Here is a 115,343-nt window from a genome sequence, read left to right on the forward strand (position 1 = left end):
AGATTTACCGTTTAGAAGTTTGACAGCAATTTTGGCTGTTTCAACACCAAGATCATATTGACTCTGAGCAACAGAAGCGATGGAGCCTTGTTCTACCATAGTATCCACGCTTGAATAGACAGGTATTTTAGCAGCATTTGCTGAAGAAACAACTGTTGGAAAGGCTGAGGCAATAGTATTATCCTGTGGTACGAAGATAGCATCAACCTTTCCTGTCATGACTGACATTGTAGTTGTAATTTCATTGGTTGATGGTACAGCATATTCAATAACACTGAGACCAGATGCTTGAGCGTATTTTTTAAATTCTGCTACTTGTGAAACGGAGTTGTCCTCACTACTAGCGTATAAAACACCTATGGTCTTAGCATTTGGGGTAATATCCTGAATAAGTTCAACCGTTTGCTTCAGTGGTACATGATTAGACGTCCCAGTAACGTTTCCTTCTGGTTTTTTCAAATTCTTCACTAGTTTGGCTCCAACTGGGTCTGAGATAGCTCCCATAACCACTGGAATATCCTTTGTAGCACCTGCCAAACCTTGAGCAGCTGGGGTTGCAATACCAATCAAAACATCATTTTTATCATTGACTAACTTTTTACTCATGGTTTGAATTTTACTTTGATCACCCTCAGAATTTAAGACTGTCAAATCAATATTATCTCCATCATAACCTGCATCGGCCAATCCATCTTCAATTCCTTTTTCAATCTGATCAAGGGCATCGTGTGTAACGTACTGTAAAATACCAACTTTTACAACATCTTTTGTAGCACCTGCTTGTGAGTTGCTTTTTGACAAATTATTATAAGCAAAAGAGCCAACAACGACAAGTCCAAGGGCAATAAGTGTTCCAATAAGTGCTTTATTTTTCATAAACTTTCTCCTCTAAAACATTTCATAATATTCTTTTTATCAATCAATTGAGTCTACTAAAAAGAAAAACGCCTAGTAACCCTTACTACGCGCCTTTTACCTTGAACTAAGACCTAGCGCACAGATACTTTTTAGAAGTACTCCAAAAGTCGTATCTATGCACACACATAAACACAACCTTTACATACGCCAGCTTTGCCAATTCGTAAGAGTTTGTGTCATGTTCATCTTAGCTTCCTCCTGTGTTTTTCTATAATTATATACTATATTCTGAAAATTGCAAGCACTTTTCGAAATTTTCTTAATTTTATTTCTTGTCCCCACTTGTTAAGTCACACAGAGAAATCAACCACCTCCCCACACAACATCACCTTTCCATTGACAATTTATCACTCATTGAACACGAGGTCTTATCAGGTACCGGAATTACGATTGTTAGTCAAGATATCGCCGAACGTATCTTAGCAAACAAAGATATCGTTACTAGTTCTCAAAAGTTTAAAGATATCTCTACTAAAACCTATGCCATCATCAAAATGGATAATCCTCATTACCAAGAACTCATTTCTATCATCCAAAAATTAAAATCATAGCTTATTCCAAATGACAGATTCTTGAAAGGATATGGTATAATAAAGGGATTGAAAACATGAGATTAGAAAGGAGACGTCGCCAGATTAGTTAATAGTTTGATATTCTTTACAAACTAAACTTGCGGCAACTTTAATCATGTCATTTGATGGTTTTTTTCTACACCATTTAACAAAAGAATTACAAGAAGAGCTACTTTACGGACGCATTCAAAAGGTCAATCAGCCTTTTGAGCGTGAGTTGGTTTTAACTATTCGTAACAATCGCCAAAATTACAAACTTCTCATTTCTGCTCACCCTGTTTTTGGACGTATTCAAACTACAAAAGCAGATCTGCCTAATCCCCAAATACCAAATACGTTTACCATGATTATGCGAAAATACCTTCAAGGGGCAGTCATTGAAAACATTACGCAGATTGAAAATGACCGTATTTTAGAAATTGCATTTTCTAATAAAAACGAGATTGGTGATCACATTAAAGTCACTTTAATTATCGAAATCATGGGCAAACATAGCAATATCATTTTGATTGATAAATCTGAAAATAAAATTATCGAGTCAATCAAACACATCGGTTTCTCACAAAATAGCTACCGTACTATCTTACCTGGCTCTACCTACATCGCGCCACCTCAAACTGACGCGAGCAATCCCTTTACCATCGTTGATGAGAAACTCTTTGAAATCTTACAAACAGAGGACTTGTCACCTAAAAACCTTCAAAGGCTCTTTCAAGGACTTGGGCGCGATACCGCCAGTCAATTGGCTGCGCAGCTAACTGATAACAAACTAAAACAGTTTAGAACTTTTTTTGCTCAAAGTTGTCAGCCTAACCTGACTGAAAATAGCTTTGCTGCTGTGCTATTTTCTGATAGTCTCCAAAACTTCCACACCTTATCTGAAGTAATGGACTACTTCTACCAAGAAAAAGCCGAGCGCGATCGCATCGCTCAGCAAGCCAGTGATTTGATTCATCGAGTACAAAACGAACTAGATAAAAATCGGAAAAAACTTGCCAAGCAAGAAAAAGAATTATCAGACACAGACAATGCCGAAGAATTTCGACAAAAAGGGGAGCTGTTAACCACTTTTTTAAGTTTAGTTCCAAACAATCAAGATAGGGTTGAACTAGACAACTACTATACTGGTCAAAAAATTACGATTGCACTAGATAAAGCTTTGACACCTAATCAAAATGCTCAGCGTTATTTTAAAAAATATCAAAAGTTAAAAGAAGCTGTGAAGCATTTAACTGGGTTAATTGAGGAAACCAAACAAAGCATCCATTATTTTGAAAGTGTCGAGTATAGCCTTTCTCAGGCCAATATGGATGAAATTGAGGATATCCGAGAAGAACTCGTTCAAGCAGGCTTTATGAAGAGACGGTCAACAGACAAACGCCACAAACGTAAAAAGCCAGAACAATATCTGGCTTCAGATGGCAAGACCATTATCATGGTTGGGCGTAACAACCTGCAAAATGATGAATTGACTTTTAAAATGGCAAAAAAAGGGGAGCTTTGGTTCCATGCCAAAGATATTCCAGGTAGCCATGTCCTTATTAAGGATAACCTCAACCCAAGTGATGAAGTCAAAACAGATGCGGCTGAATTAGCTGCCTACTACTCCAAGGCTCGCTTGTCAAACCTTGTTCAAGTTGATATGATTGAAGCTAAAAAACTCAACAAACCAACTGGTGGCAAACCAGGCTTTGTAACCTATACTGGTCAAAAAACATTACGCGTTACCCCTACCGAAGAAAAAATTCAATCTATGAAGCGGTGATGACGTAAAAATATTCATTTCTTTTATAGATTAATCTAAATGCCTCTAATCTAATACCGAAACACAACCATCTGCCTAACAAGTCATTTTGATAAGAGGATGTTCAAAATGTCAGAATCTGGAACAAAAACTCTTACTTAACAAAAAATCAGCTGTTCAATAATCGTGAATAGCTGATTTTTATCTAACAATTAAGGTATGCTTCGTCCATAGAAGACACTTATTTGCTAACCTCATCCGTTGCAACGTCTTCGCCAAACCATTTTTTAGAGATTTCTTGGAATTTTCCAGTCTCATATAGTTTCTTGAAGGCAGCATTAACTTTTTTTACTAATGTCTTATCCTCTTTGCGCACACCTGCGGCAAAGTCTTCACCGTCAAATTTGCTTTCAATGATATTGTATTGGTCGAGTTCACCTTCCTGAGCGAGGTAGTAATTTGCATACACACGGTCAATCAAAAGTCCGTCAATACGATCATTTTTAAGGTCAATAAGTGCCTGTGTGAAAGTTTCATATTGTGTCGCGTCATTACCCTTTACAAGGTCTTTCAAAACTTCAGGCTTAGATGTGAAGGCATCATATCCTGATGAACCAGACTGAGCCCCAAGAACCTTGTCCTTCATACCCTCAAAACTATCAATACCCGATGATTTTTTGGTCACAAGAACTTGTTCATTTTTCATGTAAGGATTTGTGAAAGCTACTTTGGCTTGACGCTCTTTTGTGATAGAATAGCCATTCCAAATCAAGTCAATTTTGCCATTTTTTAATTCAGTCTCTTTCAAATCCCAATTAATTGGTTGCCATTTAACTTTGATGCCATATTCTTTGAAGACTGCATTTGCCAAATCAATGTCAAAACCGACATTATTGCCCTTGTCATCTTCATACCCCATTGGCACAAAAGTATTATCAAAACCAATCGTGATTGATTTTTTAGACGCGTAGGTTTCCCAATTATCCTTACTTGTCGAACTTTTTGACCCGCAGGCTGCTAGAGAAACTGCCGCAAACAAGGTTACTGCACCTAATAAAACTTTTTTCAACTTCATAAACACACCTAGAACTTTCTTATTTTGGATTGATTTTTAAAATATTATCTGAAATGTTTTCTGCAAATTGCAAATCGTGTGTGACAACAATCTGAGTGATGCCAGCTTGACGATTTTGCAAGATTAACTTTTCAACTTCCTGACGTAACTCAGGATCCAGAGCACTGGTCGGCTCATCATAGCCGATAATCTGTGGGTCAATCATCATAGCACGCGCCAAGGCAACACGTTGTTTTTGCCCACCAGAGAGCGAATACGGATAGACGTCAGCATGTTCTCCAAGACCTAAGCGTTCAAGTAAATCCATAGCTTTTTTCTTGGCAGTTTCTTTGTCCATGTTCATTGTTTTAACTGGTGAAAGCGTCAGATTATCTAAAACAGTCAAATGAGGGAAAAGCTGGAAATCTTGAAAAACAAAACCAAGCAAATTGAGATTTTCCAAATGATTGATTGGAACCTCTTTGCCGTTATGAATAATTTCTCCAGAATCAATCTTCTCCAAACCAGCAAGCATACGCAGAAGGGTTGTCTTACCTCCACCTGAAGGGCCGACAAGTGATAAAACCTTACCGTCCTCAATGATGAGATTAAAGTGGTCAAAAATCTGTTTCTGACCAAATTGTTTTGAAATATTTTTTAATTCTAACATCTGGTCACCTCTTATTTATAAAAGCTAAACTTCTTTTCAACACGCTTAGACAAGATTGTCACCACACCAATCAAGATGAGATAAATAGCTCCTGCGATAAACATCGGCGCTAAAGTTGCATCACGATTTGCCGCAGTCTTACTTGCCAAAAGAAGATCACCAACACCAAGAACATAAACCAATGAAGAATCTTTGACAAGGTTAATGACTTCATTGAAAACACTTGGTAAAACAATCTTAATCACTTGAGGCAAGATGATGAAACGGATCGTTTGTAACTGGGTAAATTTCAAAACCTTTGCCGCTTCATACTGCCCTTTAGGGATAGCCTCAATACCGCCGCGGAAAATCTCAGCAAAGTAGGCTGCATAATTCATCACAAAGGCCAAAATTGCAGCTGGCATCCGGTCAAAAGTAATACCAACGCTAGGTAAAACGTAATAAAAGAAGATTAACTGCAAGAGTAGAGGAGTTCCACGCATGACCCAGACATAGAGGGTCAATAACCACTGCAAAGGTTTAAATTTTACTTGCATCAAAAAAGCAAGAATCGCACCTAGCGGAATAGACAAAACAATGACAATAAAGAAAACCTGTAAAGTCACCACAGCGCCGTTCAACAAGCTAGGCAAAACTTGTAATATATATGACATAGCCTCTCCTATTTTCGATATAATGACATTATAGCAAATTTTCAGACGATTTAGAAGAGTCATAAAGAAAAAAAGCTTATAAAAATACAGCTACTTCACTTAAAATGAAATAGCTGCTGTCTCGCTTAGACTTTGTATTCACAGTACAGCACTCCCATCTAAGGCTAGGTTTTCAGCTACTCATTGTTAGTTTTTTAAAATACTGTCAGTATTCTTTCAAAAACTACCTTGATTAGTTATACTCTTCGAAAATCAAAATTATCCGTTGTCAACTTGCCTTGATGAACTCAAGTTCTACCGTCGGCTTCGTTTCCTAGGCTACTTTTGATTTTCATTGAGTATTAAAAACTATCTCTTATCTAAAAGCACTTTACTTGTGAATACAGGTTCTAAATTTTTTTAACAAATTCTGATTTGAGTTTCATGGCACCAAAACCATCAATTTTACAATCAATATTATGATCACCTTCAACAAGACGGATATTCTTAACACGAGTACCTTGCTTGATGTCTTTGGGAGCACCTTTTACTTTCAAATCTTTGATAACTGTTACAGTATCACCGTCAGCTAAGCGAGTTCCGTTGCTATCAAGGACAACAAGTCCCTCTTCTTCTGCGACTTCATTTGGATCCCATTCATAAGCACATTCTGGACAAACCAGCAAGATGCCGTCCTCATAAACATATTCAGAATTACATTTTGGGCAATTTGGTAACGACATAAATTCTCCTTTAAAACGATATACCTTTATTCTACTGTACTCATGAGTATTTAGCAAGATAGTAGGTTTCTGAAATTGTTTTCAAATATCAAAAAAGATAAAAGTGAAACAAAAATGGTTAACTCTCAGACCTTCGGTATCTGAGTAAATCACAATTTCTTATAACCAACTAAATATATAGTTAATTGAAACAGGAGTAGGACAAAAGTGCCTCAAGAAAAGTATCGTAATTTGGCAATACTTTTCTGAGGTGTTTTTTGATTTGAGCCCATGTTTTCTCAATGGGATTATACTCAGGTGAGTAAGGAGGAAGTGGTAAAAGTCTATGCCCCTGCTCCTTGCATAACTCTTTTAGCTTACTCATCCTATGAAACCTTGCATTGTCCATAATGATAACAGATGGTCTATCTAAAGTGGGGAGTAAGAATGTTTTGAACCAAGCTTCGAAAAAGTCACTAGTCATGGTTTCTTTGTAGGTCATTGGGGCTATAATCTCACCGTTTATAAGACCTGCGACTAAAGATATCCGCTGGAATCTTCTTCCAGAGACCTGACCCGTGATCAACTGACCTTTCAAAGAGCGACCATATTCTCGATGAAAATATGTCTCAAACCCTGTCTCATCAATATAAACAGGTGTCTGGTGACTTAAGTTATTAAATTCTTTAAGGAACTCATTTACTTTTTCAGGGTCTTGTTCATAGTAGGTACAGCTCTTTTTTTTCGAGTATATCCCATAGCTTTGAGAGCGTAATGAATAGCTGTTGGATGACAGCCAAATTCAGAAGCTATTTCAGTCAAAAAAGCATCTGGATAAGCTTCAAGATAGTTCTTTAATTTTTCTCTATCAATTTTTCTTGGTTTGGTTCCCTTAACTTGGTGATGAAGTTCGCCAGTAGTCTCCATTAATTTTAGCCATTGATAGATGGTGTTGCGTGAAATATCGAAAACAACAGATGCTTCAGTAATACTGCCGGTTTTCTCACAGTATGCGAGAACTTTTTTACGAAAATCTAATGAATATGCCATAAGTACATTATATCACATTATGTACTATTTGTGTTTCATTTTACTATATTACTCCTGTATCTACACGATTGGATGAACTGAGCTTGTCTTTTGGTTTGCATTTCATCATTTTTTAGACTTTGTTGACTGATTCTGATTTCCAAAGACTCAAGAACTTTTTTTCAAAATACAGTCAGTATTCTCTCAAAAAAATGGCTTGATTAGCGAAAAACGATCTCTTATTTAAAAGTTCTAAGGAGACAATATAAAAGCTAGGTACTTCTACCTAACTTTTATGTTGTTAATCTTTATTCAACTGTAACTGATTTGGCTAGATTACGTGGTTTATCAACATCAAGACCACGTTGTAGGGTTGCAAAGTATGCGATTAACTGTGTTGGCACAACCATCGAAATCGCTGTCAAGAATGGGTGGACTTTGTTTATAATGATATCATCACCTTCTTTTGCCAAATCTTCTTCAACAATCGTTAACACATTAGCACCGCGTGCTACAACTTCTTGGATATTTCCGCGAGTATGTGCTGCAATACGTTCTGAGCCTGAAATAAGTGCTAACACAGGCACGCCATCTTCAATCAATGAAATAGTACCGTGTTTCAATTCCCCCGCTGCAAAACCTTCACACTGAATGTAAGAAATTTCCTTTAATTTCAAAGATGCTTCCATTGCAACATAGTAATCATTCCCACGACCAATGTAGAAAGCATTGTGAGTAGTACTGAGAAGTTTTTCAACTTTTGCAGCAATCAGATCTTTTTCGGTTAAGGTCGCTTCAATTGATTGTGCTGCAATGGCAAATTCATGTACTAAATCAAAATCTTTAGCAGCTTGATTACCAATAGCCTCACCTACTGCCTTAGCCAGTACAGCAAGAGTTGCAATTTGAGCTGTATAGGCTTTGGTTGAGGCAACAGCAATCTCTGGACCAGCATGAAGAAGCATAGTATAGGTCGCTTCACGAGAAAGCGTTGAACCTGGAACATTGGTCACTGTTAAGCTTGGAATACCTAGTTCATTGGCATGTACCAAAACCTGACGGCTATCAGCAGTTTCACCCGACTGACTAATGAAGATAAACAAAGGCTTTTTGCTGAGCAGTGGTTGATTATAACCCCATTCTGATGAAATTCCTAATTCAACTGGTGTTTCTGTTAAAGTTTCGAGCATGGTTTTAGCTGCAAAACCAGCATGATAAGAAGTCCCTGCTGCAATAATATAGAGACGGTCTGCTTCTTTGACAGCATCAATAATTTCTTGATCAACAATAATCTTATCATCGTCATCTGTATAAGCCTTGGTCAATTTACGCATTACAGTAGGTTGTTCATCGATTTCTTTGAGCATGTAGTAAGGATAAGTTCCTTTACCGATATCAGACAAATCAAGTTCTGCCGTGTAACTACCACGTTCAATCGCATTACCATCATAATCTGTTACTGTCGCACTATCTTTAGTTAAGACAACTAGTTCTTTGTCATGAATTTCCATAAATTCGCTGGTTTCGCGAATCATCGCCATAGCGTCAGAACAAACCATATTGTAACCTTCACCAAGTCCAATCAAGAGTGGTGATTTGTTCTTAGCAACATAAATGGTATCAGGATTTTCAGAATCCACTAGCGCAAAAGCATATGATCCCTCGATGATATGCAAAGCTTTTTTGAAAGCTTCCAAGACAGACAAACCATCTGTTACAAATTGACCAACAAGGTGAACAGCAATTTCAGTGTCTGTTTGTCCTTTCAAGGTGTGATTTGAAAGATAATCATCTTTGATTTGAAGGTAATTTTCAATCACACCATTATGAACCAGGACAAAACGTCCTGTTTCTGAAGTGTGTGGGTGAGCATTCTCTTCTGATGCAGGTCCGTGTGTCGCCCAACGTGTATGCCCGATACCAGTAGAACCTGCAACGTCAATCCCAATTTTCGATCGAAGATCAGCGATACGACCAACCGACTTGATTAAACGACCATTAGCAGCACCATTTAGAACATAAATCCCTGCCGAATCATAGCCACGATACTCCAGTTTTTCAAGACCTTGCATTAAAATATCTGTCGCGTTACGACTTCCAACGACACCTACAATACCACACATATTTTTTACTGATAGTCGGCAAATATGCCCACTACTTTCTCCTTAAGTTAAATTTAAGAATTGGTATAGTCTAATAATCCACCACCAAAACTTGATGAAAACAGTATATAACTTTATTTTTTTTTTGTCAACTAAAGAATTGGTATAGTCAGTTTATCAAATTAAAAAAGAGTAGTCAAAAACTACTCCACATCAATAAAACCAAAATTACCCAACGGAAGCAACCTAAAGGTTACTACACCTCTGATTTGTGATTGACTAATCAGACCAAATTTCCGACTATCATTCGTATTTTGTCGATCGTCATTCAGAACCAAATATTTCCCTTTTGGAACAACATTACCAGTCTTGCCAGTAATTGTCTCAACTGTGAAATCATCGGTAAAGAGGGAACCCGCTGGTGCTTGGGAAAGGTAACTACTCTTCAACGACTCTATGTAATCCTGAGATTCAATGGCATTATCCAAATAAAAAATATCATCCATGTAAGTCACCGATTGCCCTTGTGTAGCAATGACTCGGCTAATATAGAAAATACCATCCTCTTCGTAAACAATAAAGTCTTTGTACTGGGGCTGCTTGTTGCGATTCACTAAAACCACATCGCCATTTTTCAGATATTGATTCGCAGCATCTTCATGAACACGAAAGGTGGAGAAAATAAAAATTCTCATCAAAATAAAAACTAATATCGCTAATAAAACTAGGATAATATTTCTAATAAAATCACGTTTAACCATAACAACTCCAATTCTATACTTGAATAGTATATCATTTTTTGGACAATAAAAAAAGCCCTCATTTCTAATTGAAACTTTGCAATAAGACTTCTCATCCAAACTCTAGCTTACTCTTCAAAGCAAAAAAAGCCTATCAAACAAGCTCTAAACGCTTGATATGATAGACTTTTTTCGTCGTAAACGGCTGGATACTCTTCATTTTCTGAATTGTAAGTATCCTAGCACTCCTGACAGGGATACGTCAACAAAATCAAAGATTTCTGACTTATCGCCTTATTTTACTGTACGGATACGCATTGTATTAGTTCCACCTGATCCTACTGGAACACCTGCTACGATGATGATGTTGTCACCTGATTCAACAAGACCTGATTCAAGAGCAACTTTTTCAGCTACTTCAAACATATCATCTGTTGAAGCTGGTTTTTCAGTAACAACTGGAATAACACCCCAGTTAATCATAAGTGATTTTTGAGTTTTCTCATCAAATGTTACTGCCAAGATATCAGCTTCTGGACGGTACTTAGAAATAGCACGCGCTGTTGAACCAGATTCTGTAAGGGCAACAACAAGTTTGATGTTCATTGAATTTGTAGCGTCTTTAACTGCTGACGCAACAACTTCTGTTTTAGTTTCACGTGGGAATTTAGATGAATCAAGACGTCCATACTCTTTAAGAAGAGTTTGAGCATTTTTATCAATTGTAGCCATTGTACGAACTGATTCAACTGGGTATTTACCGTTAGCTGACTCACCAGAAAGCATTGTTGCGTCTGTACCGTCGATAACAGCGTTGAAGACGTCAGATACTTCTGAACGAGTTGCACGTGGTTTATCAGTCATTGTTTCAAGCATGTTTGTTGCTGTGATAACTGCTTTACCAGCTGCATTAACTTTAGTGATGATCATTTTTTGGTAAACTGGCACCATTTCAAATGGTACTTCAATACCCATGTCACCACGAGCAATCATGATACCATCAGCTGCTTCGATGATTTCATCGATGTTGTCGATACCTTGTTGGTTTTCAATTTTTGCGAACAAACGAACGTGTCCGTTACCAGTTTCTTCACAGATTGCACGAACTTCGTTAACATCTTTTGCAGTACGTACAAATGAGATAGCGATGAAGTTAAGACCTTGTTCAAGACCAAAACGGATATCAGCGTTATCACGTTCAGCAAGTGCTGGGAAAGGAATTTTAGTGTAAGGAATGTTTACACCTTTTTGTTTAGCAATGATGCCATCATTTTCAACTTCAACGACAAATTCACGTTTGTCAGCATCTTTTTCGATAACTTTAAGTCCAAGTTTACCATCATCAACAAGAACTTGTTTACCAACTTCAACATCGTCAAAGATATCAAGTGCACCTGCAACGTTCAAAGCGATAACTTCACGAGTTGATTTGATACCTTGTTTTGTAGCAACACGAATCACTTCACCAGTTTTGTATGAGTACTCTTTAGCATCACCTTCGAACAATTCTGTACGAATTTCAGGTCCTTTAGTATCAAGAAGGAAACCAACTTTTTGACCAGCGATTTCTTCTGCTTTACGAACGACTTCCATACGTTCACCTTGTTCAGCATGGTCCCCGTGTGAGAAGTTGAAACGGAAAACATTAGCTCCTTCTTTAATCAATTCAGCGATTTTTTCAGCTGATGCTTGATGATCGAGTTTTTCACCCCAATAACCATCATCACCAAATTTTTTACCGCCGCGGATTTCTACCGCAGGTCCGAGTGTAGCAACAATTTTTACACGTTTATGCATGATAATATGAAACTCCCTTTATTTTTTTGTCGATTTACGACATTGATAACTAAAATGAATAGGTAAAACAGACTTCTTAGTGAGCGATGTCACGGTTCAATTGAGCCAAGTCAAGACGTGCTTTGTGTGGATTATTAACAATAATCTTACCGTCTTCTGTCAATGTGAACAAAGCACCTTCTTCTGCTGTTCCAAGGATTGGACTTTCTACAAGTTGTTCGTTGTGCACACCGACAGCAAGACCGCCGCGTCCTTCTTTAAGAAGTGTAACCGCATGTGCCCCCATCCATGATGCGAGAACACGATCACGTGGAGTTGGTGCACCACCACGAAGGATATGACCTAAGTTCGTTGCACGAAGGTCACTTGTATCACCAGCTTCTTTCATCAACTGAGCAAATTTTTCTGCATGCATCACACCTTCAGCAAGAACGATAATGTGGCGATGTTTTCCTTTTTCTTCATAGCCTTCACGAACTTTACGAACAACTTCGTTGATATCATAGGCTTCTTCTGGGATGATAATTTGGTCGGCACCTGCTGCAATACCCGCCCAAAGAGCGATGTCTCCGGCATTACGACCCATGACTTCAACAACAAAAGTACGACCGTGACTAAATGAAGTATCACGAATTTTATCCAAAGCTTCTGTCGCTGTGTTGATAGCTGTATCAAAACCAATTGTATAGTCAGTTCCAGCGATGTCATTATCAATTGTTCCAGGAACACCAACTGCTGGGAAACCATGCTCAGTCAAACGCATAGCACCATGATATGAACCATCTCCACCAACAACGACAACACCTTCGATGCCGTGTTTTTTAAGCTGTTCAATACCTTTTAGTTGCCCTTCAAGTGTTGCAAACTCAGGGTAACGAGCTGATTGGAGGAATGTTCCACCGTGTGACAAAGTATTTGAAACACTTTGAGCATCCAATGGGAAGATATCACCTTCCACCATTCCCGCGTATCCACGGTTGATACCATAGGCTTCCATTCCTTCTGAAATTGCTTTACGAACAACTGCACGAACAGCAGCGTTCATACCAGGAGCGTCACCGCCACTAGTCAAAACAGCAATACGTTTCATTTCCTATACTCCTTATTATTAATCTAACGTCCCTATTATAGCACATTCGTTAGCAAAAAGCTTTATTTTTTTCACCGAAAAATCGTTTTCATAACATAGGGTTTTAGCTTTTCAAGCAGTTCTCGCGATTTTTTTACTGAAATATTCTGTAATTGCAAGGTTTGCTTACTATCTTGATAGTGAAGAACAACGTTGTAGCTTCCTGGGTATTCTCCCAACAACTCAGAGATTACTTGGTCATTTTGATGATTTTCTAATAGTAGCCATAGCCGTTCCGAACTAACTTCTTGTGCCCGTGTCATCACCATTTGTAGACGACCATCACGCTTCTGAATTTTCCCAGTCAAGTAGTAATACGCTCCCACCCTCAACTGATCCCTGTATTGTGCAAATGTTTCTGGAAATAGGGTAACATCCGTCTTTTTATGGGTATCTGTTACTTTGAGAAAAGCCATTTGTTGACCCGATTTAGTACGAATTACATGATTGTCAATCAACTCAACTAAAACAGTTGTCTGGGTATTTTCTTGTAAATCAGCTAAGGCTGTAAATTTCTGACTAGAACGTTTGGCAATCTCCGCAAGTGGATGGGGACTAAGTCCTACACCAAGAATTTCCTGCTCCATCTGGTACTTTTCTGCCGAAGAATAATCATCAAGTTCAATCCAATTATAGGATGTATCCGCAAAAAGACTCCCCAATTCATTAACAAATACAAAGAGATTTTCGAGATTTTCCTCTATTTTGTGTCTGTTTCCATCAAACTTATCAAAGGCTCCTACTCTAATCAAAGGTAAAATGTATTCGTTCTTTTGATAATTCGCAGGCAAACGTGTTAGAAAATCTTCAACATTGCTAAATGGGCGGTTTTCAATGACCCAGTATGCCATGTCGCGAGAAATCGCTTTAATGTTCCGTAACCCCAGAGATATACGACCATTGGAAATTTTATCAGAGTAAGGAACGTTATTGATGTCAAATCCATCTAGAGTAAATCCTAAGTCCATAGCGTCAGTGATGTAATCAGCACTGGAATAATTCAACATAACATCAAAGAAAACACTTGGGTAGTGTGTTTTGAAGTAAGCAAGCTGAAAAGCTAAGGCCGAGTATGCAAAAGCATGACTTCGATTAAAACCATAACCAGCAAATTTAGCCATGCGTTCAAATAAATTTTGAGCAGTCTCCAAAGGATGACCTAGTTGTTGGGCACCGCTCAAAAATTCAGCTTCCATTTTCTTCATCTCTGTCAAATTTTTCTTTGACATTGCACGACGAAGTAAATCGGCCTTTCCAAGTGTAAATCCAGCATAAATCTGCGCAATTTGCATAACCTGCTCTTGGTAAAGCATGATGCCATAAGTTGGTTCAAGGATAGATGAGATGGCCGGGTCAATCAAATCAACCGCTTCCTGACCAAAACGACGCCGAATAAAATTTTCTGTGTAATCACTGGCTCCTGGACGATTAAGACTCGTTGTTGCAACAATATCTTCGAATTTCCTAGGTTTGATTCGTTTTAAAAGATTGATTGCTCCGCTTTGCTCAAACTGGAAAATTCCCTTAGTTTTCCCTGAAGCAAAAAGGGCCATTGTTGCCTCATCTTCTAAATTGATAGACTTAATATCAATGACTTGACCGTATTCTTTGGCAAGTTTTTCCTGCATTTTTTGAACAAAGGTCAGATTACGTAATCCTAAAAAGTCCATTTTTAGCAAACCATTTGCTTCAACAGCGCTGGCATCATATTGTGTAATCATCATATCCTCGCCTGCTTTAAGCGGAATGTGATCAGTCAAATTGTCATCACTCATCACAACGCCTGCTGCATGAATGGAGGTCTGTCGTGGATTGCCTTCAATTCGCTTGGCGATAGCAAAGGCACGCTGGTATTCCATTTTACTGTTGATAATTTGGCGAAAAGCTAGATTGTTTTCATAAACACTCGTCAAATTATCTCGAAAACCTATTTTTTTAGTGATATTGGTCAATTCATATTCGGGGGCGCCAAAACGTTTAAAAACATCACGAATAGCTTGTTTGGCACCAAATGTAGAAAAAGTCACAATCTGCGCAGAATGCAAGCTACCATATCGATTGCGAACATAGTGTAAAAATTCACTACGGTAAATATCAGGCAAATCAATATCAATATCAGGCATGCTGTAACGCTCTTCGTTTAGAAAACGTTCAAAAAGTAGATTATTTTTGACGGGGTCAATACCTGTGATATCTAATGCAAAGGAAACTAGACTTCCAGCAGCGGAACCACGGCCCATTCCCATATAGTAACCGCGGCTACGACCAAAACGCAGTAAATCCCAAACGATAAGAAAATAATCATCAAAGCCCATTTTGTGAATAACAGTCAGTTCATGCTTCAGCCTTTCCTGATAAGCAGGTAACCAAAGGTTTTTCTTTTTCAAGCCCTGTTCAGTTAACTCTGCCAACTCATCTACTGCCAATTTTTGACGATTGAAACGTGGCAATTTTAATTCAGTGTTGAATTCATAAGAAATTTCTGAAACCAATTTTTCTAAATTTATCAAGGCTTCTGGAAATTTCTCCTGAAAAACTTGGGTAACTATAGCACAATCTTTCAGGTTTTGATTGTTCGGTGCTGGCGGAACATCTTTCAGGGGAAGATTATCCCGAATGGCATGTAACATGTGTAGCGTCTCAACATCATCACTGTTAAAATAGCGAACAGGTTGTAAGGGAAGAATCGGTTTTGTGTAATTTTTTTGAGGTGAGTCTTCCCACACACCAATGTAGTATTGAAATGGTAAGTTTAGATTATCAGCTTCTAAATCCTCTGGAAGGATAACGGCAATATCTGACAGATAGGTCGGTAATTCTTCCAACGAAATTCTCTCGGTCATTTGTCTGGTCGAAATTTTCATCAAATTTTGATAACCGTTTGTATTTAAGGCAATCAAATAAAGAGATAACTCTGTCGCCTCTAATAGGATTTTTAACTCTAAACCAAGAACAGGTTGCAAACCACTCGCTTGAGCTTCTTTGATAAAATGATAAGCCACATACAAATTATCTTTGTCCATAATACCAATGGTCTTATATCCCAAAGTCTTTGCCGTAGCAATGTAAGTTTTCAAATCAACTAGACTATCCATGAATGAATAAACTGTTTTGGTATCTAATTGGGCAAACATAATTTCTCCTTCTCGATTAGTTTTATCTATTTAGTTCAATATCTGAAAATCATTTCCTTGTACACTGGTCAATCTTGATTGTATTCGCACACAAGTAGGCTATTTCATCCTTTAACAAAAATAAAAGAATTCACTCACAAATTTTACTTGATCCTAGGTGAAGGGTAATAGCATTTCAACTGATACTCTTCAAAAACCAAATTCAGACCCTGTTAACTTGATTTAATTTTCATTAAATGTGAAGACTGCTTTTAATTGTATGACATTAGGAAAGTAACAAGTACTATCTTCTACTCTTTTTGTATATCAACATCTTTATTATACTATGAAATGTGCCAGATTGCAGAAAAAGCAAATCATTTTCCACTGATTAGAGGTCATCTAACAGCGCTAGACTTTGAGAAGATTAGAAAAAAATACAAAATATCAACTTTCTCTAAACTCCGCATTTTCCCACTTCCATTTTTAAGACCTGATACCTATAACTTTAAGAATCTGTATTCACAAGCGAAGTACTTATAAATCAGAGATGGTTTTCGCTAATCAAGACAGTTTTGGGAGAGAATATTGACTGTATTTTGAAAAAAACTACGGATGAGTAACTCAAAACTAGCCTTGGATAGAAGCGCTGATACTCAATGAAAATCAAAAGTAGCCTAGGAAACGAAGCCGACGATAGAACTTGAGTTCATCAAGGCAAGTTGACAACGGATAATCTTGATTTTCGAAGAGTATGAACTGTGAATACAGGTTCTAAAACAAATATAAGCAAAAAACCCTTTAACTAAAAGGGTTTAGAAGTTTTAAAAACCTTAAATGGAGCCGGTGGGAGTCGAACCCACGTCCAAACACCTGCCAACATATTTGTCTACAACCATAGGTTATGCATTTGATTTAACTGAGACACGACACATAACTCAACCCTTGTCACAGCGAGCCTATCAATCTCTTTTTGGTCAGCTAGGCAATAACCAAACGTAATCTGCTAATAATAAGACCTCTAGCTAACCACAGATAAGTCAACAGAAGTCACGCCCGCTGTTTTTTAGGCAGCTAAAGCGTAAGAGTTTGTATTTTTTGCAGTTATATTTAACTGAGCGTTTACGTCGCCACACGAGTCGCAAAATATGCCTCATAATGCCTGTCGAATCCGTAACGACCCCAGACAAGACAATGTGATATACTCACCTGTACATTATAGCAAATAATGTTTCAAATAGCAAAAAAATAGTAGATATGTTATGATAGAAGCATGAAAATGAAATTGTCACAACGTTATCTATTTTGGCAAAAAGTCATTAAAGTTTTGGGAGTATTAGCACTCATTGCCTCAGGCGTTTTTGTTATCTGGCTCTACCGTCAGGGCATACTTAATGACAGTAATGAATTGAAAAGTCTTGTTAAGCACTATCGTTTTTGGGGACCACTTGTTTTTATCTTGATTCAGATTATACAAGTTGTCTTTCCAGTTATACCTGGGGGAGTTACAACCATCGCTGGTTTTCTTATTTTTGGTCCAGTTTTGGGTTTTATCTATAACTACATAGGTATCCTAGTGGGGAGTGGTATTCTTTTTCAATTGGTTCGTATCTTTGGCCGAAAGTTCATTCTTCTTTTTGTATCAGAAGAAACTTTTTATCGCTACGAAGCGAAACTAGAAACTCCTGGTTATGAGCGATTCTTCATTTTTTGCATGGCTTCGCCTATTTCTCCAGCAGATGTCATGGTCATGATTACTGGATTGACACAAATGTCGTTCCGGAAGTTCATGATTATCAACATCATTGCAAAACCGCTATCTATCATTGGTTATAGTTACCTTTGGATTTTCGGCGGTGATTTAGTTAAAATATTTTTAAAATAGAAAACACCATCAGACATGGATTAACACATCTGATGGCTTTTTTTATTGAATATTTAATTTATTCTTGATAATAAAGTATGTGCCACTGTAAAAAATAGCAATCTCAATGATAAACTGCACAAAGTAGTAATAATAAAATCGTGTAGAATAAATTTGGTCATTGATGAGAAGATTATTATCAACAAACATCACTGACAGAATAGAAAGCAAAATGGCTAAGACGACATAGAAAACAAAGCCCATTAACACACGACGATCAGTAAATAATTGTCCTAAAGCTATGGCTAGGTAAATCATCAAGGTTCCTGCAATAGCAGATAGTAGCACATATAAACTGAAGAAAAACGTATTGCTTTCAGGAAATATTTCATGGATATAAGGTAAGACAATCAACAGTTCTTTAACACCTACAGAAGGAATGACAACCAATAAAATTGCGATGATAATAACCAGAGCATTGAAGAAACTCCAAATTATTGATGCTACTAACTTAGATAAGATAATCTGGTGAATCGAGGCTGGTAGGGTTAATGTTAGGTAACCTTCTCTACCAAAAATATTGTTATAGAAGCGTTTGATGATAATGAATATGGTCGCCGCCCACGAACTTGCAATTAAAGCACCTAAAATTAAAAATAAGGAGAAAGGAATAATAGACGAAGTCAAATTATCTGTTCGTTCCATCAGCGATTTTAAGAAAAATCCTAAAATGGGAGCAATAACAAGGATTGCACTATTTAAGGCAAAATACCACTTTCCCACATACTTGAATTCGTATTTTAAGAGTTTTGCAAACATATTATCCTCCTATACCCTGTACTTATCACGAAACAGCGAATCAATTGACTCGCCATATTCTTCACGTATATCATCTGCATTTCCTTGCAAAATTATCCGTCCTTCTTTAAGGAAGATGACTTCATCAAGAACTGACTCAATATCTGCAATGAGATGAGTTGAAATAATCACTGATGCATCTTCAGAATAGTTGTTTATTATTGTGCGCAAAATATAGTCACGCGCTGCAGGATCAACTCCTCCAATCGGCTCATCTAAAATATATAATTTTGCTTGACGACTCATGACAAGGATGAGCTGAACTTTTTCCTTATTTCCCTTAGAAAGATTTTTCAATTGTGCATTAGGATCTAAATCTAAATCTTTCAACAGACAATTGGCTTTTTCACGAGAGAAATCATCATAAAAATCCTCAAAATAGTCAATAATATCTTTAATTTTCATCCAATCTCTAAAGTAAGTTGTGTCTGGGAGATAAGAAATAATCTTTTTTGTTTCAATAGAAGGACGGTAACCATCAATAACAATATCCCCTGAATCCGGTTGTAGCAAGCCATTAATTAATTTTATCAAAGTAGTCTTACCACTACCGTTTGAACCAAGCAAACCTATAATCTTTCCAGTTGGCAAAGTAAGGCTCAAATCATCGATCACAACTTGTTTTTTATATGATTTTGTGACATGATGTAGTTGCAAAAGTTGGGTCATCTTAGTCAACCTCCTTGAGATAAGTTTCTAGTATTGAGGGGATATCTTGAGTGTCAAAACCAATCTTGGCCATATTGTCAACAAAATTTCTCAGTTCTAATTCAGCTACTTCTTTACGTTTTTGTGCAATAAGTTCTGTATCATCTGTTACAAATCGACCAGACGTTCTTTGTGAATAGACCATACCTTCGCGTTCTAGTTCTGAGAAAGCACGTTGCATGGTGTTAGGGTTAACTCCGGCAATCTCTGCTAACTCACGAACAGTCGGAAGTTGCTCGCCACTTTTGATTTCTTGACTGATAATTTGCATTTTAACATGCTGCGCAATTTGTGCATAAATCGGCGATTTTTCATCAAATTTCCAGGACATACGGTGCCTCCTTCTGATATATTAAATAAGTAAAAACATTTGTACCATTTAAACAATACAAAAATGTTACCAAAAAGTCAAGCCATTTGCTGATTTATTTTATACTTAAAAGTAAATCTCATCTTAATGCACTAATAACCTGTATTTACAAGTGAAGTGCTTTTATATAAGAGATGAGAGTGCTGAACTGTGAATACAGGTTCTAAGATTCGGTAACGATGGCATATTGAACAGGATATATGGTTTTAGCAAGTTTAAATCAGTGAAATGAACAGACTTTATCTTTCATTTTTGATAGTACTACGACCTTCCTACTACTATTTTCGTGGCGATGTTTTTGAGGAGCAGATTCATTTTATTTTTTTGGTGAATACTGTTATATTTTCTGTAAATTGCCTGTTTATTTCAAATTTTTCAGAAAGTTTTTCATGTAAACGTTTCAGGTGCTTGAAAAAAATAAGTAGAGTAGTAGACTTATAAACGAAGGAGTTTTATATGAAATTATACGTTCAATTTATGATTATTCTTGTCTTCTCCTTTCTTGGAGAAGCTATTTCATCCATTTTTCACCTTCCTGTGCCAGGAAGTATTATTGGACTAACTTTGCTATTTCTAGCCTTAGAATTTAAAATCATTCGTCTTAGACATATTACTCTAGTTGGTGATTTTTTATTGGCTAATATGACCATTCTCTTCTTGCCTGCAGCGGTAGGTATTATGGAAAAATTTTCAGATATCAAACCTTACTTACTTCCTATCTCATTGATAATTTTAGCAGCCATTTTCATCAATATTGCTGTCATTGGTTTCGTTGTTCAAATCATTAAGAAAAATTTCGAAGGAGACTATATTGACAAAGGAGCACGTCATGACTGAACTTTTTTCTAATCCTATTTTTGGTATTATGTTATCCATCTTAGCCTATCTATTTGGAATACTAATTTTTCGACGATTTCCTCATCCAATTACAACACCACTCCTCTTGGCCACTGCTTTTATCATCATTTTTCTAAAAACAACTGGCATTTCTTACAAGGATTATTATGTTGGTGGCAGTTATCTCAATATGTTAATTGTACCGTCAACAGTTGCTCTCGGAATTCCTCTCTATCGCTCCTTTCATTTGATGAAACATCATATTAGGAGTATTTTACTAGGTATTCTCATCTCTTGTGTCATTAACACTAGTTTTACGGCTTTTATTGCCAAACTCTTTGGGATGAAATATTTCCTTGCCATTTCTCTTTTCCCTAAGTCGGTGACAACAGCTATGGCAATTGGGATTACCGATAAAATGGGAGGAATTACAACAATTACCTTAGTTGTCGTTGTGATTACTGGCATCCTAACAAGTGTCTTGGGACCAGTCTTTCTCTCCCTATTAAAAATTGATGATCCTGTTGCCGTTGGACTAGCCTTAGGTGGAACAGGGCATGCTATTGGAACAGGAACTGCTTTAAAATACGGTCGTGTTGAGGGAGCGATGGCTGGATTAGCTATCGGTGTCACGGGAATTACCTATGTCCTAGTTAGCCCAATCGTTGCACAAATTATCCTAAAATAGCTCTATCACTCTTCAAATATGGTATAATAAAGAGAAAAAGATTAAAAAGGAAAGTCAAGTGAAAAAAGGATTTTATCTCGTGACATTGAGTCTCTTACTAATTAGCCTCACCGCCTGCTCTAACAAAAATAAGGAGGCTACTTCACCTAGCTCCGATACTGAATTGTTAACTTCCAGTTCAAAAACTGAACATGAAGATGTTCGGCTTAATTTCAATAAGATTGTTCTTGCTCAGGCTGCCAATGAATTTAAGGGAGGTACAACCCTTGAAGAATTAAAAGCGATGTACGGTGAGCCAACTTCTCAAAGTCAGACTCCTGCTGGCGATGTAACATTGGATTCTTATACATGGAACTTTGACTCTGTTGTGGTAACAGTTCAATTATTTGGAAATAGTTCTATTGCTCGCTCTATTTCAAACTTTGTTTTTTCGCGAAAAGCTACCATTGATCAGAAAATGTATGACAAACTTGAAAATGGAATGGCTTTTAAACAAGCAATTGAGATTTTAGGAGAACCTGATGATTTTTCACAGGCAGTTTCTTCTGATAAGGTAGAACTACAAGCAATGTGGGTTAGCGGATTTAAATCAGAATCAAATTCTGACCAAAGTCGTTCAGCTAGTATCACACTAAGTTTTGAAAACGATGCATTGACGCAAAAAAGTCAAACTGGGTTGAACAAATAATCATTTTAGAAATAAACAAAATACCTTCGTTAAGGAGGTATTTTTGACTGCTTAATTCTTCTCAAATGTCAAATCTAAACATTTTTACTTTTGATTTAACACGTTAATGAAGGGCAGCTTTATGTTCATAGTAAATTCAAACGGGAGCGGGAAAGATCTCAATAAGTCCAGAAGCTGCGGCACTTTCTTCTTCAAGCTGGTATAAACGGATTGATGAACAATGCGAGGTGTGATAGGCGTCCCATCAACCAGTAGCTGAAGGAGATTGCGACTTTCCACATAATGTTTTCGTTGTCTGGTCAACTCCCTCAATTCTTGAATGGTTTCATCGGGAACGAAACTCCGAGGAAGCAGACCAATCCGTGTTAATTTGGCAATCCAGTGAGCATCCTTCTTGTCGGTTTTCTGACCTGGAATAGCCTTCATATGAGCTGGTTGAGCGAGTATCAACTTGAAGTCATCACATAGAGTATGCCAGACAGGTCGCCAATAAACACCTGTGCTTTCCATACCAACAGCTTCCACATGAAATTGACTGAGAAAATCGTGGCAAGCACGTAGGCCTTTAGTCGTTGTATCAAACGTAGCCATCTCACGCTTTGGACGAGTTGAGGTGAGTGGGCCGTGTAGGATACAGACAACGATATTGGCTTGATGAACATCAATACCTGCACAAGATTGATAGAGAACATCCATGACAATTCCCGCCTTCTAAAAATTAGAGAGCTTATCTACCAAATTTTAGTCGTATTTTTATACTCATGCCTATCGCATATTTTGGTGTGCTCGTCAGTAGAGTAGGTTAGTTTTTCCCGCGATGACTAACATCATTAACTCGTCAACCACAAAGCCCTCACTAAGATTATACACCTAGTGAGGGCTTTATGTTCGTTTTCATTATTCTGTGGGTGAGGGCGAAGCCATCATGGATGTCTTTCCCAGTCTCTTATTTTTTATTTCACCGTTGTCAACACCTTGTGTTGCTTTTTACTTTTATATTTTTTAATACAACAAAAATAAACTAATCATTAACCTTCAAACCATCCAATGGTTGACTGAACCAGCGACCGTTCAACACATTGTCAATTAAAACTTGTTTTTTATCTGCAGATAAAGTGCTATCTGCTCGAAGGTTCGCGACAATATCCTCAGCAGTTTGTGAATCTTCACCCAATTCAATTTCTGCTTTTTCTAGACTAGCGTCAAACTTCATCACTTGATTCCCGCCTGCTATCCACTTTTTCCATTGTGGTAAGTCTTTTCCATTAGGACTACCATTTGCGATGAATTCTTTCAAATATGCTTTAAACTGTTGACTTAATTGCTTGCTACCGTCGGCTTCAAAATCCTCACCAATAAATGTTGCATAATTTGATGGTTGTTGAAGCAAGGGTTCAAATACTCCATGAAAGGCACCTAACAACTGAGCTGTTTTTGGAGCAGTTTCCGCATTATCACCGTAAGAAATTTCTCCTATATAGATTGGGGATTTATAGGAGTCTTGCATTTTCCGGGCACTATCCACAGTATTGGACAGTCGGTAGAGGGCACTACCATATGTCTCAGCAAATACAAATTCTTTCAATTTGTCAGCATCAGAAAATAGACTTCCATCTGTCACAGACTGTGTAAAATACGGATCAAAAGCTGTGAATAATGAAAATTCGCTGGTTCCTGTTACTAAAAGGAGAGGAACATCATTATAATCTGAAGTGTCAAATCCTTCTTTCGGAATCACCACTCCATCTTGGTATAAATGTGGGAAGACAGACATACGAATACCAGCATTTCCCATCAACGAAGCCAAACGCTCCGCAGGAAGTCCATAAAGATAATCAGCTACTTGACGATCGTTGGATAACAACCATTCTTTTGCTTCAAGTTCTGTGGACTTTACCCCGTCTTCTACTACTAATGGAGCTAGTGCAGTCGCAAAAATATCTTGACTATCCGTCTCGTTGGCTAAGGTCATTCCTCCACTAAAGGAAATCGCCTTATCATATTTTCCTTTGAACAGGGGAGAAATTAAGGTTGCCATCACATCACGGCCACCAGCTGAAAATCCTGCAAGTGTCACATTATCCTTATCACCACCAAAGACCTCAATATTCTCTTGCACCCAATCCAGGGCTGCCGCAATATCCAAGAGGGTAAAATTACCTGATTTTTCTAAATCAGTTCCAGTCTTCAAGGCCTCCAAGGGGTTAAACCCTAGAGCCCCTAAACGGTAATTGACAGACACATAGACCGCATTAACATCCTTGACAAAGGTATTTCCCTTGATTTCTTGGGCGTGGCCTGTCTGGTTGTTTCCCCCATGCAAGAAGACAATAACGGGCAGACCTGCCTCTGTCGTATCGGGCCGTACCAAATCCAGATTTAAGTCCCCTTCAGAACCGACCACTTCTCCATTAGAAAATTGAACGAACTTCTCACCGGCCTTAGTCGCATCAAAGGTCTTTCTCCAAGCTTTAACGGTCTGTGGTTCCTTCCAACGTAAATCCCCGACAGGGGCAGCTGCATAGGGAACGCCTAGCCATTCCAAGACCCCATTTTCCTGGTCTTGCTTGCCCTTGACCTGACCACTGGCGATGGTTTGAGTGACTTCATTCTTAAAGGTGACAGCTTCTTTTTTGGTCTGGCTACATGCCGCTAAAAAGAGTAGCAGGACTAAGCTGAGCCAATAGAACAGTTTCTTTTTCATATGTTTCTAATCCTTTCTTTGAAAAACACCAACAGTATTAACTAAAAACGAAACCTCCTTTCATAGATGAGTATCTATCTAACAAAAACAGAAAAGGAGCCGGGGAGTATTTCCCTAGCCCCTTTGATGCCTTATCCAAGTTAACAATCATTATTTAACAGCGGTTAATAGGTAGTCGCCTACATTGACGCGTGCTTCTTGAGTTGTCAAAACATCGTCATAATCTGCTGAATTTGTCACAATAACCGGAGAGATGATAGGAAGATTTGCATCACGAATAGTTGCCAAATCAAATTCAATCATTTTTTGACCCGCTTCTACTTTATCACCAACTTCAACAAATTTCTTGAAACCTTTACCAGCAAGAGATACAGTATCCATACCAATATGGATAAGGATTTCTGCACCGTTTTCTGTACGTATGCCAACAGCATGTCCTGTTGGAAATACAAGAGTAATTTCACCATTTACAGGCGCAACAACTGTACCATCAGCAGGCTTAATGGCAATCCCTTTGCCCATAGCCCCTGAGGCGAAGACTTCATCAGGGACATTTTCAAGTTTAACCACTTCACCAATCATTGGGCTAGCAATGATTTCTTGCTTGATTACTTTCAAATTAGCAGCTGGTGCCTCTGTTTTTTCATCAGCCGATACAGTTTTAGGACCACCGTAAAGATAAGGAATTTTAGTGAATTGTGTAAGAACAAAACCAAGAACAAATGATGCAGCAATAGCAATCAAATAGTAGATAAGGTTCATTGAGTTTTTAGCATTGATAAATGATGGAATTGAGAAAAGACCCATACCACCCATAACATACATTTTGACATCCATCAGACCAAGGAATGCACCTTGAATAGCACCAGCAACACAAGTCATGATGAATGGTGTACGCATTGGAAGCGTAATACCATAAATAGCAGGTTCAGTAACACCGAAGAGGGCTGAGATAAGTGCTGGAATAGCTAATTCACGAACTTTTGCTTCTTTAGTACGTAACATAATGTTAAGCAAAGCACCTGCTTGTGAGAAACAAATCGCAATTGATGCGACAAGGAGTGTACCTGAAGGATTTTGTTGTAATTCAAGAATAGCAAGTGGAACAAGTCCCCAGTGAAGACCGAACATAACCAATACTTGCCAAGCAGCACCAAGGATAAGTCCGTATAGGATTGGGCTGATACCATAAATGCCTGTAAAGAGCGCACCAACTAAATCACTTGTATAGTTCATGACAGGACCAATAGCTAAGTAAGCAAGTGGAACTGTAAGCAAGAGAACACAGAAAGGAACAACAAAGACCTTAACCACATCCGGAATAACCTTCTTAAAGAAATGTTCAATCTTTGAACCAACCCAGACTGTCAAGATGATTGGGAGTACAGTTGAAAGGTAGCTTGAAGTTGGGAAGATAACTGGAAGACCTAAGAATTTCACACCGCCCTTAGCAAAGCTAGCCGCAATGTCAGGATATACCAAAGCAAAGCCAAGAGCGAGCGCTGTAAATTGATCCATCTTGAAACGTTTAGCTGATGTAATAGCCAAGACTAGCGGTAAAAATTGGAATAGTCCGTCACCAGCAGCATTTAAAATGATGTAGAGGCCATCAGTCTCGGCAACACCAACGACTGCTAAAATGGCAACCACACCTTTAATCATACCCGCTGCAGAAAGTACGCCCAGCATGGGTTGGAAAAGACCAGATACCAAGGCGATGAAGCGGTCAAAGAGATTACCTTGAGGAACATCTCCTTCATCTACATCAATACCGCCTTCTCCTTGGATACCAGCAACCTTGAGAACAGTATCATAAACATCCGGCACGTGGTTACCAATAACAACTTGATATTGTCCACCAGCTTTGACGACGGTCACAATGCCATCTCGTTGTTTGAGATAGTCATCATCTGCTTTGCTTTCATCTTTCAAGGTGAAACGAAGACGTGTAACACAATGCACTAATTTGACAATGTTGTCTTTTCCACCAACATGGGCAACAATGTCTTGTGCTAATTCAGTATAATCTTTAGCCATAATCGGCTCCTTTCTTTTTACCTGGTTTTATCAAAACAAAAAACCTAAACAAATACCAAAGTGTACACCACTTCCTCAAAATGGAAACGTCTGTACATTCTCGTATTTATCTAGGTTTTGCCTGCTTACCAGTAACAATCCTTATGTTTATATTATAGCAGAACATTTCAAAATTGCAAGCGCTTTTATAAAAAATTTTATCTTCAGTAAAAAATTGTAACTGAAAGTTCTATAATGAAATTAGCCACTTAAAAATTTAAAAACCTCAGAAAAAACTGAGGTACAATATCAAGTCAAGGACATCTGAGTTTGATTTTTAAAGAAAGAATAAAACGGTTCTATCTCTAGACTACTGGTTTAATGCAGGGCTTTAATACACTTGCCATTTTTCTGCAAAACTAGGGACTTTTCACTTACTAGTCTCAAGTCTTTGAATATGGATTGTCAGATAAACCTGCTCATCACGACTCATTGGAAAGTTAAAGCGTGACTCTACATAATCCTTGATACGTTGCGTACAGATAAAAGCTTCAGGATAGTTTAATTTGACTTGTTCGTAAAGAAAACTATCATTTTTCCCTTGAACAGAGCCATTCAAAACGCGCTGAACAAAATATCTGACATGCGTGACAAAGCGATTATAACTTACGGATTCTTCATCAAAAGATGTTCCATAATAAAGCCGAACAATATCTAAAATATCAGCAACCGTCTTTGACAGTTGATAATTTTTCTCCACCATCCCCGCATCTTTTTCAGCATTGATGAAATGCAGAGCTATCGAGGCTGCTTCGTCTTCAGGTAAACGTGTTCCTAATTTCTTTTCAAGAATTTCAATAGCATCCTTAGCCAACTGAAATTCTTTTGGAAAGAACTTGCGCACCTCCCACCCCAATGGGTTGTCAATAGCCAGATTATCCTTAAGGCGAATGAGCGTGAAATGCAAATGATCTGCCAAAGAAATATAAAGAGATGTTTCGAAAGTCACTCCCAACCCCTCTTGAGCATGTTTGATAATATCAAAAACAGCCTCAATCTCTTCATTACTAAGATCTACATAAACCCTAGACAACTCATTAGCAATATTACTATCTTCTAGGACAAATTTCTTTTCAATCTTTGAAAGATCTAACTCATCTCCTACTTTTTTCTGAAAGCCTAGCCCCTTGCCCATAACAATAGCCTCTTCCCCGCTGTCTTCTCTAATTTGGACAACATTGTTATTGTAGACCTTGTCAATTTTCATTCTAGTCCTCCTACAAATGAGATATAAATAACCTAGATACACCGAAAAATCAGTCCAAAGACTTCATCGAGTATCTAGGTTTTGCCTGCTTATCAGTAACAATCCTCTTCCACATAATTGTATCAAAAAGCAGGATAAAATGAAAGGGGATACAAGATATTTTATAGATGGATTTTTTAATCTTACATTAACAGTTTTCTGACAGTGTCAATCTCAGGTTCGTTTACAACAAGAAAAATGGTGTTCCCTGCTGTCAAACGTGTATTTCCTGTAACAACTTCTGCTTGTTTATGATGAACTTGTGTCGTGATGAGAACATTTTTGGGGAGAGTTAATTCTTTAACATATTTACCAGCTATTTTATCTGAAACTGTGAGTTCAATCAAGGTCGGTTCAATAACCTCACGATTAGATGGGAGGGTCATTTTAGCAAGCATGGCTTCATAAATTGGTTCTCCTTTACAAATGTCCATTGTCAGATAGGAAACCAGAGTTACCACACCGATGGCCATCAATTGGCGAAGATCTCCAACCATCTCTGTCACTAAAATCATTGCCGTTAGCGGAGCTTTTGATATAGCACCGAAGTAACCTGCCATACCAAGCACAATAAACAAAGGGAGGATGCTGGCATCAAGCAACCGCATATTTTCAAAAAAGAGAGCAAAAGATAATCCTGCCAAGGCACCAAGGGTCAAAATCGGAAGAAAAATTCCTCCCGGAAGACCGCTACCGTAGGAAATCATACTCCAGACAAACCGTATGATAAAAAACAGTAAGGCAATTTCCAAAGTAAGGTGACTATCTGATAAAGAAGTGATGATACTGTTACCCCCACCTAGAAGTTGTGGGAAAAAATAAGCAATAGGCAAGGTTAAGACAACCGCGATAAGACCATAAAAATACGATGGTAGACGCAACATTTTCCCCAGTTTATCATAAAAATTACCAACATTTAGAATGACAATCTCATAGATATAACCCAAAACACCCAAAAAAATACCCAATAATAGAAAAATCCAATATTGTTTAAGTTCAAGAGAAGGAAGATTTCCTGGCATAGCCAAAACAGGCGTCAAACCAAAAATATTAAGTGAAATAAAATTTGCAACTAAACTAGCAACTAATGCTGTCACCCAAACAAGACTTGAAAAATGATGATAAACTTCTTCCACGACAAAGAGTAAGCCAGCAATTGGTGCATTAAAGGCGGCAGACAACCCTGCTGCTGCACCACCTGCTATCAAAACACGTTTTTCAACACGACTTGCTTCTAAAAAGTGTGCCAAACCTTTAGCAGTCATAGCTCCCAATTGAATGCTTGGACCTTCACGTCCCAACATAAGCCCCATAGAAATGGCAAGAATACCACCTACAAATTTTTTCCAGAGGACACTCCACCAATTAGGGTGAAGTAAACCTTTCAATTCCCCCTCAACATGAGGAATCCCCGAACCTTTAATATCAGAGTCTGACTTCATGAGAATACCAATAAAGACGACACATATCAAACTAATTGCAACAATAGGCAATAGCAAGAGAGGATTGGACTGAGCTTGATGATAAAAAGACTTAACTTGTTTGAAAATTAGCTCAATAAATAGTCTAAAAAGACTAACAACGACACCAGAGGCAATACCGATAAGAATGCCTCGCCAAACGAAATTTAAAATGGAACCAGTAGCAAACTGGAATTCCTCATGATGATTATGCATAATATCTCCATTTTTGCCTTGCGGTAAGAAATCTAGAACATAAAAGACAATGTTAGAACTTCTACCACTCTTTCTCCCTCTATTGTACCAAAACTCATACTAAGTTTCGAGGAGATTTTATAAATTCAAAAGAGCCTAAACCGCAGAAGATCTTTGTTTGACCTCCTATATGCAGTCCCTTAGACTCTTTTAGACTATATTATTTTCGGTACATTTTGAATTGAAGATAGAGGTCATTATATATACCTAACCATTTCTCACCTAGATTATCATAAACCTCGAGATTAGCAATGGTTTTTTCAGAAGGATAAAAAGCTTTATCATTTTTAATGTCATCTGGTAACAAGGCTTTAGCGGATTTATTTGGTGTTGCATAACCAATATATTCAGCATTTTGTGCAGCATTCTTAGGTTCCATTATAAAGCTAATGAAGGCGTAAGCTTCTTTCTTATGCTTTACTGTTTTTGGAATAACAAGATTATCAAACCAAAGATTAGAACCCTCACTTGGTACCACATAACGTAGATCTTCATTTGAACTTAACATTTCACTAGCTTCACCTGAAAAAGTGACACCAATGGCTGCATCACCTTGAATCATGTACCCCTTCATTTCATCACCAACAATAGCCTTGATATTAGGAGTCAAACTATTTAGTTTTTGTTCTACTTCTTCTAGACGCTCGTAATTTTTAGTATTTAAACTATATCCTAAAGTATTTAGACCTAGTCCCATAATCTCGCGCGCACCATCAACCAACATGATATCATTTCGGTATTCTTCTCGCCATAAATCCTTCCAGTGTTCTGGTGCTTGTTTGACCATTGTTGTATTGTAAACAATTCCGACTGTTCCCCAAAAATATGGAATGGAATAATCATTTTTGGGATCAAAACTCAATCCTAAGAATTCATCCCCTATATTATCCAAGCCACTGATTTGTGATTTGTCCAGTTTAACCAAAAGATTTTCCTTAATCATCTTATCAATCATGTAATCAGAAGGAACAGCGATATCATAGGTAGTTCCGCCTTGCTTAATCTTAGTGTACATAGCTTCGTTGGAATCAAAGGTCTCATATTGAACTTCAATGCCTGTCTCTTTAGTAAACTTGGTTAAAAGTTCAGGATCAATGTAATCTCCCCAATTGTAAATCACCAACTTATCAGACTGACTTCCGGAACTTGAACTCTTTTGCAAATAAAAAGCAAAGCAAAATAAAATGAGAATGATGGCAACAACCCCTGCCACAAAAGAATAAAGTTTACGCATGCTTTTCCTCCTTCTCCTGTGAAATAAAATAGTAGCCAATCACCAACAAGACACTAAATAAGAAGACAATAGTAGATAAAGCATTGATTTCTAAAGAAATTCCTTTACGCGCTCGTGAGTAAATTTCAACAGATAGGGTTGAAAATCCATTCCCAGTAACAAAGAAAGTGACTGCAAAATCATCCAATGAATAGGTAAAGGCCATAAAGAAGCCTGAAATAATTCCTGGGGTTAGATAGGGGAGCATAACCTCACGCAACATCTGCCAAGTGCTTGCACCTAAATCATAAGCCGCTTTAATCATATCATCATTCATCTCTTTGAGACGGGGCAATACCATAAGCACCACAATTGGAATTGAAAAGGCAACGTGACTGAGTAGTACTGATAGGAAACCGAGCTGGAACCCTAGAAAACCGAGCATCGTAAACAAAATAAGGAAACTAGCACCAATCATAACATCAGGGGAAACTAGTAAGACATTATTCAGAGATAAAAGAGCATTCTGATATCTTGATTTAGTTTGATAAATAAAAATCGTTCCGAAAGTACCAATAATAGTTGCAATTAAAGCACTCAAGAAGGCTAAAAAGAATGTCTGTACCAAAATCAACATGAGACGACTATCTTCGAACATTGTTTGGTAATGTTCCAAAGTAAACCCTGTAAAGCCATTCATATCACCAGCAGAATTGAAAGAGTAAAAAATCAAATAAGCAATTGGAACATAAAGGATAACAAAGACAAGAGTCAAATATAAGTTTGCAATTTTTTTCATTTTTGTCTCTCCGTCGTTAGCCACATGGTTGCTAGCATTGCCATAATTAAAATCACACCAATCGTTGACCCCATTCCCCAGTTTTGTGTTGTGAGAAAATGTTGCTCAATAGCGGTTCCAAGCGTAATCACTCGATTTCCTCCAATTAAACGGGTCAGCATAAAGAGACTTAAACTAGGAATGAAAACAGACTGAACCCCACTTCTGACACCATTTAGAGATAGTGGAAAAATCACTCTGGTAAAGGTTTGTGCATCGGTTGCTCCTAAGTCATAACTGGCATTGATGACGTTGTCATCAATATCATCGAGTGCATTAAAAATTGGCAAGAGCATAAAAGGAATCTCAATATAGGAGGCAACAAAAATGAAAGAAAAATCCGTAAATAAAATTTGCTTTGGCCCGATACCAACAAATTCTAAAAAGGCATTGACACCACCTTGATGACCAAAAATCCCCATAAAAGCGTAAGCCTTTAACAAGAGATTAACCCAAGTAGGTAAAACAATCAACATCAACAACAGTTGCTTGTGTTTGAGTTTTGTCAATAAATAAGCAGCTGGGTAACTAATAATAAGTGTCACCAAGGTAATAACTCCGGCATAAATTATGGAATTAAAACTCATACGAAGGTAGGTCCATGAACTAAAGAAAGTCGCATAGTTAGCAAGAGTAAAGTGACCTTGAATATCAAAAAACGATTGATAAAGCAAGAGGAACAAGGGTGCAACAACAAATAAAACAATCCAAAGTAGATAGGGTACAGAGAACAGACTAGAGGTTTTCTTCATGTCTCTCCTCCTCAATGGCATTAATCAGACCATCTTCATGCTCTTCAATTTCCACATATTCTTCAATACGCGCATCAAACTCTTCTTCAGTCTCATTGAGACGCATGATATGAATATCTTCTGGGGTAAAATTCAACCCAATAACCTCACCCTCAATAGCCTTACGCGTAGAATGAATCATCCATTCGTTGCCTAATTCATCGTAGGCGATAATTTCATAGTGAACACCCCGGAAAAGCTGCGTGTCAACCTTGACTTGCAATTTACCTTCTTCTGGCAACGTAATCTGCAAATCCTCAGGACGAATGACAATTTCAACTGGTTCATTGGGACGCATCCCACCATCAACCGCCTCAAAACGTTTGCCGTTAAATTCTACCAAATAATCTTTAATCATTTTACCGGACAGAATATTAGATTCCCCGATAAAATTTGCTACAAAATGGTTAATTGGTTCATCATAGATATCAACAGGTGTCCCCGATTGAACAATTTCCCCCTCGTTCATGACAAAAATCCAGTCTGACATCGCCAAGGCTTCTTCTTGATCATGTGTGACAAAAACAAAAGTGATTCCAAGACGTTGCTGTAACTCTCGCAATTCGTACTGCATTTCCGTTCGTAGTTTTAAATCAAGAGCCGATAGCGGTTCATCCAAGAGAACAACACGAGGTTGATTAATGATGGCACGTGCAATCGCTACACGCTGACGCTGCCCACCTGATAATTTTTGAATAGGACGTTTCTCAAACCCTTCCAATTGCACCATTTTCAGAGCTTCTTTTACTCGGATTTCAATTTCCTTTTTGTCTACCTTTTTTAGTTTTAAAGCAAAAGCAACATTTTCAAAAACATTCATATGTGGAAAAAGAGCATAATTCTGAAAAACAGTGTGGACATCGCGTTTATTGGTTGGGACATCATTGATTCGTTTGCCATCCAGATAAACATCACCCGATGAAGCGTCTAAGAGACCAGCAATGATATTTAAAATAGTGGACTTTCCACTACCTGAAGCACCTAGAAGGGTGTAAAATTTCCCTTCTTCCAGTTCAAAATTAATATTTTTCAAAACAACGGTATCGTTATCTTCGAAAACTTTTGACACATTATTAAATGCAATGATTGGATTAGTCAATTCTCATAAAACCTCTATATTCTATTTTTAACAAGGGAGTTTCACATCTTCAAGAAAGGAAAGTTCACATGCTTACACCTTGTTGAACAAGCAGTAACCTTATAACCTTAGATGAGCACATCTATTCATTAGACTTGTCAGAAAGCTTTTCTCCAATAATTCGAACTTCTGGCTCTAAACGAATACCAGAATGAGCTTCGACAGCCTCAATGACATAAGTAATTAAATCTTCATAATCTTTGGCACAGCCGTCAGCGACATTAACCATAAAACCAGCATGTTTTTTACTCACTTCAACGCCACCGATACGGTAACCTTTTAAGTTGGCTTCACTAATCAGCTGACCAGCAAAATGACCAAGTGGTCGCTTAAATACAGACCCGCACGACGGAGATTCTAGGGGTTGTTTTAATTCACGCAGATGGGTCAGGCGAGCCATCTCTTGACTGATTTTGACATAATCCCCCGCCTTAAGAGCAAATTTAGCAGAAATAACCACATCTCCTGTATCTTGAACAACCGAATGGCGGTAGCCAAATTTCATATCGCGTCCTTCAATGGTTTTGATATTTCCTTCTTTAGTCAACACTTGGGCAGAAATCAAAATGTGAGCAATCTCACCACCGTAGGCTCCAGCATTCATAAAGACAGCTCCACCAATGCTACCAGGGATGCCACAGGCAAATTCAAAACCAGTTAAACTATGGAATTTTGCAACACGGGTCGTCTCAATCAGATTGGCTCCTGCTTCTGCTTCAATAACATAACCGTCAACTGTCACACCATTGAGCTTATCAAACATAATGACAAAGCCACGGATACCCCCATCTCGCACAATAATATTACTAGCGTTTCCCAAAACCATCCAAGGTAGGCTATGAGCATTTGCAAACTTGACAATCCGAGACAGCTCATAGCGATTTCTAGGAAAGGCCAAATAGTCTACTGGGCCTCCTACTTTTGTATAGGTGTACTTTTTTAGAGGTTCATCAACACGAATGTCAATTCCCTTTAACTCTTCATTTAAAAAATTAATCATGATTTCTTTCCAAACTTTTCAATACTAAAAAATCGGCACAAAGCCGATTATAATTATATCAAAAAACACAAGATTTGACGATAGGAATTCTAAACTTTTACAATGTGACTGGTGTCCAGTTGGAGTAATTTTTCAGAGAGTTTTTCTCCCTTAACTCTTAAGTCTGGATCAAGTTCCAAAAGAGGCACCAGAACAAAAGCCCGCTGAGTCATGTAGGGATGAGGGATTTTGAGTACTTCCGTATCAATGACTTCCTCACCAAAAAGCAGGATGTCAATATCCAAGGTTCTTGGCCCCCAATGTTGATGCCGAACACGGTCGAGTTCCTTTTCTATTCTTTGACAATGGCCGAGCAATTCTTGCGATTTAAGCTGTGTTTCAAGTTCACAACAGAGGTTGAAAAAATCATCTTGATCTGTCAGACCCCAAGCTGGTGTTTCATAGAGTGAGGACACCTCAATAAGTTGTGTTCTCGGCAGCTTTGATAAGGCGGTAATTGCTCTATTCAGATAGTCTCGTCTGTCTCCAATATTTGAACCCAAACTTAAATACACGCGTGTCATCGACTACGCTCCAATTCAACTCCTACCGCATCATAATGTCCCTTAATCGGAGGATTTTCTTTGGTAATACGAAGAGTGATAGCTTGTACAGCAGCAAATTGTTCAAAAATATCCTCACAAATAGCACCAGCTAAACGTTCAATCAGTTTGTATTTTTTCCCCTCTACCTGACGTTGAATCGTCTCAAAAACCATCCCATAGTGTACCGTGTCTTCCAAGTCATCTGTCTGTGCTGCTTTTTCTAAATCCACCTGTAAAGTACAATCAATGACAAAAATTTGACCTAAGGTCTGTTCCTCAACAAAAGCACCGTGATAACCATAAAAACGGCAACCTTTCAAAATAATCTTGTCCATTTCCGTCTCCTAAATCAATTGGCTAATAACCTTAATAATGTCGCGGTTAAGATCAACATTATGAACGCGAACGATCTGACATCCTTTACTGATAGCCCAAGCAGAAAGAGCCGCTGTCCCCATATCTCTCTCCAAAGCGGCAGTATCGCCTCCAAGAAGATAGTCCACTACACGTTTACGAGAAATACCAAAAAGGACAGGATAACCTAGTTGGCAAACCCTATCTAGCCCTTTAAGTAAGTCTATATTTTGCTCAACATTTTTGGCAAAACCAAAGCCAGGATCAATCCAAATATTTTCCCTAGCAACTCCAGCTTCTAATGCAGCTTGAGCTCGTTTATTCAAAAAGTCGCAGACTTCTAACGTGATATTTTGATAACTCTCCTCATCTTGATTGTGCATTAAAATGATAGGAACATTTTTTTCAGCCGCTAAGGCCAACATCTGACCATCATAGAGTCCCGCCCAAACATCATTAAGAATATCAGCTCCAGCTTCTAAAGCAGCACGTGCAGTTTCTGTTTTATAAGTGTCAATACTGACCAAGACATCAAAGCGCTCCTTAATCGCCTTGATAACAGGAACTACACGTGTAATCTCTTCCTCTGTCTCTACAAACTCTACAAAACCGTATCCAGATCGTGTTGATTCTCCACCAACATCAATAATTTTGGCACCTTCTTCTACCATTTTAGCAACCTGTGCCAAGGCCTGTTCAATCTCAGTGTAATGCCCCCCATCAGAAAAAGAATCAGGTGTCACGTTCAGAACACCCATAATACAAGCATTTCCTGAAATATCATGTTTTCCGATTTTCATAGTTTCTCCTTACTTCTCACGAATTAAAGATAGTATCTCCTTACGTTCTTCACGATTATCTTTGAAAATACCTCTAGCAACTGTTGTAACAGTTTTACTACCAGGCTTTTTAATACCGCGCATGGTCATGCACATATGCTCTGCTTCCAACATGACAAAAACACCTTTAGGCTGCAAGGCCTCTTCAAGAGCATCCGCAACCTGAGCATTGAGACGCTCTTGAAGTTGAGGACGTTTGCTAGCAACTTCAACAGCTCGTGCTAGCTTGCTCAGACCAGTGACGCGACCATCACTTGGCAGATAGGCAACATGGGCCACACCATAAAATGGCACAAGATGATGTTCACACATAGAATAAAAAGGAATATCCTTGACCAAGACAACCTCGTCATGATTTTCAGTAAAAACAGCAGTAAATTGATCCTTAGGATCCTCATTTAGTCCTGAAAACATTTCTTGGTACATTTTTGCGACACGTTTAGGAGTCTCAATAAGCCCCTCTCGTTCGGGATTTTCTCCCAAAGCCTCTAACAACTGATAGATAGCTTGTTCCAGTTTTTCTTGATTGTTCGTCATATTTTGTAATCTCATTTCTCTTTTTTCTGTCTTGGCTGTCTTGAGAGAAGTTCTTGCCTCACTTGCGAGATAAAATAAAGCGATCCTGTAATGATATAAAAATCTTTTTCGCTCTGCTCATCTATCTCATCCAACCAATCTTGCCACTTTTCAACTCTGTGGTAACCTTTTGGATAGTCAGTCAAGTTGAGGGCAGTTGGGTAATCAAAACTCGTCACCTGAACAGGGGCTACTTGACTAAGAATGGACAGCATACTATCAACTGGCTTAGTGTTAATAGCCGCTAGGAGGATGTGGATGTTCTTATCTTTATAAGATTTCAAAACATCAACCAATGCAGTAATGCTCTCATTATTGTGTGCTCCATCAATCATGACATTTGGTGCCATCAGTTCTGTTCGCCCCGCCCATTTGGTTTGCAAAAGTCCCTGTCTTATGGCTTTTTCATCAACTTTTGGATAATCTTCCGACAAGAGCAAAGCTGCAGTGATGACTAGACTAGCATTTCTAACCTGATGTTCTCCTTTCATTGAAAGACGAACATTCGTCATTCGAACCGTCTGGCTGGTATAATCAAATCCTCCTTTGTGTAAGGTGACATGAAAGTCTTTGTTTAAGCGATAAGTTTGACTTTTATTTTGTTGAGCATTTTTTTCAAATACTTCAACGACATCCTCACGTTCACTGGCATAAATAAATGGAACGCCTTCTTTGAGAACACCAACTTTTTGCGCAGCAATTTCTTTATATGTCTCGCCAAGGACTGCTTGATGATCCAATCCGATAGATGGGCAAATAACTGCTAGAGCTTTAAAAACATTGGTAGAATCATATAATCCCCCCATACCTGCCTCAATAAAAGCAATATCAACTGGGTGCTGGTGACCAAAATATTCAAACATTAAAACAGTGATAACTTCAAATTCCGTTGCCGCTTCAAAGTCAGGCATTTTATCTAAAGCATCCACAATCGGTTTAACCTTTTCAACCAATGTTACAAAATCAGGCTCGGAAATCATCTCACCATCAATGCTGATACGTTCTCTAAAGTCAACAATATAAGGTGAGGTAAATGTCCCAACATGATACCCAGCTTGACTGAAAATATGTTGTAAGTAACTGGTTGTTGAACCTTTACCATTTGTTCCGACAATATGAACAGCAGACAAATTATTCTGCGGATTGCCAAGTTCATTTAACATCCAGAGCATACGTTCCAAGCCTGGTTTAATACCAAATTTTAAACGACTATGTATCCAATTCAAGCATTCTTGATAATTCATGATGACACTTCTTTCAAAAACAGATTAGTTCTATTATACCACAGGAAAGAGACTAGAAACTAACTAAGCTGACTTTTATCCTTGTATTCAAATATTAGTTTTATTAATCAACAATCTCCAAAGGATAAAGGCCACGAACAGCGTTACAAGCATACACTTGTTGTGCTTTCTTTAGATCTTCTCTAGTCAATAAAACTTCTTTGACCTTACCACTTTTTATGAGATAGTTTCGATAAATTCCTTCTAAAAGCCCCACTTTAGCAGGCGGCGTCAACCATTCCCCATCAATCTCTAAAATGAGATTTGCAATAGAAGTTTCTTGAAGATAGCCTTCTGGAGAAATAAAGATTTGGTCACTACCCTGTGTAGAAATATGCGGCCGATAAGATGTCTTGAAAAAAGTGAACGGTTGGTCAAGCAACACTTTTCGCTCCACAAGCTTTGCTTTCAAAAATGTTTTGGGGAGATCTGCAAGTTCTTCAGTATCAAGGTGCAACTGCCCAGATTTCTCAAGTCTGATTCGCATACGATAGTTTTGCTGCTTATCAAGTCCTTTCAATGCCTCCTCAATATTTCTTCTTGCCTTATCTTTATCAAATGAATAGTCAAAATAGTCGCTTGATTCTAAAAGACGTTGCAAATGCTCCTCTAAAAACGTAAGCTTTCCCTCACAAATTTTTCCAGTTGTTATCAGGTCAAATTGTTTTTGCTGCCTATAAAGTATAGCACTCTTTTGACATGTTTCTTCGTATTCATCTTGCCATTGACTATCCCAGGTAATGCCGCCACCTACTCCATAAATAGCCTGACTACGATAAATCTGCAAGGTTCGTATAGCAACATTAAAAATGCAATCTCCGTTTGGTAGGCAGATTCCCACCGTTCCACAGTAAACACCACGCGGTTCATTCTCTAGACGATAAATGGTGTCCATTGTGGATAATTTTGGTGCACCTGTGATAGAACCACAGGGAAATAGAGCTGTAAAAACATCTACCAAATCCGTATCAATTTTTAAATGACTTTCAATGGTTGATGTCATCTGCCAGACCGTTGAATAGCGCTCAAGCTGACAAAGTTTAGTGACCGTAACGCTACCAATCTCAGAAATACGTCCCATATCGTTTCTCAGCAAATCCACAATCATCATATTTTCTGCACGGTTTTTGACATCCTGTTCTAGCCAATTTCTTTGAGCTAAATCTTCAGAACTATTTTTCCCGCGTTTGGTCGTTCCTTTCATCGGACGTGTTCTCAACACGCGTTGCTTTTTCTCAAAAAATAATTCTGGACTAGCCGAAACCACCGCAAAATCATCGTGCGCTACATAAATATTGTAAGCTGCCCCTTGCTCAACAACAAGTCTATTGTAAATAGCAAAGCTGTCTGTTTCTACTTCACTTTTCAACTGAACCGTGTAATTTACTTGATAGGTATTTCCATGCCTAATCTGATGATGAATTTCTGAAATAGCTTCCTCATAAACTTTTTTGTTGGTCAAATTATCCCAGTGCTTTGGCATTACAACATCATTGTAGGTTAAAGGAAATATATCTTGAACAGCGGTCTCATGAACAGTAAAATAAGCAAAATGCTCACCTGACAACTGTCTTTGGTGAACCTGACATTTAGGCTCGAAAGCCTTACTGGCTTCGTAAGAAAGGTAACCAACTACATAATACCCTTGTTTTTGATAGCTTTCTACTTTCCTTAAGACAGGAATAACTTCCTCTAAACGCTCTGCAATTAACTCTCGTAAGGGATTTTTAAAAACCAAACGCTGTCCCAAATCTTTGAAATCAACAACAGTTTGTTTGTGCATTCTTTCTCCTCATCAGAAAACCCTTGACCAAAATCAAGAGTTCTTTTTTCATTTCATATACTTATACTCAATGAAAATCAAAAGTAGCCTAGGAAACGAAGTCGACGATAGAACTTGAGTTCATCAAGGCAAGTTGACAACGGATAATTTTGATTTTCGAAGAGTATTATTCAAAGTAAAAGTCACTTGTTAGCCATTCTAAAACTAGTTAGAACGCCCTTCATAGAAGATGAAAACTAGATTTTAAAAATTCTTAAAAAATCAATCTTCTACAATAACACCGTTAGTATCCACACGCAAAGAGCATACTTGTCCATCTAACTGCAATGCCTTTAGACCTGCTAAAATGGTTTCTTCTTTGTCCTTGCTAGCCAAAACCATTACTGTTGGACCAGCACCAGACAAATACGTTGCATAGGCACCTTCTTTTTTGGCTAGAGCTTTAATTGGTGAAAACTCCTTAACTAACTGTTGACGGAAACGTTCATGGAAAAGGTCGCCCTGAATAGCTTGACCTGCTTTCACTAAGTCTCCTGTCAATAGCGCAGCGATTGCCACATTAGCAACTGAAGAAGCCGCAACAGCTTCTTTATAGCTGAGTTCACTAGGGAGGACACCACGACTATCACTCGTCTTTAGCTCATAATTCGGAATAAAGGCAATAAAAGCTGTTTCTGGAAAATCAGCCACAATGCTACTGACTTTCTGATTCAGATAACTAGAGATAACCAGATTCCCAAAAATAGCTGGCGCAACATTATCTGGATGACCTTCAATTTCAGTTGCAATTGCTAATTTTTCATCAGCTGTCAAGTTCAAATTTGCCAACTGATTAGCAAGTTCAATACCCGCTACAATAACAGAACTTGATGAGCCTAGTCCTCTAGCCAAGGGCACATCAGAGATCATCTTAATCCGATGTGGTTGTATAGTTGACGTGACCCGAAGTGCTGTTTTAATCAAAAGATTGGAGGCATCGGTTGGAATATTTTCTCCCAAGTCATGCTCAATAAACCAATCTTTAGATGGCTCCATAATCACAATTTCAAGGTATTTTGAAAGAGCAACACCAACTGAGTCAAAACCAGGACCAATATTGGCAGACGTTGCAGGTACAATAATTTTCATGAGTTTCTCCTAAGTCACAGAAAATTCCTTTTATCTAATCAAACTAATCACCTAAAACTTTAAGGGTATTCACCACTTGAAAATCTTCAACTGCGTTCAACTTAGCAATCACTGACTCAAGCTGCGTTTTGCTGAGTTCATGGGTAATAATAACAACACGAGCTTCTTCACCGTTTGCTTTTTGTTGTAAAACTTGTTCAAATGAAATATCTTCTGTATTAAAAATTTCAGCTAGACGAAGAATTTGACCACTCTTATCAGGAACATTGATAGCAAAATAATATTTAGCGAAAACATCTGCTGAATCAGCCAATCTTGTTTCACGAGCAAATTCATTGAATGCTTTACCAACATTACCATCACTCAAGCGACGGGCAATACGAATAATATCAGCCACTACAGAGGTTGCAGTAGGCTTTTGACCTGCTCCTGGGCCGTAGTACATAGACTCACCGATACCAATAGACTCAACAAAGACTGCATTCATAACACCATTAACACTAGCAAGAGGATGATTTTGTGGAAGGAAGGTAGGAGCCACTTCTGCTGAAATTCCTGAAGCAACCTCACGAATATCTCCGACCAACTTAATGACATAGCCTAATTCTTGCGCTACTGCTACATCGTCTGGTGTAATGGTTGTGATTCCTTTGTGAGAAACTTGATCAAAGTCTACAGTCATTCCAAAACCAAATTGGCTGAGAATGACAGCCTTATAAGCTGCATCAATCCCTTCTACATCATTTGTTGGATCGCTTTCAGCGTAACCAAGTTCCTGAGCAGTTCTAAGTGCAGCCTCGTAAGTCCAACCTTCGTCAACCATCTTGGTCATCATAAAATTCGATGTTCCATTAAGTACCCCCAAGATACGAGTAACCTTGTCAGATGTCAGTGAATTTGCCAAAGTGCGTAAAATTGGAATGCCACCAGCAACCGCAGCTTCGTAGTAAAAGGCAACACCTTTAGCTTGCGCTAGAGAAATCAACCCTTTCCCATGTGTCGCAATCAAATCTTTATTTGCCGAGACCACATTTTTGCCAGCTTCAAGCGCTTTGGTAATAAAGGTACGAGCAGGCTCAATGCGTCCCATCAATTCAACAACAATCTGAATATCGGCATCATTCAAAATCTCATCAACATTTGTTACAAAATGATAGTCATGACCAGCTGCTATTAAGCGATTTTTTTCATCCTCATCTTTGACCAGTACCTTAGCAATTTCAAGGTCATTGTGAGCAGCTGCAATAATTTTTTCCGCATTTTCTTTTAAAAGAAAGGGAATGCCACTTGCAACTGTACCAAAACCAAGTAAACCAATTTTAATAGACATGTAAAATTCCTCAATTCAACTATTTTTAATGGAAAAGCTGAGAGACTCTTCCATTCCAAAAATAAAAACATTTTTTCCATTATACCAAAAATTATTCAGAATTTACAGAAAAATAACATATTTTAGATAAGAATATCCCTATCCTAAATTCTCAAAGTAAGTTCTAGTCTAACACCCAAACTGGAAATTAGACTGAGACAAAAAAATAAGGTAGAACTTACTATGGGACAAGTTGGTAACTAACAATGAAAAACAAACCCTAAATTCTCAAAGTAAGTTCTAGTCTAACACCAAAACTGGAAATTAGACTGAGACAAAAAAATAAGGTAGAACTTACTATGGGACAAGTTGGTAACTGACAATGAAAAACAAACACTTAACTCTCTCTGATCGCAACGATATTCAAATAGGAATTGAACAACCTAAGCCCTTCTCAGCTATAGCAGCTAAGCTAGGAAAAGATCCGTCCACAATCTCAAAAGAAGTTCGCAGAAATCGAGTGGTTAAAGAAAATTCTGTGACATCTAATTGTGAAACCTGCCCTCTACTCAAAAAGGCTCCCTATGTGTGTAATGCCTGTCCGAAAAAGAGAACCAATTGTGGATACCAGAAACAGTTCTACTACGCAAAAAGAGCTCAGCTGGATTATGAAGCTAAGCTCTCAGATTCGAGAACAGGTGTTGCCCTAAACAAAGAAGAATTCTATCGCATGGACGAGATTGTCTCTTCTGCCATCAAAAAAGGACAACACCTCAACCACATCATCGCCTCCAACGAACTGTCAGCATCCAGAGCTTCTATCTACCGATACCTCGAAAAAGGCTATCTGTCCACAAAACCTATTGATTTCCCACGTGTCGTGAAATTCAGAAAAAGGAGAACCAGAAACCTCCAACCCATTCCTAAAACTGCCAAAGAAGGACGGTCTTACGAGGACTTCCAACGCTTTCTCACTAAAGAAGGAATCAGCTATTGGCTGGAAATGGACACCGTTACTGGACGTATCGGCGGAAAGCTACTTCTCACTCTTAACCTCTCCTTCTGTAATTTCATCTTCGCTCGGTTACTGGATAACAAAACAGCTAACGAAGTCGCTAAACACCTCTACGTTATCAAGAACAACCTGCATCAGAAGAAGATAGACTTCTGCGAACTATTCCCTGTCGTTCTGACCGACAATGGTGGTGAATTCGCTAGAGTGGACGATATCGAAATGGATGTTCGCGGAGAGTCTAAGCTATTCTTCTGTGACCCAAATCGCTCTGACCAGAAAGGGAGAATTGAGAAGAATCACACACTTATCAGAGATATTCTTCCTAAAGGAACTAGTTTTGACAACTTGACACAGGAGGACATCAACCTAGTTTGTTCGCATGTCAACAGTGTCAAACGAGCTGCTTTCAACGGAAAATCGGCTTATGAACTCTTTACATTTACCTACGGTGAGGAATTGGCAACACTTCTGGGTATCTCTAAAATTGACCCTGAGAACGTCATCCAATCACCTCGATTATTGGATAAATAATCGCTAATTTTTATCATAAAAACTAATCAAAAATAGAAAGGAACTTGTCCCATCCAAAATTCCAGATAGCTAGAACTTACTTTGAGACATCTCAGAGCCAGTAACTTTAGTGTACCCTTTTTTTCAACAATTTCAAGCCTAAAACACCCTTGAAGCCTTAGTTTAGTCAAAAACAGAACTTAGTCTGAGACTAAATTCTGTTGATTTTATGCAGTTTTCTCAGAGTAACTTCTGGAAGGACGGGAACTAGAACTTACTTTGAGAATTTACCGAATATCCCTATTAATAAACTTTTATGGTTAAAAATGATACAATAGAAAAAGGTAGTAGTCATTTTCTAATCATACTCAATGAAAACCAAAGTTATAAATAAGAAATATAAGCATAGATAAAATTGAAGTTCATCAAATCACGTCAATAATAAATTTGATTTTCCAAGAGTATTATTTAATCAATACCAACCATATTTTTAGGAGATTTTTATGAAAAAAAGAAATCATCGTCGTCATAAACCAAACTCATTCTGGCTAATTCTTAACCTCTTCCTTTTATTTGCTTGCGTATTGTCTATTGCTTTTTTGGTATTCACTCTCAAAGATAGGAAAATTTCTCTTAACAACTCAGCTTCTTCAACAAAAATTAGCAAAATACAAAATCAAAAAGCTTCCACAACACCTACTAATTCATCCAAGCAAAATACTAATACTGATACAGTTGAATGGAAAAAGGCGGATGAAACAGTTTCAGTTCCTATTTTAATGTACCATGCCATTCATAATATTGCACCTGAAGAAGCAGCTAACGCTAATTTGATAGTTGATCCGATAACTTTTGAAAGTCACATTCAACGTTTAGTACAAGAGGGCTATTATTTCTTAACACCCGAAGAAGCTTATAGAGTATTCACTGAAAATGTCTTACCAAATGGCAACAACAAAATTATCTGGTTAACTTTCGACGATAGCTTGTGGGACTTTCACGATATTGCCTACCCCATTTTAAAAAAATATAAGGCCAAGGCAACAAACAATGTTATCACTGGAACTGTCGGAAATTCTGGCAATCTTTCTCTAGAACAAATGCTTGACATGAAAAAACATGGTATGTCCTTCCAAGATCATACCGTTAATCATCCAGATTTATCCGTTCAAAGTGCTGAAACACAAAAAAACGAAATGAAAGAATCTAAAGTCTATCTTGATCAAAACCTTAACCAAGACACTATTGCAATTGCCTATCCCGCTGGTCGTTACTCTGATACCACGCTTGAACTGGCTTCAAACCTAGACTACAAACTAGGAGTAACTACCAACGAAGGAATAGCCAATATCAATAATGGACTTCTTTCACTTAATAGAGTACGAATCTTGCCAACTACTACTGCTGATACCTTGTTAGCCACGATTTCGTAACCATTTTGACTCCACGCTCTCCACGATCATTAATTTATCACGGAGAACGTGTGTTTTTTTTTTGATCATAGTCAACTGAAACAAGAAAAATCCCAAACTATCATCCCGATTCATCCTTATAACCATTTATCCAATTTTATAATTATGAGCAGTGTTTCATAGAATTCTCATTGTTAAAAAGAAAAAAAGCGAGAACGTCTTCGTTCTCACTAAATATTAACTTATCATCAATCTACTACAGTTAATGATGATCCTTTTATCCATCCTGAGTATCTAAATTTTATCAAAATCTCCAGCAAACACCCCTTACATAGGTCACGTGTAGCTATCCACCTAATAGTTGTTACTGGTTTGCGTTTTTCTGAAGCTATGAGAATTGACTTAGCAGATATAGACAGAGATAACAAACTAATCCATATTACTAAAACCTATAAAGTCTACGGTAAAAGTAAAGGCAATGCGCCAACTACCCCCTCAAGTTTGCGAGATGTTCCAATCAACCAAGAAACTATCAAGCTGTTAGATGAATATATAGCCACATTCCGACCCGTTCAAAGGATCTTCGAAGGGCTATCGAACACGGCCGCAAACAAAGCACTTAAGCGATTAGTTGGACGTGATGTCCACGTTCATAGTTTACGATATACTTATGTTTCTTATCTCATTTCTCAAGGCGTGGAGCTATTTGCAATATCAAAATTGATTGGACATAAAGACTTAATACTCAATGAAAATCAAAAGTAGCCTAGGAAACGAAGCCGACGATAGAACTTGAGTTCATCAAGGCAAGTTGACAACGGATAATTTTGATTTTCGAAGAGTATAAACACCACTTTATCAGTTTATGCCCATTTGCTCGAAGAGTCAAAACAAGAAAATAATGGCAGGGTTAGAAATATTTTTGGGGCAGAATTAGGGAAAAATATAGCAGAAAACCCTTGATTTACAAGGGTTTTCTGCTATATTTTATCCATCCTGAGGGAATCGAACCCCCATCACAAGAACCGGAATCTTGTGTGATATCCATTACACTAAGGATGGATAGTATCATTATACTATAACACAAAAGAAAAGGAGGGAGAAAAATCGATAATTAGTAGAAATTCGATTTTGTCGTCCCACCTATTGAAAATATTCTAAAACTTATTACAATTCAATGTCACCGAACAAGTCAGCCATTGAGAATCCAGTTTGAGTTTCTGGAAGTTCATAATCACGTTTAGCTTCACGTTTTGGACGACGTGGACGAGATTGACGTTTTTCTTCTTTTTCACCTTCAGCTTGTGCTGGACGTTCTTCAAGCGCTTTGATTGAAAGTGAAACACGTTCATCAGCAGCATTAACTTCAAGAACCTTAACAGTAACATCTTGACCAACAGACAAGACATCTTTAGGATTTTCAACGCGTTTATGTGAAATTTGTGAAATGTGAACAAGTCCATCAATTCCTGGCAAGACTTCAACAAAGGCACCAAAATCAGTCAAACGTTTAACTTTACCTTCAACAACATCTCCAGCAGCAAGTTTTTGCTCAACACCATCCCATGGTCCAGGCGTTGTTGCTTTAAGTGACAATGAAACACGTCCTGCTTCTTCATCAATTGAAAGAACTTTAACTTCAACTTCTTCACCAACAGAAACAACAGATTTAGGTGAAACGTTGCGTTCGTGTGATAACTCAGTTACATGGATAAGTCCATCTACTCCACCAAGATCAACGAAGGCACCAAAACTTGTCAAACGAGCAACTTTACCTGTTACAACTTCACCTTCAGCAAGTTTTGAGAAAACTGCTTCACGTGCTGCTGCTGCTGTTTCTTCAACAACTTCACGACGTGAAAGGATGAAACGGTTTTCTGCTGCATCAACTTCTTTAATTTTTGCATCAAATTCTTGACCAACAAATTTTTCAGTATTACGAATAAAACGAGTATCAATCATTGAGGCTGGAATAAAACCACGAAGTCCCTCAAATTCAACGGAAAGACCACCTTTAACAGCACGTGTGCCTTTGACAGTAACAACTTCACCTTCACGACCAACAAGTTTGTCCCATGCTTTGCGAGCTTCCAAACGTTTTTTAGATACAAGGAAAGTTACGGTATCAGTATCTTTACCTACAACTTGACGAAGAACAAGCACTTCAACGGTGTCGCCAGCTTTAACCAAATCATTGATATCTGCATTACGATCATTAGTCAATTCACGAAGTGTAAGCACACCTTCAACACCAGTGCCTTCAATAACAACGTTTGCTTGATCGTTATCAACTGTTAAAACTTCCGCAGTGACTACGTCACCAGGATTAACTTCGCTAACACTGTTTAGCAAATCTTCAAATTCATTCATTCTAAAAAATCCTCCAACAAAAGCTAGCATAGCTAGCTTTTGATAACAATATATTTTCTCAAGGTAACCCGCAACGACAACTCTTTTTATCCTTGACGGTGTCAGATTTAGAACCTGATACCTTTGACTGGGGTAGCTGGATTCGAACCAACGCATGAGGGAGTCAAAGTCCCTTGCCTTACCGCTTGGCTATACCCCAAAGTTTCTAACTAAGATATTATTCTGAAATGAACTCAGACTGAACGCTAGATGAAAGATCGATTCATTTAATCTACATATCTGTATATTTGAACACCCTAATACCTTAGAAATGGAAGGGGAGGGATTCGAACCCCCGAACCCGAAGGAGCGGATTTACAGTCCGCCGCGTTTAGCCTCTTCGCTACCCTTCCATAACAACAAAAACTATTCTATCATAGTTTTTGTTCGTCTGCAAGTCTTTTTCACTATTTTTAATGATTTAGGTTGTAATTTTCAATAATATTTTCAATAGCTTGATCTAATGTTTTAAAAAATGTGTCAACTTGGGTATTTTTGATTACTGCAAATTTACCGTCTAGTTCTGTAATTTCTCCAACTTTCTTTTTACCAATAACAAGAGCATAGCCATCAACTTGGGCATCGCCAACAGTTACGGAACTATCCGTCAACTGGATTTCAATTTTTTTGTCTTTTTTACTCATTCTATCACCTCACTTGTTACATTTTACCGAAAATCAAAAAAGCTTGCAAGAGCAAGCTTTAATTTTCTTAAACTTTATAAATCCAACCTTCTGGTGCTTCAACATCACCAAATTGAATACCGGTCAATTCTTCATAAAGTTTACGTGTAACTGGCCCAACTTCTGTCTCGCTGTAGAAAACATGAAAATCATCGCCATGTTGAACACCGCCGATTGGGGAGATGACCGCTGCTGTACCACAAGCACCAGCTTCTATAAATTTATCCAATTCATCAAGCTTAACGTCACCTTGAATAGCTTCCATGCCAAATCGATGTTCTGCCAAATACAAAAGTGAATATTTTGTAATTGATGGCAAGATAGATGGGCTCAGTGGGGTGATGAATTCATTATCTTTGGTAATACCAAAGAAGTTTGCTGAACCTACTTCTTCAATCTTAGTGTGAGTTGCAGGGTCAAGGTAAATAACATCCGAGAACTTGCGTTCATGAGCAACTTTCCCTGGTAATAGGCTTGCTGCATAGTTACCACCTACCTTAGCAGCACCTGTACCATTTGGAGCTGCACGGTCATAATCATCTTGAATCAAGAAGTTCGTTGGTACCAAACCGCCCTTAAAATAGTTACCAACAGGCATAGCAAAAATGGTAAAAATATATTCTGTAGCTGGATGGACACCGATGACATCACCTACACCAATCAAAAGTGGACGCAGATATAAAGTTCCTCCTGTGCCGTATGGCGGAACGTACTCCTCATTAGCACGAACCACTTGTTTACAAGCGTCAATAAACTTATCCGTTGGTACCTGTGGCATCAGGAGTCGATCTGCCGTGCGTTGCAAACGTTCAGCGTTCATGTTAGGGCGGAATAATTGTACTGAGCCATCTTTTGTGCGGTAGGCTTTCAAACCTTCAAAGGCCTCTTGACCATAGTGAAGAGCTGGTGAAGCTTCTGAAATGTGAAGGGTTGCATCTTCTGTTAATTTTCCTTCATCCCACTTGCCATCTTTGTAGTAAGAAATATAACGGAATGGTAGTTTGTGATATTCGAACCCTAAATTTTCCCAATCAAGATCTACTGTCATTATAAAAATCCTCTTTCTCGTTTTTTTCTATTGTACGCTTTTTTCTGTTTTTTTCAAGTACTTTTCACAAAATTCTGAAAATTTACCTAAAAAGTAAAAGAGTGACTACTCTCTTACTTGATTTTAGCTGCATAAACACCTTCATCTGAGATGCTATCAGAGATAAAGCTACCGTTGCTAGTACGTTCTGATAGGCTCAAATCTTCTAGGATGACATCATAAACTTTACCTGTAGTTGACATGATTTGCAATACTTCGGTGTCATCAGAAAGTTCCGCTGTACTGAACAAGTCTAAACTCTGACTGTCATTTGAAGAATGGACTGGACCAGCTACAAAGACACGATGAGGTTTGGATTTGAGTTCTCGCAGAACTTGCAAACCACGCTTAGCACGGCTAGTTACTGGAATGACTTCCAACGCCATACGTTTAAGACTTCCTCGTTGCGTGAGAAGATACATGCTTTCAGTGTTAGCAACAAAAGCCACCTGAACAAGATCGCCGTCCTTAAGATTAACAGCTTTGACACCGGCTGCCTTGGCGCCAACGACTGGAACTTCTTCGATGTTAAATCGCAGAGCGTAGCCATTAAGAGTCACTAACATAACATCATCTAAAGCAATCGAATGAACGGTGACAATTCTATCCTCATCGTTCTTGAGTTTGGCAAATTTAACTGCCTTAGACTTGTAAGTCCGCCATGGTGTGAATTCCTTACGCTCAAAGCGTTTGATTTGACCGAGTTTGGTCACTGCGAAATAAGTTTGCTCTTCGAAATCATCCACAATTTCTGCGTAGAGGACTTCTTCATCGGTCGCAAAATTCGTAATCGTTTGTGACAAATGCTCACCGATGTCTTTCCAACGAATATCAGTGATTTCGTGGACAGGACGGTAAATAACATTCCCCAAATTAGTGAAAATGAGCAAGTGTTGCGTAGTCTTGGCCTGCTGAACGAAAATAAGTTCATCATCATCACGCTTACCGACCTCATCAACCGTCGATGAGTTGTAAGAACGTGGGCTGGTACGTTTGATATAGCCACCACGGGTCACACTGACGAAGGTTTCTTCTTCAACGATAAGACTGGCGGTATCAATCTCAATAGTCTGTGCTTGAGCTTGCAATTCTGTCAGACGCGGATTACCAAATTTTTTCTTAACTTCACGAAGCTCACGTTTCATCACGTTAAACATGGTGCGCTCATCACCGATAATAGCTTTGAGCATAGTGATTTTGTCACGCAGCTCAGCTTCTTCATTTTCTAAAGTCACAATATCGGTATTGGTCAAACGATACAGTTGCAAGGTTACAATGGCTTCAGCTTGTTCCTCAGAAAACTCATAACTAACCTTAAGGTTTTCTTTGGCGTCAGCCTTATTTTCAGACGCGCGAATAAGAGCAATCACTTCATCTAGAATAGAAATGACGCGAATCAACCCCTCAACAATATGCAGACGTTTCTCAGCTTTTTCCTTATCAAATTTAGAGCGAGCTACAATGATGTCCTTGCGGTGAGCAATATAACTGGACAGCATAGGCACAATCCCCACTTGACGTGGCGTATAATTGTCAATGGCTACCATGTTGAAGTTGTAATTAACCTGCAAGTCAGTGTATTTGAAGAGGTAATTGAGAATAGTTTCCTCATCTGCATCTTTTTTGAGTTCAATAGCAATGCGCAGACCATCACGGTCAGATTCATCACGGACTTCAGCAATACCAGGCACTTTGTTGTTAACACGCACATCGTCAAGCTTCTTGACCAATACCGCTTTATTGACTTCATAAGGAATTTCAGTCGCCACAATTTGCTTTTTGCCACCTTTTAAGGTTTCAATAGCGGTGCGAGAACGGACAACGACACGTCCCCTCCCTGTTTCGTAGGCTTTCTTGATTTCATCCTTACCCTGAATAATAGCTCCCGTTGGAAAATCTGGCCCAGGTAAGAATTCCATAAGTTTTTCCACCTTGGCAGAGGGATGGTCAATCATGTAGACCACAGCATCAATAACTTCAGCTAAATTATGCGGCGGGATATCCGTTGCGTAACCAGCAGAAATCCCAGTCGCCCCATTGACCAAAAGGTTTGGAAAGGCAGCTGGCAAGACGGTCGGCTCTTTTTCCGTGTCATCAAAGTTCCAAGCCCAGGGCACGGTATTCTTGTCAATGTCTTGGAGCAGATAACCAGCTATCTCTGATAACCTTGCCTCAGTATAACGCATGGCAGCGGCTGGATCACCGTCCATGGAACCGTTGTTCCCGTGCATTTCAATCAGGGTCTCGCGGTTCTTCCAATCCTGAGACATGCGGACCATGGCGTCGTAGATGGAGCTGTCGCCGTGAGGGTGAAAGTTACCCATGACGTTACCGACAGATTTTGCAGACTTCCGGAAGCCCTTTTCAAAGGTATTGCCATCCTTATTCATAGAATAAAGAATGCGACGCTGAACGGGTTTGAGCCCGTCACGAATGTCCGGCAGTGCCCGCTCTTGAATGATGTATTTGGAGTAGCGGCCAAAGCGCTCTCCCATGATGTCCTCAAGGGACATGTTTTGAATGTTAGACATTTGTTAAATATCCTTCTTTACTGTTTTTCCGAAACTGTTTATATCTATAATTTTTGTATTCTAAGTAGTCTTCATAAGATTTCCAAGTGTAAAATGAACTCTCTTCATTCCAAAGAATGACTTTTAAAAATTTTTCTGTACTCAACATCTTTTCTTTGTATTTCTCACCACCATGATAATAACATTTTTTAAGTTCTTTATAGTCAGGCGCTGTTGAAAGTAATTGCGTTTGAAAAATATTTTGAGCTTTTAAGCTTTCTTTTTCTAATCTTCTATCAGCGGACCAAGTTATGAGAGCTGTTTGAATAAGTAATGATAAAAGGAACATGCCTATCGGGCTAACTTTCTCTAACTCAACACCAATAATGAAAGTCAACACTCCTAAAGGGAGCAGTACAATTTCATTGCCTTTTTTAACTATTTCTATATCAAAAATTTCAAGTGATTTCACTATCAAATAGGAAGAAAGACAAGAAATGCCTAATATCATAATTACTATTACCCAAAGTTGCCAGGCATTGTCAGTGAATAAATCACCTAATTCATACTTTATAAATACAGACTGTAAGGCTTTTTCAAATGAATTGCTACTACTTGGTGGTAAAGATTGTACCGAGGGACATGAACAACATATATAATCCGATACTTTTTTATTCTCATCTCCTAAACTATAGACTAAACCTCCGCTAATAAATGCCACAATCAACATTGAAAGAATAATACTAAAAGTTTTTAAGTAGCGAAGAAAAGCAAATACAAGAGAAGAATAGGCTAGAAATATAAAAAAGAAGGAGCAAGTCAAAAATATAACGGCTAAAATAATATGAATAGGGCTTCCAAGGTCAGATGGAATCATCCTCGACACTATCACCGTACCTAATACAGCAAAGAATGCTGCAAAAGCGATCCCTTTTATAAACATTCTTATAGCACCATCTCTGAGATAGTCTTTATTATCAAGAATTTTTAACTTGGTGCCTTTCTCCAACTCCTGCGTATGATTTAGATAGTTTGTACACCATTCACTTATACGCAAAGCCTTATCTTTCATTCTCTCAACCCAATAATCAAACTCAAAAATTTTCACAATCCCTCCTACGACGTGAGAAAGCAAAATCGTTATTATTTTGCTTTCGAGCTAGTAAGGCGCTTAGGTAAGTCCAGGATAGGACTTACCGTGCTAGAAATAGAGAGGTTTCCTTTCATTTCTAGCCAGCGAGTTAAAACACTGTAGTCTCTTCCAACGTAAATTTAACATTATCCTCAATCCATTTGCGGCGGGGTTCGACTTTGTCACCCATGAGGACGTTGACACGGCGTTCGGCACGCGCGAGGTCTTCTATGTTTACACGGATAAGAGTGCGGGTATCAGGATTCATAGTGGTTTCCCAAAGCTGGTCGGCGTTCATTTCCCCCAACCCCTTGTAACGTTGGAGGATAGCACCTTTACCAAATCGCTTGCGCAGTTCTTCTAGCTCTTGGTCAGTCCAGGCATATTCAACCACTTCTTTGGCACCCTTACCCTTACTCATTTTGTACAATGGGGGCAGAGCGATATAGACATGACCAGCTTCCACCAAGGGACGCATGTAGCGATAGAAAAAGGTCAGGAGCAGCGTCTGAATGTGGGCACCGTCAGTATCAGCATCAGTCATGATGATAATCTTATCGTAGTTGGCATCTTCCACCTTGAAGTCAGCTCCGACACCAGCACCGATGGTGTAAATCATAGTATTGATTTCCTCGTTCTTGACGATGTCTGCCATCTTGGCCTTGGCGGTGTTGAGCACCTTACCACGCAGAGGGAGGATGGCTTGGAACTTACGGTCACGACCTTGCTTGGCAGAGCCGCCGGCAGAATCCCCTTCGACCAGATAAAGTTCATTTTTCTTAGGGTTTTTAGATTGGGCTGGCGTCAGCTTACCAGATAAAAGGCCTTTGTCCTTCTTATTCTTCTTGCCATTACGCGATTCATCACGCGCCTTGCGGGCAGCTTCCCGCGCATCACGCGCCTTGATGGCCTTACGAACAAGATTTGAAGCGACCTCGCCATTTTCCAAAAGAAAATAGGTCAATTTCTCAGAGACGATACCATCAACGATTGGACGCGCCAGCGGTGATCCCAGCTTGTCCTTGGTTTGCCCTTCAAACTGCAAGTGCTGCTCAGGCACCAAGACCGAGAGAATAGCCGACAGCCCTTCGCGGTAGTCAGAACCTTCCAAGTTTTTGTCCTTCTCCTTGAGCAAGCCCGTTTTTCTGGCATAGTCGTTCATAGCCTTGGTGATAGCTGATTTAAGTCCTGTCTCATGCGTTCCGCCATCCTTAGTGCGGACGTTATTAACAAAGGAGAGGATATTATCAGAGAAACCGTCATTGTACTGAAGCGCCACTTCTACTTGGAAACCTTGCTCCTCACCTTCAAAAAAGATGACAGGTGTCAATGTCTCCTTATCCTCGTTGAGGTATTCGACGAAGTCTTGAACCCCATTTTCAAAATGAAAGGACTTCTGCAAGACTTCGTCTGGACGATTGTCCGTCAGGGTCATGGTAACGTTCTTGAGCAGGAAGGCAGATTCCTTGAGTCGCTCTGCTATGGTGTTAAATTTAAACTCTGTCGTTGAAAAAATCATGCTGTCTGGCATAAAGCTGACCTTTGTCCCTGATTTGGACTTAGGAGCTGTGCCTATTTTCTTGAGTGTGGTGACGGGCTTCCCGCCATTTTCAAAACGCTGCTTATAAACCGCACCGTCACGGGTAATTTCAACCTCTAACCAGCTAGACAGAGCATTAACGACAGACGAACCGACCCCGTGCAGCCCACCAGATGTCTTGTAACCGCCTTGACCGAATTTCCCGCCAGCATGGAGCACCGTAAAGATGACTTCCACCGTCGGAATGCCCATAGCGTGCTTACCAGTTGGCATCCCGCGACCGTGGTCAGCTACCGTCACTGAGCCATCTTTGTTAATGGTCACATCAATCTGATCACCAAAGCCAGAGAGCGCCTCATCAACCGCATTGTCCACGATTTCCCAAACCAAATGGTGTAATCCCGTTCCATCAGTTGATCCGATGTACATACCAGGACGTTTACGAACAGCATCTAAGCCTTCTAAGACTTGGATGGCATCGTCGCCGTAATTATTGATATTGATTTCTTTCTTAGCCATTAAGACCTCCGAATTTTTTCATCCTTTTTATCTTACAGGTTTTTAGCAAATTTTGCAAAATATTTTAGTCTATCTCTTGAAAAATCAGACATTTTTCAAGCAAGAGCCAGTCAGTATGGTATAATAAAAGCATGAAAATTTTAGGTTTAATGATTATTGCGTACTTACTGGGCTCTATCCAGACGGGACTCTGGATTGGTAAAGCTTTCTATCACATCAATCTTCGTGAACACGGCAGCGGCAACACTGGAACGACAAACACCTTCCGCGTTTTAGGTATCAGGGCTGGTATGGTTGTACTGGTCGTGGATATTCTCAAAGGAACCATTGCAACCATACTTCCTGTTTGGCTGGGTGTGACCGCAGTTTCACCACTTCTCATCGGACTTTTTGCTATTTTGGGTCATACCTTTCCTATCTTTGCTGGCTTCAAAGGAGGCAAGGCTGTGGCAACCAGTGCTGGTGTCCTACTTGGATTTACCCCACTCTTCTTGCTTTATCTAGGCATTGTCTTCACGATTAGCCTTTATCTCTTTAGCATGATTTCCCTTTCTAGCGTTATTTCGGCGACAATGGCAGTGCTGAGTGCTCTGATTTTTCCAGCTTTTGGTTTTCTGTTGCCAAACTATGATTGGCTCTTTACAGTCCTTATCATCATAATGGCTTCTATCATTATTATCCGCCACAGGGACAATATGAAACGCATCAAAGCCCACCAAGAAAATCTTGTTCCATGGGGACTCAACCTCAGCAAACAGAGTAAGAAATAAAACAAAAAAGTCGGAGAATTTCAACTCTTCGACTTTTTACTATAAGAATCTGTAACTAAAAACTGATGCTAATACTGGCTAATACTCAATGAAAATCAAAAGTAGCCTAGGAAACGAAGCCTACGATAGAACTTGAGTTCATCAAGGCAAGTTGACAACGGATAATTTTGATTTTCGAAGAGTATAAAAATCAAAAGTAGCTATCTAATAGTAACTGGATATATTTAAAATGAACAATTGACGGAAGTTTTTGTCATGGTAAAAGGGTATAAATTGTGATGATAGAAATAAGTTTGTTATTTTTGATCTTGGTTGAGTATTAACTGAAAATAAAGCGAAAGATTGTCCCTTAGAACCTGTATTCAGAGTTCAGCACTTCTATCTAAGGTTAGTTTTCAACTACTCATCGTTAGTTTTTTCAAAATACAGTCAGTATTCCTCAAAAAACTGCCTCGATTAGCGAAAAACTATCTCTTAAATAAAAGTACTTTACTTGTGAACACAAGTCCTTAGTCTAAAACAGTTAAGAACTGAAGCAATACTTTCGCTGAGCGCTTCCCAGCTTCGATGATAAATTCATCAAAAGTGATGTTGGCATCATGAGCCGCAGTGTCAGACATGGCGCGAATAACGATAAATGGCTTACCCGTACTATTAGCCGCCTGAGCAATAGCCGCCCCCTCCATCTCAACTGCCAAAACATCTGGAAAATGGCCTTTGATAGCATCAATCTTATCTTGTCCTGCAATGAAGGAATCTCCCGTTGCAATCAAACCAACTTTACTTGTCACCTCTGTCGCAGATAGCACTTTTTCAAAAAGGCTTACAAATTTCTTATCTGACTCAAAGTAGAGTGGTTGCATGGACATCTGTCCATAAGCATAACCAAAAGCTGTCAAATCAACATCATGGTAAACCAGCTTATCGGCAACAACGACATCACCTATATTAAGGCCTTCTGCGACCGCACCAGCTGAGCCTGTGTTAATCAGGGCATCAACGCCAAAATTTTCTACCAGAACAGCAACACTCATAGCGGACATGACCTTGCCTACACCAGACTGAACCAGAACAACATCGTGCTTGCCAACTTTTCCAGTATAGTAAGTGTTAGATAGAATAGTTTGCACACCTCTATCTTCCAAGTTGTCTACCAAAACCTTCAATTCCTGCTCCATAGCAGCAATAATACCAATTTTCATCTATTTATTTCTCCAACAGTAGTTTAATTAAATGTTGAAAACTGCCCAAATAAGCAAAATAACTAGCAAAATAACAACAAATAAAATCTTGTTGAGCTTTCCTTGAAACTCACTCCGTTTGGCATTCTCAATGCGGCGACTTTTATAAACCAGTTGATCTTTTTGACTGTGACCACTTAGTCTATCCAGTAGCCCTCCCTTATTTATATCAAATTCATTACTATCAGATAAAGTGCTAGAATAATCAGTTGAGATAATCTTGGTTTCTTCTGGATCTGAAAATTCTTGGTCATCGTATATAATTTCACCGCGGTTAGCCTTTTCAATGATTTCATCGGTTAGGAGTGGTTTTCCCATTATGCTTTTCCTCCAAAGTGAAGAGCATAATATTGCAGAGCTATGATGGTTTTAGCATCTTCAATGTCTCCTGTTTTGACCAAATCCATACATTCATCATAAGTTAACTCAAAAAGTTCGAGAACTTCATCCTCATCTTGCGGACGTGGGTTGGGAACTTTCTTCAAATTTGTCGCCAAATAGAGTTTTATTTTTTCATTACAAAAACCAATAGCGGTGTAAAATTCATGAATTAATTCCAAATCGCCTGTATAACCTGTCTCTTCTTCTAATTCACGCAGAGCAGCTTCTTTCTCAGAACCATTTTCGCCAATTTCAAGCTTACCAGCTGGAATTTCATAGGAAATTTTCTCAATAGCCTTACGGTATTGCTTGACAATAACCAGCTTATTTTCTGGAGTGACTGTCAGAATAGACACTGCGCCACGGTGAAAAACGAGTTCACGCTTAGCTTCCCCTAAACCATTTGGCAGCTCAACATCATCTACTGCTACCTTGAAAATATGTCCATCAAAAATTTCTTGACGTTTTATCGTTTTTTCTTCAAAATCCATGATTTAGCCCTTTCACCAAAAGTTATATACTATCCAATTTTACTATATTTTAAGCAAAATTACCATTTTTAGATGAACAGTCTAAAAAACTACCATCATTAAGCACTCAGGTCTCGTTTTTGGTAAATAATAAAACTACTAATAAGAGCAAGACAAGTAATCGCTATTGCAATAACTGGCAAGCTATTGTCCAGCTTAGTCTTACTGAAAATATCTGCTCCATTGGCAAAATAATAAGGTGTCACATATTTGATATTCTCAAGATTAGGAATAATACGCCCTATCATATCCATGATATATAAGAGTAAAGTCAGCCCTAGTGCAAGACCGCTTTGCTTCCGACGATTCATGGATGACAGTAGAAAACAAAGGCTAGCTAACTCCAGTTGCATAACAAAAGCTAAAAAGTGGTAAATCACAAATAGCCTAATCGAAAAGTGCAATCCGGTCTGCCATAACCCCAGACTTTCCAAACCTATACAAATGATGTTAAAGATAAGAAGCATCACAATGAGACTAACAAATTTCCAAGTTAAAATTGAAGCACGGCTATAAGGCAGGGTATAGAGGAACTCACTGGTATGCCCTTCCTCTTCTTTTGATAGGCTTGATACGCCTAGCATACTGGCAAACATGCCTGCTCCAAGCCCGAACATAAGAGCAATTTCTGTTGCAAAATAACCGTCCAAGGTAGCAATACTCACCTTGTTCAGACCAAGCGCCTTGCTCATATCACCCATTTGAGCGTAGGTATCAGCGATACCTCCAATTCGGTCTGCCAGACTCTGGTAGAGCAAAATGCAAGCATAACAAATCAGCCCTACAGACAATGCCCAAATCAAGAGAGCCTTAGCACTTTGTTTCAATTCATGCTTTAACAAAATCATCTTATTCCTCCTCATAATAGTGCCTAAACAAGTCTTCCAAAGAAGGCTCTTCTACCAAAAAATCATCTGGCTTCAGAACTGTCAGTTTTCGCAACAACTCTGAACTACTTCCTGCAAAGGCAAAGTTCTCTTCCTTGTCATCTTTCCAAAATGTCACACGTTTCGACTGGCTGCGTGTCAAGTTCTCAATAGTATCAATTTTGAGAATTTTTCCGTCTTTGATAATAGCTGCGCGATCACAGTAATTTTTAATTTCAGAAAGGATGTGAGAAGACAAGAAACAAGTGCTGCCAGCTGCGCAGGCTTCTTTAACGAGCTTGAAAAAACGCTCCTGCATAAGGGGGTCAAGACCTGATGTCGGCTCATCCAAAATAAGAAGCTCTGGTTGGTGTTGCAAAGCGCAAACGATACCTACTTTCTTACGATTTCCCAGAGATAAATCCTGAATTTTTTTATTCAAAGGTACCTCTAAAATCTGACAAAGTCTCTCAGCTTCAGCGCTGCAATCCTTTTTTCTTGCCTTAGCTGCAAAAGCAATAACATCCTTGACCTTCATCTGCGGGTAAAACATGGTTTCCGACGGCATGTAGCCAATATGACGGAGGCTTTCTGTCAGTGAACTGTATCGCCCTCCAAAAAGCGTCATCTGACCGCTGCTGGGCTTAATCAGCCCCAAGAGGCAGCGAATGGTCGTTGATTTTCCAGCGCCGTTTGAGCCCAGAAATCCAAATATTTCACCCTTTTTGACAGACAAACTCACATCTTCTGCTCCCATGTGCTTGCCGTAATATTTTTTAAGATGTTGAATAGCAATAACTGTTTCAGTCATAATCTTGCCCCTTTCCTTTTTTGTATGCCTCTAAAAGCTGATTAAGATTCTTGGTGTCAATATGACGTTTGACTTTATTGACTAAGTAAACACAGTAATAGCAAAAAAGTTGCCAAGCACCAAAACCAAGAATAACAAGAACATGGTCATCAAACCAGTCCATAAAATAGACAGCAAGTAGATACAAACCTGTACAGAGCAGAGCCGATTCCCACCATTTGCCAGCAACACTATCCGCTTCATCAAAATTATTAAAGGCAAACACTTGTAAGTTACAAATAAAATAGCTCAAAAAGGCAGTTTCTGTAATCTGCAAAAGACTGATAGAAAAGGTATCCCACCACATCAAGTAGCAAGCACAGTAAAAGAGATGACATAAAGTATAAATCCCTGCTTTGTACTTGATGCTGATTTCTCGGTTTAAATAATGTGACCATCTATCTTTCATCTGTCATTCCCTCCTGCAAGACCTGTCTGAGTTTATTTGCGTATTTGCGCGAAATAATAATTTTTTCGCCGTTATACAATGTGGCTTCAATCCGGGCATAAGCTTGGCTCTTAAAGAACTGAATCTTGTAAATATTGACCACCATGGCTTTGGCACAGCGAAAGAAACCACGCTTCTTGTACTGCTCTGCCGATTGTCCCAAACTCGCAGTCACCTGATAGCCCCCCTTGTCCGTATAAGCAAAGGTTCTACTGTCAATACTCTCAACATAGAAGATATCATCCACGCGCACATAGCTCTGCCCATTTTCAGTAATCCCCAGCATCTTTGCTTGATCTTGTGACACCAAGTCGACCAGTTACTCTATTTGAGCGGTCATTTCCCGATAACAAATGAAGACTTCGTCCTCACCAGCTGATACTCAATGAAAATCAAAAGTTGCCTAGGAAACGAAGCCGACGATAGAACTTGAGTTCATCAAGGCAAGTTGACAACGGATAATTTTGATTTTCGAAGAGTATGAAATCTGCTCCAATCTAAGTTTCACAGGTTTGCCTCCTTTACTTATCAGTATATCAAAAAGTTAGACGACTACAATATCTTATCTTCCCATGTGCAAAAATTTCCTCTAAGTTGCAGAAAAAAAGCAAGGCTTAGCCTTACTTTACATTTCCTATTTTGTTGAAGGATGATGGGGTTTACCGATGGCATACCCTTCCTTAGTAACCTGACGTTCACGACCGATAGCTAGGGCATCTGCTGGAACATCTTGGTTAATAGCAGAACCCGCTGCAATCAAAGCACTATCACCAATAGTTACGGGCGCCACAAGAGTTGAGTTGCTACCAACAAAGACATGATTACCAATAGTCGTTGTGTATTTGTTTTTGCCATCATAGTTAGCAAGGATAGTGCCTGCACCAAAGTTGACATAGTCACCGACTTGCCCATTACCAATATAGGTTAAATGACCAGCCTTGGTATTTTCACCAATGCTTGAACCCTTAACTTCCACAAAATTTCCTATATGAGAATCTTTACCGAGGACTGACTTTGGACGAATATGAGCAAAAGGTCCAATTGTCACTCCATCCTTAACTTCCGATTCCTCAATCATCGAGTTGGTTACCACCACTCGCTCACCAATAACCGAGTCAACGATATAAGTCCCATTGGTTAGGATAGATTCTGCACCAATTCTGGTGTGACCTTTAAGGGTGATATTGGCTTCTACCACCACATCTGGAGCAATCGCCACATCCACATCAATGTAAGTCGCATCAGGATTTAGGAAAGTCACGCCGTTGAGCATGTGAGTTTTGTTGATACGACGGCGCATTACTCTTTCAGCCATCGCAAGAGCAACACGGTCATTAACTCCCAAACTTTCATCAAAGTCACGAAGAACATAAGCCCCAACCTTTTCACTAGCTTCACGGAAGATTGAGATAACATCCGTCAAATAATATTCACCTTGGGCATTGTTGGTATTGATATTTTTCAGGGCTTCAAAAAGACGCTTATTGTTAAATACATAAGTTCCTGTATTGATTTCTTTGACTTGCTGTTCAAAAGCAGATGCATCTTTTTGTTCAACAATTTTAACCACCTCACCGTTGTCATTTCGGATAATACGGCCATAACCGAAAGGATTTTCAGCTGTCGCTGTCAAAATAGTAGCGACATTCTTGTGATTAACATGAAAGTCAATCAAATTTTTTAGACTTTCCCCTGTAATCAGCGGCGTATCACCAGCAATGACCAAGGTATGTCCTTCAAGGCCAGCCAATTCCTCTTCTGCCATCATGACAGCATGTCCTGTTCCCAATTGCTCTGTTTGCAAGACAAATTCAGACTGATTAGCTAAAACCTCACGAACCAACTCTGCCTTGTGACCAATGACAGTTACATTTTTCTCAGGAGTAATAGCACTCACCGCACGAAAAACATGCTCCAGCATAGTGATACCAGAGACCTTGTGCAAGACCTTAGGCAGGTCAGATTTCATGCGAGTGCCTTTACCCGCCGCCAAAATAATTGCGTAATTAGACATCGTTAATTTCCTTAATATAAAATTTAAACATTTCCATTATAGCATAAAGGAAGAAATATTGGAAAAGTTGATAATAGATGGCACGCCGTACGCATGAAGAAAATGCATGTAACCATTTTTTGATTACACGCATTTTTTCAAAAAATTTTTACGAAATTTACATATGTGCATTAGCTAACCCTCATTTTCATCTACATGATACCAAAATTTCATGATAAAAAATATAACTCTTCATGAAAAACGTTATCTGAAAACGAAGTTTCTTCGTTCATTTGTCGTGAATAGATGGTAAGAAAAGGGTCTTATTTAAACCAAGTCAAGGCTAATTAACCTATTTCCTGATAGTTATATCTCCTACAAAATCACAGTGAACGTAATAGCATCGTCTTTATAGCTGGCCGAGATACTTCCTTTGAAAAGTTTAACCATACTCTCCGCCATAGAAAGACCAATTCCAAAACCTGATTTTTTGCTATTATGAGACTCATCCTCACGGTAGAAGCGCTCAAAAAACTTGCTATAATCGACGTTCTTTCCTTCCCTATAAGTATTGGAAATAGCTAAGCGAGCACGTTTTCGTGTACGTCCCACACTGTCCAATCTGACTGTAACTGTGCCCTCAGGGTCACAATATTTATTGGCATTATCTACCAGAATGGTCACCAGTTCAAATAATGACTTTTCTTCAGCTTTGACGTGAATGTCAGGCTGAATTTCCATGATAAATTTCTTACCATCCCTAATCACTGGTCCCTTGAAATCTTCGGCGGCATCTTCAGCAATAGCTGAAAAATCCAAATCCGATAAAACAAGCTCCACATGTTCTTGCTCTTCCAACCGAGCCAAACTGACCAAACCGTTAATTAAGTCCGTCAAGCGCTTAACCTGATCCGAGGTGCTTTTCGTCCATTCGGATTCACCATTCATCAGCTCTACCAACTCATTATTGGCTGAAATAATTGCCAGCGGTGTTTTTAACTCATGCCCGGCATTAGTGATAAAGCGGCGCTGCTTTTCATAATTACGGACGAAAGGCTCAATTACCTTACCAGAAAGGATGGTCACAATCGTGAGAAAGAAAACAAAGCTGACACCTGACATCCAAAGAGAAAGAGTGACTAAAGTTTCATTATCCTTGAGCTGATTTGTGGCATCCAAAACAACTATTAAAGTTTTCTTATCCTTTTGACTCACTTGGTAAGCATAGGTATGATTTTGATAATAGAATTCTCCAGACTCATCCTTTGACTCTTTGATAGTTTGTGCGTAATCAGTAATCTGTTCATCTGTCAAATCGGAAATATTATCTGTGTTAACCAAGGTGACTTCATCAGAAGCATTAACAGTCACACTAAAATAGCGATATTGGAAAATAGAATCCATAGATGTTCTACTCCCCAATTCTTTTGAGGTTTCAGATAAACTCGGAAATTTTCCATTATTATCCGTCAAAATTGATAAAATGCGATTTATTTCATTGCGTGTTTGAAGATAGCGAGCTGAATTTAAGACCCCCACCACAGAAAATAAAACGATCAAAATAGCAACAGAAGCTATTCCAATAAAGCGTATCCTTAGTTTACGAAGCATGGCAACACCTACATTTCTACCAATTGATAATCACCATCTTCTTCTCCAAGGATGCTAACATTAGCTCCAATTGCTTTGAGTTTTTGACGGAGATAGGATACATAAATAAAGACATAACCTTCATCAACATCTTCATCAGCCTCATTAGCCCAGACATGATTAAATAGTTGCTTAGTCGACAGTTTTTTACCAACGTTTAGCATGAAAAATTCCAACATTTTCGACTCTTTACCGGCCAAACGAATAGTATTGTGGCTGACCAATTCCTGCTCTCCAACTTTTAAAGTCACAGAGCCTACAGTCAAGACTTTTGAAGTGAAAGTGGTGTCAACCCGTCTCGCCATGGAACGAAGGCGTGCTAGTAATTCTTTGAGTGAAAAAGGTTTTGTCAAATAATCATCTGCCCCAGAATCAAGCCCATTAACACGATCATCAACCTCAGCCATGGCTGTTAGCATGATGATATGCGTCTGGTTGCCCGTCCGACGAATTTCCTGAACAGCTTCAACACCAGTTTTAATAGGCATCATGATATCCATAACCATAACATCATAGACATTATGACTTGCTAAATCGACAGCCGCTTGACCATCGTAAACAGAATCAACTTCGTAGCCTTCATGTGTCAAAGCCGTTGTTAGAACACGGTTCATTTGAACTTCATCTTCTGCAATAAGTATTTTCATCTTAATCACCCGAACTTTCTTGAATCAGATTGCGAATCGTTTGCATGGTTAAATCACAAGAAGCTAATTCATCAGCGCAACGCTTCAATTCCCGCACAATTCGCTTAGGATTCTTAATATCGTGCTTGTACTTCATCTGATGCTCCAAACTAGCCCAAGAATCTTGAGCAATAGTGCGCAGCTGAATCTCAATAAAGTACGATCCTCGCTCATTTCCCAAACAATCTGGAAAATCAGTTGAAAGTTCCACAATCAAGTGGTAAGAACGATAGCCGTTAGGCTTAGCATTTTGGATGTAATCTTTTTCAACAGCGATACTACAGTCATCGAAATTGCGAATAATCTCTACAATTTTGTAAATATCATCTACAAAACCGCACACAATCCTTATCCCAATACTATCACGAATTTCCTTCAAAGCAGATTGTGCAGTGGCTGGCAGTTCCTTTCGATGACATTTTTCTGTCATGCTTTTGGACGTCTTGATACGAGCAATGAAATGCTCATAAAGTTTGTAGCCAGTCTCAGCTTTAACTTCCTTATTTTTTTGCTTAATCCGATTGCTAAAATCCTCCAATATCAAGGGAAGATAGGCAAGGTAAGGCCCATAAATCGTTTTTTCCATAAGTTTCCCCAACTTTTTTGATATGCCTATTATAGCAAAAAAACCTTACTAACAGCTAAAAGTGTAACCTATTCAGATTCGTCCGAAATTTTAGATAAACTGATGTTATGATGATGTTTCAATAAATCAGAACAGTAATTACGATAAACTTGATGACAAATTTTTGATAATTGCTGTATATTCCATTGTAACTGATAAGATCTAACCGTATATTGTAGTCTGAGAATGACTAGGCTAACAATTTTTATACACTATTTGACCCTCGCAGATGGTGTATTTAACCACACCTTGCAGTGTTTCACCGATAAATGGTGAATTAGAGGCCTTAGAGGCGAAATGTTCTGATACGATACGTTCCTCCTTATCAGCAAAAATCACAATATCTGCTGGGCCATTTTCAGCTAAGTAACCTGCATCAAAGGCATAAAGTGATGAAGGATTGATAGTCATTTTAGCCAAAAAGTCCAAGAGCGATAGTTCCCCAGTCGCCACTAAGTTGGTCAAGCCAAGCGATAAGGATGTTTCAAGTCCTGTCATACCAGATGGTGCTTTGGTGATGTCCTCCACATTTTTCTCATCGGCGTGATGAGGGGCGTGGTCAGTCGCAATGACCGAAATGACACCCGATTTCAGACCTTCAATGACAGCCAAGCGATCCTTTTCAGTCCGCAAAGGCGGATTCATCTTGGCATTACTGCCTTTGATGAGTAGTAAGTCTTCTGTTTTTGAAAAATGCTGCGGTGCTGCTTCTGCTGTAATATTAGCCCCCAGCTGTTGAGCAAAGGCAACAACTTTAACAGACTCAGCCTTGGATAAATGCTGGATATGCAAGTGAGCCTGACGGTCATAAGCAATCATAACATCACGCGCAATCATACTGTATTCGGCCACACCAGTCGCCCCACAAAAATGGAATTTATCACGGGCGATCCCTTCGTTAAAACCAAGAATGCCATTGAGCTCTGGATCTTCTTCATGCAAGGCGATAAAGGTATGATTTTCTTTCGCCAAGTCCAAAGCTTCCTTAACCACCTTAGAACTTTGAAGAGGAATACCATCATCAGAGAAAGAAACAGCACCAGCTGCCAAAAGAGCCTTGAAATCCGTTAGATGTTGGCCATCAAAGTTTTTCGTTACCGTTGCATTGCTATAGATATGGATATTTTCCTTAGCTGCGCTGGTTAAGACCTCTTCTAGCGTTTCGACATCTGAAATGGTTGGATTGGTATTAGCCATCATGACAACCGTCGTCACACCACCAGCTGCAGCAGCTAGTGCTCCTGTATGGATGTCTTCTTTGTGTGTCTGACCTGGTTCACGGAAATGCACATGAATATCAACCAGACCAGGGGCAACAACCAATCCTGTTGCATCAATGATATCTGCACCATCTGCCTCAATCTGCTCTGCTATTTTTACAACCTTCTTGCCATCTACCAGAACATCTGCAGTCTGGTCAAAGCCAGATTTTGGATCAACGACACGACCATTTTTAATTAAAAGCATCTTCTTCTCCTTATTTCTATTTTTGAATTCAAGCAAACTAACTATTGTAACCAATCAATGGGTTCAAGATTATCCTCTTCAAGAAATGCATTAGCCCTTGAGAAGGGACGACTGCCAAAGAAACCGCGGTAGGCTGACAGGGGACTCGGGTGAGCCGATTCAATGACATGATGGATGGGATTAGTAATAAGAGTTTTTTTCTTACGCGCGTAGCCACCCCAAAGGATAAAAACAACAGGATGCGCTTGCGCATTAACCACCCGAATAATAGCATCCGTAAATGGTTCCCAAATCAATCCTGCGTGACCATTGGCCTGTCCTGCTGGAACAGTCAGACAAGCGTTGAGCAGAAGTACCCCCTGCTGTGCCCAAGGCGTCAAATCATGGTGTTTGCGAAGACCAATGTCATCCAAAAGTTCTTTGAGGATGTTTTGGAGGGAGGGTGGAGCAGGCAAATCATCTGGTACTGAAAAAGACAGCCCTTGTGCCTGCTTAGGACCATGATAAGGATCCTGACCAATGATAACAACTTTGACATCTTCCAAAGGCGTTGTCTGAATAGCATTAAAAACCTTATCGCGTGGTGGATAAACTGTTCCTTGACTATAAGCATTGTCCATAAAATGATTGATTTGCGAAAAATAGCCCTCAGGCAACTCTTTTTTAATCAACTCATGCCAACTTGAATGCTGCATATCTCCTCCTCATTCTTGTTCATTCAAATGATCAAAACCGCTTAACATTTACCAAGAAGCTCTAAACTGGTCTTGTCCAGCAGATGTCCTTCCATAGCATGAAGCAAGTCATTCATGTAAAAACCTTCTGATAAGGTTAATGCCGCATCCAAAGCATAAACCGTCAATGTGTAAATATGATCTTTGTCGGGTGGATAAGGCCCCATATAACTATCATCAATAGCTGAATAATCAGTCTCTAAAAACTTACTGACCAAACTATTCTTACCCTTTAGATGATTTTTGTCCTGTCTTGAAAAATCCTCTTCTATCCGAGTTTTGACGGCCGGTACGTTAGCCACTACCCAATGAATATAAGCAAAGCCGCAAACAGGTATAGAATCATAATCAACAAAAGTCCAAGCCAGTGTCTGTGTTTCTTTTGGAAGATCTTCCACCGCAAACGGAAAGGAAATCACAGCATTTCCCTGAACTTGAATACTAGACTTTTTACTATAAACATCCGGAATAACGTGGTTTTCAAAATCACAAGTAAGTTTCAATTTTATCACCTCAAGTCTATCCTTTCCGCTATTTTATCATATTTTGTGCAAAAAATCCCCCTAGGACTAACCTAGGAGGAAATTCATATTAGTCAAGGCCAATTTCTGAGCGGACTACATCTGCAATAGTATCTACATAGTAATCAACTTCTTCATGTGTTGGCGCTTCTGCCATAACACGAAGTAATGGCTCTGTTCCACTTGGACGTACTAGAATACGACCGTTGCCTGCCATTTCTGCTTCCATTTTTTCAATAACATTTGCGATAGCTGGGACTTCCATAGCTTTTGTTTTCATGCTATTTTCAACACGGATATTGACCAACTTTTGTGGATAAATGGTAACTTCGGCAGCAAGTTCTGAAAGTGGCTTACCAGTTTCTTTCATGACCCTGGTCAATTGGATAGCTGTCAGCTGACCGTCACCAGTAGTGTTGTAGTCCATGATGATTACATGACCTGATTGCTCACCACCAAGATTATAGCCCGATTTACGCATTTCTTCAACGACATAGCGATCACCGACGGCTGTAATAGTCTTGTTAATCCCCTCACGGTCAAGAGCTTTGTGGAAACCAAGGTTGGACATAACTGTCGTTACAATGGTATTTTTAGCCAAAAGACCCTTACTAGCTAAGTGTTTACCGATAATATACATAACCTTGTCACCGTCAACAATTTCACCATTTTCATCAACAGCAATCAATCGATCGCTGTCACCATCAAAGGCAAGACCAATATTGGCGCCAACCTCTTTGACCGTTTCTTGCAATTTTTCAGGATGAGTTGAGCCAATACCATCATTGATATTCAGACCATCTGGTTGTTCACCAATAACGGTAATATCAGCACCCAAGTCTAAGAATACATCGCGAGCTGTCGTTGAGGCAGCACCGTTGGCTGTATCAAGAGCAACTTTCATTCCCTCAAGGTCAAGTCCAGTTGATGCTAAGAATTTTTCATATTTGCGAAGACCTTCTGGGTAATCTACAACAGTCCCAAGCCCTTGAGCTGATGGGCGTGGCAAAGTATCTTCATTAGCATCAAGTAGAGCCTCGATTTCCAACTCTTGGTCATCAGCTAATTTGAAACCATCTCCACCGAAAAATTTAATGCCATTATCGAGAGCAGGATTATGACTAGCTGAAATCATAACACCTGCGCTAGCATTTTCTGTACGGACAAGATAAGAGACACCAGGGGTAGCCAGAACACCAAGTTTGTAAACTTCAATCCCAACGGACAGAAGGCCTGCAACTAAGGCTGACTCTAACATTTCACCCGAAATACGTGTATCTCGAGCCACAAAAACGCGCGGACGGCTAGCCTCGTGTTGGCTAAGAACATATCCGCCAAAGCGTCCAAGTTTAAAGGCTAATTCAGGTGTTAACTCAACATTTGCTTCTCCACGGACACCGTCCGTTCCAAAATATTTTCCCATTATTTTTTCGCGATAAACTCGCTTCCTCCCTTTGTCATTCTTCGTTATTATCTACTATTTCTTTTTAACTGTCAACTGAACAGTAACCACATTTGGTTCAATCGTTACGTTATCAGCGCTTAAAGATACTGTTTTTGAGGTATTTTTAGTAACATTTGTAATATCAACTTCTGCAACAACCTCATTTACAGCTGCCACAGCTTCCTGACTACCAGAAATTGTTACAGTCTGATTACTTAATTTGTAATCAATATTTGATAAACTTTCCGACATATCACCAACAACTTTTAGCGATACGGGAACTGTCTTGGTTATTTTTTTAACTTCAACTTTTAACTCGGCTTTAGCTGGTTTAATAACACTCGGTAAAATCGTACCATCTGTTGAGACAGCCTGTAGAGTGACTTTATCACTATAATCAGAATCTAGAACGGTATCATCTGGCAAACTAGCAACAACATGATCAATCTGATCTATTGTTGCTTCATCGCTGGTTACTTCGACTTCGGAGAGATTTGTCGAAACACTCTTTAGTTCATAACCATCTGCTAACTGGCTTGCATCCACCTTACCTTCTACAGAAAACGTCTCAGTTTTCTTCTTGCCAATTGTAATAGAAATAGTCTTAGGCGATACTGTAGCTGTAAGACCTGAGGGAAGATTAGTAACTTTTAATTTTGCTGTAACTGTCCCTGTTCCAATTTCTGCTTTTGATAAATCAGCAACAACTTTGAAACTCCTTGTATCGCTATTAATCTCAGAATCTAATTTAACACGATTAGTGGAAGTCAAATAAACCTGTGCTTCATACGAATAACCACTAACATAATATTTATCACTGTCATATTTGATATCAATTGGCACGTCTGTTAACGTATGGGTATATGTCTCGGTTGCTCCTGAAATTTGTGTCCCTACACGACTATAATTATTAGCAGCCGCTGTCAAAAAAAGAATGATAGAGAAAAATATAGAAACTACAGCCAGTGAAAATCGACTATTTAATATCTTCTGCAATAGTATTTTCATTTTTCTCTCCTCCCTAAAAATCTATGATACCAAGAGGTCTTGCTTACTTTTTCTGAAGCAAAATGTCTACTCAAAAATACCTTAAGATTCTCTTTAGACAAATCATGGATAAACTCACCTTTGTAAGTAATCGAAATGGCACCTGTCTCCTCAGAAACAACAATGGTCAAGGCATCTGAATTTTCCGACAGCCCTATAGCTGCACGGTGTCTCGTTCCAAATTCTTTTGAAATCGCTTTGGACTCCGACAAGGGCAAGTATGAGCAGGCTGTTGCAATTTTATTTCCCTGAATGATGACTGCTCCATCATGCAGTGGGGTATTAGGAATGAAAATATTGATTAGCAATTGGCTAGATACATCTGCATCTAATTTTATTCCCGTTGAAATGTATTCCTGTAACGTTTGAGTCTGCTCAATGGCAATAAGGGCACCAATCTTTCTTGGACTCATATAAGCCACTGAATTGACCAAAGCTTGAACTAATTTTTCCTCATCACTCATGTGCTGTGTTTGGAGAAAAACTTGAGTTGTTCGTCCAAATTTTTCTAAACCAGTTCGAATTTCTGGTGCAAAAATAACGACACCAGCAATAACCCCATAGGTGATAACCTGATTCATGAGGTAAGTTATTGTGGTAAAACCAATCAACTCTGCCACAAATCGTAGAAGAATAAAAAGGATAACTCCTTGAATAAGGGACATAATCTTAGTCCCCGCGAGAGCCTTTATTAATCTATAAATCAAATAGGCAACAATCAAAATATCCAGAATGTGCACAACAATCATCCAAGGATTTTCAACCAAACCTGCCCAAAAATTAGCATCAATTGCCATTAAATTTCGCATACTGTTTCATCTCTTTCAAATACAAACTATAACTATTATATCACGTTTGAAAAATATTTTCTGTATCAAGAAAAGAAGTTTTTATGATACAATAGCATCATGAAAGTTAAGACATTTTTGGGACTCGCTGCAGGCAAGTCTGCACATTTTATTTTAAGGCGATTAGGACGTGGTTCCACCTACCCAGGTAGCCTTGCACTCAAGTTTGATAAAGATATCTTAGATACCATTGCTAAAGATTATGAAATCGTCGTAGTGACTGGAACAAACGGTAAAACCTTGACTACCGCTTTAACGGTTGGTATTCTCAAGGAAGCCTTTGGCGAAGTGGTGACGAATCCAAGTGGTGCCAATATGATTACCGGAATTGTATCAACCTTTTTGACAGCTAAAAAAGCCAAATCCGGCAAGAAAATTGCTGTTTTGGAAATTGATGAAGCTTCTTTACCTAAAATCACTAAGTACATTACGCCAAGTCTCTTTGTTTTCACCAATATTTTTCGTGATCAAATGGATCGTTACGGTGAGATTTATACCACTTACCAGATGATTTTGGATGGTGCTGCTAATGCACCTCAAGCTACTATCCTCGCAAACGGTGACAGTCCGCTTTTCCACTCTAAGGAAGTTGTCAACCCCGTCAAATATTACGGGTTTGATACCGAAAAACAGAAACCACACTTAGCACACTACAATACTGAAGGAATCTTGTGTCCAAACTGTCAAAACATCCTCAAGTACCAACTTAATACCTACGCCAACCTTGGTGATTATATCTGTGAAGATTGTGGCTTCCATCGTCCTGATTTGGACTACAAACTGACAGAGCTGACCAAGATTTCCAACACTTCTTCCGAGTTTATCATTGATGGTCAAGCGTATAAGATTAACGTTGGTGGCCTATACAATATCTACAATGCTCTAGCAGCCGTGTCTGTTGCTGAATTTTTCGGAGTTACTCCCGAACAAATCAAGGCTGGTTTTGATAAAAGTCGTGCTGTCTTTGGTCGTCAAGAGACTTTCCAGATTGGCAATAAATCCTGCACCCTCGTTTTGATTAAAAATCCTGTTGGTGCTAGTCAAGCCTTAGATATGATACGCCTAGCTCCATATCCTTTTACCTTGTCTGTCTTGCTTAATGCGAATTACGCTGATGGCATTGATACAAGCTGGATCTGGGACGCTAATTTTGAAAGCATTTTAGAGATGAATATCCCGCAGATTTTTGCTGGTGGTGTCCGATATTCTGAAATCGCTCGCAGACTACGCGTGACTGGTTATGAAGAAACAAAAATTACCGAGGCTCCGCTCTTGACCGATATTATGGAATTAATTGAAAAACAAGATTGTGAGCACGCCTATATTTTAGCGACCTACACCGCTATGCTCGAATTTCGTGAGATTCTAGCTAGCCGTCACGCTGTTGGAAAGGAGATGATCTAATGACTTATACTTCACTCAAATCTCCCGACACAAAAACTTACACCTACGAACTAAAAGTGGCCCATCTCTATGGTAACCTAATGAACACGTATGGCGATAATGGCAACGTACTGATGATGAAATATGTAGGTGAAAAATTGGGGGCTCGTATGATTTTTGATATTGTGTCTATTGGCGATACCTTTGACCCTAACGACTATCAGCTAGTTTTCTTCGGTGGCGGTCAAGATTATGAGCAGTCTATCGTAGCCCAAGATCTCCCTTCCAAGCGTTCTGCCATTGATCGCTATATCCAAAATGATGGAGTGCTACTTGCTATCTGTGGAGGCTTCCAATTATTGGGACAATACTATGTTCAGGCAAATGGTGAACGTATTGAAGGCATTGGTGTCATGGGACACTACACGTTAAATCAAGAAAATAATCGTTTTATCGGTGACATCAAAATTCACAACGAGGAGTTTGATGAGACCTACTATGGATTTGAAAATCATCAAGGTCGCACTTTCTTGTCTGAAGATGAAAAACCACTTGGTAAGTGCCTTTATGGCAATGGTAATAACAAAGAAGACGGCACTGAAGGCGTTCACTATAAAAATGTTTTTGGTTCCTACTTCCACGGACCTATCCTCTCTCGCAATGCTAACCTAGCCTACCGTTTGGTGACTACAGCACTGCGCAATAAGTACGGTAAAAATCTTGATTTACCTGCCTATCAAGATATTTTAGCCAAGGAAGTCCCTGAAGAATATAGAGATGTAAAAAGCAAGGCAGAATTCGAAAAATGATGTTCAGAAAAAAAGCCCAGAAACTACCTGTTTTCTGAGCTTTTTTATTTATTTTTTTACACCACCAAAATCAGACTATCTTCAACAATTTGAGGAGGGGCTGGTGATAAAGTAACCGTCATTCTTATTAATACTCTTCGAAAATCAAAATTATCCGTTGTCAACTTGCCTTGATGAACTCAAGTTCTATCGTCGGCTTCGTTTCCTAGGCTACTTTTGATTTTCATTGAGTATAACCATGCACCAATTGATTTCTACTATCTTTGATTTTTAGGTAATAGGTTGTAACACCTCATTGGATCCTTAAAATCATCGCAATGCGTCAATAATTTGTTTTTTGAAAACTATGACTGTCTTTAAGGCGACCATATAAGATGTAATCAACCTTTTTCAAATCTTCAATACACCTACAATTAAGGGCACACATGATAAGGCGTAAGTCATCCTTCCAGCCATTGACAATCTCAATGGCTTTTTCAAGTGGGTAGTGTTCGACCAGTTCCAAGGCTGTGCGCGATATACCGACAGCCTTGGCTCCTAAAACTAACGCCTTAATCATATCCAGGGGATGACGGACACCTCCAGAAGCTAAAATCTCTACCTTATCCATCAGAGGTTGGGCATTGAGAAGCACTTGTACCGTGGTCTGTCCCCAGTCATTAAGATAAGAGCGATTACAGCCACGTTGATTTTCGATATAGGCAAAACTAGTCCCTCCGCGTCCCGAGATATCAAAAGTTTTTATACCCAAATTGGCTGCTTGCTCAATAGTTTTGACATCCATACCAAACCCAACCTCTTTTAAAATGACTGGGATAGAAATTTGATTCGCATAATCTGCAAGGTTTTTTTTCCAACTTCGGAATTCCCGTTCACCTTCAGGCATCAGGAGTTCCTGCATCAGATTGATATGAAGCTGTAAAAAGATAGGAGACATCTCCTCTACCGTTCTCAGACCAGCCTGAATTGGCTTATCAATTCCGATATTGGTCGCCAATTGCAAGTTTGGGTAATCTTTGCGATGAGGGTATGTCGTATTTTCCTGTTTTTTTAGTGCGGCACTGTAAGACCCCGTCACCATGACGAGCCCCGTTGCTTGAGCAAGCTGGGCTAACTTTTGATTGACCGCACCGCCTTTTTCCGATCCGCCTGTCATAGCGTTAATGTAAAAAGGAAAGTCAAAATCTCGACCAGCGAAATGGGTCGTCAAATCAATCTCTGCCAAGTCGTAATCTGGTAAAGAGTGCTGGATAAGCTCTATATCATCAAAACTATTATATGGCGCTTGGTATTTAAGCGCGTATTTGATGTGGTCATCTTTTCGGTTGGTCATTTAGATACCTCAATCCAAAAGCGTTTCGTTCGGCTGCCATCCTCAGAGTTATGATAGGTATTTTCGTAAATACCACCGTTAGCTAAAATCGTCTTTTCAGAACCGATATTTGTCTCATCGCAAGTCAGAAGAACCCTGTCAATGCCTAGTTTACCAGCTTCTATCAAAGCTAAACTCAGTTGCTCTTTAGCATACCCCTTTCGACGCTCATGAGGGTGAATAGAGTAGCCAATGTGCCCCATGGTATTGAAAACATGTGGTAAAGTCAGATTGTGCCTAATATTACAGATGCCTACCATTTTATTATCCGACTCACGGATACAGAGAAAAGCACTTGAAGGCACACGATTTTCAGGAATATCAATTCCTTTACGAAACTGCTCAACATGCCTCAACCAATCTTTTAGACTATCAAAATTGATAAGTCCTGCATTTCCATGCATATGCTCGCCCGACTTCTCAAATGCTGCTTTATAGACTGCAATTTCTGACAGATAGGCTTCCGATGGTTGAACTAAAATTAATGTACTCATAATGTCTCCTTGTGTAATAGTTCAATTCCTGCATTTTCCCACGCCTCAATCAGCTTTTGACTATCCTTAGCATCAAAAGATAGGGCAATACCGCAGTCTCCACCGCCAGAGCCAGAAGACTTAGCAACGATATCCAGACCTTGGCTAGCTAACTTGAGGTTTAGCAAGGTTTGATTGTAAATAGCAGGATTTAGCTTAAGCAACAAATCAGAAATTCGTTCAATATGTTCCTTAATAGAGACTTTATCTCCCGTTTCTAACCCCAATTTTAAGGACAGCACACTAGCTTGTGTATTTTTCAAAAAATCCGCAGTGATGGAGGACTTTACACGGTCAATCATGTCTTTTGAGATAGAAGGCTGCTTGGTCCATCCTACCAAAAAGTCACAGGCAATCGCTGGTTTCACTACTTCAATCTGATAACCCCAATCTTTTGCCAACACCGTCTGTATCTCTTCGTTAACAATCCAGTCACGCACCTGCTGTCTGTCAAAGGACGTAAAGGCCACCAAGTCATCGTAGGCAATGCAGGCAATATCTCCCATAGAACCATTATCTCCACGCTTGATAAGGGTGTAGGAGGCTAATTTAAACAAAGTGTCAGCTGACAAATCAAGGGCATAAAAAGCTGATAAGGCTTTCAAGGTCAGCACAGTTACGCTACCGCTGGAGCCAATGCCAAACTTTTTCCCATCTCTTTCCATTTTCCCGGTGATGGTGAGGGAAAAAGGTCGCAGCTCTGCTATGGTCACTCCTAAATAAGCCGCTAAGCTAGTCACCGTCTCTTGAATGAGGGCATAATTATGGTCTGGCGTCATGTCTGCCACATAATCAAACATGTCAGAGGACAGTGAAATGGTGCCTGCCGTTACTATTTCTGCTGTCATCTGAATAGGAATATTCTTGAGCAAGGCCGTCTGCCCTGGTGTTAGCACAGCATATTCCCCAGCAATATACAGCTTCCCACTAGTCTGCACTTTAATAGTCATCGGGTAATTCCTTTGTTCGTGAGGCGATAACGCGGTAACCTTCTTGTTCAAAAAGCTGGCTCAGACGCTCCAAGTCTTCTTCTCGACAAAGAACTTTAACATTTGGACCTGCATCCATAGTGAAATAGCAAAGTTCTCCTTTTTGTCGAAGTTCTCTTACAAACGCCATCGCTTTGTAAGAGTCATCGGTCAAGTATGAGAACCCTGGCTGTGCCGCCTTAGTAGTTGCATGCATGGCAAGGGCGTTACTCTCGGTCAATTGACCAACCTTTTCAAAATCATTTTCTTTGAGATAAGCCAACATGGCGCTATAATCTCTTTCAGATTGAGCAATCCACTCTTTAAAATTTGTCGAGGTTTCGGCACAGAGCTTCATTCCATCACGACTAGAAATTGGTTTTTTACGATCATTCAAGACCAACATGAGCATAGCAAGCTTCAACTTCGTCTCAACCTTGTACACTTCCCCGCTGTCTTTGTCCCAAGCTGCAACGGGTCCAAAAAAAGAGCGCGACGAAGAACCAGAAGCAAATTTGGCTTTTTGTGCCAGTTCCGACTGACTCAATCCTGTTTCAAAAAGTAGATTACAAGCTTTGACAAGGGCTGACAGACCACTAGAGCTAGAAGACAGCCCTGCAGCTGTTGGCATGGTATTCGTTGTTTCTATTTTGACATAGTGAAACTTGTTTGAACGATAATCATCCACAATAGCTGAGACTTTGGCATGCTCTTTGGCGTCTTGCAAGACACCATTGATGTAAAATTCATCATGCTTTGCAGTTTCAGGTAAAAAACTAACTGTGGTTGTGGTAAACATATTTTCTAAGGTCAAAGAAATGCTGCTAGTCGCAGGAATCATTTTAATAGGATCAGCCTTACCCCAATATTTGATAATTGCAATGTTTGCATAAGATTTAACGCTTACAGTTTTTGAATCCACGTGTTAACTGCTCCTTCCTTTCTTAGTCTATCAGTGATTTTGTGAGCTTGATTTTCCGTTTCTGCCAGAGCAATCATGCAGCCCCCTAGTCCACCACCACTCATCTTGGCACCTAAGGCTCCTTCTTCAAGGGCACTGGTTACTAAGTGATCAGATTTTTCAAGGCTGACACCAATTTTTTGCAAAAATGCATGCGCAGCTGTCATTGACTGTCCAAGTCCCTGACAATCTTTTGCGATAATCTGCTGTTCCGCTTGTTCGGTCAACAGCCCCAATTGGGAGAGGAATGGAAGATTGTCGATTTCTGATGCAGCTACTTTATCCACTGCCTCTCTTGTATTGCCATGAACTCCTGTATCTGCAATCACCAAATACGCATTCAAATTCAAATCAATTGCTTCAAACCCGACGTTACGAATGAACTTGATTGCTTCGTCACTCAAACACGTTTTGGCATCCAAACCACTCGGATTAGTATGGGCAATGATTTCTGCTTGGTTAACTAATACTTCTAGCAACTCATCAGAAACACTTTGCTGAAAATAATCAAATACCGCTCGAATAGCAGCGATCGAAACTGCTGCAGAAGAGCCCATGCCACGTTTTTGAGGAACTTCTGACCTGATATCATAGGAAATAGCAACTTGAGTCTTGCCCAAATAGTCCAAAGCGGCATAAATAGCAGTGGACAGGGTGTCGTCAAAATCAAAAATAATGCTATGATCTGATGGGTAAATGTAACACTCCACCTCAATTGTTTTCAAGGGAATTGCAATAGCTGGATAGCCATACACTACCGAATGTTCTCCCATCAGAATAATTTTACTATGCGCCTTACCAACGCCGATTTTCTTTGTCATATCTTATCTCTTAATTACTTTTAGTCCTCATACTATTCTACCATCAACACGTAAAAAAAGCGACTTTCATATGAAAAATCACTTCATTGCACAAAGAAAATATCCCTCACCAAACAATATTAATAATCAAATGTTACCATCTTCCCACACAGAAATTCACTAGCAAACCATCTTGAGTCAGTGACTCAATTTTTCAAATCCAAATTTGGGGTGTCTTGGATAAAACTGGTCAACCAAAACACTTTGATAATCCTCTAGAATAGTCCTCATTTTATCAGAAACAGCTGATGTTCTAGCCAATTGACTTAAAGTCACCTCTGTAACCTCTCTAACTCTCAAACATAGAGAACAATTATAGCAAGATTAACTCCAAAAACAGCCCCAAATGGGCTGTGATGATGTGTTAAACTGAGAAATCTGCAAATTTCAATAACTAATAAATAGACAACTGTTACTTTATCGGCACCGGTGGAATGAGACATTCAAGAGTCATTATCAAATAATCGGATCCATACTTAATTCTGGTATGATTCGTGTCAAAAATTGCTTTGTTCTTTCTTCTTTTGGGCGCGTAAAGAAGTTTTTTGGCTCGCCTTCTTCAATGATATGTCCACCTTCCATAAAGATAACATGGTTTGCTACATCTCGCGCAAAGCTCATCTCGTGTGTGACAACCACCATGGTCACGCCTTCTCGTGCTAATTCTTTCATGACAGATAACACATCTCCAATCAATTCTGGATCAAGCGCAGAGGTCGGCTCGTCAAAAAGGATAACATCTGGCTTAACTGCGATAGCACGGGCAATTCCAATCCTTTGCTGCTGACCTCCAGAAAGTTGACTTGGATAAGCATCTCTTTTATCAGATAAGCCCACTTTTTCTAAGGCTTTTTCGGCAATCACCAAGGCCTCTGCCTTTGGAATTTTTCTCGCAATAACAAGTCCTTCCAAAATATTTTCTAGAGCTGTTTTATTGGCAAAAAGATTATAATTCTGGAAAACAAAAGCTGTTTTCTGACGAATTTCCAGAACATCCTTACGGCTGATTTTAGACAAGTCATAAGACTTTTCATCCAATATCAGTTGTCCCGAATCTGCTTTTTCCAAATAATTGAGAGAACGTAAAAATGTTGTCTTACCTGAGCCAGAGGGACCAAGGATAACCACAACATCTCCCTGATTGACCTTCAAACTAACACCATCCAAAACTTTTTTATCGCCAAACGATTTTTCAATATTTTTTACTTCTAACATATTAACTCCTATGCAAATTTTACACGCTTTTCAAGACTTCTAAATATATACTGGATAATACCACAAATTAAAATATAGATGATAAAGATAACAAAGTAAGACTCAAAATACTGATAACCGTAGGCAGCCTCCACTTTAGCGATTGCCGTAATATCTTTAACTGTCATCACAAAAACCAAAGATGTTCCCTTAACCAGATTGATTACCAAGTTACAAAGATTGGGAAGAGCTGAGCGCAATGCCTGTGGAAAAATAATCCTAAGATAGGCCTGCGTATTGCTTAATCCGATAGCCTGCGCCGCTTCCAATTGTCCCTTGTCTACGGTTAAAATAGCAGAGCGAATAATCTCAGAGAGGCTTCCTGTTGTCATCAAACTAAAAATGATAAAGGCATAAAAGATTGGATTGATCTCGAAAACATTGATACCAGTCCCTTTTAATAAGCTATTTAAAACACTCGGAAAAAGGCTATAAAAAAATAAAATCAATAAAATAGGTGGTGTTGATCGGATAAAAGCTAAATAAATTATTGAAAATCCTGTAACCCCCTTTACCTTGTACAACCGTCCCAAAGCTAGAAAAAGTGACGGAAAGAAACTTAGCAAAATAGCAACAATCATTATACCCAATGTTACTGGAACACCTGATAAAGCCTTAATGAGAGTAGAAATAATAAAATTAAAATTCATAAGTTCCTCCTACCGTTTTCCTGCATCTAAAGACTTTTCAAGAAGCTGACTTCCAACTGACAGTAACAAAGCAAGCCCCCAATAAATAACAGCAACAGCTGTATAAGTTTCTAAAGAATAGTTTCCAAGATTTCGTCCAATTAAAAGATTTCCAGCACCCATCACATCGACTAACCCAATAGTATAAGCCAAGGCCGTATCTTTCAACAAATTCAAAATGGCGTTACTAATATTAGGCAAGGCTATGCGAAAAGCTTGAGGGAAAAGTATTCTCCAAAAAGTTTGTAGTTCTGTTAATCCAATACTTAATCCTGCTTCCATCTGACCTACTGGGACAGCTTCATAGGCGGATTTGAAAACCTCTGAAATGCTGGCTGCAAATAATAATGTCATAGCTGTTACTACAAAAATCGTCCGTGACCAACCATTAACATCTAAACCAAGCCACCATTCTAAAAATTCTGGCAATCCATAAAAAACCATAAAAAGAAGTACAATCGGAGGTGTACATCTCAAGACAAAGACATATCCCCTTGATAAGGATGCTAACACCTCATCACCATAAAGCTGTCCCCAAGCCAAGAGAGCTCCAAGTAGACTTCCTAGACTAGTCGTTAGCAATAGTATCCACAGCGTTAATGGTAGAGCAGATAGAATATCTGGAAGAAATTTAAAAACATAAGATAGGTCATAAGAAACCATGAACACCTCCAAAGTATTAATCAAAAAGGAAAGAACTCCTCAGGATTCAGAGTCTTCCCTTCAGCTCTTTACATTTAATCCGTTACATATGAGAAAACATCTTCTCCAAAATACTTCTTAGAAAGTTTAGAAATTGTTCCATCGTCTTGAAGTTCTTGGATTGCTTTGTCATAGGCTTTCGCAAAATCCTCGTTGGTAGCATTTTTATGAATAAGTGGATAAGTTTCGATTCCTTTATAAGGGAACCAAGTCAACTTTTCAGCGTATTGATGATAGGCGCCATCCTCCTTGGTTACTGCATTTTCAAAAGATAATTTGATATCAAAGTAGGCATCGTAACGTCCCTCTAATACCCAAGCATAAGCATCTGCCACATTGAAACTTTCCGCTTCAGTTAGAGCGATTGGGTTTGAGGCTTTCTTATTATACTCTTGAATAACATTGTATTGAGCATTTTGGGGAGAAATAGGCACTAATTTCCCGCCAGCTGCTGCAAAAGAATCAATATCTTTAAATTTGCTTGCATCATCTTTACGAATGGTAAAGCCAATGATGCTTGCCCCAATAGCATTTTTAGGAATGATAAATTTTTCTGCACGCTCAGCAGTGTACCATGCTCCTTTTGTTCCAATGTCATACTTGCCCGATTCAAGTCCAATCAACAAGTCTTCATCACTGGTTCCAGTATATTCAAATTGGTACTTATTTAATTTTTTATCAATAGCTTTCAAAACAGCAACTTCAAAGCCATCACTTTCACCTTTTTCATTGACAAAATCATAAGGAGCATAACTTTGTGTGTGTGCAACCTTTAGCGTAATGACCTTATCGGAACTGCCTGATGCTGAATTAGTATCACTGTCTGACTTACCTGTTAGTTGTCGTCCAATGACAGTTGCTGCAACAACCGCGACGAGTACTCCACTAGCAATAATCCATTTTTTCTTACTCATAATATTTCCCCCTGCTTCCTATGCTTGAGCTACTGCTTCACGTACCCATTCAATACGCTCTGAACTGATATCGCTTGGAATAGTACAATCTGCGCCAATGATAATCCCTCGTTTGCCATTGTCGGTAATTAAACGCTTCGCTTCTGCTTGAACTTCTTCTTTACTTCCAGTATAAAGTAAACTATGTTCAGTATTTTCAAATCCACCTAAAACAGTCTTTCCACCAAATAACTTTTGACCTTCTTTTAGTGAAATCCCCTCAGGTTCGACGGCCCAATTGACAACTTGTACAGGGTAATTTTTAAAGACAGTAACATCGTTACTTGCCCCTTTGTAGCCACAAATGTGAAGAATGGTTTGCCCCTGAACTCTATTGGCTGCTTCCAAGACGATTAAATCGCTCTCTGAAACATAATCAATATAATCTTGACGTTTAATCCCTGTGGCTTGGATATTTTGGGCACTATAATAAATACCGTCTGCACCTGCTTCTGTAATGACTTTCTTTACAAGTTGCGCAATATCATAAGCAATGACATCCAAAACGTGTTTTAAAGTTTCTGGATCTTCTCGTAGAAATTCTGCAACACGTTCGTCTCCATAAGCAACTTTATTTGAGATTTGCCATTTTAAATGTGTCAATGGAGCAAAAATATTATAAACTGAAACGATATCTTCTCTAAAATTAGCACGAACTTGCTTGACCAGCTCAACTTGTTGGTCAAACCAAGGGTGATCTTCACCGATTGACTGGATGCCTGCCAAATCTTTAATAGAACTAATACCTTCTTTGATCAATGGATTTGGATAAGCAAAAAAACCATCACTCATGATTTTGACAAAATCAGGTTTAACATCATCAACAAATTTCTTATGACCTGCAACATTTTTAGCGAAAATTTCTGGATTATTAAATCCTCTCAACAATTCATCTTCTTCCGCAAAATGGTACCAAAAACCAACAGGCACTCGATCAACCTCTTCGCCTCGAAAGGCTTTTAAAACTAATTCCCTTTTTGTTGTCATCGTAATACTTCCTTTCATTTTTTAACTTTCTCCCATCTTACCACCCCTTTCACTCCTTGCATAATCTTTATTTTTTATGTTTAGCCATAAGAAAAATTTATAATCAGTAAATGTTATTGCTGGCTATAAGTATTTGTTATGGTGAAACTAGACTCTAGTTCACGAAAATATTTAGGTTATCAGATAGCCTTTGAGATATTAATGGTTTCAATATAAGTTGCATCTATTCTTGCAATTTATCAATAAAAAACCAGCACAAGGCCGGTACAATAAGAAAAATGATATGTTGTTCTGAATTATTTTATCGGCAGTTAACATTTTTGCCCTAAAGCTTTCTTCACCTTAATAAAAAGAAACTTTTGAAACAGTTGATGCGTTCTAAATCATCTCTTGATATAGTTTTGACATGACAATTAGGAAAAATGGCGGAAAAAATAGACTCTTGACTTATAAGGACTAAAACCATACAAATTAGAAAAAAAGCAACTAAAAAAATGATTAATTTCATCTTCATGTCATATCTCACTACTAACTTCAGTTTAAAGTAAACTACTTTCAAGATAATTATCATTAAATAATATTTGAGTTTCTTGCTTTACTTTTTTCAGATAATCAATAACACCGTCATCATAAGGTTTAGGGATAACACACGCAGGAGCTAAAATCAGCCCTTTCCCTTGTGTCCCAAAGATAGTCCGATAAATCTGATGATGCAATTCATTAAAATTTGACGCGGTGACATCCCATCTATTAATTCCACCCATGATTACTTTTTGAGAATAAATCTGCCCTTCTCTTGGAGTTGGATAGCTTTCGCCTATATGCCAATTAATTGCCTGAACAGGATAATCTTTGACAACATCAAACATGATTTTATTTCCATGTAAGTGAACAGTATTAAACCAAGCATCTTGAGCTTTTTCTAAAACCTTCAAATCATAAGGGCGACCGTATTCAAGATATTGCTGTGCAGATAGCCTCTCAAAGGTACTGACTTGACTGGCAAAATAGATACCATCTGCACCAATTGATATTGCTTCTGCTACAAATTCTGCAGTAATTTTTGAAATCTTCTCTAGTGCAGACTTAAACAATTGACCACCTTTTTCTTCCTCTGTAATGCTTTCCAAAATTTTTCCTCCACTGATTTTATCAGCAATCGTCAACGGACTAAAAACCGTTATTACGACAGGAACCTCTCCCTGCACTCTTTCTAAAAGCAGCCGTAAATAAGTTAATTCACGCTGCAAAGCTGGAGCATCTTGGAGATTTAGCGTCTTTAATTTTTTCCAATCAGTGTAACTTTCAATTGGGGTGGAGATGATTTCAGCAACTCCTCCACTTTCAATTTTAGAATAATCAATCTTACAACCATAGTCCTCAGTTGCATACATACCATTGTTCATAGTTTTAATAAAATCTAGGTCAAATCTTTTATAGAACTGATAGGTTTCTTCAGCTATTAATTCTGGAATTCGATCAATATCTGGAAAATGTGTCCAAAAAGAAAATGGAATATCCTCTGTTAATTCACCATTTAAAACTTTTTTAATTTTTTCGATTTTACTCATATCTTCACCTATACTCGCTTAATTTTAATCCTATTGAAAATAACCTTAGTAAACCTTCAATACTCAAACAAATAAACCAATAGATCAATCCAGCCACAACAAATGATAATACATAATTTGATGTTAAAGCCGCCACATAGCGAGCACTCGCCATAATATCAACGACTCCAACTAAAAAAGCAACCGATAATGTCCTAACAATCTTTAGAAATGAATTTAACAAAATCGGTATTGCTGTTGGAATCAATTGCGGTATCACAATCCTCCTGAAAACTTGCCCCAGTGTTAAACCAATTGATAATCCGGCTTCTAACTGTGCTTTATCAAAAGATTGATAAATCCCCCTCAAGTTTTCTGATTCAATTGCAATCTGGTATGAACTATAACAGACCAATACAATTACGAATGCGGGAATATCTGGATTTAAGACTTCTTTTCCAGACAGTTTATAGAACCCCTCAACAATTTGGGGTAGCATAGCCTGTGCAATCAATAAATGTACAACAATAGGAACGCCTCGGATATACGAAATGTAAAGATCAATTATCGTATTAAGAAATACAAATTTTTTATTCTTTACAACTGCTAAAACACTTCCCCCTAAAACACCAATAATAAGTATAAGTATTGCTAGAAAAAGTGTGTAGGGAACAACAACAATTATCTTTCTAAATATGTCAATATACCCTGCCATAATCAACCTCAACTCGCTAAGAAACGTCTCGAAGATTGTTCAAGAGATTTAAACAACTGCCCAACCCCCCAAGAAAAAAACCAGTAAATGAGAGCAACAATAAAATAAACTTCCAGCTGGTAAATACCATAAGAATTAGCCACAAATATTTCAGCTTGCCCCATAATATCTGCAAGTCCAATTAAAAATAATAAAGAGGTGTATTTAAATAGATCAATTGAGGCATTTCCTAAACTCGGAAGCATGATTGGATACATCTGTGGCACAATAATCCTTTTAATAATCTGCCCTGTTGTCATTCCAATACTCTTACCTGCTTCAAATTGCTCTATAGGAATCGCTTCATAAGCCGGTCTTATAATTTCAGAAACCGTCACACCTTGATAAATGCTCAAAGCGATGACTGAGAATGCAAATTTACTCCAGTGATTGATGTCAATTCCAAAACGTAATAACAGCAAAGGTAAGCCATAATATACAATGAAAATATGAATGAGACCTGGAACACTTCTGGCAAAGGAAATAAAAACAAAAATAAGTTGCGATAGAAGAGGTATCCTACACTCACGTATCACGACAAGTATGACCGCAAGAACTTGAGAGACCAATGCTGATAAAAGAAAAACAGAGATAACTAAGGGAATTTTTGATAAAAGACTCGGTAAGATTTCTAACATATAATCAATACTCATATTCCCTCCATTAACGATTATTCTTCTGTTATTTTATATTTGAACATATCTTCTCCAAACCACTTTTTAGACAATTTGGACAAGGTTCCTTGAGCCTTTAATTTGTTGACAGCTTTATCAAAAGCCTCTTTAAACTTTTGCTCTTTCTTTGAAATAATAAAATAAGTTGCGTTTACTTGAACAGGTTCATCAGCGGTAACGACATCTAAATTTAATTGCTTAATAATTTTGTCCGCTCCAAAATTTGAAGGCATTACAACTGCATCATATTTGCCATCTGCAAGATTTTGATAACGTTGTGCAAGTTCCCCACTCTCTCCAAGTGGAATAGTAATCTGATTATCTTGATGCTTGTTATTGTAAGTTGTTAGTAGGTTATAAATTCCTCCGTTAGCTGTCACTGGACTTAATTTTTTACCAACAAGATCATCTAAGGTTTGAATATCTTTGTCGTCACTGCGTTTGTAAATTTCAATCGTACTAACTCCTGTATTCTCACTTGGAAAAAGATATTTCTTTTCGCGCTCTGCCGTTTTAAAAAGACCGCCACCAACTAAATCATATTTTCCACTTTCAATACCAACCTCAGCCGCCTCAGCAGATACTGCCTCAATTTTGATATGATAACCTTTGATTACTGAGTTGATTTTTTTAATGACATCTACCTCGTAACCCACTAATTTCCCATTTTTGTTATTATAACTCAGCGGTTGAGTATTTTGTTCCAAAGCTACCGTCAAGGTTTTGCTGTCTGCATCAACCTTGGTTGTCAACAACAATCCGAGTGCTGTAAGAATTAGTAAGTTAAAATATTTTTTCATCTTCAATCCCCCTTCATTTTTTAACTTGCTCTTATCTTACCATCCCTTTCACTCCTTGCATAATCTCTATTTTTTATGTCTAGTGATAAGAAAAATTTATAATTAACAAAACTTATCATCCGTTATAAATAAAAGTTATCACCTCTTAGTTTTTTTGTATCAGGATTTTGCTGATTTTTCAGAAACGTTTCTGTTATAATGACAACAAGTATTTTTGGGGAGGGTCTCTTATGAATTTACAACAGTGTCGTTATGTTGAGGTGGTTGCTAGAGCAGGGTCTTTTAGTCAGGCTGCTAAAGAGCTCTACGTCACCCAACCTAATTTATCCAGTTCTATCAAAGATTTGGAAAATGAACTCGGAGTTCAACTTTTTACACGTTCCAATATGGGAACTAGATTAACTGAAGATGGGCATGATTTTCTCAAATATGCAAAACGAATTATCGGTGAGTTGAATTTACTTGAACAGCGCTATCACAGCACTTTTAAGAAAAGTTTTACAGTAGCCTCCCATCACTACGATTTTCTTTCGATTCCTTTGGCAAAAATGGCTGAGCAATTTGGAGAAGACTATCAGGAATTTCAATTAATTGAGACAACGACTAAACGCATTCTTGAAAACGTGGCAAATTTTGAGGCGGACTTAGGCATTATTTACTTGAATGATGGTAATAAGCATATTTTAGAACGCTCTCTTACTAACCACGACTTGGAATTCACATCTCTTGGTGATTTTCCAACTCGCATTTTTCTGCGTCGCCAGCATCCTCTGGCTAAAAATAGTGAAATCTCCGAAGCTGACTTAGAAGGTTACCAGCAGGTTCGGTTTCGTCAAGAAAAATCTGGTCTCAACTTTGATGAAGATCCTTTGGAAGTTCACCAAGGTCAGCGTATCCTTTATAGTAATGACCGTGGTACTGTCATGAATTTACTTTGCGCTAGCGACGCCTACGCTTCTGGTTTAGGCATCGTTGATAGTTTCATCAAAGAACAGATAGTTCTCATTCCGCTAAAAGACAGTCCTAGCCACACACTTGGCTACGTGACCAATAAAAAGAAAAAAATATCAGATATCAGCTCAGCTTTTATCCAAGAAATCAAAAAAAGCCTTGGTTCACACACTAGGCCTTAACTCTTTTATGGTAAAATGAGGTATGGAGGTATTCCTATGGAATTCAAAACGTTAAATAATGGGGTTCAAATTCCCCGACTTGGCTTTGGTGTCTGGCAAATGTTCAATTTGGTTGAGTGTCAGAAAGCCGTTAAACAGGCTTTGCAAGTTGGCTACCGCCTTATCGATACCGCAGCACTTTACCAAAATGAAGAGGCCGTTGGTCAAGCTGTCAAGACCTCTGGTCTGGCGCGTGAGGACGTTTTCCTGACTAGCAAAGCATGGATCAGTCAGTTGGGTTATGAAGAAACTAAAAAGGCCTTCCATGAAAGCCTAAATAAGTTGAAAACTGATTATTTGGATCTTTACCTCATTCATCAGCCCTTTGGTGATCTATACGGGGCTTGGCGAGCAATGACTGAACTTTACAAAGAAGGTTATGTTCGAGCGATTGGAGTATCAAACTTCTCTACAGGACATTTGACAGATTTTGCCCTTCAAACTGAAGTTGTCCCCGCCCTGAATCAGATTGAACTTCATCCTTACAAGCAGCATCCTCTCATTCAAGCAACCAATGCTCAATTTGGTGTGGCAACTCAAGCATGGAGCCCTTTCAACAGGGGCAACGATGGCATTTTCAAAGATGCCACACTTGAACATATCGCCGAAAAACATGGCAAGTCCATCGCTCAAGTCATTTTACGTTGGCAAATTCAAAGCGACATCTTGACTATCCCAAAATCCATACATCTAGATCGAATGATTGAAAATTTTGACATTTTTGACTTTCAACTAACTGATCACGACATAGCTCAGATACAAGCACTAGACCGTTTCCCCAAAAATTACGGTCCAGACGAAAGCCCAGACCGCATAAAGCACCTTTTGGAGTACCGCTTATAAACGTAAAAGCTGATTACAGTCACAAACAAAATTCAAAAAAACACGTCTGAGATAAACACTAATACTTCCGACAACACAAATCAGCCCTATAAGGGATAGCAATCCACTAACGAAGTTCAAGAAAAAAAGGAATGACTAAAAAGGATTTCATGCTGTTCTAAAGTATTTTTCACGTTTCTTTTTAACTACGCAGCCAGCGTCTATACAGACGTTGGCTGCTATTTCATTATTTAGGACCTCTTTATTTGCATATTCACTATAATTGTTTATTGTAGTTTTTATTAGATTCCACTCAGTATTACTGTAATTTATATATTTACTTCCTATTGTAATAGCTAAAACTTTTTTTCTTTTCGTATTTCACCTCCATTTATTACAATCTCCTCTATGGTATTCCTGCTGATGCTCTTTGCCAGTATTTTCATTTTGTCCCAATGCCCGTCAGTGACCCTGTCCTTGGGACCACAACAGTCAAAGTGGCATAATCTTGACTAGCAATCCACTTATAGTCTTTTCTACCATTCATCAAGCCTATCAAGGTTTTAGAGAAAAAATAATTTTCATACAGTCATCAAATAGGGAAGTGAGCTTACTTTACACTAAAGATTTACATAAAAAGTACATAAAAAGTGTATACAAAAGCAACACCTTATGTTGAAATTTTTTGATAAGGTGTTACAATAATATGGCATAAACAATTTTACTGATTTTTGGTTAAAGTGTAATCGTAAAGTTTGTTATGCATAATGAGGTAATACATTGTCCGAATGAGACGATGTATGGAGGCAATCGTGTGTGGCTTGGTTGAAGTCGTTTGCGATTGTCTTTTTCGTTTCTCATAAAAGTCGGCGATATGGCAAGGATTGGTGTGACTAGCTGAAGCGATATTGTGAATGCACTTGAACAGAATCTTTCTAGCGTAAGGATTCCCACGCTTGGTAATGTGTTCCTTAGCGATGAAGTTTCCAGATTCATAGTGTCTCAGGTCAATGCCGATAAAGGCGTTGATTTGATTGGCAGACTGAAAACGGCGAATATCTCCCAGTTCACCAATAATACTTGTTGCAGTGGTCTCAGCGATACCAGTAATAGAGAGCAGAATGTCATACTCTGGTAAAGGTTGAGCTATTTCCACCATTTCGTCTAAGACTATTTGTCTCTGTTCAGAAAGTCTAAGCAATTCTTTTCCATAGTAACGCACCTCTTCAAGTATTGGAGAGGTTTTCTTAACGGCACAATAAGATTGATTAGCTAGTGCTGTCAGCTTCTCTGCTAAGTAGGCCACACGCTCGTCAGAAATCCGTTTTGAAGTGGACAGACGGATGCTCTTTGAGAGTTCATCCTTGCTTAAGTCAAGCACGAAGTCCTTGCAAGGAAAGGCTATGACCAAGTTCCAGTATTGTTCCCCAGTTGGCGTTGATAAGATAGTCTCCAACTCTGGGAAAGTGACCTGTAAGACCTTGTGTAGACGATTTTTAGCTCGAACGATGTCCTCGGTCAGATTCTGATAGAAACGGCTGAGATCCCGCAAGTCTTGATAGACTTCTTCTTGGACATAAGTCGGTTTACGATTCAGCACAAATTGAGATTGAGCCAGTTTTTCAGCGTCAATTTGATCTGTTTTCCGCACACGCAAGCTATCCAGTTGCTTCTTGGCTTCTAAGGGATTGAGCCGTGTGTAAGCGTAGCCATATTCATCCAGAAAAGCTTGAAGACGACGAGAATAGACGCCTGTTGCTTCAAAGATGATTTCTGGCTTGTGGACGGTTTTCAAATCGCCAAGTAGCCGAGCAAAGCCAATGGCATCATTGGGCATGGTATAGCCATGAACCTTCTCGCCGTTGACTAGAATAGCCACTTCTGAACTTACCTTACTCACGTCAATCCCAAATACTACTCGCATGATATGACCTCTTTGTCTTGAATGATTCCTTGTTTTAGTGATGTCATTTTCAATACGCGACGTCTAGCGTCAAAAGAACCCTCGACTTAACAAGACACCTCTACTTTATCATAAAGAAAAAGTAGTGTGTACTTTCTCCCGTCGGAGATTTCTTCACTACTAATCTTAGTATGTTTAGTTTAGTTTGCTTTTAGTACAAGGCAACGAGCTGCAGGTTGCTAGAACAGCCTCTAGGCTGTTCTAGGCTGGAAATAAGACATGCGAAGCAAGTGACTTTCGTAAAGTACGGCAAAGTGAGTTCAAACAATCCAGTGGAGTGTTTGAAGTTGGAAATAAGGAAACGGAGTTTCCTCTTACGTCGAAATAATCAAAGATAAACTAATTGACTATATTAACCGAACTATAAAATAGTGTCATTCTATTTTGTGCTTTCTTCAAACCCTTCTGAGACAGCTTGAGCAAAGTTTTCTTCAACGATTACTGCACAGTGATCACAAATAGTTGCCTTGTAGCTACGTTCCCTTACCGTTTCGTCAACACGACGGCAACGTTCACAGACATCACCATGTGCATGTTCGACTGTAAAGGCAACATTCTCGAATACCACAGCATTCTCAGGAGCCGGTTGATCCGTAACTGTCAACTGAGAAACAATAATCAATTGAGCAAGATCACTGTCAAGTGTAGCCAAGAGTGTTTTCACTTCTTCACCAGCGTAAATCGTCAAATGTGCTTCTAAGGATTTACCAATGATTTTCGCGTTACGAGCTTCCTCAAGAGCTTTTTGGGCTTGTGTACGCAAGGTCATGAAAGCTTCCCATTCTTCAAGGATTTCTTCTTGATTAGCAAAAGTTTCAGCTTCTGGTAAATCTGTTAATTGAACAAAATCTTCTACTTCATGTTCTAAATATGACCAAATTTCTTCTGCAGTGTGTGGTAAAATAGGAGTCAATAATTTCGTGATTTTCACCAAAATATCATAGAAGACGGTTTGCATTTGACGGCGAGCTACGCTGTCTGCTGCTTCGATGTAAACCACATCTTTGGCAAAATCAAGGTAAAAGGCTGATAAATCAACGGTGATAAAATTCACAACTGCCTTGTAAATGCTGAGGAAGTCATACTTTTCATAGGCTTCACGAATGGTTTTAACCAGACTATTAAACTTGATAGTCATGTATTTGTCAACTGGACGAAGGCTCTCAAAAGCAATGGCATCTGTATTAGGATTAAAATCAGATGTATTGGCAATTAGGAAACGCAAGGTGTTACGAATTTTCCGATAAGTTTCAGACGTTTGTTTCAAGATATCCATAGAAATCCGAACATCGTTACTTGAATCCACACTTGTCACCCAGAGGCGCAAGATTTCTGCACCAAATTGTTTTTCAACATCACTTGGTAAGATAGTATTTCCCAATGATTTAGACATCTTTTCGCCCTTTCCATCCAAGGTAAAACCTTGTGAAAGAACTGCTTTATATGGTGCGTGTCCATTAACCGCCACCGAAGTAATTAAGGATGAGTTGAACCATCCACGATATTGGTCAGAACCTTCAAGATAAAGGTCTGCTGGGTATTCCAAACCTTCACGAGCATTCATAACACCGTTCCAAGATGAACCTGAGTCGAACCACACATCCATGATGTCTGTTTCTTTTTCAAAAATACCGTTTGGTGAGCCTGGGTGAGTGAAACCTTCCGGAAGCAAGTCTTTAGCATCACGTTCCCACCAGATAATTGAGCCTTCTTTTTCAAAAAGATCTGCAACATGATCGGTAACTTCTTTTGTCATGATAGCTGTACCATCTTCAGCATAGAAGATTGGAAGTGGCACTCCCCATGCACGTTGACGAGAAATGACCCAATCACCACGGTCACGAATCATATTATAGAGGCGGGTATGTCCCCAAGATGGGTAAAATGTTGTCTTATCAATTTCATCAAGGATATCCTGACGGAATTTAGATACAGAAGCAAACCATTGCGGAACAGCTCGCCAAATAATTGGTTTCTTAGTTCGCCAGTCAAATGGGTAAGAGTGATTAATAACTTCTTTTGCTAAGAGTAGATCTCCTAATTTTTCAAGAACTGTTGGAACAACCTTATCGTAGAATTGTCCCTCAAAATCTGGACCAGCTAATTCGTTCATAAGACCGCGTTCGTTAACAGTCACATAAACTTCTAAGCCATATTTCATGCCAACATTGTAGTCGTCCTCACCAAATGATGGTGCAGTATGGACAATACCTGTACCAGAATCAGTGGTAACATGGTCACCCAAAATCACTAATTCATCAACAGTCTCATCCCATGGGTGCTCTGTAACGATATACTCCAAATCGCTACCCTTATGACGAGAGATAAGCTCGAAACTTTCCCAACCAAATTTTGTAGCCAAGCTATCTACTAAAACTTCAGCTAACAAAAATTGACGGTCATCTCCAGCAGGCTGAACTAAAACATAATCCATATCTGGACCAACTGTCAGTCCACGTGAAGCTGTAATAGTAAATGGTGTAGTCGTCCAAACAACGATATAAGTTCCATTTGCAAGGATTCCTTTCCCATCTTTTACCCTGTTGGCGTAATATAAAGATGTGGAATCAATGTCATGGTACTCAATTTCAGCTTCAGCTAACGCAGACTCTGAAGACCAAGACCAATAAACTGGTTTAGCACCACGATAGATATAACCTTTGTCAGCCATTGCACCAAAAATGCGAATTTGCGCAGCTTCGTATTCAGGTACCAAAGTAATGTACGGATTTTCCCAATCAGCAGAGACACCTAGACGTTTGAAGTCATTACGCTGTTTATCAACCTGTGAGAGGGCGTAATCGCGACACATTTTTAAATATTCTGCACGATCAAGTTCTTTACGTTTAACACCTTGTTTTGCCAACACTTGCTCGATTGGAAGACCATGTGTGTCCCATCCTGGAACATAAGGTGCACGAAAACCAGACATCGATTTTGAACGAACAATAATATCTTTCGAAATTTTATTTAATGCATGTCCCACATGAATATTTCCATTGGCGTAGGGAGGACCATCATGTAAGTGGAAGGATGGTTTTCCTGCATTTAATTGTTGACGTCTATCGTAGATTTTTGCTTCTTCCCATTCTTTTTGCCATAGTGGTTCCTTGGTCGGAAGACCAGCACGCATCGGAAAAGCAGTTTTCCCTAAGTTCAGCGTTTCTTTTAATTTCATGGTTTCTCCTTAATTTGATGTAAAAATGTATTCAGTACAGACAAGTCTGTCAGTCTGAAAGCTTATAATAATGAGACGGTACTTAATTTTTGCCGTTCAATCATTGCCCAAAAATATAAAAACCACGAACTTTCATAAGGACGAAAGTTCGTGGTACCACCTTAATTTAGGATAACTAATTGTGACATATTAGCCAAAATAGTTATCCCCTCTTGTCATCTGTAAGGTAGATGACCCCTCCTATCTTACTTACTTCAGATAGAAAGATAGAAAATGATCATTTGCATTTAAGAGATTACAAGTCTTACACCATCACTTGCTCGCTGAAAATATTAAATACAAATTCTGTTTTTCTTATTCCTCAATATTTAATTTAAAGGTTTGTGTTTCATTCAAGTTAATTTCTGGATTTTCCTGAGAAACGTTGAAGCTTTGTGTTTCTTCTAAGACCTTATTGCTCTCATCAACCCGTCGTTGTAATTCTTCCATTTCTTCTGGTGAAAATTGACGCGTGGCATCAGTTGACTCTTCATCAACTACTTCTGGAAGTTTTTCATCCAGTACTTTTTCTACAACTTCTCGGAAAGCTGAATCTGAACCTTGAAGATAAGTTGCAGTCGGTTGAAGCAACTCATCCCACTCAGGTGATTTCACCAAACCTAGCTGAGCCTCAATTGAAGCAACCAAACGTTGATGAAAGACACGTGTCTGACGTTTCAAGTCTTCAGTGTCAATTGCTACGCTTTTCGCCTCATCTGCAGCTCCACGTAAAATTTCATTTGCTTTTGATTTTGCTTCATCAAGTAAATGTTGTGCATCGTAATTAGCTTTACTAATCAAATTTGCAGCTTCATTATTAGCTGATGCCTTAACTTTTTCAGCGGTCTCTTGAGCCAAGATAACTGATTGGCTTAAAGATTCCTTCATATCATTGAAATAAGCTAATTTTTCTTCTAAATCTTTGATTTTATTTTCTTGATCGTGCGTACGACGAACTAAATCTTCGTAGTCTTCAACAACGATATCAAGGAATTCATTAACTTCCTCTTCGCTGTAACCTCTAAACTTAGTTGAAAAGGTTTTGTCTTTAATTTCAAGCGCTGTAAGTGCCATCAGTTTCTCCTTATTTATGTGTCATTTTATCTAATGTTAATTTATATTTTCCATTTTTGGAAAATCCATTGTTTGATACGATTGTAAAACGTCCAAATCCACGAATACTAATCCGATCCCCGACTTGGAGCAACTCTGAAATTTTATTTACTTCTTGATAGTTGACTTTGACTTTATCTGCTTCAATAAGTGCACTCGCTTGAGTACGTGAGAGTTTTAAGACAGTTGCGATGATTTTATCTAAACGCATACTTGATACTAAAACATCTATACTTTGAGCAGTATTTTCAGAAACAAGCATTTCTGCAAAATCAATCTCAACCAAGCGAACACTCGCTTTCCCAATTTTTGTAACATTAGTTATAAAATAAGACACCATTTTACTATCAATTAAAAGCTGTGCTCTATTTGGTTGAACTAGAATATCTCCAATAATAGACCGTTTTATGCCAAGTTGATTTATCAAAGTCCCTAGAATTTGACTATGAGTTAAAGAATTAAACTTGGTATTATAAGCAATCTCAACTAAAGTTATTTCAAAATCAGAAAAATCAAAAGTGTAGTAATCAGGTGCAATAATCACCTTCGAATATTCCATTGGATAATAATCGCTAGAAGCCATAACCTGTAAACCGTAAGGATGGCAGAGCGTTCTTGCTATCTCTACTTCCCTAGGATTCAAAAAATCAGTTACTGTAAAAGTGTAGGATGCTTCAACTTTGAGAATGAGATCACGAATTTTTTCCACAAAAGAATATTCAGATGACTTGTAATGTTGGTAAATGTTATCACTGACCATCTTAAAGTAAAACATAAGCCAAAAGGCGAGTTAAAACGTTCAGAACAATTACCACAGCCCAAATAGTGAAATCTAGACCCGCAAATTGAAGATTTAAACGCCTAAAGGGAGCAATCAACGGTTCTACAATAGAGGAAATAAACCGACCTAATGCAGAATCATAGGCTCCTGGGAACCAAGAAAGTAAAGCGTAAATAACCAGCAGATAAGTATAAAGCTGTATGACTTTAAGTAAAATCTCAAGTATCAATATATTCATCAATTATCGTCTCTTCATATCATAGTCAAATCCTAAGTCCTGTCCAGGATGTTGATGGTTTAGTTCCTCAATATCAACGACAACATTTGATGGTGTCAGAAGAAACATTGACGGTCCTACCTTCTGAAGTTTACCATACAAAACCTTACTTGCCCCATCAATAAAATCTAAACAACGACGTGCCTGTGCATCAAGCATGTATTGAAAATCAATTAAAACACATTCATTAACGATCAAAAGATCAACTATCTCTTGTGCATCATCGTACTGACGTGGGTACTTCAAAGCGATGGTCGTTTGTTGTTCAGAAGCTTGGCCAACTCGAAAACTTTCCTGATTAGCACCAACAGGACGTACAGAAGATGGGATAGTATCCTCCATCGGACGACGTGGTGGAACAGGAGCATGTTGCCTTGGAGAAGGTTGCGTTTGCTGTGGACGCTGAGCTGTTCTAGGGGTTTGAGTTTGGTTAGATCTAGTCGTTTGACTAGGGTTTTGAGCGTTTACTGTCGAATTCGACTTTTGAGTGTGGGTTTCAGAATCTGTCCCAGTTGTAGTTTCTTCAACATCACTCACCTCATCTGTATCAAAGTAAGAAATCAATTTTTCAAATGTATCTTTAAAAGCCATTTCTACCTCCTACTCTTTGAAAAATGACGTTCCGATTCTAACGAAAGTAGAACCTTCCCGAATAGCAATTGGAAAATCGCCACTCATTCCCATACTTAATTCTGTCATTGGTGCGTTCGAAAATTCTTTTTTTTGCAACTGATTTCTGAGTTCATTTGCTGTTTTGAAAATAGTGGATAGTTCTTCCTCAGAAGCTCCAAACGGAGCCATTGTCATCAATCCAACAATTTGAACTTTATCAAAAGTTTCCATCTGCTCTAACGCTTCTAAAACTTCTGATGTTTTAAAACCATGCTTACTGGCTTCCTCAGAAATATTAACTTGCAAGAAACATTTTATTGGATGTTCTGCACGTTTTTGAATTTCAGCAGCCAGTTTGACAGAATCGAGAGCGTGGAAATAATCAACTAAATTGATGACTTCCTTAACCTTTCGCCTTTGCAAACTACCTATTAGATGCCAAATTAGTTTTTTGTTTCTCAAAGCATTGTATTTATCAAGAAATTTATCAACACGATTTTCACCAATGTGCTTGATACCAGTTTCCACAAGTTTTTCAGCTGTTTCAGAATCTACATATTTTGTAACCGCAATAACAGTTACAGAATCCTTATCTCGATGAGCAGCCTCGGCTGCTTGCGAAACCTCGTTAAAAATGAGGTCCTTATTTTTTTGAAAATCCATAATTAACGGTTTTTAAAGAATGGAGGGGTTTCAAGTTCATCGTCTTCGTCATCATTTCCAGCGAAAGCTGACATTGTCAATTTGCTATCTAATTCACCCTCTGCAGGTCGAACAATGTTATCGCGACGCAAATCCCAGCCACCAAACGCTGAGCCTTGTTGATTACGCGGAGTTGATGTTGCTTGTGAACTCGTAGGAATATCATGAGTTTCAGTCATATCAAAATTTTGTTGTCTCTCAAAACTTGGCTGTGCATTCTTCTGAGTTGCATATTGTGCGTATTGAGCACCCGCAGCCTGTTGCGCATTAGTTTGAGTGAAAGTACGCTGACTACTAAAACCCGCAACCTGATCTGCACGATCTTTTCGAACACCTGTTGCTACTACAGTGACACGGATTTCATCTTTCATATCCATATCAATTGAAGTTCCGAGCCAGATATTCACACCCTGACCAGCAGCTTGTGCAACGATTGATGAAGCCTCTTCAGCTTCCGTCAAGGTCATATCAAGTCCACCTGTAACATTGACAATAACATCTTCTGCGCCGTCAATTGTGGTTTCAAGGAGCGGTGAGTAGATAGCTTTGCGTGCTGCTTCAACAATACGTTCTTCACCCGTACCGATACCAATACCCATAAGGGCATTCCCTTTATTTGCCATAACTGTTTTTACATCGGCAAAGTCAAGATTGATAAGACCAGGGCTTGTAATCAAGTCTGTAATCCCTTGAACACCTTGGCGAAGAACATTATCTGCTTCGCTCAAAGCCTCAAGTAATGGTGTTTTCTTATCTACAATTTCAAGTAGATTATTATTTGAGATAATAAGTAAAGTATCTACTTGTTCACGTAATTCTGCAATTCCTTCAGCCGCAAAGTTTCCGCGCTTATTTCCTTCAAAGCCAAAAGGACGAGTAACAACAGCAACTGTGAGAGCCCCTAGACTTTTAGCAATACGAGCAATAACAGGAGCAGCTCCAGTACCAGAACCACCGCCCATACCAGCAGTGATAAAGACCATGTCTGCACCAGTCAGTGCCTCTGTCAACACTTCTTCACTTTCCTCAGCTGCTTTACGCCCAACCTCAGGTTGACCTCCTGCACCAAGACCACGAGTTAACTTTGGACCTAATTGGATAACCGTTTCTGCTTTTGAAGAGCTTAAAGCTTGAATATCGGTATTAGCCGCTATGAACTCAACCCCTGCTACTCCTTCGTCAATCATACGATTGATAGCATTACCGCCGCCACCACCGACGCCGATTACTTTAATTACTGCACCTGATACCGATGCCGCATCAAATGAAAATACCATTTTTAATCCTCACTTATTTTTAGTCAAACATACTTCCTAGAATACCACGAACGCGATCACCTAATTTAGCTTTAGGAGCAGACGAGTCTTTGTCCAAGCTTACTGGGGGTGTTTCTGGCTGCATTTGTGCCACTTGTGGTTCTGGAATAACATTGTCCATATATACTGGTGTAGATCGTTCTAATTGTCCACCAAAGTCCACAGGCTTACGGCGTAACAATTCCTCACCTGATACGGCACGTTGAGCAATAAGATCAACTTCTGACATCATTCCAACATACTCGACAATGCTGATTACATTCGCAAACATAGGATTACGAATTCCAACTTGATTTGGAACAAATAATTTCACCTTAGTACCGAATATCTCTTGTGCTAACTCTACAATGCCAGGCATAATAGCTCCACCACCAATGAGAACAATTCCTCCAGGTAAATCAAGCAGGCGCCCACGTTCTAAATCTTGTTTCACACGTTCTAAAATGTGTCTAACACGCGCTGAAATAATCTCTGCCAAATAGTGCTCTGAAACATCTACCGGCAAGTCACTACCGACCACATCAACTTTCACCGTTTCAGATTTACTTGCTTCTGCAAGGTCAGCGCGACCAAAATTGAACTTCAATGCTTCTGCAATTTGCATTGAAGTCTTCAATACTTTCGAAATATCCTTAGTGATGTATTCACCACCTTCTGGGTAGGTATTTGTATATTGAAGCTCTTGTGCACGCATTGAAGCAACGGTCGTTTGACCACCTCCCATGTCAATCACGGTAGCACCAAACTCACGCTCACCTTCATTAAGAACTGATTTAGCCATAGAAAGTGGTAAAATTACAATATTTTCAAGTTCTATTCCTGCTCGTTCAACTGTCTTACGAAGATTATGCAAGATGGTGCTTGGTCCTGTATAAATCAAACCACGCATCTCCAAGCGAATCCCCATCATCCCTCTAGGATCACGAATTCCTTGGAAACCATCAATGATAAATTCCTCAGGTACTAAAGAAATAACCTCACGTTCAGGGGTTATACTCTTTGTCAGAGCTGATTTTACCACGCTGTCAACGTCTTCATCTTTAATTTCTTTAGACTCACTGGGAACAGGAATCATTCCTTGTGTTGGTTCAATTTGTAATAGGTTTGCAGGAAGACCAACATTAACCTTAGTAATGCTGATACCTGCCTTTTCTTCCGCATCTTGTATCGCCACTTTTATTGTATTTGCCGCAGCTTCGATATCAATAATAATCCCATCTTTCACTCCAGTACTTGGGACGTTACTAACACCGATAACACTCATTTCTCCCGAAATAAACTCCGCAACAAGAACTTTAATCGAGCTAGTTCCTATATCTAATCCTGTAAAAAAGCCATTTCTAGCCATTCACTCGACCTCACTATCTTTCCAATCATTTACTATTCTACCCCTGTCAAAAAGACAGAATTATTCAGAAGATATTATACCATAAAAAAACGTAAAATGTTATCATTTTACGTTTTTTGTTATAGAAACTTAATCTAGCTTTTTTCTTAATTCTTAGGAAGTTACTAGCTTATTTAAAAATAATCTAATTAGAATTTTCCTCTCGAAAATCCTTACTTCAAAGTTTACAATTTACTGCGTTACACTTTGTTCAGTAGATTGACCATCTGAACTTTCTTGTGTTGTTGCCACTTCTGTTGCCGTCGTTGTTTGGCTGTCGCCTTCAGTTGATGCTGTTGTTTCTTCTGTCGTTTTTTCATTAGCCTTAGCTTTATCCGCAGCGGCTTCCTCCTCAATCGCAGCAGTCGTCGTATAAATGCCAACTTCCATATCAACAATACTTGTTTCCTGAAGTTTTCCTTTTATTTTTTCGTAATAGGGAAATTTACTATCAAATTCCGATAAAGGAACTCGAACCAAATTACCATCCCGCATAGTGACTAGAAGTAAATCAGGTGTGGAGGCCGAATTTGCCAAACTAACAGTTTGGATTTGATGCAACAAATCTTCTTTAAGACTTGAAAATGATTTGATTAGCTGTTGAATCTGGTTCTCATCCGTTAAATTGATTGTCACAAATTTTTCAGGCAACTCTGAAGCATTCACCGTATCAACGCGTTTTCCATTTTCCAAGATAGGCTGATAGCCTTGATCTGTTTGGGTATAAGCGACAATACTATACTCGTTCACTTTTAAAGTAAAACGATTCGGAAATTGATAGGTTAAGTTCGCTTTTTTAATCCAAACATTGGAAGTCTCAACAGCTTTTTCATAGTTTTTATGATTTAAAATTAAATTGAAAATATAATCTGAGCTCTTGATACCAGAATCAGACAAAATATCGTGTTCCAAAGCATTTTTGAAACCAGAAATCTTAATCGTCTTTTGCTTGCTCCACGGTGATATGAGAAAGAGAGAAACCATTAAAATCAAACTAGCCAAGATAAAAATTGGCAATGCTCTTTTTACTTGCTTACGACGAGGACTTTTAGCTTTGGTTGTCTGTTTCTTCACCTTTTTTGCCGTATCGTTTGCTTCTTTTTGAACTTCATCCCCCTCAGGAGAAAGTGAACTTTCTTTCATTTCAGGACTTTTTTTGGTCACTTGCTTATCAGAGTCATCTTTAACACGTTGTGCTTTACGCTCAATACGTAGCTTTTCTCTCAAGCGCTCTTTTTCAGCTGCTTCTTCCTTTTTTTTCTTCAAAAATTCCAAATTGCGCTGTTGCCACTCGGTCAACACCACATCTTCATTTGAATTTTGGTCTTTCTTTTTTGACATTTAATTCCCTTTTGTAGCCTTGGCAATATCCGCTGTCAGCAAGTTATAAAATTCGTCTTGTGACTTGATTTCTTTAGAATTTGCCATTGCCTGATAATATTCTTCTCTATGTGACAATAGATGTGCTACCTTTTTATTCAATGTATCAAGAGTCAACTCTGGTTCTTGCAACTGACTAGCATAGCCCTTTTTCTCAAAATAAGCTGCATTTTCCAATTGATCCCCGCGACTAGCTTCACGACCAAGTGGCACAATAAGATGGAGCTTACGCATGGCCACCAACTCAAAAATGGTATTTGAACCTCCACGAGTAACCACGACATCTGCTAAATCCATGAGAGGTTGATACAAATCTGTCACATAGTCCACACGATAGAGATTTTGGGTTAAGTTATTGAGAGATTTATCCCCAGAAATGTTGATAACATTGAACTGTTTGGTTACTTCAGGTGTTTTTGTGATAAAGTCATTAAAAACACGGGCACCCGCAGAACCACCAATAAAGAGCAAGGTTGTTAAGTCAGGATTAAAGTGTTCTTTAATCTCATCAATCTCGGTCTGATGACTATGAGAAGAACTACCTACTTTTGTGATGGCTCCAACATGTTTTGCCTTTACCAGACTTTCTGTCTGTTCAAAGGTTGTGTACATGGTCGTAGCAAATTTATAGGCAATTTTATTAGCCAACCCCATAGATAGATCCGACTCATGCACAAAAACTGGAACTCCTAGTGTTTTTGCAGCAATTACCGGAGGAACTGAAACAAATCCTCCTTTTGAGAAAAGCGCTTGAGGCCTAATTTTTGCAATGATAAGCATGGATTGCAAAATCCCACAGCCAACTTTGAAAACGTCCAACATGTTTTGCCATGAGAAATAGCGGCGAAGCTTACCCGTAGCAATCGCATGAAAAGTTACATTAAAGCCAGATTTGCTAATCTGCTCATGTTCAATGCCGTGCTTATCACCAATATAATGAACCTCCCAACCATCTTTTAAAAACTTGGGAATCAAAATGAGGTTAAGGGTCACATGGCCAACGGTACCGCCACCAGTAAAGACGATTTTTTTCTTTGACATCTTATTCTCCCTTGATTTCTTCAAAGGCCGCGATAAATTCATCTCCACGCACTTCAAAATTCTTATACATGTCCCAACTAGCATTAGCAGGACTAAGTAGGACAATATCTCCAGTACTTGCATTTTCAAAAGCCAAGTGTGACGCTTCGGCTACATCTTTGGCATCCACATAAGCTACACCTGCTTTATCTGCTGCTCGATTCACACGAGGTGCAGACTCGCCTAGGATAACCATAAGTTTAAGACCTGCAATATCTGGTACTAATTCATCAAATTCATTACCACGATCAAGCCCACCAGCAATCAAGATCACTTTACTATTATCAAATCCTGACAGAGCTTTTTGTGTCGCTAAAATATTAGTGGATTTTGAGTCATTGTAAAATTTAACTCCTCTAACCTCACCGAGTGCTTGTAGGCGGTGTTTAACACCTCCAAAATGTGACAACGTTTCCTTAATGGCATCATTGGCAATCCCCGATAATTTAGCAACTGCAATAGTGGCTAAAGCATTTTCAATATTATGGCTGCCGGGTACACCAATCTCATCAGCTTTCATGACAGCTTCGCCTTTAAAATAAAGAGTTCCATTTTCTAAATAAGCACCATCAACTCTTTCAAATGTTGAAAATGGCACAACAGTTGCTTGTGTTTTTTGCGCTAGCTCTTTTGATAAATCTTGGTTGAAATTTAGCACCATGAAGTCTGCATCTGTCATATTTTTTTGAATATTCCATTTGGCTGCCACATAATCTTCAAAGGAGCCATGATAATCAATATGCGTTGGCATAAGATTGGTAATAACTGCAATATGAGGATGAAAACTTTCAACCCCCATTAGTTGGAAAGAAGATAATTCCATAACCAAAGTATCTTGGGCGGTCGCCGTTTGCGCTACCTTTGAAGCTGGAAATCCTATATTTCCAGACAAAAGTCCCGACTGACCACCATTATTCAAAACATCAGCAATCATTGTTGTGGTCGTCGTTTTACCATTTGAACCTGTGATTCCGATAATTGGTGCCTCCGAGATGAGGTAAGCCAGTTCAACCTCAGTAATGACAGGAATGCCTTTTTCAAGCGCACGTGCCACCATTGGGTTATCGTAACGAATTCCTGGATTTTTCACCATGAGTTCAAAGTTTTCATCTAAAAGCTCCAAAGGATGGCTACCACAAATGACTTTGATACCATCTTCTAACAAGGCTTGGGCAGATGGGTTTTCATCAAAAGGTTTGCCATCATTGACCGTCACAATAGCTTTCAACTTAGTCAAAAGACGTGCTGCCGCCTCACCAGACTTTGCCAGACCAAGCACCAAAACTTTTTTATTTTCAAATGTTTTTACTGATTTCATTGGGAATTCATCCATCCTATCATTATTATCGTTTATTATTCTACCTTTATTTGTTCGCTTTTTCAAGATTTAGCCCCAAAGACAAGGTTTGCCTTTATACTCTTTGAAAATCAAATTCAGATATTGTTGTCCTGACTTGATGAACTTCAGTTCTATCTACACCTGCGTCGCCTAGTCTGATTTTGATTTTCATTAAGTATTAGAAGTTTAACCATTTCTGTCGTCATTAGAAAAAGGTCAGACAAAACGTCTAACCTCCCTTATTTATTTTTTGGGATGCGCTGGCATCCGCAGAACATCACGAATGGCAAAATAGCCCAATACAATCATACCCAACGCAATGAAAATTTCTGGGGGTGACTGTAAAATCTTGATAAAACTCATACCAGCTAAAACCAAGAGTAAGGCCACCGCACCAACAATACCAATTGCATTCAAAGTATTTTGAACTGTTTTAGGTGCCATAAATAAATAATACAAAACTAACAAAATCGCTACGATTAAATAAAACATGGCATTCCTTTCATGAGAAAAGATAACTAAAGATTAGTCGTCACTCAATTTTTTCTTTTTAGCCGCTTTAGCACGCAGGTTCTTATCAAGAATTTGTTTACGCAAACGAATTGATTCTGGCGTTACTTCCATGTACTCATCATCATTCAAGAATTCAAGTGATTCTTCAAGAGTCAGAATACGTGGTGTCTTAATAACTGCTGTTTGGTCTTTGGTAGCTGAACGGACGTTGGTCATTTGTTTAGCCTTGGTAATATTTACAGTCAAGTCATTATCACGTGAATTTTCACCGATAATCATACCTTCATAAACTTCTGTACCTGGGTTGACAAAGATAGTACCACGTTCTTCGATAGACATGATTGAGTAAGTGGTTGCCTTACCTGCATCAATAGAAACAAGGGCACCACGGTGACGGCCACCGATTTCAGCTTGAACAACTGGCAAGTATTGGTCAAAAGTATGGTTCATGATACCGTAACCACGTGTCATTGATAAAAATTCGGTAGAGTAACCAATAAGTCCACGTGCTGGTACAAGGAAAATCAAACGGGTTTGTCCGTTACCAGTTGCTTGCATATCAAGCATTTCACCCTTGCGTTCTGAAAGGGATTGGATAACAGAACCTTGATATTCTTCAGGAGTATCAATTTGCACGCGTTCAAATGGTTCACATTTGACACCATCAATTTCTTTGATGATAACTTCTGGACGAGACACTTGAAGCTCATAGCCTTCACGACGCATGGTTTCAATCAGGATAGACAAGTGCAATTCTCCACGACCTGAAACAGTCCATTTATCTGGTGAATCAGTTGGATCAACACGCAATGATACGTCTGTTTGCAATTCAGCAAGCAAGCGTTCTTCAACCTTACGGGATGTTACCCATTTACCTTCACGACCTGCAAAAGGTGAGTTGTTGACCAAGAAAGTCATTTGAAGGGTTGGTTCATCAATGTGAAGAATTGGCAATGGTTCTACGCAATCTGTTGGTGTGATTGTTTCTCCAACAAAAATGTCTTCCATACCTGAAACAGCAATCAAATCACCAGCTTTAGCTTCTTGGATTTCCTTACGCTCAAGACCAAAGAAACCAAAGAGTTTAGTTACACGGAAGTTCTTAGTTGTGCCATCAAGTTTTGACAATGTTACTTGGTCACCAACTTTTACAGTACCACGGAAGACACGTCCAATACCAATACGTCCAACAAAGTCGTTGTAGTCAAGAAGAGATACTTGGAATTGAAGCGGCTCATCTGAGTTATCTACAGGCGCTGGGATATGTTCAATGATAGTATCAAAGATTGGAGCCATAGTGTGCTCTTGGTCAGCAGGATCATCAGACAATGATGAGGTTCCATTGATAGCTGAGGCATAAACCACAGGGAATTCCAATTGGTCATCATCGGCCCCAAGTTCAATGAAAAGCTCAAGGACTTCATCAACTACTTCTTCTGGACGAGCTGATGGCTTGTCGATCTTGTTCACCACGACAATTGGTGTCAAATTTTGTTCGAGTGCTTTTTTCAACACGAAACGTGTTTGAGGCATTGTTCCTTCATAGGCATCTACAACAAGAACAACCCCATCAACCATCTTCATAATACGTTCCACTTCACCACCGAAGTCCGCGTGTCCTGGTGTGTCCATGATATTGATACGTGTACCGTTGTATGCAACAGCAGTATTTTTAGCAAGGATAGTAATCCCGCGCTCCTTTTCAAGGTCATTTGAGTCCATAGCACGCTCTTGAAGTTCTTTACGCTCATCAAGGGTGTGTGATTGTTTCAATAGTTCATCAACAAGGGTAGTTTTACCGTGGTCAACGTGGGCAATAATGGCAACGTTGCGGATATCGTCTCTTAATTTAGTCATGATTTCCTCTTTATTTTTATTCTAACTGTAGAATTATACCACATTTTTTGTAAAATAGCAGAGCTGAGATTGCTGTAAACGTTTTTTATTTACCTTTTATTTACCTTTATTTAAAGGATAACCTAAAAATCTAAGAAAATAGGTCTATTCTTCTAAGATACCTTTATTATGAATAAACTCTGATTTTTGCCATTTTTTCACTACTTATGTTTATATAAGAGTAAGATAGACCATAAAAGCACTCATCAACTTTAAGCCGATGAGTGCTTTTCTTATTTGGTCAAATCAATACGTTTCCCCAAATTATCCATAATAAGTGAACCAATAAGCAGCGAAGCCAATTCTCCAACTGCTGTTGTGAACCATGTCAATAGGAATGGTGCGCCAAAGTAGGTGAGTTCAATTGCCACCGTTACCATTGACGCTGCAAAGAAAAATGAGAAGTAAAAAAATGCTTTATTAAACAAGCCATTAAACAGATACTCTTTCTTGTAGCGGTCAAACAAAATCACGCCCAGAGTTACAAAGACGAGGGTGGATCCGCCACCAACCAGAACATCAACCAGACCAAAACTATAAAAATTTGAAATCATACATCCTAAGGTTAAGCCGACAATATACTTGCGATTATAGAAAGCAGTAAAATTCAACATTTCAGAAATACGGAATTGATAGGCACCATAACTGATAGCGTTGAGTGGGGGGGTGATTGTCAACACAATATAAAGCGCAGCAATCAAGGCTACTTGAACAAAATCACGGACAGTAAACTGTTTCATAAAATTTCTCCTTTAAGTGAACATTGTCACCTGTAATATGCTTGGTGAAAGGGAACTAAGCACCAAGGGTTGTTCACAGAGTTTTTATGACTTTGACGATTAAGGAAACTTCGCTTCCTAATTTCCTATTTTCAATAATTTGCTAGATTATCGAAAATCGCTTTACCTTACTCAAGTGCAAAATTATGGTTGCTATCTCGTATTAAAAGGCAAGCTAAAAGACTATAAAAATTCAGAACAACGATATCAGTTTAACATAAAAGATGATATTTTCCAACCAATATAAAAAATAAGTTTGGAACAAAACTAATTCCAAACTTATTTTTTTGTTTTCTCATGATTCTTTCGATTTTGGATAATGGAGAGGACATCACCTCGCCTACTTTCTAACTTTCCTTGGCTTAATTCTTGATAAGTAGCGTTAAAAACAGCACCAAAAATCAAGATATGAGCAAGAAAGATAAACCACAGCATAACTACAAAAATCACGATTGAACCAAAAGTTTTCAAATCCACCATCCGTTCAAAATTTCGAATAATATAATTCCCAAACAAATTATTCAAAAACACAATGACAACAGCTGTAAATATCGTTCCTGGCAAAATATAACGTAGGCGTCTAATACGGACATTAGGAAGAATGAAGTAAAGTACCATCAGACCAATAACGATGGTTAATATTGTAACTGGCTGTGCTAAATTTAAAATAATGTCTGTAATTGTAGCATTTAAATCATACTTACTTCGAATAACTTGTAAAGCAGCTTTTGAAAAAGTTGAAAAAAGCAAAACAAACGTTAAGAGAAAGAGAATAAGTAGACTTGCCAATATCCCCACCAGACGACCTATCACAAAGTCTCGATGCTGAGCGACACCATAAGCCTTATTGATAGCTTTTTGTAGCGATGTTAAGGATTTGCTCATTGTCCACAAGGCGGTCACAGTGGCCACTCCCAAGATGGAACCGGAAGGTTTTGAAAAAATATCAATGGTGATACTAGATACAGACTTGTAAACGTTAGAAGGCAGATTTTGCTTCATAAAAATCAGTAAGTCAGTAATATCAATGTTTAAATAGGGGAAAATATTTGCTGCTATGACAATTAAAGGAAAGGCAGTCAGCAGCAGATAATAGGCGACCGCTATGGCAGATAAATCTACCTCCGCACTGCGATAATGTTTAAGGTAGACTTGTAGAGGTGGCCATTCTAATTTTTCCCAGAGCTTATCTAGCAGTCGCTTACGGTTCATCTTAGTAAGTTCTTTCTTCTCCTTGACTGGTCAGAATAACTGGACCATCTTTAGTAATGACAAATTGATGCTCATATTGACAAGATAGACCGCCATCAAGCGTTTTGTGCGCCCAACCAGTTTTCATATCAGTATCAATTTCCCAAGTACCCGTGTTAATCATTGGCTCAACGGTTAGTACCATCCCTTCACGCAGCCTCAGACCACGTCCTGCTACACCATAGTGAGGAACCATTGGTTCTTCGTGCATGGTTGGACCAACACCGTGTCCGACTAGATCACGAACAACGCCATAACCCCGACTTTCAGCATATTCTTGGATAGCTGCACCAATGTCACCAATACGATTTCCGATAACAGCTTTTTCAATGCCTTTGTAGAGACACTCCTTTGTCACATCCATCAAGTCTTTAACTTCTTGTGAGACATTCCCCACAGCGTAAGCCCAACAAGAGTCTGCTAGGCCACCTGTGTAATTCTCTGTGTATTTCTTAACTTGAGCAACATTGTTGAAATTAAGTTTAGACACATCAAGAATGGCTTTATCCAAAGGCTCACTCAAAACCATGTCAACCTTTAGTAAATCCCCCTCTTTCAGGATATAGTGTCGTGGGAAGGCGTGGGCAACTTCGTCATTAAGACCGCAGCAAGTTGCATAAGGATAGTCCATCACAGCACCGTCAACACCAATTTGCAGAGGAAGAACGTTAGCTTCTTTGCAGCGACGACGTACGTACTCCTCTACCTCCCACATGTCTAATCCTGGTTTGATTAAATCACGTAAACCGATATGAATGCTGGCAAGAAAATCTCCTGCTCTATCCATAGCTTCGATTTCACGCGCTGATTTTAAAGTAATCATGTTTAGTTTTTCTCCTCCAAATAAATCGAAACAAAACTCGTTTCAATTCTCTTTTTTAATATGGTCATTCAATTTAGCGAGCATTACACTTTGAACTCACTGAAATGAAACAAAGCAACCAATAGCATATCCCACTGACCTACAACAAGGTTAAGCCAGCGACCTAGACTATTGATTTTCAAAGAGTATAAGTATGCTACTAGTTAATCTTTGTTGTGACAACAGCTTTAGCAACGATTTGGTCTTCTAAGAACACTTCAAAGTCCAAGGTTGAACTGCGGCGGCTTTCTGTTATAATCCGAGGTTTGATAATCAGACGATCATCAATCTGGACAGCCTGTAAAAAGTATATCATCATTTGTTCAATAATGATATTCTTTTGGTTCTTTTTCGTCAAAACACGCAGAGAAATTTCTTTCAAAAATTCTGTCAAAACACCTTGTGCCAAACTTCCAGCTTGATCAATCATAGCAGGTTCAACGACAAACTGAAAACCATCTTCCTCATTTAAAAGATTGGATAAAATTTGATCACTATAGGTGTAGAGATTGTTGTGTTGAAAATTAGGCATATTTTCCATAGCCTGCCGACGCGTAATGACACCAACAACTGTCATATCATCTAACACAACTGGCAACATGTTTAAGTCTTCAAAAATCATTTTTTGGCTGATATTAGCCAAACTCATTTCAGGTTTAGCAATAATAGGATTTGCCGTCATCACTTGTTTTATGCTGATGTGAGAATCCTGATCAACGACATCACGCATACTAACCAATCCTACTAATTTGTTATCCTCTGTTATGACAGGAAAACGTACATTTTTACTTTGCTTGATGAGATTATGAAAATCTTTAACGATTGCTGTATCACGTAAAAAACCATAGTCATACAAATTTTGATATGCCTGTTCAACTGTTTTTATGTCAGTCTTGATTCGTACATTTGAAAGTGCATGGTTAATCATCGTCGCAACTGTAAAGGTATCATAGTGAGTCACCATAACAGGAATGCCCTGATTGTTAGCCATACGAATAACACGGTCAGATACTGGAAAACCTCCCGTTACCAAGATAGCATTGTGATTTTCCAAAGCCAGTAGTTGAATATTTTCTCGGTCGCCTACAATCAGCAAGCCTCCCTTAACCAAATAACGACTAATATTTTGCCGTGTCATGGCTCCAATAGAGAACTTACTAAATTCATGTCCCAAGCCTGCTTGTCCTGCCAAGACTTCAGAATCACTGATACGAGCAATTTCTGCATAAGTCAGCTTATCAATTCTCACCTTTGTCTTTTGCTCAACACGTATCGTTCCACTACGAGGTCTCGTTTCAACAATTCCTCGATTTTCAGCTTCCTTTATCGCACGGTAGGCGGTCCCGTCACTGACCTTCAAATGATTGGAAATGCTACGCACACTAACACGTTTGCCAACCGCCAGATTTTCTAAATAATTTAAAATTTCCTGATGCTTACTCATAGCGATACTCCTTGGCTTTTAGCCCGTATTCTACATAATCCCGCATTTTTCGATTGTAACGGTCACTTCCCTTAAAACAGCGCTTAAAGACATAGCCTGCTTTTTTTGCTACTCTTTGGCTAGCAAGATTTTCTTTATGAACAATAATGCTGAGTTTTTTTAAGTAAAAGGAATGAAAAGCCAGAAATGTCACTGTTTTCAGACATTCTGTCATGATTCCTCGTCCCCAAAAGTCACGATGAAGAAAATAGCCAATTTCTGCAGTTCTATCTGAAACATTCAAATGTTCAAAACGAATAGCACCAATCATACGACTGCTTGATTTATCCTCAATAGCCCAAATTCCTAAAGGATTTTTCATAAAATAATAAACTAAAAGAAAATCGCTTTCTTCCTGACTGGCCTGATATGGAAAAATAAAAGGTAGATTTTCCCTATTAGAAGAAATTTCAAAAAAATCATCACTATCCACAAAAGAAAACGGCCGTAAAATCATGCGTTCCGTTTCTACTGTCGCATACTGGCTCAATGCTACCCAAATATCCATATGATTATTATAGCACAGATATGCGTTTAACCCAAATTTGTATCATTCTAAATCATGTCTAAAAAAAGCCACGAGAAAAACTCGCAGCCTTTAGAACCTGTATTCACAAGTGAAATGATTTTATATAAGAGATAGTTTTTCGCTAATCAAGGTAGGTTTTTTGAGGGAACACTGACTGTATTTTGAAAAAAACTAACGATGAGTAGCTCAAAAACTAGCCTTAGATGGAAGTACTGAACTGTGAATACAGGTTCTTAAAATTAAATACGACCTTCTTCTTCCAATTTCCCTAAGAAATATGGCATTTGCACACGCCACCATTCCCAGTCATGGGCAACATCATTTCCCCAATAATCAAACCAACCAGGAACCGACTTAGCTGCAAAAGCTTCTTCTAAGCGTTTTGTATCAGCAATATGCGGTCCTTCCCAGGCGCCTTGACCAACTGCAACGATAAAACGATTTTCACGATAACGATCTAAAAACCAAGAATCTTCTTGATTCCAAAGATAATCAATCGGTGAGTTGTAATAGACAACTGGATCCCCATAAAATTCACCTGTAAAGAAACGCGCATCGTACACGCCTGACAAGGCTATTGAAACATCAAAAAGGTCTGGATGGCGAAGGGCAAAATTGACTGTATGAAAAGCCCCCATTGAACACCCTGTCGCTATCATACCACCTTGCCAATTTGATTCATAACGAATTAAAGGCACTAACTCATTCACAATATAGCGGTCATAGGCATCGTGCGCAAGAGCCATATCATGACCATTTTTCCAAGTACTCAGCCATGACTCTCTATCATAGGAATCTGGTGTATAAAATTTAACCAAGCCACGATTGATGAAATCTTGACAGGCTTCAATCATGCCAAAGTCTCCATATTCATTTTGGCTTCCACCAGATGACGGAAAGACGATAATCGGCTTTCCTGCGTGACCATAAACATTAAAGTACATCTCCTGACCAAGCTCTCCTGACCAGTGACTTCTTCTCTCAAAATGCATTCTTTTTTCCTTTACTAATTGTTTCTCAAGACTTTGCCTGTGCGTATTGGACAAGCTCACGCATCTCATCTAGGGTTGTCGTACGGGCTAGGATACCATTCTCACCCATGATTTTAGCAAAGACACCTGGAACAGACTGAATAGAAATGATTTTATCGCCAAATTTTGCCCAAATATCATCAAGACTGTGCACATAATGTTGATTGGCCTTACGTGAAATATAAACCACATTATATGGGCGTAAAATCTCTGCTTCAAACAGATTATCTTTAACAATATTGGCATACTCACGAAAAACATCAAAATCATTAGCATAGTTCCACATGTCAATGGTCAAACCACCTGGTGGACGACAGTTCACTTCCAACGCCATGAGTTCTTTGGTTGCTTTAACGCGGAAAAATTCAAAGTGGAAGAAACGTTCTTTAACAGTAAAAGCTTCAACACAGATTTCGCCTAGTCTAACTAGCTCTTTCGAAATCTCACGCGGCACATAATAGAACATGTCACCATCTTTTTCCACCGTATCAAGAACTGCTTCTGAGTATTCAAGACTCGAATAGAAAACAATATTACCTTCATGATCCGTCAAACCATCAAAGGTCACAATATCGCCATCAATAAATTCTTCCATGATATACTCAACGCCATTAGTCTTATAATCAAAAAATTCTTCCAACTCCTGAGTTGACTTAATTTTGTAAGTATCAGAAGCACCAACACCTGAATTTGGCTTAATAATCACTGGAAAACCAAGTTTTTGAGCCAAAGCACGCGCCTCGTCATCTGTATGAAAAACATCACCAGCCGCCACTTTCAAACCATGGTCACGGAAAATTTCCTTCATTTGACGCTTTGTCTTGATTGATAGCATATCTTCGTTCTTGTAGCCGAAAACATTAAAATCTGTGCGCAACTTAGCATCTAATTCCAACCAGTATTCATTGTGTGACTCAATACGGTCAATTCGTCCGTATTTATGAGCAAAATAAGCTACCGCACGATAGACTTGGTCATAGTCTTCCATATTATCAACTTTATAATACTCCGTTAAATGGCTGCGCAAATTGTCAGATAATTCATGGTATGGTGTATCGGCAATTCCTAATGTATGAAAACCAGCCTCATGCAAACGTACAGCAAAAGTTTCAAAATTAGTCGGAAAATGCGGCGAAATCATTACAAAATTCATTGGTCGCGACATAAAAATTCCTCTTTCCTTCTATGTTTTCTTACAGTTTAGCATAATTTTATTCTTTTTTCTAGTTTAATATTCTGAAAATAGTGATATATTCTGAATATTAAACCTTATTATTTTTTTGATGTCATTTTAGCCATCTTCTTCAAAATCTGGTACACTAAAGATATGGAAATTATTACAATCTTAAATCACGTTGCACGTGAAAACACTTATTTATTAGTTAATGATCAAGCTATCATCGTTATCGATCCTGGAAGCAATGGTGAAGTCATTTTGTCGAAAATAGAGGAGTTAGACAGGCCCGTTGTAGCTATTTTACTCACCCACGCCCACTACGACCACATTATGAGTTTGGATTTGGTGCGTAACCGATTCGAACATCCGCCAGTTTATATTTCTGACAAGGAAGCCGATTGGCTTTACACTCCTGAGATGAACCTATCTGGTCTATCACGCCACGATGACATGGAAAATGTTGTTATGAGTCCTGCTGAGGAAACTTTCCAATATGACCACCTGTATCGTCTGGCTGGATTTGAATTTTCAGTTGTTCAAACTCCCGGACATTCTTGGGGAGGTGTTTCCTTTATTTTCCATTCAGATGACTTCGTCATTACAGGCGATGCCCTCTTTAGAGAAAGTATTGGTCGTACAGATTTGCCAACAAGTAACTTTAACGACCTAATTGTAGGTATTCGCAACAACCTCTTCACTTTACCTAGTCACTATGATGTTTATCCTGGTCACGGTTGGCCAACGACTATCGCTCATGAAAAAAACTTCAACCCCTTCTTTCAGTAACATCAGTTGACACGAACTGCGTCTGCTGTATCTCCCTGACACTTGAAGTTATACTCAATGAAAATCAAAAGTAGCCTAGGAAACGAAGCCGACGATAGAACTTGAGTTCATCAAGGCAAGTTGACAACGGATAATTTTGATTTTCGAAGAGTATTAGTCTGGTGTTGATTTGCATTGAGCATAACCATAATCAAAACCACCCGTGAGAACGGGTGGTTTGCTCTTCGGCTGAAAGCCTCTGCTACCGGCCGAGGCCTAAAGGCCTACCGAATGGTTTCCCTTCAGCACCACCTTTGCTAGCTGACCCGACTAGCGGGTCTCTTTAAGACTACTTTCTTTTATTCTTCTCACCTGTAAACGGATCATATTCCTCGAAAAGACTGAGCTGATCTGCTATCACGTCTTCTTGTAATTGATTACGAATATATTCTTCAATTCGCTTCTGATTTCGCCCAACCGTATCAACATAAAACCCTCGACACCAAAATTTGCGATTCCCATATTTATACTTTAAATTAGCGTGTCGGTCGAATATCATTAAGCTACTTTTACCCTTTAAATATCCCATAAATGAGGAAATACTTAGCTTCGGTGGTATACTCACCAACATGTGAATGTGATCTGGGCATGCTTCTGCTTCATGAATTTCAACACCTTTTCTTTCACATAATAACCGTAAGATTTGACCAATACTTGCTTTGTATTTCCCATAGATTATCTGACGTCTATATTTTGGGGCGAAAACAATATGATACTTACAATTCCATGTAGTATGTGCTAAACTATTATTATCCTGTCTCATCAGAGGTCCTCCTTTTGTATATTAGTTAGTGGTCGGGAAACCTTATCTAATATAACACTTTAGGGGGACTTTTTTGATACATCGCTAAAAGCTT

The 115,343-nt window shown here is 38.8% G+C and carries 105 protein-coding genes, 3 tRNA genes, 1 other RNA gene, 2 pseudogenes and 1 riboswitch (1 of these 112 running past the window's edge); of the genes and pseudogenes, 15 read left to right on the top strand and 96 right to left on the bottom strand.

Annotated elements, in window-relative coordinates; all coding sequences use genetic code 11:
• Positions 1-876, bottom strand: the 5' portion of a protein-coding gene (trpX, locus tag ABZ559_RS08170; protein ID WP_367005923.1) for a tryptophan ABC transporter substrate-binding protein. Its footprint begins 135 nt before the window's first position; 876 of the gene's 1,011 nt are visible here — the first part of the coding sequence; its start codon is at positions 874-876; its stop codon lies beyond the left edge, outside the window.
• Positions 877-1,190: 314 nt separating this feature from the next.
• On the opposite strand from trpX, the gene ABZ559_RS08175 reads away from it, so the two are divergent.
• On the top strand, positions 1,191-1,469 hold the full coding sequence (locus tag ABZ559_RS08175; RefSeq protein WP_367005924.1) for a hypothetical protein: 279 nt from the start codon (positions 1,191-1,193) through the stop codon (positions 1,467-1,469).
• A gap of 136 nt (positions 1,470-1,605) precedes the next feature.
• Complete coding sequence (locus ABZ559_RS08180) at positions 1,606-3,255, top strand: NFACT RNA binding domain-containing protein (protein ID WP_367005925.1); 1,650 nt, start codon at positions 1,606-1,608, stop codon at positions 3,253-3,255.
• 220 nt (positions 3,256-3,475) lie between these two features.
• On the opposite strand, the gene ABZ559_RS08185 is transcribed toward ABZ559_RS08180, so the two are convergent.
• The 11 genes from ABZ559_RS08185 to ssrA all read right to left on the bottom strand — a co-directional run bounded on the left by ABZ559_RS08185 (position 3,476) and on the right by ssrA (position 17,406).
• Entirely contained in the window at positions 3,476-4,309 is an 834-nt protein-coding gene (locus tag ABZ559_RS08185; protein ID WP_367005926.1) for an amino acid ABC transporter substrate-binding protein, read from the bottom strand.
• 19 nt (positions 4,310-4,328) lie between these two features.
• Complete coding sequence (locus ABZ559_RS08190) at positions 4,329-4,958, bottom strand: amino acid ABC transporter ATP-binding protein (protein ID WP_018376274.1); 630 nt, start codon at positions 4,956-4,958, stop codon at positions 4,329-4,331.
• A gap of 11 nt (positions 4,959-4,969) precedes the next feature.
• Entirely contained in the window at positions 4,970-5,611 is a 642-nt protein-coding gene (locus ABZ559_RS08195; RefSeq protein ID WP_018376273.1) for an amino acid ABC transporter permease, read from the bottom strand.
• Between the two features lie 389 nt (positions 5,612-6,000).
• Positions 6,001-6,333, bottom strand: a complete 333-nt coding sequence (locus ABZ559_RS08200; protein ID WP_002891088.1) for a zinc ribbon domain-containing protein YjdM — start codon at positions 6,331-6,333, stop codon at positions 6,001-6,003.
• A gap of 181 nt (positions 6,334-6,514) precedes the next feature.
• A protein-coding gene (locus ABZ559_RS08205) for an IS630 family transposase (protein WP_367005928.1) occupies positions 6,515-7,362 on the bottom strand; the annotation gives its coding sequence in 2 pieces (ribosomal slippage) (positions 6,515-7,059 and positions 7,059-7,362; 849 coding nt in all).
• A 287-nt stretch (positions 7,363-7,649) separates the two neighbouring features.
• A complete protein-coding gene (gene glmS / locus ABZ559_RS08210; protein ID WP_367005930.1) occupies positions 7,650-9,464 on the bottom strand; it encodes a glutamine--fructose-6-phosphate transaminase (isomerizing) in 1,815 nt (604 codons plus the stop codon).
• Positions 9,465-9,646: 182 nt separating this feature from the next.
• Positions 9,647-10,204: a signal peptidase I gene (gene lepB / locus ABZ559_RS08215; protein WP_367005931.1), complete on the bottom strand. Its 558-nt coding sequence runs from the start codon at positions 10,202-10,204 to the stop codon at positions 9,647-9,649.
• A gap of 273 nt (positions 10,205-10,477) precedes the next feature.
• Positions 10,478-11,980: a pyruvate kinase gene (gene pyk / locus ABZ559_RS08220; protein WP_018376270.1), complete on the bottom strand. Its 1,503-nt coding sequence runs from the start codon at positions 11,978-11,980 to the stop codon at positions 10,478-10,480.
• A 76-nt stretch (positions 11,981-12,056) separates the two neighbouring features.
• A complete protein-coding gene (gene pfkA / locus ABZ559_RS08225) occupies positions 12,057-13,070 on the bottom strand; it encodes a 6-phosphofructokinase (RefSeq protein ID WP_018376269.1) in 1,014 nt (337 codons plus the stop codon).
• A gap of 71 nt (positions 13,071-13,141) precedes the next feature.
• Entirely contained in the window at positions 13,142-16,243 is a 3,102-nt protein-coding gene (locus ABZ559_RS08230) for a DNA polymerase III subunit alpha (RefSeq protein WP_367005933.1), read from the bottom strand.
• 814 nt (positions 16,244-17,057) lie between these two features.
• Positions 17,058-17,406: a transfer-messenger RNA gene (ssrA, locus tag ABZ559_RS08235) on the bottom strand.
• An 89-nt stretch (positions 17,407-17,495) separates the two neighbouring features.
• On the opposite strand from ssrA, the gene ABZ559_RS08240 reads away from it, so the two are divergent.
• Positions 17,496-18,107 (top strand): TVP38/TMEM64 family protein, encoded by a 612-nt coding sequence (locus tag ABZ559_RS08240; protein WP_026217187.1) that lies wholly within the window; start codon positions 17,496-17,498, stop codon positions 18,105-18,107.
• Between the two features lie 42 nt (positions 18,108-18,149).
• On the opposite strand, the gene ABZ559_RS08245 is transcribed toward ABZ559_RS08240, so the two are convergent.
• The 3 genes from ABZ559_RS08245 to ABZ559_RS08255 are packed head-to-tail and all read right to left on the bottom strand — an operon-like array spanning position 18,150 to position 19,983.
• Positions 18,150-18,905, bottom strand: a complete 756-nt coding sequence (locus ABZ559_RS08245) for an ABC transporter permease (protein WP_277290941.1) — start codon at positions 18,903-18,905, stop codon at positions 18,150-18,152.
• A 9-nt stretch (positions 18,906-18,914) separates the two neighbouring features.
• Complete coding sequence (locus tag ABZ559_RS08250) at positions 18,915-19,613, bottom strand: ABC transporter ATP-binding protein (RefSeq protein WP_018376265.1); 699 nt, start codon at positions 19,611-19,613, stop codon at positions 18,915-18,917.
• 1 nt (position 19,614) lies between these two features.
• Positions 19,615-19,983 (bottom strand): GntR family transcriptional regulator, encoded by a 369-nt coding sequence (locus ABZ559_RS08255; RefSeq protein ID WP_273403156.1) that lies wholly within the window; start codon positions 19,981-19,983, stop codon positions 19,615-19,617.
• Positions 19,984-20,478: 495 nt separating this feature from the next.
• Between ABZ559_RS08255 and ABZ559_RS08260 the strand changes: the two genes are divergently transcribed.
• From ABZ559_RS08260 to ABZ559_RS08270, 3 genes are read left to right on the top strand one after another with little or no spacing between them, the layout of a single operon-like run.
• A complete protein-coding gene (locus tag ABZ559_RS08260) occupies positions 20,479-20,859 on the top strand; it encodes a CidA/LrgA family protein (protein WP_018376263.1) in 381 nt (126 codons plus the stop codon).
• Positions 20,852-21,547 carry an LrgB family protein gene (locus tag ABZ559_RS08265; RefSeq protein WP_367005936.1) on the top strand — a complete coding sequence of 232 codons (696 nt, stop codon included), beginning with the start codon at positions 20,852-20,854 and terminating at the stop codon, positions 21,545-21,547. The genes ABZ559_RS08260 and ABZ559_RS08265 overlap by 8 nt, the downstream gene beginning before the upstream one ends.
• Positions 21,548-21,605: 58 nt before the next feature.
• Positions 21,606-22,235, top strand: a complete 630-nt coding sequence (locus ABZ559_RS08270; RefSeq protein ID WP_367005937.1) for a DUF3862 domain-containing protein — start codon at positions 21,606-21,608, stop codon at positions 22,233-22,235.
• 159 nt (positions 22,236-22,394) lie between these two features.
• Here ABZ559_RS08270 and ABZ559_RS08275 read toward each other — a convergent pair.
• The 18 genes and pseudogenes from ABZ559_RS08275 to ABZ559_RS08360 all read right to left on the bottom strand — a co-directional run.
• Positions 22,395-22,931 (bottom strand): annotated as a pseudogene (locus ABZ559_RS08275) (transposase); the annotation flags it as partial.
• A gap of 325 nt (positions 22,932-23,256) precedes the next feature.
• Entirely contained in the window at positions 23,257-24,939 is a 1,683-nt protein-coding gene (locus ABZ559_RS08280; RefSeq protein WP_367005939.1) for a carboxylesterase family protein, read from the bottom strand.
• A 150-nt stretch (positions 24,940-25,089) separates the two neighbouring features.
• Positions 25,090-26,976, bottom strand: coding sequence for a beta-glucoside-specific PTS transporter subunit IIABC (locus tag ABZ559_RS08285; protein WP_367005940.1), 1,887 nt, complete (start codon positions 26,974-26,976; stop codon positions 25,090-25,092).
• 409 nt (positions 26,977-27,385) lie between these two features.
• On the bottom strand, positions 27,386-28,222 hold the full coding sequence (gene licT / locus ABZ559_RS08290) for a BglG family transcription antiterminator LicT (protein ID WP_367005941.1): 837 nt from the start codon (positions 28,220-28,222) through the stop codon (positions 27,386-27,388).
• A 182-nt stretch (positions 28,223-28,404) separates the two neighbouring features.
• Positions 28,405-29,937 carry a chloride channel protein gene (locus tag ABZ559_RS08295; protein ID WP_367005943.1) on the bottom strand — a complete coding sequence of 511 codons (1,533 nt, stop codon included), beginning with the start codon at positions 29,935-29,937 and terminating at the stop codon, positions 28,405-28,407.
• A 199-nt stretch (positions 29,938-30,136) separates the two neighbouring features.
• Positions 30,137-31,210 (bottom strand): ABC transporter substrate-binding protein, encoded by a 1,074-nt coding sequence (locus tag ABZ559_RS08300; protein ID WP_367005945.1) that lies wholly within the window; start codon positions 31,208-31,210, stop codon positions 30,137-30,139.
• The gene (locus tag ABZ559_RS08305) at positions 31,203-31,988 is read right to left on the bottom strand and encodes an ABC transporter permease (RefSeq protein ID WP_273403140.1); all 786 of its coding nucleotides are present in this window, start codon (positions 31,986-31,988) and stop codon (positions 31,203-31,205) included. The genes ABZ559_RS08300 and ABZ559_RS08305 overlap by 8 nt, the downstream gene beginning before the upstream one ends.
• Positions 31,985-32,779 carry an ABC transporter permease gene (locus ABZ559_RS08310; protein WP_367005947.1) on the bottom strand — a complete coding sequence of 265 codons (795 nt, stop codon included), beginning with the start codon at positions 32,777-32,779 and terminating at the stop codon, positions 31,985-31,987. The genes ABZ559_RS08305 and ABZ559_RS08310 overlap by 4 nt, the downstream gene beginning before the upstream one ends.
• Positions 32,763-33,917 (bottom strand): ABC transporter ATP-binding protein, encoded by a 1,155-nt coding sequence (locus tag ABZ559_RS08315; RefSeq protein ID WP_018375616.1) that lies wholly within the window; start codon positions 33,915-33,917, stop codon positions 32,763-32,765. The genes ABZ559_RS08310 and ABZ559_RS08315 overlap by 17 nt, the downstream gene beginning before the upstream one ends.
• A 121-nt stretch (positions 33,918-34,038) precedes the next feature.
• On the bottom strand, positions 34,039-34,959 hold the full coding sequence (murB, locus tag ABZ559_RS08320) for a UDP-N-acetylmuramate dehydrogenase (protein ID WP_367007647.1): 921 nt from the start codon (positions 34,957-34,959) through the stop codon (positions 34,039-34,041).
• Between the two features lie 86 nt (positions 34,960-35,045).
• Positions 35,046-35,519 (bottom strand): 2-amino-4-hydroxy-6-hydroxymethyldihydropteridine diphosphokinase, encoded by a 474-nt coding sequence (gene folK / locus ABZ559_RS08325; RefSeq protein WP_018375614.1) that lies wholly within the window; start codon positions 35,517-35,519, stop codon positions 35,046-35,048.
• The gene (gene folB / locus ABZ559_RS08330; protein WP_367005948.1) at positions 35,516-35,875 is read right to left on the bottom strand and encodes a dihydroneopterin aldolase; all 360 of its coding nucleotides are present in this window, start codon (positions 35,873-35,875) and stop codon (positions 35,516-35,518) included. The genes folK and folB overlap by 4 nt, the downstream gene beginning before the upstream one ends.
• A gap of 9 nt (positions 35,876-35,884) precedes the next feature.
• Positions 35,885-36,694 (bottom strand): dihydropteroate synthase, encoded by an 810-nt coding sequence (gene folP, locus ABZ559_RS08335; protein WP_367005949.1) that lies wholly within the window; start codon positions 36,692-36,694, stop codon positions 35,885-35,887.
• A gap of 9 nt (positions 36,695-36,703) precedes the next feature.
• Positions 36,704-37,270 (bottom strand): GTP cyclohydrolase I FolE, encoded by a 567-nt coding sequence (folE, locus tag ABZ559_RS08340; RefSeq protein WP_033418568.1) that lies wholly within the window; start codon positions 37,268-37,270, stop codon positions 36,704-36,706.
• A gap of 11 nt (positions 37,271-37,281) precedes the next feature.
• On the bottom strand, positions 37,282-38,553 hold the full coding sequence (locus ABZ559_RS08345; protein ID WP_367005951.1) for a folylpolyglutamate synthase/dihydrofolate synthase family protein: 1,272 nt from the start codon (positions 38,551-38,553) through the stop codon (positions 37,282-37,284).
• Positions 38,554-38,656: 103 nt separating this feature from the next.
• Positions 38,657-40,375 carry an aminodeoxychorismate synthase component I gene (gene pabB, locus ABZ559_RS08350; RefSeq protein ID WP_367005952.1) on the bottom strand — a complete coding sequence of 573 codons (1,719 nt, stop codon included), beginning with the start codon at positions 40,373-40,375 and terminating at the stop codon, positions 38,657-38,659.
• Between the two features lie 261 nt (positions 40,376-40,636).
• Positions 40,637-41,503 carry a homoserine kinase gene (gene thrB / locus ABZ559_RS08355; protein WP_018375608.1) on the bottom strand — a complete coding sequence of 289 codons (867 nt, stop codon included), beginning with the start codon at positions 41,501-41,503 and terminating at the stop codon, positions 40,637-40,639.
• 43 nt (positions 41,504-41,546) lie between these two features.
• On the bottom strand, positions 41,547-42,833 hold the full coding sequence (locus ABZ559_RS08360; RefSeq protein ID WP_367005953.1) for a homoserine dehydrogenase: 1,287 nt from the start codon (positions 42,831-42,833) through the stop codon (positions 41,547-41,549).
• Between the two features lie 361 nt (positions 42,834-43,194).
• Here ABZ559_RS08360 and ABZ559_RS08365 point away from each other — a divergent pair, with 361 nt between their 5' ends.
• From ABZ559_RS08365 to ABZ559_RS08375, 3 genes are all read left to right on the top strand, one after another.
• The gene (locus ABZ559_RS08365) at positions 43,195-44,358 is read left to right on the top strand and encodes an IS30 family transposase (RefSeq protein WP_367005955.1); all 1,164 of its coding nucleotides are present in this window, start codon (positions 43,195-43,197) and stop codon (positions 44,356-44,358) included.
• Positions 44,359-44,840: 482 nt separating this feature from the next.
• Positions 44,841-45,770 carry a polysaccharide deacetylase family protein gene (locus ABZ559_RS08370; RefSeq protein WP_367005956.1) on the top strand — a complete coding sequence of 310 codons (930 nt, stop codon included), beginning with the start codon at positions 44,841-44,843 and terminating at the stop codon, positions 45,768-45,770.
• A gap of 327 nt (positions 45,771-46,097) precedes the next feature.
• Complete coding sequence (locus ABZ559_RS08375) at positions 46,098-46,514, top strand: site-specific integrase (RefSeq protein ID WP_367007648.1); 417 nt, start codon at positions 46,098-46,100, stop codon at positions 46,512-46,514.
• A 225-nt stretch (positions 46,515-46,739) separates the two neighbouring features.
• Here ABZ559_RS08375 and ABZ559_RS08380 read toward each other — a convergent pair.
• The 9 genes from ABZ559_RS08380 to parE all read right to left on the bottom strand — a co-directional run bounded on the left by ABZ559_RS08380 (position 46,740) and on the right by parE (position 55,629).
• Positions 46,740-46,811 (bottom strand) — tRNA-Arg (locus tag ABZ559_RS08380).
• A gap of 105 nt (positions 46,812-46,916) precedes the next feature.
• On the bottom strand, positions 46,917-48,119 hold the full coding sequence (rpsA, locus tag ABZ559_RS08385; protein WP_018375604.1) for a 30S ribosomal protein S1: 1,203 nt from the start codon (positions 48,117-48,119) through the stop codon (positions 46,917-46,919).
• A gap of 127 nt (positions 48,120-48,246) precedes the next feature.
• Positions 48,247-48,318, bottom strand: a tRNA-Gln gene (locus ABZ559_RS08390).
• 112 nt (positions 48,319-48,430) lie between these two features.
• A tRNA-Tyr gene (locus tag ABZ559_RS08395) sits at positions 48,431-48,511 on the bottom strand.
• A 60-nt stretch (positions 48,512-48,571) separates the two neighbouring features.
• Entirely contained in the window at positions 48,572-48,802 is a 231-nt protein-coding gene (locus ABZ559_RS08400; protein WP_018375603.1) for a DUF2969 domain-containing protein, read from the bottom strand.
• Positions 48,803-48,869: 67 nt separating this feature from the next.
• The gene (locus ABZ559_RS08405) at positions 48,870-49,889 is read right to left on the bottom strand and encodes a branched-chain amino acid aminotransferase (protein ID WP_018375602.1); all 1,020 of its coding nucleotides are present in this window, start codon (positions 49,887-49,889) and stop codon (positions 48,870-48,872) included.
• 113 nt (positions 49,890-50,002) lie between these two features.
• A complete protein-coding gene (gene parC, locus ABZ559_RS08410; protein WP_367005957.1) occupies positions 50,003-52,459 on the bottom strand; it encodes a DNA topoisomerase IV subunit A in 2,457 nt (818 codons plus the stop codon).
• Complete coding sequence (locus ABZ559_RS08415) at positions 52,452-53,546, bottom strand: hypothetical protein (protein WP_367005959.1); 1,095 nt, start codon at positions 53,544-53,546, stop codon at positions 52,452-52,454. The genes parC and ABZ559_RS08415 overlap by 8 nt, the downstream gene beginning before the upstream one ends.
• A 133-nt stretch (positions 53,547-53,679) precedes the next feature.
• Positions 53,680-55,629 (bottom strand): DNA topoisomerase IV subunit B, encoded by a 1,950-nt coding sequence (gene parE, locus ABZ559_RS08420; RefSeq protein ID WP_367005960.1) that lies wholly within the window; start codon positions 55,627-55,629, stop codon positions 53,680-53,682.
• A gap of 131 nt (positions 55,630-55,760) precedes the next feature.
• Between parE and plsY the strand changes: the two genes are divergently transcribed.
• Positions 55,761-56,399 (top strand): glycerol-3-phosphate 1-O-acyltransferase PlsY, encoded by a 639-nt coding sequence (gene plsY, locus ABZ559_RS08425; RefSeq protein WP_367005961.1) that lies wholly within the window; start codon positions 55,761-55,763, stop codon positions 56,397-56,399.
• A gap of 509 nt (positions 56,400-56,908) precedes the next feature.
• Here plsY and ABZ559_RS08430 read toward each other — a convergent pair.
• The 18 genes and pseudogenes from ABZ559_RS08430 to cdaA form a co-directional block, all read right to left on the bottom strand.
• On the bottom strand, positions 56,909-57,601 hold the full coding sequence (locus ABZ559_RS08430; protein ID WP_367005963.1) for a 5'-methylthioadenosine/adenosylhomocysteine nucleosidase: 693 nt from the start codon (positions 57,599-57,601) through the stop codon (positions 56,909-56,911).
• 27 nt (positions 57,602-57,628) lie between these two features.
• Positions 57,629-57,958 carry a cell wall synthase accessory phosphoprotein MacP gene (gene macP / locus ABZ559_RS08435; protein WP_277291390.1) on the bottom strand — a complete coding sequence of 110 codons (330 nt, stop codon included), beginning with the start codon at positions 57,956-57,958 and terminating at the stop codon, positions 57,629-57,631.
• Complete coding sequence (locus ABZ559_RS08440; RefSeq protein ID WP_277291389.1) at positions 57,958-58,512, bottom strand: NUDIX hydrolase; 555 nt, start codon at positions 58,510-58,512, stop codon at positions 57,958-57,960. The genes macP and ABZ559_RS08440 overlap by 1 nt, the downstream gene beginning before the upstream one ends.
• Before the next feature lie 98 nt (positions 58,513-58,610).
• Positions 58,611-59,399 carry an ABC transporter permease subunit gene (locus ABZ559_RS08445; protein ID WP_277291388.1) on the bottom strand — a complete coding sequence of 263 codons (789 nt, stop codon included), beginning with the start codon at positions 59,397-59,399 and terminating at the stop codon, positions 58,611-58,613.
• A gap of 1 nt (position 59,400) precedes the next feature.
• Complete coding sequence (locus tag ABZ559_RS08450; protein ID WP_367005964.1) at positions 59,401-60,228, bottom strand: ABC transporter ATP-binding protein; 828 nt, start codon at positions 60,226-60,228, stop codon at positions 59,401-59,403.
• A complete protein-coding gene (locus tag ABZ559_RS08455; protein ID WP_367005965.1) occupies positions 60,221-60,676 on the bottom strand; it encodes a hypothetical protein in 456 nt (151 codons plus the stop codon). The genes ABZ559_RS08450 and ABZ559_RS08455 overlap by 8 nt, the downstream gene beginning before the upstream one ends.
• The gene (locus ABZ559_RS08460) at positions 60,666-61,022 is read right to left on the bottom strand and encodes a LytTR family DNA-binding domain-containing protein (protein WP_367005966.1); all 357 of its coding nucleotides are present in this window, start codon (positions 61,020-61,022) and stop codon (positions 60,666-60,668) included. Before ABZ559_RS08460 ends, ABZ559_RS08455 begins: the two co-directional genes overlap by 11 nt.
• A gap of 327 nt (positions 61,023-61,349) precedes the next feature.
• Positions 61,350-62,729, bottom strand: a complete 1,380-nt coding sequence (gene glmU, locus ABZ559_RS08465; RefSeq protein WP_367005967.1) for a bifunctional UDP-N-acetylglucosamine diphosphorylase/glucosamine-1-phosphate N-acetyltransferase GlmU — start codon at positions 62,727-62,729, stop codon at positions 61,350-61,352.
• Positions 62,730-63,083: 354 nt separating this feature from the next.
• Positions 63,084-64,319 (bottom strand): HAMP domain-containing sensor histidine kinase, encoded by a 1,236-nt coding sequence (locus ABZ559_RS08470; protein ID WP_367005969.1) that lies wholly within the window; start codon positions 64,317-64,319, stop codon positions 63,084-63,086.
• Positions 64,320-64,327: 8 nt separating this feature from the next.
• Positions 64,328-65,005: a response regulator transcription factor gene (locus ABZ559_RS08475; RefSeq protein WP_367005970.1), complete on the bottom strand. Its 678-nt coding sequence runs from the start codon at positions 65,003-65,005 to the stop codon at positions 64,328-64,330.
• Position 65,006: 1 nt separating this feature from the next.
• Positions 65,007-65,630, bottom strand: a complete 624-nt coding sequence (locus ABZ559_RS08480) for a GTP pyrophosphokinase family protein (RefSeq protein WP_018376686.1) — start codon at positions 65,628-65,630, stop codon at positions 65,007-65,009.
• 71 nt (positions 65,631-65,701) lie between these two features.
• A pseudogene (locus tag ABZ559_RS08485) lies at positions 65,702-65,857 on the bottom strand (IS982 family transposase); the annotation flags it as partial.
• Positions 65,858-65,864: 7 nt separating this feature from the next.
• Positions 65,865-67,136, bottom strand: coding sequence for a dihydroorotase (locus ABZ559_RS08490; RefSeq protein WP_367005972.1), 1,272 nt, complete (start codon positions 67,134-67,136; stop codon positions 65,865-65,867).
• Between the two features lie 41 nt (positions 67,137-67,177).
• Complete coding sequence (locus ABZ559_RS08495) at positions 67,178-67,831, bottom strand: uracil-DNA glycosylase (RefSeq protein ID WP_277291124.1); 654 nt, start codon at positions 67,829-67,831, stop codon at positions 67,178-67,180.
• Between the two features lie 41 nt (positions 67,832-67,872).
• A complete protein-coding gene (locus ABZ559_RS08500; RefSeq protein ID WP_277291123.1) occupies positions 67,873-68,373 on the bottom strand; it encodes a YbhB/YbcL family Raf kinase inhibitor-like protein in 501 nt (166 codons plus the stop codon).
• An 88-nt stretch (positions 68,374-68,461) separates the two neighbouring features.
• Complete coding sequence (gene glmM / locus ABZ559_RS08505) at positions 68,462-69,814, bottom strand: phosphoglucosamine mutase (RefSeq protein ID WP_277291122.1); 1,353 nt, start codon at positions 69,812-69,814, stop codon at positions 68,462-68,464.
• A 54-nt stretch (positions 69,815-69,868) separates the two neighbouring features.
• Positions 69,869-70,831, bottom strand: coding sequence for a CdaR family protein (locus ABZ559_RS08510; RefSeq protein WP_026217226.1), 963 nt, complete (start codon positions 70,829-70,831; stop codon positions 69,869-69,871).
• Between the two features lie 8 nt (positions 70,832-70,839).
• The gene (gene cdaA, locus ABZ559_RS08515) at positions 70,840-71,691 is read right to left on the bottom strand and encodes a diadenylate cyclase CdaA (RefSeq protein ID WP_367005974.1); all 852 of its coding nucleotides are present in this window, start codon (positions 71,689-71,691) and stop codon (positions 70,840-70,842) included.
• Positions 71,692-71,790: 99 nt separating this feature from the next.
• Between cdaA and murT the strand changes: the two genes are divergently transcribed.
• Together murT and gatD are read left to right on the top strand one after the other, a co-directional pair.
• The gene (gene murT, locus ABZ559_RS08520; RefSeq protein WP_277291121.1) at positions 71,791-73,134 is read left to right on the top strand and encodes a lipid II isoglutaminyl synthase subunit MurT; all 1,344 of its coding nucleotides are present in this window, start codon (positions 71,791-71,793) and stop codon (positions 73,132-73,134) included.
• The gene (gene gatD / locus ABZ559_RS08525) at positions 73,134-73,922 is read left to right on the top strand and encodes a lipid II isoglutaminyl synthase subunit GatD (RefSeq protein WP_317334588.1); all 789 of its coding nucleotides are present in this window, start codon (positions 73,134-73,136) and stop codon (positions 73,920-73,922) included. The genes murT and gatD overlap by 1 nt, the downstream gene beginning before the upstream one ends.
• Positions 73,923-74,244: 322 nt before the next feature.
• Here gatD and fni read toward each other — a convergent pair whose 3' ends face one another.
• The 14 genes from fni to ABZ559_RS08595 form a co-directional block, all read right to left on the bottom strand.
• Positions 74,245-75,255: a type 2 isopentenyl-diphosphate Delta-isomerase gene (gene fni / locus ABZ559_RS08530; protein WP_367005976.1), complete on the bottom strand. Its 1,011-nt coding sequence runs from the start codon at positions 75,253-75,255 to the stop codon at positions 74,245-74,247.
• Positions 75,252-75,788 (bottom strand): GNAT family N-acetyltransferase, encoded by a 537-nt coding sequence (locus ABZ559_RS08535; protein ID WP_367005978.1) that lies wholly within the window; start codon positions 75,786-75,788, stop codon positions 75,252-75,254. The genes fni and ABZ559_RS08535 overlap by 4 nt, the downstream gene beginning before the upstream one ends.
• Positions 75,785-76,777, bottom strand: coding sequence for a phosphomevalonate kinase (locus ABZ559_RS08540; protein WP_367005979.1), 993 nt, complete (start codon positions 76,775-76,777; stop codon positions 75,785-75,787). The genes ABZ559_RS08535 and ABZ559_RS08540 overlap by 4 nt, the downstream gene beginning before the upstream one ends.
• Positions 76,767-77,717, bottom strand: coding sequence for a diphosphomevalonate decarboxylase (gene mvaD, locus ABZ559_RS08545; RefSeq protein ID WP_367005981.1), 951 nt, complete (start codon positions 77,715-77,717; stop codon positions 76,767-76,769). The genes ABZ559_RS08540 and mvaD overlap by 11 nt, the downstream gene beginning before the upstream one ends.
• A complete protein-coding gene (gene mvk / locus ABZ559_RS08550; RefSeq protein WP_018376673.1) occupies positions 77,699-78,577 on the bottom strand; it encodes a mevalonate kinase in 879 nt (292 codons plus the stop codon). Before mvk ends, mvaD begins: the two co-directional genes overlap by 19 nt.
• 495 nt (positions 78,578-79,072) lie before the next feature.
• On the bottom strand, positions 79,073-79,831 hold the full coding sequence (locus ABZ559_RS08555) for an amino acid ABC transporter ATP-binding protein (RefSeq protein ID WP_367005983.1): 759 nt from the start codon (positions 79,829-79,831) through the stop codon (positions 79,073-79,075).
• An 8-nt stretch (positions 79,832-79,839) separates the two neighbouring features.
• Positions 79,840-80,520 carry an amino acid ABC transporter permease gene (locus ABZ559_RS08560; RefSeq protein WP_367005985.1) on the bottom strand — a complete coding sequence of 227 codons (681 nt, stop codon included), beginning with the start codon at positions 80,518-80,520 and terminating at the stop codon, positions 79,840-79,842.
• A gap of 9 nt (positions 80,521-80,529) precedes the next feature.
• Positions 80,530-81,222, bottom strand: coding sequence for an amino acid ABC transporter permease (locus tag ABZ559_RS08565; protein ID WP_277291067.1), 693 nt, complete (start codon positions 81,220-81,222; stop codon positions 80,530-80,532).
• A 74-nt stretch (positions 81,223-81,296) separates the two neighbouring features.
• Positions 81,297-82,175: a transporter substrate-binding domain-containing protein gene (locus ABZ559_RS08570; protein ID WP_367005986.1), complete on the bottom strand. Its 879-nt coding sequence runs from the start codon at positions 82,173-82,175 to the stop codon at positions 81,297-81,299.
• 18 nt (positions 82,176-82,193) lie between these two features.
• Positions 82,194-83,201, bottom strand: coding sequence for a uroporphyrinogen decarboxylase family protein (locus ABZ559_RS08575; protein WP_367005987.1), 1,008 nt, complete (start codon positions 83,199-83,201; stop codon positions 82,194-82,196).
• Between the two features lie 539 nt (positions 83,202-83,740).
• Positions 83,741-84,772, bottom strand: a complete 1,032-nt coding sequence (locus ABZ559_RS08580) for a uroporphyrinogen decarboxylase family protein (protein ID WP_317335734.1) — start codon at positions 84,770-84,772, stop codon at positions 83,741-83,743.
• 4 nt (positions 84,773-84,776) lie between these two features.
• Positions 84,777-85,466 carry an ABC transporter permease subunit gene (locus ABZ559_RS08585; protein ID WP_018376666.1) on the bottom strand — a complete coding sequence of 230 codons (690 nt, stop codon included), beginning with the start codon at positions 85,464-85,466 and terminating at the stop codon, positions 84,777-84,779.
• A gap of 8 nt (positions 85,467-85,474) precedes the next feature.
• Positions 85,475-86,158, bottom strand: coding sequence for an amino acid ABC transporter permease (locus ABZ559_RS08590; RefSeq protein ID WP_321056618.1), 684 nt, complete (start codon positions 86,156-86,158; stop codon positions 85,475-85,477).
• A gap of 17 nt (positions 86,159-86,175) precedes the next feature.
• Positions 86,176-86,979 carry a transporter substrate-binding domain-containing protein gene (locus tag ABZ559_RS08595; RefSeq protein ID WP_367005989.1) on the bottom strand — a complete coding sequence of 268 codons (804 nt, stop codon included), beginning with the start codon at positions 86,977-86,979 and terminating at the stop codon, positions 86,176-86,178.
• A 230-nt stretch (positions 86,980-87,209) separates the two neighbouring features.
• Here ABZ559_RS08595 and ABZ559_RS08600 point away from each other — a divergent pair, with 230 nt between their 5' ends.
• The gene (locus tag ABZ559_RS08600; protein WP_277291645.1) at positions 87,210-88,112 is read left to right on the top strand and encodes a LysR family transcriptional regulator; all 903 of its coding nucleotides are present in this window, start codon (positions 87,210-87,212) and stop codon (positions 88,110-88,112) included.
• 36 nt (positions 88,113-88,148) lie between these two features.
• Positions 88,149-88,994: an aldo/keto reductase gene (locus tag ABZ559_RS08605; RefSeq protein ID WP_367005991.1), complete on the top strand. Its 846-nt coding sequence runs from the start codon at positions 88,149-88,151 to the stop codon at positions 88,992-88,994.
• Positions 88,995-89,694: 700 nt separating this feature from the next.
• On the opposite strand, the gene ABZ559_RS08610 is transcribed toward ABZ559_RS08605, so the two are convergent.
• The 21 genes from ABZ559_RS08610 to ABZ559_RS08710 form a co-directional block, all read right to left on the bottom strand.
• A complete protein-coding gene (locus tag ABZ559_RS08610) occupies positions 89,695-90,897 on the bottom strand; it encodes an IS110 family transposase (protein WP_367005993.1) in 1,203 nt (400 codons plus the stop codon).
• A gap of 418 nt (positions 90,898-91,315) precedes the next feature.
• Positions 91,316-94,114, bottom strand: coding sequence for an isoleucine--tRNA ligase (gene ileS / locus ABZ559_RS08615; RefSeq protein WP_367005994.1), 2,799 nt, complete (start codon positions 94,112-94,114; stop codon positions 91,316-91,318).
• 354 nt (positions 94,115-94,468) lie between these two features.
• Entirely contained in the window at positions 94,469-95,227 is a 759-nt protein-coding gene (locus ABZ559_RS08620; protein WP_367005996.1) for a DivIVA domain-containing protein, read from the bottom strand.
• 10 nt (positions 95,228-95,237) lie between these two features.
• Positions 95,238-96,026 (bottom strand): RNA-binding protein, encoded by a 789-nt coding sequence (locus ABZ559_RS08625; protein ID WP_367007649.1) that lies wholly within the window; start codon positions 96,024-96,026, stop codon positions 95,238-95,240.
• 1 nt (position 96,027) lies between these two features.
• Positions 96,028-96,285, bottom strand: a complete 258-nt coding sequence (locus ABZ559_RS08630; protein ID WP_018375925.1) for a YggT family protein — start codon at positions 96,283-96,285, stop codon at positions 96,028-96,030.
• 3 nt (positions 96,286-96,288) lie between these two features.
• A complete protein-coding gene (locus ABZ559_RS08635) occupies positions 96,289-96,915 on the bottom strand; it encodes a cell division protein SepF (RefSeq protein ID WP_367005997.1) in 627 nt (208 codons plus the stop codon).
• Positions 96,916-96,924: 9 nt separating this feature from the next.
• A complete protein-coding gene (locus ABZ559_RS08640; RefSeq protein WP_367005998.1) occupies positions 96,925-97,599 on the bottom strand; it encodes a YggS family pyridoxal phosphate-dependent enzyme in 675 nt (224 codons plus the stop codon).
• Between the two features lie 2 nt (positions 97,600-97,601).
• On the bottom strand, positions 97,602-98,915 hold the full coding sequence (gene ftsZ / locus ABZ559_RS08645; protein WP_018375922.1) for a cell division protein FtsZ: 1,314 nt from the start codon (positions 98,913-98,915) through the stop codon (positions 97,602-97,604).
• 19 nt (positions 98,916-98,934) lie between these two features.
• A complete protein-coding gene (gene ftsA / locus ABZ559_RS08650; protein WP_367006000.1) occupies positions 98,935-100,302 on the bottom strand; it encodes a cell division protein FtsA in 1,368 nt (455 codons plus the stop codon).
• Between the two features lie 231 nt (positions 100,303-100,533).
• On the bottom strand, positions 100,534-101,682 hold the full coding sequence (locus tag ABZ559_RS08655; RefSeq protein ID WP_367006002.1) for an FtsQ-type POTRA domain-containing protein: 1,149 nt from the start codon (positions 101,680-101,682) through the stop codon (positions 100,534-100,536).
• Complete coding sequence (locus ABZ559_RS08660) at positions 101,683-102,762, bottom strand: UDP-N-acetylglucosamine--N-acetylmuramyl-(pentapeptide) pyrophosphoryl-undecaprenol N-acetylglucosamine transferase (protein WP_367006003.1); 1,080 nt, start codon at positions 102,760-102,762, stop codon at positions 101,683-101,685.
• Between the two features lies 1 nt (position 102,763).
• Positions 102,764-104,119: a UDP-N-acetylmuramoyl-L-alanine--D-glutamate ligase gene (gene murD, locus ABZ559_RS08665; RefSeq protein ID WP_367006004.1), complete on the bottom strand. Its 1,356-nt coding sequence runs from the start codon at positions 104,117-104,119 to the stop codon at positions 102,764-102,766.
• Between the two features lie 264 nt (positions 104,120-104,383).
• Complete coding sequence (locus ABZ559_RS08670; RefSeq protein WP_367006006.1) at positions 104,384-104,632, bottom strand: DUF3165 family protein; 249 nt, start codon at positions 104,630-104,632, stop codon at positions 104,384-104,386.
• Positions 104,633-104,665: 33 nt separating this feature from the next.
• Entirely contained in the window at positions 104,666-106,510 is a 1,845-nt protein-coding gene (gene typA, locus ABZ559_RS08675; RefSeq protein WP_018375916.1) for a translational GTPase TypA, read from the bottom strand.
• A gap of 272 nt (positions 106,511-106,782) precedes the next feature.
• Entirely contained in the window at positions 106,783-107,289 is a 507-nt protein-coding gene (locus ABZ559_RS08680) for a QueT transporter family protein (RefSeq protein ID WP_018375915.1), read from the bottom strand.
• Positions 107,287-107,383: riboswitch (PreQ1 riboswitch) on the bottom strand. Its footprint overlaps the gene before it by 3 nt.
• Positions 107,384-107,607: 224 nt before the next feature.
• Entirely contained in the window at positions 107,608-108,540 is a 933-nt protein-coding gene (locus tag ABZ559_RS08685) for a YihY/virulence factor BrkB family protein (RefSeq protein ID WP_018375914.1), read from the bottom strand.
• 1 nt (position 108,541) lies between these two features.
• The gene (locus tag ABZ559_RS08690) at positions 108,542-109,402 is read right to left on the bottom strand and encodes a methionyl aminopeptidase (RefSeq protein ID WP_018375913.1); all 861 of its coding nucleotides are present in this window, start codon (positions 109,400-109,402) and stop codon (positions 108,542-108,544) included.
• A gap of 199 nt (positions 109,403-109,601) precedes the next feature.
• Entirely contained in the window at positions 109,602-110,885 is a 1,284-nt protein-coding gene (gene spxR / locus ABZ559_RS08695; RefSeq protein ID WP_273413973.1) for a CBS-HotDog domain-containing transcription factor SpxR, read from the bottom strand.
• The gene (locus ABZ559_RS08700; RefSeq protein WP_367006008.1) at positions 110,878-111,432 is read right to left on the bottom strand and encodes a GNAT family N-acetyltransferase; all 555 of its coding nucleotides are present in this window, start codon (positions 111,430-111,432) and stop codon (positions 110,878-110,880) included. Before ABZ559_RS08700 ends, spxR begins: the two co-directional genes overlap by 8 nt.
• Before the next feature lie 260 nt (positions 111,433-111,692).
• Positions 111,693-112,445 carry an alpha/beta hydrolase-fold protein gene (locus ABZ559_RS08705; protein WP_367006010.1) on the bottom strand — a complete coding sequence of 251 codons (753 nt, stop codon included), beginning with the start codon at positions 112,443-112,445 and terminating at the stop codon, positions 111,693-111,695.
• A gap of 25 nt (positions 112,446-112,470) precedes the next feature.
• Positions 112,471-113,649: an ATP-grasp domain-containing protein gene (locus tag ABZ559_RS08710; RefSeq protein WP_367006012.1), complete on the bottom strand. Its 1,179-nt coding sequence runs from the start codon at positions 113,647-113,649 to the stop codon at positions 112,471-112,473.
• Positions 113,650-113,811: 162 nt separating this feature from the next.
• Between ABZ559_RS08710 and ABZ559_RS08715 the strand changes: the two genes are divergently transcribed.
• On the top strand, positions 113,812-114,447 hold the full coding sequence (locus ABZ559_RS08715; protein ID WP_367006013.1) for an MBL fold metallo-hydrolase: 636 nt from the start codon (positions 113,812-113,814) through the stop codon (positions 114,445-114,447).
• A gap of 328 nt (positions 114,448-114,775) precedes the next feature.
• Here ABZ559_RS08715 and tnpA read toward each other — a convergent pair whose 3' ends face one another.
• Entirely contained in the window at positions 114,776-115,249 is a 474-nt protein-coding gene (gene tnpA / locus ABZ559_RS08720; protein WP_002891962.1) for an IS200/IS605 family transposase, read from the bottom strand.
• Positions 115,250-115,343 lie beyond the last annotated feature (94 nt).

Origin of the sequence: Streptococcus sp. ZY19097 (genome assembly GCF_040731245.1) — a bacterium.
Classification (GTDB): Bacteria; Bacillota; Bacilli; order Lactobacillales; family Streptococcaceae; genus Streptococcus; species Streptococcus orisratti.

Coding starts and splice junctions, on each gene's coding strand:
- ABZ559_RS08180 (WP_367005925.1), top strand. CDS start 1,606: ATGTCATTTGATGGTTTTTTTCTACACCATTTAACAAAAGAATTACAA.
- ABZ559_RS08185 (WP_367005926.1), bottom strand. CDS start 4,309: ATGAAGTTGAAAAAAGTTTTATTAGGTGCAGTAACCTTGTTTGCGGCA.
- ABZ559_RS08190 (WP_018376274.1), bottom strand. CDS start 4,958: ATGTTAGAATTAAAAAATATTTCAAAACAATTTGGTCAGAAACAGATT.
- ABZ559_RS08195 (WP_018376273.1), bottom strand. CDS start 5,611: ATGTCATATATATTACAAGTTTTGCCTAGCTTGTTGAACGGCGCTGTG.
- ABZ559_RS08200 (WP_002891088.1), bottom strand. CDS start 6,333: ATGTCGTTACCAAATTGCCCAAAATGTAATTCTGAATATGTTTATGAG.
- glmS (WP_367005930.1), bottom strand. CDS start 9,464: ATGTGTGGTATTGTAGGTGTCGTTGGAAGTCGTAACGCGACAGATATT.
- lepB (WP_367005931.1), bottom strand. CDS start 10,204: ATGGTTAAACGTGATTTTATTAGAAATATTATCCTAGTTTTATTAGCG.
- pyk (WP_018376270.1), bottom strand. CDS start 11,980: ATGCATAAACGTGTAAAAATTGTTGCTACACTCGGACCTGCGGTAGAA.
- pfkA (WP_018376269.1), bottom strand. CDS start 13,070: ATGAAACGTATTGCTGTTTTGACTAGTGGCGGTGACGCTCCTGGTATG.
- ABZ559_RS08230 (WP_367005933.1), bottom strand. CDS start 16,243: ATGTTTGCCCAATTAGATACCAAAACAGTTTATTCATTCATGGATAGT.
- ABZ559_RS08240 (WP_026217187.1), top strand. CDS start 17,496: ATGAAAATGAAATTGTCACAACGTTATCTATTTTGGCAAAAAGTCATT.
- ABZ559_RS08245 (WP_277290941.1), bottom strand. CDS start 18,905: ATGTTTGCAAAACTCTTAAAATACGAATTCAAGTATGTGGGAAAGTGG.
- ABZ559_RS08250 (WP_018376265.1), bottom strand. CDS start 19,613: ATGACCCAACTTTTGCAACTACATCATGTCACAAAATCATATAAAAAA.
- ABZ559_RS08255 (WP_273403156.1), bottom strand. CDS start 19,983: ATGTCCTGGAAATTTGATGAAAAATCGCCGATTTATGCACAAATTGCG.
- ABZ559_RS08260 (WP_018376263.1), top strand. CDS start 20,479: ATGAAATTATACGTTCAATTTATGATTATTCTTGTCTTCTCCTTTCTT.
- ABZ559_RS08265 (WP_367005936.1), top strand. CDS start 20,852: ATGACTGAACTTTTTTCTAATCCTATTTTTGGTATTATGTTATCCATC.
- ABZ559_RS08280 (WP_367005939.1), bottom strand. CDS start 24,939: ATGAAAAAGAAACTGTTCTATTGGCTCAGCTTAGTCCTGCTACTCTTT.
- ABZ559_RS08285 (WP_367005940.1), bottom strand. CDS start 26,976: ATGGCTAAAGATTATACTGAATTAGCACAAGACATTGTTGCCCATGTT.
- licT (WP_367005941.1), bottom strand. CDS start 28,222: ATGAAAATTGACAAGGTCTACAATAACAATGTTGTCCAAATTAGAGAA.
- ABZ559_RS08295 (WP_367005943.1), bottom strand. CDS start 29,937: ATGCATAATCATCATGAGGAATTCCAGTTTGCTACTGGTTCCATTTTA.
- ABZ559_RS08300 (WP_367005945.1), bottom strand. CDS start 31,210: ATGCGTAAACTTTATTCTTTTGTGGCAGGGGTTGTTGCCATCATTCTC.
- ABZ559_RS08305 (WP_273403140.1), bottom strand. CDS start 31,988: ATGAAAAAAATTGCAAACTTATATTTGACTCTTGTCTTTGTTATCCTT.
- ABZ559_RS08310 (WP_367005947.1), bottom strand. CDS start 32,779: ATGAAGAAAACCTCTAGTCTGTTCTCTGTACCCTATCTACTTTGGATT.
- folK (WP_018375614.1), bottom strand. CDS start 35,519: ATGACACGCGTGTATTTAAGTTTGGGTTCAAATATTGGAGACAGACGA.
- folB (WP_367005948.1), bottom strand. CDS start 35,875: ATGGACAAGATTATTTTGAAAGGTTGCCGTTTTTATGGTTATCACGGT.
- folP (WP_367005949.1), bottom strand. CDS start 36,694: ATGAAAATCGGAAAACATGATATTTCAGGAAATGCTTGTATTATGGGT.
- folE (WP_033418568.1), bottom strand. CDS start 37,270: ATGACGAACAATCAAGAAAAACTGGAACAAGCTATCTATCAGTTGTTA.
- ABZ559_RS08345 (WP_367005951.1), bottom strand. CDS start 38,553: ATGAATTATCAAGAATGCTTGAATTGGATACATAGTCGTTTAAAATTT.
- pabB (WP_367005952.1), bottom strand. CDS start 40,375: ATGCACAAACAAACTGTTGTTGATTTCAAAGATTTGGGACAGCGTTTG.
- thrB (WP_018375608.1), bottom strand. CDS start 41,503: ATGAAAATTATTGTACCTGCAACGTCTGCCAATATTGGTCCTGGTTTT.
- ABZ559_RS08360 (WP_367005953.1), bottom strand. CDS start 42,833: ATGTCTATTAAAATTGGTTTACTTGGTTTTGGTACAGTTGCAAGTGGC.
- ABZ559_RS08365 (WP_367005955.1), top strand. CDS start 43,195: ATGAAAAACAAACACTTAACTCTCTCTGATCGCAACGATATTCAAATA.
- ABZ559_RS08370 (WP_367005956.1), top strand. CDS start 44,841: ATGAAAAAAAGAAATCATCGTCGTCATAAACCAAACTCATTCTGGCTA.
- rpsA (WP_018375604.1), bottom strand. CDS start 48,119: ATGAATGAATTTGAAGATTTGCTAAACAGTGTTAGCGAAGTTAATCCT.
- ABZ559_RS08400 (WP_018375603.1), bottom strand. CDS start 48,802: ATGAGTAAAAAAGACAAAAAAATTGAAATCCAGTTGACGGATAGTTCC.
- ABZ559_RS08405 (WP_018375602.1), bottom strand. CDS start 49,889: ATGACAGTAGATCTTGATTGGGAAAATTTAGGGTTCGAATATCACAAA.
- parC (WP_367005957.1), bottom strand. CDS start 52,459: ATGTCTAACATTCAAAACATGTCCCTTGAGGACATCATGGGAGAGCGC.
- parE (WP_367005960.1), bottom strand. CDS start 55,629: ATGGCTAAGAAAGAAATCAATATCAATAATTACGGCGACGATGCCATC.
- plsY (WP_367005961.1), top strand. CDS start 55,761: ATGAAAATTTTAGGTTTAATGATTATTGCGTACTTACTGGGCTCTATC.
- ABZ559_RS08430 (WP_367005963.1), bottom strand. CDS start 57,601: ATGAAAATTGGTATTATTGCTGCTATGGAGCAGGAATTGAAGGTTTTG.
- macP (WP_277291390.1), bottom strand. CDS start 57,958: ATGGGAAAACCACTCCTAACCGATGAAATCATTGAAAAGGCTAACCGC.
- ABZ559_RS08440 (WP_277291389.1), bottom strand. CDS start 58,512: ATGGATTTTGAAGAAAAAACGATAAAACGTCAAGAAATTTTTGATGGA.
- ABZ559_RS08445 (WP_277291388.1), bottom strand. CDS start 59,399: ATGATTTTGTTAAAGCATGAATTGAAACAAAGTGCTAAGGCTCTCTTG.
- ABZ559_RS08450 (WP_367005964.1), bottom strand. CDS start 60,228: ATGACTGAAACAGTTATTGCTATTCAACATCTTAAAAAATATTACGGC.
- ABZ559_RS08455 (WP_367005965.1), bottom strand. CDS start 60,676: ATGAAAGATAGATGGTCACATTATTTAAACCGAGAAATCAGCATCAAG.
- glmU (WP_367005967.1), bottom strand. CDS start 62,729: ATGTCTAATTACGCAATTATTTTGGCGGCGGGTAAAGGCACTCGCATG.
- ABZ559_RS08470 (WP_367005969.1), bottom strand. CDS start 64,319: ATGCTTCGTAAACTAAGGATACGCTTTATTGGAATAGCTTCTGTTGCT.
- ABZ559_RS08475 (WP_367005970.1), bottom strand. CDS start 65,005: ATGAAAATACTTATTGCAGAAGATGAAGTTCAAATGAACCGTGTTCTA.
- ABZ559_RS08480 (WP_018376686.1), bottom strand. CDS start 65,630: ATGGAAAAAACGATTTATGGGCCTTACCTTGCCTATCTTCCCTTGATA.
- ABZ559_RS08490 (WP_367005972.1), bottom strand. CDS start 67,136: ATGCTTTTAATTAAAAATGGTCGTGTCGTTGATCCAAAATCTGGCTTT.
- ABZ559_RS08495 (WP_277291124.1), bottom strand. CDS start 67,831: ATGCAGCATTCAAGTTGGCATGAGTTGATTAAAAAAGAGTTGCCTGAG.
- glmM (WP_277291122.1), bottom strand. CDS start 69,814: ATGGGAAAATATTTTGGAACGGACGGTGTCCGTGGAGAAGCAAATGTT.
- cdaA (WP_367005974.1), bottom strand. CDS start 71,691: ATGCGAAATTTAATGGCAATTGATGCTAATTTTTGGGCAGGTTTGGTT.
- murT (WP_277291121.1), top strand. CDS start 71,791: ATGAAAGTTAAGACATTTTTGGGACTCGCTGCAGGCAAGTCTGCACAT.
- gatD (WP_317334588.1), top strand. CDS start 73,134: ATGACTTATACTTCACTCAAATCTCCCGACACAAAAACTTACACCTAC.
- fni (WP_367005976.1), bottom strand. CDS start 75,255: ATGACCAACCGAAAAGATGACCACATCAAATACGCGCTTAAATACCAA.
- ABZ559_RS08535 (WP_367005978.1), bottom strand. CDS start 75,788: ATGAGTACATTAATTTTAGTTCAACCATCGGAAGCCTATCTGTCAGAA.
- ABZ559_RS08540 (WP_367005979.1), bottom strand. CDS start 76,777: ATGACTATTAAAGTGCAGACTAGTGGGAAGCTGTATATTGCTGGGGAA.
- mvk (WP_018376673.1), bottom strand. CDS start 78,577: ATGACAAAGAAAATCGGCGTTGGTAAGGCGCATAGTAAAATTATTCTG.
- ABZ559_RS08555 (WP_367005983.1), bottom strand. CDS start 79,831: ATGTTAGAAGTAAAAAATATTGAAAAATCGTTTGGCGATAAAAAAGTT.
- ABZ559_RS08560 (WP_367005985.1), bottom strand. CDS start 80,520: ATGAATTTTAATTTTATTATTTCTACTCTCATTAAGGCTTTATCAGGT.
- ABZ559_RS08565 (WP_277291067.1), bottom strand. CDS start 81,222: ATGGTTTCTTATGACCTATCTTATGTTTTTAAATTTCTTCCAGATATT.
- ABZ559_RS08570 (WP_367005986.1), bottom strand. CDS start 82,175: ATGAGTAAGAAAAAATGGATTATTGCTAGTGGAGTACTCGTCGCGGTT.
- ABZ559_RS08575 (WP_367005987.1), bottom strand. CDS start 83,201: ATGACAACAAAAAGGGAATTAGTTTTAAAAGCCTTTCGAGGCGAAGAG.
- ABZ559_RS08580 (WP_317335734.1), bottom strand. CDS start 84,772: ATGAGTAAAATCGAAAAAATTAAAAAAGTTTTAAATGGTGAATTAACA.
- ABZ559_RS08585 (WP_018376666.1), bottom strand. CDS start 85,466: ATGGCAGGGTATATTGACATATTTAGAAAGATAATTGTTGTTGTTCCC.
- ABZ559_RS08590 (WP_321056618.1), bottom strand. CDS start 86,158: ATGAGTATTGATTATATGTTAGAAATCTTACCGAGTCTTTTATCAAAA.
- ABZ559_RS08595 (WP_367005989.1), bottom strand. CDS start 86,979: ATGAAAAAATATTTTAACTTACTAATTCTTACAGCACTCGGATTGTTG.
- ABZ559_RS08600 (WP_277291645.1), top strand. CDS start 87,210: ATGAATTTACAACAGTGTCGTTATGTTGAGGTGGTTGCTAGAGCAGGG.
- ABZ559_RS08605 (WP_367005991.1), top strand. CDS start 88,149: ATGGAATTCAAAACGTTAAATAATGGGGTTCAAATTCCCCGACTTGGC.
- ABZ559_RS08610 (WP_367005993.1), bottom strand. CDS start 90,897: ATGCGAGTAGTATTTGGGATTGACGTGAGTAAGGTAAGTTCAGAAGTG.
- ileS (WP_367005994.1), bottom strand. CDS start 94,114: ATGAAATTAAAAGAAACGCTGAACTTAGGGAAAACTGCTTTTCCGATG.
- ABZ559_RS08620 (WP_367005996.1), bottom strand. CDS start 95,227: ATGGCACTTACAGCGCTTGAAATTAAAGACAAAACCTTTTCAACTAAG.
- ABZ559_RS08625 (WP_367007649.1), bottom strand. CDS start 96,026: ATGGTCAGTGATAACATTTACCAACATTACAAGTCATCTGAATATTCT.
- ABZ559_RS08630 (WP_018375925.1), bottom strand. CDS start 96,285: ATGAATATATTGATACTTGAGATTTTACTTAAAGTCATACAGCTTTAT.
- ABZ559_RS08635 (WP_367005997.1), bottom strand. CDS start 96,915: ATGGCTTTTAAAGATACATTTGAAAAATTGATTTCTTACTTTGATACA.
- ABZ559_RS08640 (WP_367005998.1), bottom strand. CDS start 97,599: ATGGATTTTCAAAAAAATAAGGACCTCATTTTTAACGAGGTTTCGCAA.
- ftsZ (WP_018375922.1), bottom strand. CDS start 98,915: ATGGTATTTTCATTTGATGCGGCATCGGTATCAGGTGCAGTAATTAAA.
- ftsA (WP_367006000.1), bottom strand. CDS start 100,302: ATGGCTAGAAATGGCTTTTTTACAGGATTAGATATAGGAACTAGCTCG.
- ABZ559_RS08655 (WP_367006002.1), bottom strand. CDS start 101,682: ATGTCAAAAAAGAAAGACCAAAATTCAAATGAAGATGTGGTGTTGACC.
- ABZ559_RS08660 (WP_367006003.1), bottom strand. CDS start 102,762: ATGTCAAAGAAAAAAATCGTCTTTACTGGTGGCGGTACCGTTGGCCAT.
- murD (WP_367006004.1), bottom strand. CDS start 104,119: ATGAAATCAGTAAAAACATTTGAAAATAAAAAAGTTTTGGTGCTTGGT.
- ABZ559_RS08670 (WP_367006006.1), bottom strand. CDS start 104,632: ATGTTTTATTTAATCGTAGCGATTTTGTTAGTTTTGTATTATTTATTT.
- typA (WP_018375916.1), bottom strand. CDS start 106,510: ATGACTAAATTAAGAGACGATATCCGCAACGTTGCCATTATTGCCCAC.
- ABZ559_RS08680 (WP_018375915.1), bottom strand. CDS start 107,289: ATGAAACAGTTTACTGTCCGTGATTTTGTTCAAGTAGCCTTGATTGCT.
- ABZ559_RS08685 (WP_018375914.1), bottom strand. CDS start 108,540: ATGAACCGTAAGCGACTGCTAGATAAGCTCTGGGAAAAATTAGAATGG.
- ABZ559_RS08690 (WP_018375913.1), bottom strand. CDS start 109,402: ATGATTACTTTAAAATCAGCGCGTGAAATCGAAGCTATGGATAGAGCA.
- spxR (WP_273413973.1), bottom strand. CDS start 110,885: ATGAGTAAGCATCAGGAAATTTTAAATTATTTAGAAAATCTGGCGGTT.
- ABZ559_RS08700 (WP_367006008.1), bottom strand. CDS start 111,432: ATGGATATTTGGGTAGCATTGAGCCAGTATGCGACAGTAGAAACGGAA.
- ABZ559_RS08705 (WP_367006010.1), bottom strand. CDS start 112,445: ATGCATTTTGAGAGAAGAAGTCACTGGTCAGGAGAGCTTGGTCAGGAG.
- ABZ559_RS08710 (WP_367006012.1), bottom strand. CDS start 113,649: ATGTCGCGACCAATGAATTTTGTAATGATTTCGCCGCATTTTCCGACT.
- ABZ559_RS08715 (WP_367006013.1), top strand. CDS start 113,812: ATGGAAATTATTACAATCTTAAATCACGTTGCACGTGAAAACACTTAT.
- tnpA (WP_002891962.1), bottom strand. CDS start 115,249: ATGAGACAGGATAATAATAGTTTAGCACATACTACATGGAATTGTAAG.